General features: G+C 70.8%; 102 protein-coding genes and 1 tRNA gene (1 of these 103 running past the window's edge). 34 read left to right on the top strand and 69 right to left on the bottom strand.

Going from position 1 to position 113,318, the window contains the following annotated elements; genetic code table 11:
* Positions 1-135: the 5' portion of an ABC transporter permease gene (locus tag ACEXOR_RS12595; RefSeq protein WP_374850011.1), read on the bottom strand. 813 nt of this gene lie to the left of the window's left edge; 135 of the gene's 948 nt are visible here — the first part of the coding sequence; the start codon lies at positions 133-135; the stop codon falls past the left edge of the window.
* Complete coding sequence (locus ACEXOR_RS12590) at positions 132-1,274, bottom strand: ABC transporter substrate-binding protein (protein WP_374850010.1); 1,143 nt, start codon at positions 1,272-1,274, stop codon at positions 132-134. The genes ACEXOR_RS12595 and ACEXOR_RS12590 overlap by 4 nt, the downstream gene beginning before the upstream one ends.
* A 177-nt stretch (positions 1,275-1,451) precedes the next feature.
* Here ACEXOR_RS12590 and ACEXOR_RS12585 point away from each other — a divergent pair, with 177 nt between their 5' ends.
* Positions 1,452-2,687 carry a winged helix-turn-helix domain-containing protein gene (locus tag ACEXOR_RS12585; RefSeq protein ID WP_374850009.1) on the top strand — a complete coding sequence of 412 codons (1,236 nt, stop codon included), beginning with the start codon at positions 1,452-1,454 and terminating at the stop codon, positions 2,685-2,687.
* 281 nt (positions 2,688-2,968) lie between these two features.
* Here the strand turns inward: ACEXOR_RS12585 and ACEXOR_RS12580 are convergent, their stop codons facing one another.
* The 7 genes from ACEXOR_RS12580 to ACEXOR_RS12550 are packed head-to-tail and all read right to left on the bottom strand — an operon-like array spanning position 2,969 to position 10,525.
* On the bottom strand, positions 2,969-3,844 hold the full coding sequence (locus ACEXOR_RS12580) for a M48 family metalloprotease (protein ID WP_374850008.1): 876 nt from the start codon (positions 3,842-3,844) through the stop codon (positions 2,969-2,971).
* A gap of 11 nt (positions 3,845-3,855) precedes the next feature.
* Entirely contained in the window at positions 3,856-4,422 is a 567-nt protein-coding gene (locus ACEXOR_RS12575) for a LemA family protein (protein WP_374850007.1), read from the bottom strand.
* Between the two features lie 59 nt (positions 4,423-4,481).
* A complete protein-coding gene (locus ACEXOR_RS12570; protein ID WP_374850006.1) occupies positions 4,482-5,933 on the bottom strand; it encodes a glycoside hydrolase family 1 protein in 1,452 nt (483 codons plus the stop codon).
* Positions 5,930-7,243 (bottom strand): D-arabinono-1,4-lactone oxidase, encoded by a 1,314-nt coding sequence (locus ACEXOR_RS12565; RefSeq protein WP_374850005.1) that lies wholly within the window; start codon positions 7,241-7,243, stop codon positions 5,930-5,932. Before ACEXOR_RS12565 ends, ACEXOR_RS12570 begins: the two co-directional genes overlap by 4 nt.
* On the bottom strand, positions 7,240-8,592 hold the full coding sequence (locus tag ACEXOR_RS12560; protein WP_374850004.1) for an alanine racemase: 1,353 nt from the start codon (positions 8,590-8,592) through the stop codon (positions 7,240-7,242). The genes ACEXOR_RS12565 and ACEXOR_RS12560 overlap by 4 nt, the downstream gene beginning before the upstream one ends.
* Positions 8,589-9,851 (bottom strand): MFS transporter, encoded by a 1,263-nt coding sequence (locus ACEXOR_RS12555; RefSeq protein WP_374850003.1) that lies wholly within the window; start codon positions 9,849-9,851, stop codon positions 8,589-8,591. The genes ACEXOR_RS12560 and ACEXOR_RS12555 overlap by 4 nt, the downstream gene beginning before the upstream one ends.
* A complete protein-coding gene (locus tag ACEXOR_RS12550; RefSeq protein ID WP_374850001.1) occupies positions 9,848-10,525 on the bottom strand; it encodes a TetR/AcrR family transcriptional regulator in 678 nt (225 codons plus the stop codon). Before ACEXOR_RS12550 ends, ACEXOR_RS12555 begins: the two co-directional genes overlap by 4 nt.
* A 170-nt stretch (positions 10,526-10,695) precedes the next feature.
* Here ACEXOR_RS12550 and ACEXOR_RS12545 point away from each other — a divergent pair, with 170 nt between their 5' ends.
* Positions 10,696-13,260 (top strand): Ig-like domain-containing protein, encoded by a 2,565-nt coding sequence (locus ACEXOR_RS12545; protein ID WP_374849999.1) that lies wholly within the window; start codon positions 10,696-10,698, stop codon positions 13,258-13,260.
* Positions 13,261-13,423: 163 nt separating this feature from the next.
* Positions 13,424-14,014, top strand: a complete 591-nt coding sequence (locus ACEXOR_RS12540; protein ID WP_374849998.1) for a flavin reductase family protein — start codon at positions 13,424-13,426, stop codon at positions 14,012-14,014.
* Positions 14,015-14,047: 33 nt separating this feature from the next.
* On the opposite strand, the gene fgd is transcribed toward ACEXOR_RS12540, so the two are convergent.
* The 3 genes from fgd to ACEXOR_RS12525 form a co-directional block, all read right to left on the bottom strand.
* A complete protein-coding gene (gene fgd, locus ACEXOR_RS12535; protein ID WP_374849997.1) occupies positions 14,048-15,061 on the bottom strand; it encodes a glucose-6-phosphate dehydrogenase (coenzyme-F420) in 1,014 nt (337 codons plus the stop codon).
* Between the two features lie 145 nt (positions 15,062-15,206).
* Positions 15,207-15,569 (bottom strand): hypothetical protein, encoded by a 363-nt coding sequence (locus ACEXOR_RS12530; RefSeq protein ID WP_374849996.1) that lies wholly within the window; start codon positions 15,567-15,569, stop codon positions 15,207-15,209.
* Between the two features lie 741 nt (positions 15,570-16,310).
* Entirely contained in the window at positions 16,311-16,694 is a 384-nt protein-coding gene (locus ACEXOR_RS12525) for a hypothetical protein (RefSeq protein WP_374849994.1), read from the bottom strand.
* A gap of 91 nt (positions 16,695-16,785) precedes the next feature.
* Here ACEXOR_RS12525 and ACEXOR_RS12520 point away from each other — a divergent pair, with 91 nt between their 5' ends.
* The 3 genes from ACEXOR_RS12520 to ACEXOR_RS12510 are packed head-to-tail and all read left to right on the top strand — an operon-like array spanning position 16,786 to position 19,614.
* Positions 16,786-17,415, top strand: coding sequence for an ABC transporter ATP-binding protein (locus tag ACEXOR_RS12520; protein WP_374849993.1), 630 nt, complete (start codon positions 16,786-16,788; stop codon positions 17,413-17,415).
* Entirely contained in the window at positions 17,412-18,911 is a 1,500-nt protein-coding gene (locus ACEXOR_RS12515) for a hypothetical protein (protein ID WP_374849992.1), read from the top strand. Before ACEXOR_RS12520 ends, ACEXOR_RS12515 begins: the two co-directional genes overlap by 4 nt.
* Positions 18,912-18,960: 49 nt before the next feature.
* Entirely contained in the window at positions 18,961-19,614 is a 654-nt protein-coding gene (locus tag ACEXOR_RS12510) for an HAD family hydrolase (protein WP_374849991.1), read from the top strand.
* Positions 19,615-19,622: 8 nt separating this feature from the next.
* Here the strand turns inward: ACEXOR_RS12510 and ACEXOR_RS12505 are convergent, their stop codons facing one another.
* From ACEXOR_RS12505 to ACEXOR_RS12410, 20 genes are all read right to left on the bottom strand, one after another.
* Complete coding sequence (locus ACEXOR_RS12505; RefSeq protein ID WP_374849990.1) at positions 19,623-20,087, bottom strand: GNAT family N-acetyltransferase; 465 nt, start codon at positions 20,085-20,087, stop codon at positions 19,623-19,625.
* Positions 20,088-20,128: 41 nt separating this feature from the next.
* Entirely contained in the window at positions 20,129-20,683 is a 555-nt protein-coding gene (locus tag ACEXOR_RS12500; RefSeq protein WP_374849989.1) for a chloramphenicol phosphotransferase CPT family protein, read from the bottom strand.
* Between the two features lie 313 nt (positions 20,684-20,996).
* Positions 20,997-21,857, bottom strand: a complete 861-nt coding sequence (locus ACEXOR_RS12495) for a hypothetical protein (RefSeq protein WP_374849988.1) — start codon at positions 21,855-21,857, stop codon at positions 20,997-20,999.
* Positions 21,858-22,101: 244 nt separating this feature from the next.
* Positions 22,102-22,175 (bottom strand) — tRNA-Leu (locus ACEXOR_RS12490).
* 146 nt (positions 22,176-22,321) lie between these two features.
* The gene (locus tag ACEXOR_RS12485; protein WP_374849987.1) at positions 22,322-23,917 is read right to left on the bottom strand and encodes an NAD(P)/FAD-dependent oxidoreductase; all 1,596 of its coding nucleotides are present in this window, start codon (positions 23,915-23,917) and stop codon (positions 22,322-22,324) included.
* 42 nt (positions 23,918-23,959) lie between these two features.
* The gene (locus tag ACEXOR_RS12480; protein ID WP_374849986.1) at positions 23,960-25,204 is read right to left on the bottom strand and encodes a S8 family serine peptidase; all 1,245 of its coding nucleotides are present in this window, start codon (positions 25,202-25,204) and stop codon (positions 23,960-23,962) included.
* The gene (locus tag ACEXOR_RS12475; protein ID WP_374849985.1) at positions 25,204-25,719 is read right to left on the bottom strand and encodes a DUF501 domain-containing protein; all 516 of its coding nucleotides are present in this window, start codon (positions 25,717-25,719) and stop codon (positions 25,204-25,206) included. The genes ACEXOR_RS12480 and ACEXOR_RS12475 overlap by 1 nt, the downstream gene beginning before the upstream one ends.
* On the bottom strand, positions 25,716-26,234 hold the full coding sequence (locus ACEXOR_RS12470) for an FtsB family cell division protein (protein ID WP_374849984.1): 519 nt from the start codon (positions 26,232-26,234) through the stop codon (positions 25,716-25,718). Before ACEXOR_RS12470 ends, ACEXOR_RS12475 begins: the two co-directional genes overlap by 4 nt.
* Positions 26,235-26,244: 10 nt before the next feature.
* Entirely contained in the window at positions 26,245-27,525 is a 1,281-nt protein-coding gene (gene eno / locus ACEXOR_RS12465; RefSeq protein ID WP_374849983.1) for a phosphopyruvate hydratase, read from the bottom strand.
* 76 nt (positions 27,526-27,601) lie between these two features.
* Positions 27,602-28,282, bottom strand: a complete 681-nt coding sequence (locus tag ACEXOR_RS12460) for a TetR/AcrR family transcriptional regulator (protein WP_374849982.1) — start codon at positions 28,280-28,282, stop codon at positions 27,602-27,604.
* Entirely contained in the window at positions 28,279-28,755 is a 477-nt protein-coding gene (locus ACEXOR_RS12455) for a MarR family winged helix-turn-helix transcriptional regulator (RefSeq protein ID WP_374849981.1), read from the bottom strand. The genes ACEXOR_RS12460 and ACEXOR_RS12455 overlap by 4 nt, the downstream gene beginning before the upstream one ends.
* Before the next feature lie 23 nt (positions 28,756-28,778).
* Positions 28,779-30,506, bottom strand: a complete 1,728-nt coding sequence (locus ACEXOR_RS12450; RefSeq protein ID WP_445451950.1) for an MDR family MFS transporter — start codon at positions 30,504-30,506, stop codon at positions 28,779-28,781.
* A gap of 102 nt (positions 30,507-30,608) precedes the next feature.
* Positions 30,609-31,859 (bottom strand): MFS transporter, encoded by a 1,251-nt coding sequence (locus ACEXOR_RS12445; RefSeq protein ID WP_374849980.1) that lies wholly within the window; start codon positions 31,857-31,859, stop codon positions 30,609-30,611.
* On the bottom strand, positions 31,856-32,320 hold the full coding sequence (locus ACEXOR_RS12440) for a MarR family winged helix-turn-helix transcriptional regulator (protein ID WP_374849979.1): 465 nt from the start codon (positions 32,318-32,320) through the stop codon (positions 31,856-31,858). The genes ACEXOR_RS12445 and ACEXOR_RS12440 overlap by 4 nt, the downstream gene beginning before the upstream one ends.
* A 68-nt stretch (positions 32,321-32,388) precedes the next feature.
* Positions 32,389-33,675 carry a histidine--tRNA ligase gene (gene hisS / locus ACEXOR_RS12435; protein ID WP_374849978.1) on the bottom strand — a complete coding sequence of 429 codons (1,287 nt, stop codon included), beginning with the start codon at positions 33,673-33,675 and terminating at the stop codon, positions 32,389-32,391.
* Positions 33,676-33,832: 157 nt separating this feature from the next.
* Positions 33,833-35,689, bottom strand: a complete 1,857-nt coding sequence (locus ACEXOR_RS12430) for a cell wall-binding repeat-containing protein (RefSeq protein ID WP_374849977.1) — start codon at positions 35,687-35,689, stop codon at positions 33,833-33,835.
* Positions 35,690-35,813: 124 nt separating this feature from the next.
* Positions 35,814-36,500, bottom strand: a complete 687-nt coding sequence (locus tag ACEXOR_RS12425) for a nucleoside triphosphate pyrophosphohydrolase (RefSeq protein ID WP_374849976.1) — start codon at positions 36,498-36,500, stop codon at positions 35,814-35,816.
* 9 nt (positions 36,501-36,509) lie between these two features.
* Complete coding sequence (mfd, locus tag ACEXOR_RS12420) at positions 36,510-40,109, bottom strand: transcription-repair coupling factor (protein ID WP_374849975.1); 3,600 nt, start codon at positions 40,107-40,109, stop codon at positions 36,510-36,512.
* A gap of 46 nt (positions 40,110-40,155) precedes the next feature.
* Positions 40,156-40,743: an aminoacyl-tRNA hydrolase gene (pth, locus tag ACEXOR_RS12415; protein ID WP_374849974.1), complete on the bottom strand. Its 588-nt coding sequence runs from the start codon at positions 40,741-40,743 to the stop codon at positions 40,156-40,158.
* 43 nt (positions 40,744-40,786) lie between these two features.
* Positions 40,787-41,401 (bottom strand): 50S ribosomal protein L25/general stress protein Ctc, encoded by a 615-nt coding sequence (locus tag ACEXOR_RS12410; protein ID WP_374849972.1) that lies wholly within the window; start codon positions 41,399-41,401, stop codon positions 40,787-40,789.
* A gap of 221 nt (positions 41,402-41,622) precedes the next feature.
* Here ACEXOR_RS12410 and gnd point away from each other — a divergent pair, with 221 nt between their 5' ends.
* Positions 41,623-43,077 carry an NADP-dependent phosphogluconate dehydrogenase gene (gnd, locus tag ACEXOR_RS12405; protein WP_374849971.1) on the top strand — a complete coding sequence of 485 codons (1,455 nt, stop codon included), beginning with the start codon at positions 41,623-41,625 and terminating at the stop codon, positions 43,075-43,077.
* Between the two features lie 87 nt (positions 43,078-43,164).
* On the opposite strand, the gene smc is transcribed toward gnd, so the two are convergent.
* The 3 genes from smc to ACEXOR_RS12390 form a co-directional block, all read right to left on the bottom strand.
* Positions 43,165-46,815, bottom strand: coding sequence for a chromosome segregation protein SMC (gene smc / locus ACEXOR_RS12400; RefSeq protein WP_374849970.1), 3,651 nt, complete (start codon positions 46,813-46,815; stop codon positions 43,165-43,167).
* A gap of 166 nt (positions 46,816-46,981) precedes the next feature.
* Complete coding sequence (locus tag ACEXOR_RS12395; RefSeq protein WP_374849969.1) at positions 46,982-47,344, bottom strand: VOC family protein; 363 nt, start codon at positions 47,342-47,344, stop codon at positions 46,982-46,984.
* Positions 47,345-47,349: 5 nt separating this feature from the next.
* Complete coding sequence (locus ACEXOR_RS12390) at positions 47,350-47,931, bottom strand: GNAT family N-acetyltransferase (protein WP_374849968.1); 582 nt, start codon at positions 47,929-47,931, stop codon at positions 47,350-47,352.
* A gap of 133 nt (positions 47,932-48,064) precedes the next feature.
* Here ACEXOR_RS12390 and moeB point away from each other — a divergent pair, with 133 nt between their 5' ends.
* Entirely contained in the window at positions 48,065-49,324 is a 1,260-nt protein-coding gene (gene moeB, locus ACEXOR_RS12385; protein ID WP_374849967.1) for a molybdopterin-synthase adenylyltransferase MoeB, read from the top strand.
* Between the two features lie 246 nt (positions 49,325-49,570).
* Here the strand turns inward: moeB and ACEXOR_RS12380 are convergent, their stop codons facing one another.
* A complete protein-coding gene (locus ACEXOR_RS12380; RefSeq protein ID WP_374849966.1) occupies positions 49,571-49,819 on the bottom strand; it encodes a MoaD/ThiS family protein in 249 nt (82 codons plus the stop codon).
* 3 nt (positions 49,820-49,822) lie between these two features.
* A complete protein-coding gene (moaA, locus tag ACEXOR_RS12375) occupies positions 49,823-50,971 on the bottom strand; it encodes a GTP 3',8-cyclase MoaA (RefSeq protein ID WP_374849964.1) in 1,149 nt (382 codons plus the stop codon).
* A 412-nt stretch (positions 50,972-51,383) separates the two neighbouring features.
* Here moaA and ACEXOR_RS12370 point away from each other — a divergent pair, with 412 nt between their 5' ends.
* The 6 genes from ACEXOR_RS12370 to ACEXOR_RS12345 all read left to right on the top strand — a co-directional run bounded on the left by ACEXOR_RS12370 (position 51,384) and on the right by ACEXOR_RS12345 (position 58,024).
* On the top strand, positions 51,384-52,706 hold the full coding sequence (locus ACEXOR_RS12370; protein ID WP_374849963.1) for a molybdopterin molybdotransferase MoeA: 1,323 nt from the start codon (positions 51,384-51,386) through the stop codon (positions 52,704-52,706).
* The gene (moaC, locus tag ACEXOR_RS12365) at positions 52,699-53,178 is read left to right on the top strand and encodes a cyclic pyranopterin monophosphate synthase MoaC (protein WP_374849962.1); all 480 of its coding nucleotides are present in this window, start codon (positions 52,699-52,701) and stop codon (positions 53,176-53,178) included. The genes ACEXOR_RS12370 and moaC overlap by 8 nt, the downstream gene beginning before the upstream one ends.
* Entirely contained in the window at positions 53,175-53,690 is a 516-nt protein-coding gene (locus ACEXOR_RS12360; protein ID WP_374849961.1) for a MogA/MoaB family molybdenum cofactor biosynthesis protein, read from the top strand. The genes moaC and ACEXOR_RS12360 overlap by 4 nt, the downstream gene beginning before the upstream one ends.
* Positions 53,674-54,144: a molybdenum cofactor biosynthesis protein MoaE gene (locus ACEXOR_RS12355; protein WP_374849960.1), complete on the top strand. Its 471-nt coding sequence runs from the start codon at positions 53,674-53,676 to the stop codon at positions 54,142-54,144. The genes ACEXOR_RS12360 and ACEXOR_RS12355 overlap by 17 nt, the downstream gene beginning before the upstream one ends.
* 122 nt (positions 54,145-54,266) lie before the next feature.
* Entirely contained in the window at positions 54,267-55,139 is an 873-nt protein-coding gene (locus ACEXOR_RS12350; RefSeq protein ID WP_374849958.1) for an FAD binding domain-containing protein, read from the top strand.
* Entirely contained in the window at positions 55,136-58,024 is a 2,889-nt protein-coding gene (locus tag ACEXOR_RS12345) for a molybdopterin-dependent oxidoreductase (protein ID WP_374849957.1), read from the top strand. Before ACEXOR_RS12350 ends, ACEXOR_RS12345 begins: the two co-directional genes overlap by 4 nt.
* 216 nt (positions 58,025-58,240) lie before the next feature.
* On the opposite strand, the gene ACEXOR_RS12340 is transcribed toward ACEXOR_RS12345, so the two are convergent.
* A complete protein-coding gene (locus ACEXOR_RS12340; RefSeq protein WP_374849956.1) occupies positions 58,241-59,116 on the bottom strand; it encodes a LysR family transcriptional regulator ArgP in 876 nt (291 codons plus the stop codon).
* 72 nt (positions 59,117-59,188) lie between these two features.
* Between ACEXOR_RS12340 and ACEXOR_RS12335 the strand changes: the two genes are divergently transcribed.
* The gene (locus ACEXOR_RS12335; RefSeq protein ID WP_374849955.1) at positions 59,189-59,914 is read left to right on the top strand and encodes a LysE/ArgO family amino acid transporter; all 726 of its coding nucleotides are present in this window, start codon (positions 59,189-59,191) and stop codon (positions 59,912-59,914) included.
* A gap of 120 nt (positions 59,915-60,034) precedes the next feature.
* Here ACEXOR_RS12335 and ACEXOR_RS12330 read toward each other — a convergent pair whose 3' ends face one another.
* Together ACEXOR_RS12330 and ACEXOR_RS12325 are read right to left on the bottom strand one after the other, a co-directional pair.
* Positions 60,035-61,483 carry an 8-oxoguanine deaminase gene (locus ACEXOR_RS12330; RefSeq protein WP_374849953.1) on the bottom strand — a complete coding sequence of 483 codons (1,449 nt, stop codon included), beginning with the start codon at positions 61,481-61,483 and terminating at the stop codon, positions 60,035-60,037.
* Positions 61,480-62,673, bottom strand: a complete 1,194-nt coding sequence (locus ACEXOR_RS12325) for an XdhC family protein (protein ID WP_374849952.1) — start codon at positions 62,671-62,673, stop codon at positions 61,480-61,482. Before ACEXOR_RS12325 ends, ACEXOR_RS12330 begins: the two co-directional genes overlap by 4 nt.
* Positions 62,674-62,743: 70 nt before the next feature.
* Between ACEXOR_RS12325 and ACEXOR_RS12320 the strand changes: the two genes are divergently transcribed.
* On the top strand, positions 62,744-64,156 hold the full coding sequence (locus tag ACEXOR_RS12320) for an amidohydrolase family protein (protein WP_374849950.1): 1,413 nt from the start codon (positions 62,744-62,746) through the stop codon (positions 64,154-64,156).
* A gap of 25 nt (positions 64,157-64,181) precedes the next feature.
* Here the strand turns inward: ACEXOR_RS12320 and ACEXOR_RS12315 are convergent, their stop codons facing one another.
* Together ACEXOR_RS12315 and ACEXOR_RS12310 are read right to left on the bottom strand one after the other, a co-directional pair.
* Positions 64,182-65,153, bottom strand: coding sequence for a PDR/VanB family oxidoreductase (locus ACEXOR_RS12315; protein ID WP_374849949.1), 972 nt, complete (start codon positions 65,151-65,153; stop codon positions 64,182-64,184).
* Positions 65,150-65,809 (bottom strand): helix-turn-helix domain-containing protein, encoded by a 660-nt coding sequence (locus ACEXOR_RS12310; RefSeq protein WP_374849948.1) that lies wholly within the window; start codon positions 65,807-65,809, stop codon positions 65,150-65,152. The genes ACEXOR_RS12315 and ACEXOR_RS12310 overlap by 4 nt, the downstream gene beginning before the upstream one ends.
* 128 nt (positions 65,810-65,937) lie before the next feature.
* Between ACEXOR_RS12310 and ACEXOR_RS12305 the strand changes: the two genes are divergently transcribed.
* From ACEXOR_RS12305 to ACEXOR_RS12270, 8 genes are all read left to right on the top strand, one after another.
* Positions 65,938-67,287, top strand: coding sequence for an amidohydrolase family protein (locus ACEXOR_RS12305; RefSeq protein WP_374849947.1), 1,350 nt, complete (start codon positions 65,938-65,940; stop codon positions 67,285-67,287).
* Between the two features lie 8 nt (positions 67,288-67,295).
* Complete coding sequence (locus ACEXOR_RS12300) at positions 67,296-68,069, top strand: ABC transporter ATP-binding protein (protein ID WP_374849945.1); 774 nt, start codon at positions 67,296-67,298, stop codon at positions 68,067-68,069.
* Complete coding sequence (locus ACEXOR_RS12295; protein WP_374849944.1) at positions 68,069-68,917, top strand: ABC transporter permease; 849 nt, start codon at positions 68,069-68,071, stop codon at positions 68,915-68,917. Before ACEXOR_RS12300 ends, ACEXOR_RS12295 begins: the two co-directional genes overlap by 1 nt.
* A gap of 87 nt (positions 68,918-69,004) precedes the next feature.
* Positions 69,005-70,180 carry a substrate-binding domain-containing protein gene (locus ACEXOR_RS12290; RefSeq protein WP_374849942.1) on the top strand — a complete coding sequence of 392 codons (1,176 nt, stop codon included), beginning with the start codon at positions 69,005-69,007 and terminating at the stop codon, positions 70,178-70,180.
* Positions 70,181-70,182: 2 nt separating this feature from the next.
* Positions 70,183-70,992 (top strand): SDR family NAD(P)-dependent oxidoreductase, encoded by an 810-nt coding sequence (locus tag ACEXOR_RS12285; protein WP_374849941.1) that lies wholly within the window; start codon positions 70,183-70,185, stop codon positions 70,990-70,992.
* A 62-nt stretch (positions 70,993-71,054) separates the two neighbouring features.
* Complete coding sequence (locus tag ACEXOR_RS12280; RefSeq protein WP_374849939.1) at positions 71,055-72,392, top strand: FAD-binding oxidoreductase; 1,338 nt, start codon at positions 71,055-71,057, stop codon at positions 72,390-72,392.
* Positions 72,389-73,219 carry a creatininase family protein gene (locus tag ACEXOR_RS12275; RefSeq protein WP_374849938.1) on the top strand — a complete coding sequence of 277 codons (831 nt, stop codon included), beginning with the start codon at positions 72,389-72,391 and terminating at the stop codon, positions 73,217-73,219. The genes ACEXOR_RS12280 and ACEXOR_RS12275 overlap by 4 nt, the downstream gene beginning before the upstream one ends.
* The gene (locus tag ACEXOR_RS12270) at positions 73,216-73,806 is read left to right on the top strand and encodes a pyridoxamine 5'-phosphate oxidase family protein (protein WP_374849937.1); all 591 of its coding nucleotides are present in this window, start codon (positions 73,216-73,218) and stop codon (positions 73,804-73,806) included. The genes ACEXOR_RS12275 and ACEXOR_RS12270 overlap by 4 nt, the downstream gene beginning before the upstream one ends.
* Positions 73,807-73,860: 54 nt before the next feature.
* Here the strand turns inward: ACEXOR_RS12270 and ACEXOR_RS12265 are convergent, their stop codons facing one another.
* Both ACEXOR_RS12265 and ACEXOR_RS12260 read right to left on the bottom strand, forming a co-directional pair.
* Positions 73,861-75,636, bottom strand: a complete 1,776-nt coding sequence (locus ACEXOR_RS12265) for an alpha-keto acid decarboxylase family protein (RefSeq protein ID WP_374849936.1) — start codon at positions 75,634-75,636, stop codon at positions 73,861-73,863.
* A 47-nt stretch (positions 75,637-75,683) separates the two neighbouring features.
* A complete protein-coding gene (locus ACEXOR_RS12260) occupies positions 75,684-76,751 on the bottom strand; it encodes a methylenetetrahydrofolate reductase C-terminal domain-containing protein (RefSeq protein WP_374849935.1) in 1,068 nt (355 codons plus the stop codon).
* Between the two features lie 61 nt (positions 76,752-76,812).
* On the opposite strand from ACEXOR_RS12260, the gene allB reads away from it, so the two are divergent.
* Both allB and pucL read left to right on the top strand, forming a co-directional pair.
* On the top strand, positions 76,813-78,234 hold the full coding sequence (allB, locus tag ACEXOR_RS12255) for an allantoinase AllB (protein WP_374849934.1): 1,422 nt from the start codon (positions 76,813-76,815) through the stop codon (positions 78,232-78,234).
* Between the two features lie 124 nt (positions 78,235-78,358).
* Entirely contained in the window at positions 78,359-79,282 is a 924-nt protein-coding gene (pucL, locus tag ACEXOR_RS12250; RefSeq protein ID WP_374849933.1) for a factor-independent urate hydroxylase, read from the top strand.
* 63 nt (positions 79,283-79,345) lie between these two features.
* Here the strand turns inward: pucL and uraH are convergent, their stop codons facing one another.
* A complete protein-coding gene (uraH, locus tag ACEXOR_RS12245; protein WP_374849932.1) occupies positions 79,346-79,690 on the bottom strand; it encodes a hydroxyisourate hydrolase in 345 nt (114 codons plus the stop codon).
* 112 nt (positions 79,691-79,802) lie between these two features.
* Complete coding sequence (locus tag ACEXOR_RS12240) at positions 79,803-80,312, bottom strand: 2-oxo-4-hydroxy-4-carboxy-5-ureidoimidazoline decarboxylase (protein ID WP_374849931.1); 510 nt, start codon at positions 80,310-80,312, stop codon at positions 79,803-79,805.
* Positions 80,313-80,433: 121 nt separating this feature from the next.
* On the opposite strand from ACEXOR_RS12240, the gene ACEXOR_RS12235 reads away from it, so the two are divergent.
* The 3 genes from ACEXOR_RS12235 to ACEXOR_RS12225 all read left to right on the top strand — a co-directional run bounded on the left by ACEXOR_RS12235 (position 80,434) and on the right by ACEXOR_RS12225 (position 82,247).
* Positions 80,434-81,099: a nucleotidyltransferase family protein gene (locus ACEXOR_RS12235; protein ID WP_374849930.1), complete on the top strand. Its 666-nt coding sequence runs from the start codon at positions 80,434-80,436 to the stop codon at positions 81,097-81,099.
* Positions 81,096-81,752, top strand: coding sequence for an NADPH-dependent F420 reductase (locus tag ACEXOR_RS12230; RefSeq protein ID WP_374849929.1), 657 nt, complete (start codon positions 81,096-81,098; stop codon positions 81,750-81,752). The genes ACEXOR_RS12235 and ACEXOR_RS12230 overlap by 4 nt, the downstream gene beginning before the upstream one ends.
* A gap of 117 nt (positions 81,753-81,869) precedes the next feature.
* A complete protein-coding gene (locus ACEXOR_RS12225) occupies positions 81,870-82,247 on the top strand; it encodes a hypothetical protein (protein ID WP_374849928.1) in 378 nt (125 codons plus the stop codon).
* 51 nt (positions 82,248-82,298) lie between these two features.
* On the opposite strand, the gene ACEXOR_RS12220 is transcribed toward ACEXOR_RS12225, so the two are convergent.
* The 3 genes from ACEXOR_RS12220 to pucG are packed head-to-tail and all read right to left on the bottom strand — an operon-like array spanning position 82,299 to position 85,670.
* Complete coding sequence (locus tag ACEXOR_RS12220) at positions 82,299-83,156, bottom strand: MurR/RpiR family transcriptional regulator (RefSeq protein WP_374849927.1); 858 nt, start codon at positions 83,154-83,156, stop codon at positions 82,299-82,301.
* Positions 83,157-83,178: 22 nt separating this feature from the next.
* The gene (locus ACEXOR_RS12215) at positions 83,179-84,444 is read right to left on the bottom strand and encodes an allantoate amidohydrolase (protein ID WP_374849926.1); all 1,266 of its coding nucleotides are present in this window, start codon (positions 84,442-84,444) and stop codon (positions 83,179-83,181) included.
* On the bottom strand, positions 84,441-85,670 hold the full coding sequence (gene pucG / locus ACEXOR_RS12210) for a (S)-ureidoglycine--glyoxylate transaminase (RefSeq protein ID WP_510186030.1): 1,230 nt from the start codon (positions 85,668-85,670) through the stop codon (positions 84,441-84,443). The genes ACEXOR_RS12215 and pucG overlap by 4 nt, the downstream gene beginning before the upstream one ends.
* Before the next feature lie 499 nt (positions 85,671-86,169).
* On the opposite strand from pucG, the gene ACEXOR_RS12205 reads away from it, so the two are divergent.
* Entirely contained in the window at positions 86,170-86,865 is a 696-nt protein-coding gene (locus tag ACEXOR_RS12205; RefSeq protein WP_374849925.1) for an Ig-like domain-containing protein, read from the top strand.
* Positions 86,866-86,957: 92 nt separating this feature from the next.
* Here the strand turns inward: ACEXOR_RS12205 and ACEXOR_RS12200 are convergent, their stop codons facing one another.
* On the bottom strand, positions 86,958-88,619 hold the full coding sequence (locus ACEXOR_RS12200) for an AtzH-like domain-containing protein (RefSeq protein ID WP_374849924.1): 1,662 nt from the start codon (positions 88,617-88,619) through the stop codon (positions 86,958-86,960).
* Positions 88,612-89,706: an acetamidase/formamidase family protein gene (locus ACEXOR_RS12195; RefSeq protein ID WP_374849923.1), complete on the bottom strand. Its 1,095-nt coding sequence runs from the start codon at positions 89,704-89,706 to the stop codon at positions 88,612-88,614. The genes ACEXOR_RS12200 and ACEXOR_RS12195 overlap by 8 nt, the downstream gene beginning before the upstream one ends.
* Before the next feature lie 274 nt (positions 89,707-89,980).
* Between ACEXOR_RS12195 and ACEXOR_RS12190 the strand changes: the two genes are divergently transcribed.
* The gene (locus tag ACEXOR_RS12190) at positions 89,981-90,661 is read left to right on the top strand and encodes a YoaK family protein (protein WP_374850187.1); all 681 of its coding nucleotides are present in this window, start codon (positions 89,981-89,983) and stop codon (positions 90,659-90,661) included.
* 3 nt (positions 90,662-90,664) lie between these two features.
* Here ACEXOR_RS12190 and mutM read toward each other — a convergent pair whose 3' ends face one another.
* From mutM to ACEXOR_RS12125, 13 genes are all read right to left on the bottom strand, one after another.
* Positions 90,665-91,627 carry a bifunctional DNA-formamidopyrimidine glycosylase/DNA-(apurinic or apyrimidinic site) lyase gene (gene mutM, locus ACEXOR_RS12185; RefSeq protein WP_374849922.1) on the bottom strand — a complete coding sequence of 321 codons (963 nt, stop codon included), beginning with the start codon at positions 91,625-91,627 and terminating at the stop codon, positions 90,665-90,667.
* Between the two features lies 1 nt (position 91,628).
* Entirely contained in the window at positions 91,629-92,351 is a 723-nt protein-coding gene (gene rnc / locus ACEXOR_RS12180; protein WP_374849921.1) for a ribonuclease III, read from the bottom strand.
* A 23-nt stretch (positions 92,352-92,374) separates the two neighbouring features.
* Positions 92,375-92,578, bottom strand: a complete 204-nt coding sequence (rpmF, locus tag ACEXOR_RS12175) for a 50S ribosomal protein L32 (protein WP_374849920.1) — start codon at positions 92,576-92,578, stop codon at positions 92,375-92,377.
* Positions 92,579-92,659: 81 nt separating this feature from the next.
* Positions 92,660-93,157 (bottom strand): YceD family protein, encoded by a 498-nt coding sequence (locus tag ACEXOR_RS12170; protein WP_374850185.1) that lies wholly within the window; start codon positions 93,155-93,157, stop codon positions 92,660-92,662.
* 130 nt (positions 93,158-93,287) lie between these two features.
* The gene (locus ACEXOR_RS12165) at positions 93,288-94,226 is read right to left on the bottom strand and encodes a LysR family transcriptional regulator (RefSeq protein WP_374849919.1); all 939 of its coding nucleotides are present in this window, start codon (positions 94,224-94,226) and stop codon (positions 93,288-93,290) included.
* A 143-nt stretch (positions 94,227-94,369) separates the two neighbouring features.
* Positions 94,370-95,707, bottom strand: a complete 1,338-nt coding sequence (locus tag ACEXOR_RS12160) for an aspartate aminotransferase family protein (RefSeq protein ID WP_374849918.1) — start codon at positions 95,705-95,707, stop codon at positions 94,370-94,372.
* A 111-nt stretch (positions 95,708-95,818) separates the two neighbouring features.
* Positions 95,819-96,985 carry an ABC transporter substrate-binding protein gene (locus ACEXOR_RS12155; protein WP_374849917.1) on the bottom strand — a complete coding sequence of 389 codons (1,167 nt, stop codon included), beginning with the start codon at positions 96,983-96,985 and terminating at the stop codon, positions 95,819-95,821.
* A 103-nt stretch (positions 96,986-97,088) separates the two neighbouring features.
* Complete coding sequence (locus ACEXOR_RS12150) at positions 97,089-97,862, bottom strand: ABC transporter permease (RefSeq protein ID WP_374849916.1); 774 nt, start codon at positions 97,860-97,862, stop codon at positions 97,089-97,091.
* Positions 97,859-98,710 carry an ABC transporter ATP-binding protein gene (locus ACEXOR_RS12145; protein WP_374849915.1) on the bottom strand — a complete coding sequence of 284 codons (852 nt, stop codon included), beginning with the start codon at positions 98,708-98,710 and terminating at the stop codon, positions 97,859-97,861. The genes ACEXOR_RS12150 and ACEXOR_RS12145 overlap by 4 nt, the downstream gene beginning before the upstream one ends.
* Complete coding sequence (locus ACEXOR_RS12140; RefSeq protein WP_374849914.1) at positions 98,707-99,627, bottom strand: ABC transporter permease; 921 nt, start codon at positions 99,625-99,627, stop codon at positions 98,707-98,709. Before ACEXOR_RS12140 ends, ACEXOR_RS12145 begins: the two co-directional genes overlap by 4 nt.
* Entirely contained in the window at positions 99,624-100,640 is a 1,017-nt protein-coding gene (locus ACEXOR_RS12135) for a TIGR03842 family LLM class F420-dependent oxidoreductase (RefSeq protein WP_374849913.1), read from the bottom strand. The genes ACEXOR_RS12140 and ACEXOR_RS12135 overlap by 4 nt, the downstream gene beginning before the upstream one ends.
* 22 nt (positions 100,641-100,662) lie before the next feature.
* Entirely contained in the window at positions 100,663-102,096 is a 1,434-nt protein-coding gene (hydA, locus tag ACEXOR_RS12130) for a dihydropyrimidinase (RefSeq protein WP_374849912.1), read from the bottom strand.
* A 17-nt stretch (positions 102,097-102,113) separates the two neighbouring features.
* Complete coding sequence (locus ACEXOR_RS12125) at positions 102,114-102,962, bottom strand: nitrilase-related carbon-nitrogen hydrolase (protein ID WP_374849911.1); 849 nt, start codon at positions 102,960-102,962, stop codon at positions 102,114-102,116.
* Positions 102,963-103,126: 164 nt separating this feature from the next.
* Here ACEXOR_RS12125 and ACEXOR_RS12120 point away from each other — a divergent pair, with 164 nt between their 5' ends.
* Together ACEXOR_RS12120 and cofD are read left to right on the top strand one after the other, a co-directional pair.
* Positions 103,127-104,506, top strand: a complete 1,380-nt coding sequence (locus ACEXOR_RS12120) for an aminotransferase class I/II-fold pyridoxal phosphate-dependent enzyme (RefSeq protein ID WP_374849910.1) — start codon at positions 103,127-103,129, stop codon at positions 104,504-104,506.
* Positions 104,507-104,619: 113 nt separating this feature from the next.
* Entirely contained in the window at positions 104,620-105,609 is a 990-nt protein-coding gene (gene cofD / locus ACEXOR_RS12115) for a 2-phospho-L-lactate transferase (RefSeq protein WP_374849909.1), read from the top strand.
* Positions 105,610-105,689: 80 nt separating this feature from the next.
* Here the strand turns inward: cofD and ACEXOR_RS12110 are convergent, their stop codons facing one another.
* From ACEXOR_RS12110 to guaD, 3 genes are read right to left on the bottom strand one after another with little or no spacing between them, the layout of a single operon-like run.
* Positions 105,690-106,151 (bottom strand): VOC family protein, encoded by a 462-nt coding sequence (locus ACEXOR_RS12110; RefSeq protein WP_374849908.1) that lies wholly within the window; start codon positions 106,149-106,151, stop codon positions 105,690-105,692.
* 10 nt (positions 106,152-106,161) lie between these two features.
* Positions 106,162-107,112: an antibiotic biosynthesis monooxygenase gene (locus ACEXOR_RS12105; RefSeq protein ID WP_374849907.1), complete on the bottom strand. Its 951-nt coding sequence runs from the start codon at positions 107,110-107,112 to the stop codon at positions 106,162-106,164.
* 7 nt (positions 107,113-107,119) lie between these two features.
* Complete coding sequence (guaD, locus tag ACEXOR_RS12100; protein WP_374849906.1) at positions 107,120-108,514, bottom strand: guanine deaminase; 1,395 nt, start codon at positions 108,512-108,514, stop codon at positions 107,120-107,122.
* Positions 108,515-108,694: 180 nt separating this feature from the next.
* On the opposite strand from guaD, the gene ACEXOR_RS12095 reads away from it, so the two are divergent.
* Complete coding sequence (locus ACEXOR_RS12095) at positions 108,695-111,373, top strand: bifunctional FO biosynthesis protein CofGH (RefSeq protein ID WP_374849905.1); 2,679 nt, start codon at positions 108,695-108,697, stop codon at positions 111,371-111,373.
* A 105-nt stretch (positions 111,374-111,478) separates the two neighbouring features.
* On the opposite strand, the gene glpK is transcribed toward ACEXOR_RS12095, so the two are convergent.
* A complete protein-coding gene (gene glpK / locus ACEXOR_RS12090; protein WP_374849904.1) occupies positions 111,479-113,008 on the bottom strand; it encodes a glycerol kinase GlpK in 1,530 nt (509 codons plus the stop codon).
* A 54-nt stretch (positions 113,009-113,062) separates the two neighbouring features.
* Positions 113,063-113,318, bottom strand: a 256-nt coding sequence (locus ACEXOR_RS12085) for an aquaporin (RefSeq protein ID WP_374849893.1), incomplete at its 5' end; no start/stop codon positions are given.

Genomic DNA, 113,318 nt, shown 5'->3' with positions numbered 1-113,318 from the left:
CGGCACGAGTCCGAACACGCTGCCGTTGATCAACGACGAGAACCGCCCGGGCCCCTGAGGCGCCCGGGAGCCCCGGGGCGACGAGGTCGCCCCGGGGTCCGGCGCCGGCACGGCCGGCGAGAGCAGGTCGGTCACTGAACCGCCGACGCCCACTTCTCACCGAGCAGCGCCGAGGCGGCCGCAGCCTGGTCGGCGTCGGGCACGACGGTCTCACCGGGCACGGTGGGGAGCGCCTTGAAGAGGTTCTCGTCGATCGTGCCGGCCTCGGCCATGGCCTCGGCGCGCACGGGGCGGGCGCCGCCGGCGAGCCAGAGGTTCTGGGCCTCGTCGCTGTAGAGGAACTCCTGCCAGAGGCGGGCGGCGGCGGGGTGCGGCGCGTCGACGTTCACGGCCTGGTTGTAGTAGCCCGCGTAGCCGGTGCCCGGGAGGATGGTGACCTTCCAGTTGCGCTGGCCCTCGAGGTCTTTGCCGTAGCCCAGGTTCAGGTAGTCCCAGTCGAAGACGACGGGGGTCTCACCGCTCGCGATGGTCGCGGGGGTCGGGTCGATCTTCACGAAGTTGCCGGCCTTCTGCAGGTCGGAGAAGAAGTCGATGCCGGGCTGGAAGTCGTCGACCGATCCGCCGTTCTGCACCGCGGCGAGGCCCACGGCCGCGAAGGCCGCACCGGCCTGGGTCGGGTCGCCGTTGATGGCCACCTTGCCCTTGTAGTCGGCGCCGAGCAGGTCGTCGAGGCTCTTCGGCTCCGGAACGGCGTCGGGGTCGTAACCGATGGCCATGTACCCGCCGTAGTCGCCCACCCAGAGTCCCGACTGCTCCTTGAGCGCATCCGGGATGTCGGCCCAGGTCGACACCTGGTACGGCGCGAACTGGTCGGTGTTGGCGAGCGCGACCGCGGCGCCCACGTCGAACACGTCGGGGGCGGTGTCCTGGCCGGCGAGGTTCTTGGCGGCCTGGATCTCCTCGGCGCTGGACGCGTCGGGGGTGGCCTCGTTGATGGTGATCTCGGGGTACTTCTCGGCGAAGGCGTCGAGCACGGCACCGTAGTTGGCCCAGTCGCGCGGCAGGGCGATCACGTTCAGCGAGCCCTCGGCCTTGGCTGCGGCCTCGAGGCCCTCAAGTCCGCCGAAGGCGTCGAGGTTGGTGGCGGTCTTGGCGTCGACGGCGTCGCCCGAACCGGAGTCCGAGGCGGAGGCGTCGGCCGAGCAACCGGCGAGTCCCAGGGCGAGAGCAGCGGCGATGGCCGTGCCGGCGATCGCGAAGCGCTTGGTGAGCAAGAGTGTCCTCCATCGTGTCGGCGGCCGGCCGCCCGGGCTGTTGTCGGGCTGTTGCGGCACCGGCGAGGCCGACATCTGGACAGTAGGAGCGTCGCGCGTCGGGGGTCCGTCGTCGCCGTGAACCGGGGATGAACGACCGGTTACGCCGCTGTCGGGGGTGGTGGGTAGGGTTCAGGCGTGGCCGAAACCCTCTCCCCCGCACTGGCGCGGCGCGTCGCGTTGGCCGCGCAGGGTTTCGGCGGGCGGGGTTTCGGCGGTCGGGGTGGTCGAGCGGATGTCCGTGCCGACGCCGCGCCGGGCACACGCCAGTTCAACCTGCTGCTCCGGCGACTCGCGCTGCTGCAGATCGACTCGGTGAACGTTTTCGAGCGCAGCCACTACCTGCCCGTGTTCGCGCGGCTCGGAGCCTACGACAAGGCGCTGCTCGACAAACTCAGCTACGGTCGGGGCGTCACCGAGTACTGGGCGCACGAGGCGTCGTTCCTGCCCCTGGAGTCGCTGCCGCTGATGGAGTGGCGGAAGGCCGAGTACCGCGATTACTTCGCGGCGCGTCCCGATTCGTGGGGAGCCTCGAACGGCTCCACCCTCGAGTGGCTGCGGGCCGAGCTGGCGGCGAAGGGGCCGTTGCGGGCGAGTGAGATCGAGCACGAGTCGAACCGGCGGCAGGGTCCGTGGTGGGGCTGGTCGGATGTGAAGCGCGGGCTCGAGACGATGTTCCGCCAGGGCGACGTGGTGTCGGCCGGGCGCACGCGGTTCGAGCGGGTGTACGGGTTGCCCGAGCAGGTGCTGCCGACATCCGTTCTGAACGCCTCGGTGTCACGCGACGACGCGATCGCCGAGCTCGTGTCGCAGTCGGCCCGCGCGCTCGGGGTGGGCACGCTCTCCGACCTGGCCGACTACTTCCGGCTCAAGCAGGCGGATGCGCGGGCCGCGGTGAACCGGCTCGTCGACGAGGGCGAATTGCTGCCGGTGACGGTGCCGGGTTGGAACCGCGAGGCGTGGCTGCACCGCGATGCCCGGCTGCCGCGGCGGCTCGAGGCGGCGGCGCTGCTGTCGCCGTTCGACCCGGTGGTGTGGGAGCGGGCGCGGGCGCTGCGCATGTTCGACTTCCACTACCGCATCGAGATCTACACGCCGCAGCCCAAGCGCGTGTACGGGTACTACGTGCTGCCGGTGCTGATCGACGACCGCATCCCGGCCCGCCTCGACCTCAAGAGCGACCGTCAGGCCGGCGTGCTGCGGGTGCAGGCTGCCTGGGCCGAGCCGAACCTCGAGCCGGCCGACGTGCCCCGCATCGCGGCCCTCCTCCGCTCCACGGCCGCCTGGCAGGGCCTCCCGGCCCCCGTCGAGGTCATGCCCCGCGGCACCCTGGCCCCCGCCCTCCGCGCCGCCCTGGCCGCCACCCCCACCTGACCCACCCCACGTGACCCACCCCCACAACTCGTCCCATTCCGGCCAGCACGACGGCGTGTCGCCCCGATTCGGGACGAGTCGCGGGGTGCCGACCGGGCCGGCACGCCACCCCGAAGGGACGGGACGCGGCACCATCCCGGTTCAGGCGGGCGCGGCGGCCGCGACGGCGCGCCCGCCGGTCGGAGCGGCCACGACCGTGGTGGCCCGACACTCACCCGCAAGGTGCGCCGCAGAGGCGGCGGCGCACAGCGAGGGCCCGGCGAAGCCGGACCCTCGCGCAGCTAGAAGGCCCCGCCCATCTTGCGCAGCCGCTCCACCCGGTCGGGGATGGGCGGGTGCGTGGCGAACAGCCGGGCCATGGCGCCGGGCTTCGCAGGGTCGGCGATCCACATGTGCGCCATCGACGACGACTGGCGCTGCATCGGCCGGCCGTACGTGGCGAGCTTCTGCAGGGCGCTGGCGAGCGCATCCGGGTGGCGGGTGGTGAGCGCCCCGGTGGCGTCGGCGAGGTACTCGCGCTGGCGGGAGACGGCCAGCTGAACCACCGTGGCCACGAGCGGTGCGATCAGGATGGCGACCAGCCCGAACACCATCACGATGGGGTTGCCGTTGTTGTTGTTGTTGCGGCCGAAGAAGGCCATGCGCAGGAACATGTCGGCGATGAACCCCACGGCCACCACCAGCCCGAACACGATCATCGACACCCGGATGTCGTAGTTGCGCACATGCCCGAGTTCGTGCGCCATGACGCCTTCGAGCTCCGCGTCGTCCAGGAGCGCGAGGAGCCCGGTGGTGGCGGCGACCACCGCGTGCTGCGGGTCGCGCCCCGTGGCGAAGGCGTTGGGGGCCGGGTCGTCGATGACGTAGACCTTGGGCATCGGCGTACCGGTGCTGATTGACAGGTTCTCGACGATGCGCCAGAGCCTCGGGTCGTCACGCTTCTGGATCTCGTGGGCACCGCTCATGGCGAGTGCCTGGCCCGACGCCGCGAAGTACTGGATGAGGGCGTATCCGATCGCCACCACCACCGTGATGATCACGATGGCGTAGTTGCCGTAGATGTAGCTGGCCAGCCACCCGAGCCCTCCGATGATGAGGAGGAACAGGGCGATGATGACGACGGTGTTGCGCTTGTTCTTGGCTATCGCGGAGTACATCGAACCTCAGGTCAGAACTGCACGCGCGGCGGCTCTGCGATGGCCGCCACGTCGGTGACCTCGAAGAACTCGCGCTCGGTGAATCCGAGTCGACGGGCGAAGAGGGTGTTCGGGAACTGCTTGATCTTGGTGTTCAGCTCGCGCACACCGCCGTTGTAGAAGCGGCGCGAGGCCTGCACCTTGTCTTCGGTGTCGACGATCTCGGCCTGCAGCTGCAGGAAGTTCTGGCTCGCCTGGAGCTGCGGGTAGGCCTCGGCCACCGCGAAGATGCTCTTCAGCGCGTTCTGCATGTGGTTCTCGGCCTCGGATGCCTGAGCCGGCCCCTGGGCCGACAGCGTCTCGGCGCGGGCCCGGGTGACGTTCTCGAACACGGCCTTCTCGTGCGCCGCGTAGCCCTTCACCGACTCGATCAGGTTGGGCAGCAGGTCGGCGCGACGCTTGAGCTGCACCGTGATGTCGCTCCAGGCCTCGTCGACGCGCACGTTCAGCGTGACGAGCGAGTTGTAGGTGGCCCAGAGGTAGATGCCGATGATCGCGATGATGACGACGACGACGATGAGCGGGATCAGCCATTCCATGGGCCGAGTATACCGAGGGTTCCGCCTGTTCTCAGGGCGGCCGTAGCGTCCTCACAGCATCACCGCGACTCGGCGAGCAGCCTCAGCCAGCGGTAGGAGTCCTTCGGCGTGCGGGTGAAGTCGTCGAAGTCGACGTGCACGAGCCCGAACCGCTGCGTGAAGCCGGCGGCCCACTCGAAGTTGTCCAGCAGCGACCACACGTAGTAGCCGCGCAGGTCGATTCCGGATGCCGCGCCCCGCCCTTGCACGGCATCGAGTGCGGCCAGCAGGTGGCCCGCCAGGTAGTCGACCCGGGAGCCGTCGCGCACGTGCGGCGTGCCGTCGGCTTCGTCGAGCTCACGCACATCCGGGAACGAGGCGCCGTTCTCGGTGATGAACACGGGCGGCAGCGCGTCGCCGTAGCGCTCGGCCAGCTCGTCGAGCGAGGTGCCGAGGAACTCGGGCGCGATCGGCCAGCCGAAGCCGGTGCGCGCGAACTCCGGCCACGGTGCGAGGTGGAAGGGCAGCGAGCCCATCGCGGCCGAGGCGCCGTCGGGGGTGTCGGTGCCGCCCGAACCCGCCGCGATGCGGGTGGGCAGGTAGTAATTGAGGCCGTAGAAGTCGAGCTTCTGCCCGATCAGCGCCAGGTCGGCCGGGTCGGCCTCTCCGAGTGCCGAGAACAGCGGCTCGAACCCCTCGGGGAACTCCGGATAGCGCCCCAGCAGCACCGGGTCGGCGAAGATGCGGTTGTGCAGCACGTCGAACAGCCCGGCGAACGTCGTGTCGGCTTCCGAATCGCTCGCCGGCACCACCGGCGAGTGCACGTTCACGATGCCCACCTCACCGCGCACCCCCGCGCCGCGGAGGGCCTGCACCGCCAGCCCGTGGCCGAGCAGCTGGTGGTGGGCGCTCGGCAGGGCGTTGAACAGCCGGGTGGCGCCGGGGGCGTGCAGGCCCAGCGCATACCCGTTCAGTGTCACGGTGGCCGGTTCGTTGATGGTCGCCCAGCGCGGGATGCGGTCGCCGAACCGCTCACCCAGCAGGAAGGCGAAGTCGCCGAACCGGAGGGCGGTGTCGCGCGACATCCACCCGCCGGCGAGCGCGTTGGGCGTGTCCCAGTGGAAGATGGTGGCCATCGCGTCGACACCGGCCGCGTCGAGCTCGTCGAGCAGCCGCTCGTAGAAGTCGACGCCGGCCGGGCGGAGGGCTCCTCGGCCCTCGGCCTGCAGCCGAGGCCAGGAGAACGAGAAGCGGTAGGAGTCGGCGCCGAGATCGCGCAGCAGCGCCACGTCGGCGGGCATGCGGTGGAAGTGGTCGGCGGCGCGGTCGGCGGTCGACCCGTCGAGGATGCGGCCCGGCTGGGTGGTGAACGCGTCCCACACCGACTCGCCCCGGCCGCCCTCGTGCGTGGCTCCCTCGATCTGGAAGGCGCTGGTGGCGGTGCCGAGCACGAAGCCCTCCGGCAGGCGGGAGCCGAGCTCGCGGGCGTACTCGCGCCGCTCCTCAGGGGTGAGTCGCAGGGCGCCGCTCACGCTCCGAGCACCCGGTCGAGGTAGACGTTGGTGAAGGTGCGCTCCGGGTCGAGCCGGTCGCGCAGCGCCACGAAGTCGGCGTGGCGCGGGTAGAGCTCGGCCAGGTGGGCGGCGGTTCGGGTGTGCAGCTTGCCCCAGTGGGGCCGGCCGGAATGCGCGGTCATGATCTCCTCGACGGCTTCGAAGTACTCCCGGTGATTCTCCCTGAAGTAACGGTGCACCGCGAGGTAACCGCTGTCGCGCCCCGACGCGGTCGACAGCCAGAGCCCGTCCGAGGGGGCGAAGCGCACCTCGATCGGGAACGAGATGCGCCAGCCGCGCTGCCGGATGAGCGCGTCGACGTCACGCAGCACGGCGGGGACGTCCGCGGCGGGCACCGCGTACTCCATCTCGCGGAAACGAACCGTGCGGCGGGTCGTGAACACCCGGTGCGAGAGGTCGGAGAACTCGCGGTTCGACCAGAGGCGCTCCGCGAGGGTGTTCACCGTCGGCACGATGGCGGGCAGCATCCGGCCGGCGGCACAGGTGACCCGGTACACGCCGTTGGCCAGCAGGGTGTCGTCGACGAACGAGCTCGCCCGGGTGAGGGGCCGCGTGGGGGCGTGGGCGGGCAGCCTCGTGTTGGTCTTGGTGGCGGCGGTGCTCGTGTGCGGGAACCAGTAGAACTCGAAGTGATCCGATCCGTCGACGTGCTCGTCGAGCCCGTCGAGCACCTCGGCCAGGGGCAGCGGACGTTCCACGGCGTGCAGCACGAAGGCGGGCACGCACTGCAGCGTCACCTCGACGATGATGCCGAGCGCGCCGAGCGAGAGCGCGGCGGCGGGCAGCAGCTCGCTGTTCTCCGTCTCGTCGATGCGCAGCAGGTCGCCGTCGGCGGTCACCAGGGTGAGTCCCACCACCTGCGTGGCGAGGCCGCCGAAGCGGGCACCGGTGCCGTGGGTACCGGTGGAGATGGCGCCGCTGATCGACTGCTGGTCGATGTCGCCCATGTTCGCCAGGGCGAGCCCGTGCGGTCGCAGCAGGCGGGGCAGGTCGAACAGTCGGGTTCCGGCGAAGAGCGTCACCCGCTCTCGGTCGCGGTCGACCGACACGATGCCGCTGAGGTCGTCGAGCTCGAGCAGCACCCCCGTGGCCACCGCGATACCGGTGAAGCTGTGCCCCGCGCCCACCGCTTTCACCCGGAGGCCGCTCGAGGTCGCGGCGCGCACCGCCCGCTGCACGGCCCCGATCGACGCGGGCCGCTCGATGCGCACCGGTTTCACCCGCTCGGTGCGCGACCAGTTGCGCCACACCCCGTTCGACGCCGTCACAGGAAGGCCTTCCCCTCGCCGCGGTAGCTCGGCACCACGCCCACCACCGTCTCGTCCTCCACCAGGCAGAACTCGTTCACATGCTCCGAGAGCTCACCCGATTTCGTGTGCCGCAGCCACACCCGGTCGCCCACGGCGAGCGCCGCCGCCGCGCGCCCGGAGAGCGGGGTCTGCACCTCACCGGCCATCTCGCGGGCCTGCATCCTGACGCCGGTGGGCCACACGATCTCGGGCAGCCGGTCGGCGGCGGGCGGGCCGGATGCGACCCAGCCGCCGCCGAGCAGCGTGGCCATGTCGGGCCGGGGTTTGCGCACCACCGGCAACGAGAACGCCGCCGCCGGTGCCGGTGAGAACCGCGAGTAGGTGTCGAACAGGTGTCCGCCGAACAGGCCCGAGCCCGCGGCGACCTCGGTGACCGACGGGTCGGAGCTGGTGCTCTCGAGCGATCCGGTGCCACCGCCGTTCACGAACTCGAGCGGGGCGATCCGGCGCACCGCCTCCACCACGGCACCGCGACGCTCGGCGAGCTCGGCCACCGAGCCGTGCTGCATCCAGTCGATCACGTGGCCCTTCACCAGGCGGTCGGCGATCGAGGCGCGCGGCCGGTTGCCGACGCCCGCGATCTGCGACTCGTAGGCCATCATGCCCACCAGGGCGAACCCGGGGCGTCGCAGCACCTCCTCGGCGAGGCGCCGGGCGTCGTCGACCGTCGACACCGGCGACCGCCACACGCCCAGCCGGCCGAGACCGGGGGCGGTGAACGACGCGTCGAGCTCGATCGCCACGCGGATCGGCGGGCGGGCCGAGGGAGCGACGACCGAGTCGATAAGGTCGAGGTGGGCGACCGAGTCGATCATCAGCGTGACCCCGGAGGCGGCGTGCTCGTCCGCGGCCAGTTCGCGGATGGCGGCGCGGTCGGCCGTGGGGTAGCCCACCACGATGTCGGGGGTCTCGTCGGGCCGGCAGGCGGCGAGCCAGAGGGCCTCGGGGAGCGTGTAGGCGAGGATGCCGGCGTACCCGGGCAGCGCGAGCACCGCATCCTGCACCGCGCGCACCCGGATCGACTTGCTGGCCACCCGGATGGGCATGCCGTTCGCCCGGCCGAGCATCGATCGGGCGTTGTGGATGAGAGCCTCGAGACCGATCACGGCCACCGGGGGCTCGCGGTCGGCGGTGGCGGCGGTGAGGCCGCGCCAGTAGCGCAGGGAGTCGCGCCAGCGGCCGGGCTCGGCGGGCGAGCGGTCGAGGTCGAGGGGCGGATGCGCGGATTCCGCGGCGGGCCGGGTGGGCCCGGCGGGTGCGGCCGGGGTGGGCTCGGGCCCGGCGGGCGGGGTGGGCTGGTCGGTCATCGAACGCTCCTGACACGGCTGACGGCGAGGGCCCCGCCGAAGCCGAACACGGCCGAGACGAGGAAGAGGGCGGGGAAGCCGCCGAGCCAGGTGACCACGGCCGCGCCGGCGAGCGGGGCGATGGCCTGGGGCACGGCGGTGGCGATGTTCATGATGCCGAGGTCTTTCCCGCGCGAGGCGGGGTCGGGCAGCACCTGCGTGGCGAGCGCCTGGTCGACCGAGAGGAAGCAGCCGTAGCCGAGCCCCAGCAGGGCGGCACCGATCATGGTGGCGGTGAGCTCGGGCACGAGGGCCAGCAGCAGCGCGGCCACCGCCTGCAGCACGGCGGCGGCGAGCACGAACACGCGTCGGCGGCGCAGGCGGTCGGAGAGGGCTCCGGCCACCACCGAGGCCAGCACCACGAAGATCGTGTAGATGACGATCAGCACCAGCAGGTCGTCCTCGGCGTTCGGATCGCGCAGTCCGAACATCAGGAAGTAGAGCAGCAGCGTGGTGCCGAGCGCGTTGCCTATGTTCACCAGGATGCGGCTGAGCAGCGTCCAGCCGAAGTCGGGATGGGCGCGCGGGCTCACCCACATGCTCTCGACGAGGGCCCGGAAGGTGAGGGGCGGGCGGTCGTCCCGGCGCAGCCGGGCATCCGGAACCAGCAGGCAGAACGGGGTCACCAGCAGCACCAGCAGCACGGCCATGGCCGTGTAGCCGAGCAGCTGGCCGGTGAAGAGCATCGTGGCCAGCAGCACACCAAGGATGAGGCCCACGGCCTGGGGCGCGGAGATGAAAGCCGAGACGAGGCCGCGCTGGTGCACGGGCACCTGGTCGGAGATGGCGGCGGTGAGGGCGGAGGAGAGCACGCAGAAGCCGATGATGGCGAGGGTCCAGAAGACGCCGATGCCGACGAGGGTGGTCTGCAGGCCCAGGAGCGCCAGGGCGACGGCGAACAGGAGCGTGCCGCCGGCGATCCACGGGCGGCGGCGGCCGAAGCGGGAGGTGGTGCGGTCGGAGAGCGCGCCCGTGAGCGGGAACGCGAGCAGGGCGAAGACGCCGGCGATGGCGGAGACGACGCCGAAGGCCACCACGCTGTCGGTCCAGGCGGGGGCGTCGAGCTGCTCGTCGATCTGCAGCGGGAGCAGCAGTTGCACGGGAGTGAGCTGCGCCATCCAGATGCCGAGCCAGGCCGCGCCGAACAGCGCGATCCAGCGGCCGCCCACGCGGCGGGTGGGTTCGGCGAGCGCCGCCGGGGCGAGGGAGGGATCGGTCATGCGGTGCTCCCGGTTCGTGTGGGGTGGGCGGGGCGGGGTTTGGATGCGGGCACAAGCGGGCGGGCCTCGGCGGCGAGGGCGCGCGCCGCGAAGGCGGCGGTCGCGGCCGCTCGGGCGTCGCGGGCGGCCGCCGCCTCGGCGGTGGAGGCGCCGGCGGCGAGCCACGCGAGGGTGAGGCCGTCGGTGAGGGCCACCAGCTCGGCGGCGACCTCGTTCACGGGGCGCGACCACGCGCATCCGGTGCGGGCGGCGGCCTCGGTGAGCGAGCCGGCCGCGAAGGCGCGATACGTCTCGTACTGGCGCGCGGCGAGGTGCTCGAGACCCGGGGTGCGCATGGCGTGCTGCGTGAGCTCGAACATGGCGCGCTCCCGCAGCGGATCGGCACGCACCCCGTCGAGGTAGCGGAGCAGCCCGCGCTCGAGCAGCGACTCGAGGCCCTCGCCCTCGGTGGCGGGCACCTCGAGCACCACCTCGGTGCGGGAGATGACGTCGTCCACCAGCTCGGCGAGCAGTTCCTCGCGCGAGGCGAAGGCGTAGTGGAAGCTCGCCAGCTTCATGCCGGCCTCCTCCACCACGGCTCGCGTGGTGGCACCGGCCACCCCGGCCCGGGAGATCACGGCGAAGGCCGCGGCCAGCAGGCGACGGCGGCGCTCGGCGACGGGCAGGCGGGCCATGCTCCCCCTCGCGATCGGCGGTACCCGGATGCGGACGACTGGGTCATCTGACCCAGTTGCGTCAGTATGGTGCACGGTGAGACGGCGCGTCTACGGTTGTCTCCGAATTCCATCTGAAAGGCTGATACCGACTTTCGCCCGGCTGCGGGCCTCTGGCTGAATGGATCGTGGTGTCGGCCTCGAAGAACTGGTGCATACGAACGCCGTCGCCCCGCCGCGACGGTGCCGGTTCGGCCTTCCCGCCTGCCGAGTCGAGGCCTTCTGCCGCGCCGCGCGGAGCCGCCCGGCTGCCGGTTCTGGGCGCACTCGGCGTGGCCCTCGCACTCCTCCTCGGTGCGGGCGCGGCCTCCGGCGCCGTCGGGGTAGCGGCAGCCTCCGCCTCCTCGGCACCCACGGTGACGGTGCCCCAGGACGAGACGCAGGACGATTCCGCCACCGCACCTGCCGCCCCCGTTCCTGCGCCCTCGCCGTCGCCCGCCCCCGACGACTCGACCTCACCGGCGCCGACACCGCCGGCCGACTCGACCTCACCGGCGCCGACACCGCCGGCCGACTCGACGCCCCCCGTCATCCTGACGCCCGCCGACGGCGCCCTCGTGGCCGAGGGCGTCACCATCACGGGAACCGCCACTCCGGGGGCCACGGTGCAGATCCTCGCGGGCACCTCGTCAGAACCCCTCTGCATCGTCACCCCTGGAACCGACGGCAGCTGGAGCTGCACCGCCACGACACTGGCGAGCTCGAGCTCCACTCCGCTGCGCGCCGTCGAGATCGCCGCCGGCGGGAGCACCACCACCACGGCCATCACGGTGCGCGTGCTGAACGCCCCGGTGGTGACCGGCGGACCTCACGGCTCGCTCACCAACGCCGTCGTGCAGGGCACCGCCTTCGCCGGGGCGACGGTCACCGCGACCGCCGCCGGGTACACCTGCTCGGGTACGGCCGACGCCTCCGGGGCCTGGACCTGTCCCTTCGGCGACGGCATCACCGATGGCGACTACTCCGTCACGGCCACGCAGTCCACCTCCTGGAGCGGGGGCACGTCCTCGCCGTCGAGCGCCGCCGTGGGCATCACGGTCGACGTCACGGTGCCGGCATCCCCCGTGCTCGCATCGCCGGCCGCCGGCGGGGCCGTCGCCACCTCGGGTGCGGTGCTCTCCGGGTTCGGCGAACCCGGCGCCACCGTGTCGGTGTTCGCCGGGGCGCACGTGCTCTGCCAGACCCCGGTGAGCGGCTCGGGGTCGTGGTCGTGCACCTCCATCACCGTGCCGGCCGGGAGCTACACCGTCGTCGCCCTGCAACAGGATGCCGCGGGCAACGTGAGCATCCAGTCCGCCCCGCTCACCCTCGTGTTCCAGAACGCGGCCACCGCCGCGCCGGGCACCCCGACCGCCGGGCCCACCGCCACGGGCACCCCGGGAGCCTCCGCAGCTCCGGGCGTGGCCCCGGGTACGGGTTCCGGCCCCGACGCCGCTGCCGGCGGCGAGACCGGCTCCCCCGACGCCGCCGTGCCCGGCGACCAGGGCACCCCCGACCAGCCGGCCGCACCGGGCACCGGTGACGGCGCCGCACCGACCCAGCCCGCGCCCGGCGACGCCGCATCCGGAACCTGGTCGGACTCGACTCGCTTCACCGCCGCCCTCAACCCCGCGCTCGGCTCGGCCTCGGCCTCGCTGTGGTGGGTGGCGCTCCTCGCCGGGCTGCTGGCGCTGCTGCTCATCGCCCTGCCCACGAGGCTGCTGGCGGGGGCGCTCGGCACCATCCGGTCGTGGGGTGCGGATGCCGCTGACGCACGGCCGAGGGCGTCGACCCACGGCGTCGCGTCGGTGGGCGCGGGCTCTCCCTCCGGTGTCGGGGTCGTCACGGGCGCCCGTCTCGTGGCGTTCGGCGACCGGTTCCTCGGGCGCAACCGCTCCCTCGCGGCGGAGTACGACCAGGCACCCGACGTCACCGTCGGGCCCGTCGCCCGCGGCGCCGTCGCGCTGCTGGCCTCGGCCGTGCTCGTGATGCTCTCGGCGCCGGTCGAGAGTCAGCCGGCGTACCTGCGGCTGTTCCTGGCCACGGCGGCAGCGCTCGCGCTCGTCACCGTCGTCGCCACGGTGCTGCCGTCGCTGGTGGCGCGGGTGACGTTCGGGGTGGGCAGCCGGGTGCGGGTGCGACCCTCGTTCCTGCTCGTCACGGCGGTGCTGGCCCTCGTCTCGCGGCTGGCGGGGCTCGAGCCCGCGCTGGTGTTCGGTCTGGCTGCCACCCTCGTGCTGGCGCCGACCGCCCGTGGAGCCGCTCGCGCCACGCTGGCCGCGCTGCAGCTCGGCGGGCTGCTCGCGGTGGGCGTCGCGGCCTGGTTGGTGTCGGGCGCCCTGCAGCCCGGGGGCGACGCCGTCGGATCTGCGCTCGGATCGGCGACCCTCACCGCGCTGCCGGGCGACCCCCTGCTGGCCGCGCTCGTGGAGTTCGTGCACGTGCTGGCGCTGGCCTCGCTCGGCTCGGCGGCCGTGCTGCTGCTGCCGTTCGGAGCCTCAGCGGGGCGCGCCCTGCTCGACCGCTCGCCGCTCGGCTGGGGTGCCCTCGCACTGGCGACGTACTCGGTGCTGGCCATGCTCTTCGTGCCGTCGGCCGCCGCACGGATGGCCGAGGGCGGCGCCGGCGCCGTCCTGCTGCCGCTGCTCGCCGGGGCGTTCGCCGCCGTGAGCGTGTCGGTGTGGGCCTGGACACGGTTCGTCGCCACCGACGACTGACGGGGCGCGGCGCCGCGCATCCGTGCGCGGACGCCACCTGGAGCCGCTTCGCTCGGCCGACCGCCCCGGGTGCAGCCGCGCATCCGTTCGCCGGCGCCCGCCGCAGATCGCGGAATGTTACGGCTCCGAGCGGCCGCTCCGGCAGCCGACTTAGGATCGAAGCGTGACGAACCCGCAGCACACCCCCGCACCCGAGCCCTTTCGCGAGCACCGCCTGGTGGCCCACCCGAGCGCTGCGACGGTGAGCCCCGAGGAGTTCAAGGCGGCGTTCCGCAACCACCCCGCCGGCGTGGCCGTGATCACGGCGGATGCGGGCGACGGACCGGTCGCGCTCACCGCGACCTCGGTGTTCTCGGTGAGTGCCGCGCCGCCGCTGCTGGTGTTCTCGGTGTCGGAGCTGTCGTCGTCGTCGCCCACCATCCGCAAGGCCGAGACGGTGGTGGTGCACCTGCTCGGCGCTGCCCAGCTCGACATCGCCAAACTCGGCGCCACCAGCGGTATCGACCGGTTCGCCGACACCTCGATCTGGAAGCGGCTGCCCACGGGCGAGCCGTACTTCCCGGCGGCGCACGCGTGGATCCGCGGTCGCGTGGTGAACACCATGGAGGCCGGCGGTTCGACCGTGGTGGCCGTGCAGGCCCTCGAGACCAAGGCTCCCCCGGCCGACGACCCGTCAGCGGATGCGGCGGCCGCCGAGCCGCTCGTCTACCACAACCGCACCTGGCACCGCCTCGGGGACCACTCGAAGATCTGAGGTGCGGCGGCCTCTGTCGTCCGCGGCGAGGCCTCAGGCCCCGTGCTGCTCGCGCAACCGCGGCAGGATCTCCGAGCCGTAGAGCTCGATGAACCGACGCTGATCGGCGCCCGGCCCGTGGAACACGAGGTGCCGGAACCCGAGGTCGATGTACTCGTTGATGCGCGCCACGTGCTCGTCGGGGTCGGTCGACACGATCCAGCGTGAGGCCGCCCGCTCGATGGGCAGCTCGTCGGCCAGGCGCTGCATCTCGATGGGGTCTTCGACGCCCATCTTCTCCTCGGGGGTGAGGGCGAGGGGCGCCCAGTAGCGGGTGTCGTGCAGCGCGCGTTCGTGGTCGTGGTCGAACGAGACCTTCATCTCCATCAGCGTGTCGACCGCATCCGGGCCGCGGCCGCCCTTCTCGATGCCCTCCTCGAGCGCGGGCAGCAGGGACTCGGTGTAGAGCTCGCGCTTCTTGCCCGAGGTGGTGATGTACCCGTCGGCGATGCGGCCGGCGAGGCGCGTGGCGGCGGGGCCCGAGGCGCCGATGTAGATGGGCACGGGTTCGGTGGGCCGGTCGTAGATGGTGGCGTTCTCGGTGCGGAAGTACTGGCCCTCGTAGGTGACGCGCTCCTCGCTCCAGAGCGTCTCGATCAGCGTGATCGCCTCCTTGAGGCGGGCGAACCGCTCCTTCATCTCGGGCCACGGAAGCCCGAGGGCAACCTCGTTGAGGGCTTCGCCGCTGCCGACGCCGAGGATGACGCGGCCCGGGAACAGCGCCCCGAGCGTACCGAAGGCCTGCGCCACGACGGCCGGGTGGTAGCGGAACGACGGGGTGAGCACGCTCGTGCCCATGATGATCTTCTCGGTGCGGGCACCGAGGGCGCCGAGCCACGGCATAGCCGCCGGCGCGTGGCCGCCCTCGTGGTTCCAGGGCTGGAAGTGGTCGGAGACGAACACCGAGTCGAAGCCGTTCTGCTCCGCGAGCACGCCGTACTCCAGCAGCTCGGCGGGGCCGAACTGCTCGGCCGAGGCCTTGTAGCCGAAGCGGAAGGGAATCGTCATGCTGGTGCTCCTCGATCGGGTGCGCGTACGACGGGCTAAGCAGCCCTGGTGCAATTCTAGGTCGCGGTGCGAGTCGAACGGATGCGCGTGCCCGCGCCTCGCACGCTGCCTTCTGGCGCCTCCTAGTGCCGCCTGGCGCCTCCGGTCAGGCGCTGAGCCGCTCCAGCGCCTCGTCGAACGACCCCACGGGCGTCATCAGAGCCGACACGTCGGCCTCGAACCGGCCGCCGTCGTCGCGCTCGCTGTCGGGATCTGAGACCACGATCACCCGCGCATCCGCCAGCCGGCAGACGCGGATCTTGTAGTTGACGCTCACGCGCTCGCCGGGCCGCTGCTCGACGATCACGACGTCGGGCGGGAAGCTCGCGGAGGTGAGGAGCTGGCCGAGCGACGAGGCGGTGAGCACGAGCTCGAGGTCGTCGCGCCCGCCCAGCCGGGCCGCTTTGGCGTCGAGTTCGGCCGCATCGGCGTCGATCAACCCCACGGTGGTGCGTCGGACCTGCATCATCGCTGTCTCCTCCGGATCCCACCCACGAACCTACCCCGCCCGCCGCCGCGCGGGCACCAGGGCCCGGATGTGCTTAACGGATGCGGGTTCGGTCGTCTCGACCGCTTCGAGTCAGCGACTCGCCTACCACTTGAAAGGTTCGGGGCCTAGAGTCATCACCACCTGTCGACGATGACAGCACACACCAAGGAGCGTCATATGGCCTACCACTCGACTAACCGGTCCGACCCCGATGTTTGGCACGATAACGAGGCTTGTCCCGTAGGCAAGCAGATCACGCCTCAGAACCGGCGTGAGGGGAAGGGACCGTACACCACGAAATGCGCACGTTGCTGACGACCGACCCACCAAGGTCGGCAACAAAGTTCTAGCGTCCCGCTTCCGGGCCCGCTGTGCCAGGCACTTCTGGCGCAGCGGGCCGTGCGACAGGGACATCGCACCCGCCACGGCCAGGTTTAGATGCTGGCTTCGATTCCCAGTGCTCCTGGCCACTCGTCGGCCGGCGCCTGTAGCGCGTCGGATTCCACGCTGTACAGCCAGGTGTCGCACGACCCTGATGTCTTCTCGCTCTTCCGAGAATCGGGCCCGTCATGGCCTTCCACCGACCAGACTGCGAATCGTTCCTGCATGGTTTCCGTTGCGCTCACAGACGGCGGATCCACCTCGAGAAACGAGCGGAAGGCGTGCAGCCACTCAGCGCAAGGGATGGCGCCGCGACCATCAAGACCACGGCAGGCCTATTCACATCAACTGCGCACCGGATGCGACCCAGAAGAGCAGCAGGCTGCCCACTGCCGACAACCCAGCGAGGAGCGACCAGACGAGTCCGGTCTTCGAGCCGCCGAGGCCGGAGAGCCGGAATGCCGAGACCCACACAGAGGCGATCCCAATCCATTGCGCCGCCAGGCAGCCCCAGAGGATCCTCGTCGTGATGGCAGACTCCTCCGGGCTCGGACCCGGAGTCCCGGCGATATGGAAAAGGCTTCCCACTGAGACCCCGACGAACAGCATCGGTGCGATGGCGACACCGAGGATACCGACGAACCACACGGCGGTCTTCCAACGGTCTGCAGACACGTCGAGGTGGGGCTCGACGATCACGGCCTCACGTCGACTGCGCTTCATGGCTCCCCCATCACGAGTGTCGATCAGGCCCGAGGATAGCGGCATCGAATGTCGTAGTTCGTTCAGTCCGGAGAGTTGAGAGGATGGAGAGGTGATCGATGTCGAGCGGGTGGGAGTGGTCTCCGGGGATGTGACGTTGCTGCATCCCGTCTCGGTCGACGTGGGCGCCGGTGAGGCGCTGGTCGTCCGGGGCCGGAACGGCACCGGCAAGTCGACGCTCCTGCGGGTGCTCGCCGGGGCTCGGAAGCCGTCGCACGGAGTCGCTCGGATCGACGGAAGGGTCGTCGACAGCCGCGATCGACGGTTCCGGCGACGGGTGTCGGCGATGATCGGTCTGCCGCCGACGGCCCCCGACCTCACCGTTCTCGAGCACGTGCGGCTGGTCGCGGCGACCTGGAGTTCCGACGCGGACGACTCTTCGATCTCTGAGCGCACCCTGCTCGACGAGCTGGGGCTGGACGCCCTGGCCGACCGGTTTCCGCACGAGCTGTCGTCGGGGCAGGGGCAGCTGTTCGGGCTCGCCCTCGTGCTCGCTCGCCCGTTCGATGTGCTCCTCCTCGACGAGCCCGAGCAGCGTTTGGACCCGGAGCACGTCGCCACGGTGATCCGAGTGCTTCGCGCGCGGCGTGATGCGGGAGCGACGCTGGTGACGGCCACCCACAGCGCCGTGCTCGCCGATGCCCTGGCTGATCGCACTCTCCAGCTGGAGGAGACCGCATGAGAGGCCGCACCCAGGCGGCGATCGCGGTCTGGAGGTCCCGCGGCACCAGGGCAGTCGGTGAACGCGCGTTCCTCGTCTACCTGGGGGCGATGGTCGCGCTCGTGGCGATCATCCCGGTCGGTCGCGCCGTCTGGCTGAGCGCCTCGGGCGCAGACGGTGTCGCCGTCTTCTCCTCCCCCGTTGCGCCTCCGGTCGTGATTCTGGTCGTCGCCGGCCTGTGGGCGGGCGCGCTCCTCCTCGGGAGGGAACGGGGGCCGGCCATCCGTCGCCCGTTCCTCACACACGCTCTGGCGACGAGTCCGGCTCCGGTCTCGCAGGCCTTCCGGGGTCCGCTGCTCCGCTCCGGCGCCCTGGTGGTGTCGGTCTGCGCGGGCGCGGCGGTGTTGGTCGGCGCGAGTCTTTCGAGCGCCGGACTGGCGGGTCTGTTCGAGACCGTCGCGTTCGCCGTCGTGGGCCTGCTCGTGGGTGTCATCGCCACGGTGGCCTGGTTGGCGGGCCAGGCCATGCCGCGGGTCGCTGCGCTCCTCGCACTGGTGATCGCGGTACTGGGAACGGTTACAGTCGCCTTCCCTGCGCTTCGGGCGGTCACTCCGTGGGGATGGGTCGGCCTCGCCTATCCGCTCGATGCAGTCGCCTCGGCTCCGGCGCTGACGGTGCTGACCGCGCTGACCATCCCCCTCGTCGCCGCCGTCCCGTCGCTGATGAACCGGATCGCGGTCGACGAGCTCGTCGCCCAGGCCTCCCGGTGGAGCTCGGCGACGTCGCAGGCGAGCGGGATGGACTTCGACGCCGCCGCCCGGCTCTATCAGCGAAAGCCACACGTCGGCCGTCGCCTGCCGGCCGTCCGATCCGGGCGGAGACTGGCGTCGACCTTCGTCCTCCGCGACGCGGTCGGAACCCTCCGCACCCCGGGCCGGCTCGTCGCCGCCGTTCTGGGGCTCGCCCTCGCCGTCGCGCTCCTCGCACTCGCCGCCGCCCCGGCAGCCCCGGGCTGGTTGCTCGGGGCCGCGGCCGGCATCATCGCCTTCGCCTCACTCGGGCCGCTCACCGACGGCATCCGGCACGCAGCGAGCGTCGCCGGCGATCTCCCCCTCTACGGCATCAGCGACGAACGGCTGCTCGCCCAGCACACTCTCTTTCCGCTCGCCGTCGCCCTGGTCGTGGCCGCTGCCGTGGTCGTCGTGTCGGCGGCGATGAGCGGCACCGTTCCCGGGGCCGAGGCGACCGGCGCCGTCCTGCTCGTGCTGCTCGCCCTCGCGACCCGCATCGGCAACGCGCTCAAAGGCCCGCTCCCACCCGTGCTCCTCACGCCCATCCCGACCGCGATGGGCGACCCCATGGCTGCGGTGCGCCTCGCGTGGGCACTGGATGCCGCCATCCTGGCCGCCCTGGCCGGCACCGCCTGCGCGCTCGTGGTCGACGCACCCGTCTTGGCCCTCGGCGTCGCCGGCGCCATCGCGACCACGGGCATCAGCCGCTGGCGCCACCGCCGCTGACGGCCGACGCGATCCGGCCCGCGGCGGCTCGCACTCCTAGGCTGTGGCCATGCCCATCTTCCTCGACCTCGACAACACGCTCGTCGATCGGGATGCCGCGTTCGCGCTCTGGGCAGAGCGGGCGATGCCCGCCTGGGGTGGCCGGGCTGACGACGTCGCCTGGCTGATCCACGCGGATGACGGCGGCTACGCCGCCCGCTCCCAGCTCGCCCAGACGATCATCGAGCGACTGCAGCCCGTCGCAACCGATGTCGACGCGCTCGTCGCCTCCATGCGTACTGGTCTACTCGAGCATCTCGAGTGCTATCCCGGAGTCCTCGACCAGGTGGAGAGGCTGCAGGCGATGGGCCAGTCGGTGGTCGTCGTGACCAACGGCGACCCGGACCAGCAGAGGCGGAAATTGGACAAGACGGGCCTGAGCCGGGTCATCACCAGGGCGGTCATCTCGGGCGAGCTCGGCTTCAAGAAACCCGATCCGAGAATCTTCGAAGCGGCCCTCGCCCTGTCCACGGATGACGGGGTCGCCTGGATGGTCGGCGATCACGTGACCGCCGACATCGCCGGCGCCCGCGCCCTCGGGTGGTCAACCGCCTGGGTCGGTCACGGTCGGGAATGGCCCGAGCAGTGGGCTCCGACGGTCACCGCCCGAGAACCGGCCGAGACTCTCGCGCTGGTGCGTCGATCGATTCAGGATGCCCGCTGAGACATCGGTCAGCGGATGTCGGCTCCGAGGGGCCGTGACCAGGCGATCTCCCGTTCGAGCTGGCCGCTCTCGACGAACAGGCGCACCTGGTGCGCCTCGGGCAGAGCCGCCGCGAGCTCGTACCGGTCGGCGCTCGTGAATCCGAGTTTCTGCCAGAACGGGCCCGACCGACGCGAGAACAGCCAGGCCCTCGTCGCTCCGCTCTTCTGCGCCTCGACCAGCGCGTAGCGCGCCAACCGCGAGCCGGCTCCCGCGGTGCGGTGCTCGGGTGCGACGGCGACGCTGCGGATCAGCGCATGCGCGCCATCCGCACTCAGCTCGAATCCCGTGCTGCCGATGATCTCGCCGTCGACATCGCGCTCGACCCAGAGCTGCACCGTGGGCTCGTCCAGGCCGGCGAGGGTCAGGTCGACGTCGCGGAGGAATCCACGCAGCCCGGCGACATCCTCCGACGAGACCCGCGCGAAACCCACGACTCGATTATCGGCGAGCCCCATCCGCGCGTCTTGCCGGTTCACGCCGTCGCTCTGAGGAAGTCGCCGATGACCCGTGCGCATTCGTCCGGCGTGCTGCGGGTGGTGTCGACCTCGACGTCGTAGGACACCCCTTCGTGCACGATCGACGCCTGGAGCCGGGCCATCCCCGCCGCGCGATCACCGCGGGCCGCGTCGCGGGCTGCGGCGACATCCGCATCGCATCGCACACCGACCCAGATCTGCGACCTGCCCGCGAACGCCGATCGCAGCCGCTCCTGTCCCGCGCCGCCCGACACCAGCACCTCTTCGAGGATGATGTCGGCCCCCGCCTCGACCATCGCGCTCAACCCGGAGTACCAGACGTTCTCCAGCCGGGAGTACCCGTCGCTCAGGATGACGGCACCGCGCTCGTCGAAGCCGATGCCCGACCGCGGGCTGTCACCTCGGCCGGGCAGCGACTCGATGAAGGTGTCGACGCCGAACGTCAGCCAGACTCCGGGCAGCAGCTCCTGCAGGGCACGCGCGATGGACGACTTGCCCGAACTCGACCCGCAGTTGAGTACGAGCACTCGGGATTTCGTTCTCACAGGCATGCCTCGATCGTAATTCGTCCACGACATCCGAGCCGAGCTGACGGTACCCCCAGCGCAGGCCGTCTCAGTAGGGGATCCACTATCGAGACGGGTGCAAGAGGGTGTTGCAGATAAGGCACCCTTGCGGGCAAATAAGTCGGGCGGGGTAAACGGGCATCCCAGCAACGACGCGGGCGACGCTGCGGGCCAGCACTGCAACCGCCCGGTGCACGACCGCCCTCCGGGCAGTCCTGCAAGACAGGGTGGCAGGTGTGGCGATCATCGTCGGGGGCTGGTCGAACGCGCAATGACCATTTCAGACGCTGGTACTCGCTTATCGGGCCGACTCGTGCGGTCCTAGCCAGATCTTGGCGGGCCGAGGTTTTTGACCCCAGCGTGGCCAAAAACGGATGCGCCACTCATCGTTGGGATTCGTGGTTCCAGGCCATCCAATGACAACGAATTTGCGTCCGCTGATTTCCAAAAGATAGTCGCCGGGTTCGAGATCAAAACGGTGCTCGTCAAGCGTGGGAGAAGCGATCACAACGCCCTGCGCACCGACAGCCACGGCATGTTCGGATACTTGTTCCCAATCGGCTCGGTCGTCGATCGGGCGAGCGCTGCAGATTTCGATGTCTACTGGCATTGCGAAGTTGTTCTGGTGAGGGCTCAGAACGAGCACAGTCTTACCGTCGTCACTGCTTGGAGGATTGGTCAGGGCGGCCTCAACCAGCTGAAGCGGATCAGAAGCTCCGCCGCCAGAGACCGTGAATTGACCGTAGTCCATAGCGATCACTGCGCTCTGACGATTGACGATGTGACCGGAAGTGACCTGAGCGCGAAGCCACCATTCGGGCAGATCGTCGAGGATGGTCGCGAGCTCGTCGTAGTAGGTGTTGCGGGCGATCAAGTCTCCGTCGTAGAAGGCTTCCCAGAAGTCCGGTCTCGTCCAAGCCATCGGCGTCATGGTCGTTCCGCTTTCGCGGACGATCCGAACCCAATTGACTGGAACTGAGCCATCAACGATTGTGAATCGAGACGCCGGGAAAAGTGCTGTTTCGCCGTTGTCGGTGATGATTCGAAGCCAGCGTTTGCCATCGCGTTGAACGCCAGATTCGACTACCGGATAGTCAACCCCAGGCGTCACCCAGCTGCTGTCAGAGGCGCCGGCGACGTGATTACAACGGACGATCACGGCGAGCCTTCCGGGCTAATGGCGGGCAAGTGCGGTTGGTGCGAACCAAGCTCTGGTCATTCATGAACGACATCCTTGAGACCACGAAACCGTGGAGATTCAGGCTAACGCCATCATCCCTCCACGCGAAACTGCTTTCTCCGGTGCGCCCCACTGATAGACCGGCCTACATTCAGCAGGCGAGATCAGACCGCGAGGGCCCTGCATCCGCCGGATTGAGCGGATTTGTCGAGCGGGCAAGCAGTACCCCCAGAGGGACTCGAACCCTCACTGAAACGATTTTAAGTCGTCTGCCTCTGCCGATTGGGCTATGGGGGCGGGTGCCTCATCGTAACGGGCGCCGCCGGGCGGAACGCGGTCGTACGGGCGCCGCCGGGCAGCACGCGGCGAAAACGGCGACGCCGCGCATCCGGTCACACAAGTGACGGATGCGCGGCGTCGGTGAACCGCAACGGCCGCGAGCGCTACTCGGCCGGGGTCGTGGTCGACTTCGACGGAGCCTTGGTGCGCGGCTTGGTGGCCTTGGCCTTGGGGGCCTCGGGCGACGAGTCGGTGGCCGCGACGCCGCGGTTGGCCGCAGCCGTGGTGGCGGGCTCCGACGAGTACGAACCGGGCAGCTCGGCGTTGGCCGGCTTCTCGGCGACAGCCGTGGCCGTGGCCGTGCCGGTGGCCGCAGGAGCCGAGGAAGCGGCAGCCGACGCAGCGGGAGCGGAGTCAGCGGCCGGCGCAGCAGCGGGAGCCGCAGCGCGCGGACGCGACGCGAACTCCTCGAACACCGCACGCGGGTGCACGCGCGCCTCGAGCGAGACGTTGTCGCGCCCCAGGAAGAAGTTGTTCACCCAGCCCCAGATCACGCGCAGCTTGCGCTCCCACGACGGCATCGCCAGGCCGTGGTAGCCGCGGTGCGCGAACCAGGCCGGCAGGCCCTTGATGGCGAGCTTGCCCGACTGGAAGACGCCGACGCCGAGGCCGAGGCCCGCGACGGCGCCCATGTTCTTGTGGAAGTACTCCTTGACGCCCTCGCCGCGCAGGTCGGCGACGATGTTCTTCGCGAGGAGCTTGCCCTGGCGCACCGCGTGCTGGGCGTTCGGCACGCAGAAGCCACCGACGCCGCCGCCCGTGAGGTCGGGAACGGCCGACACGTCGCCGGCGCCCCAGGCACCCTCGACGATGCCGTCGTCGCCCTCGACCCGGAGGTCGGCGCGAACGCGGAGACGGCCGCGCTCCTCGATCGGCAGGTCGGTGCCCTTCAGCATCGGGGAGGCCATGACGCCCGCCGTCCAGATGATGAGGTCGCTCTCGAAGGTCTCGCCGGTCGACAGCTCGATGACGCCGCCGACAGCCGACTTGAGCTGGGTGTCGAGGTGGATCTGGGCGCCCCGCTTGGCGAGGTTGTCGATCACCCAGAGGCTCGTCTTGAGGCTCACCTCGGGCATGATGCGGCCCATGGCCTCGATCAGGTGGAAGTGCGTGTCTTCGAACGCGATCTCGGGGTAGCTCGAGATGAGCGCACTGACGAACGAACGCAGCTCGGCGAACACCTCGATGCCCGCGAACCCGCCGCCCACCACGGTGACGGTGAGGAGCCGGTCGCGCTCGGGGCCGGGCGACATCTGCGCGGCCTTGTCGAAGTTCACTAGGATGCGGTCGCGGATGGCGGTCGCCTCCTCGATGGTCTTCAGGCCGATGGCCTCGTCGGCCACACCCGGGATCGGGAAGGTGCGCGACACCGAGCCCGCGGTGACGACGATCTGGTCGTACTCCTCGTCCCACGTGTCACCCGCGTTCGACGCGATGGTGACGCTCTTGGTGGCGTGGCTGATGCCCGTCACCTTGCCCGCGACGACGCGCGTCTTCTTCAGGTGGCGACGGATGCCCACCACGGCGTGGCGGGGCTCGATCGAGCCGGCGGCCACCTCGGGGAGGAAGGGCTGGTACGTCATGTACGGCAGCGGGTCGACGACGGTGACCTCGGCCTCGCCGGCACGAAGCCACTTCTCCAGCTTCCAGGCGGTGTAGAAACCGGCGTAGCCTCCGCCGACAATCAGGATCTTGGGCACAGTGAAACGATCTCCTCAGTACAGGGGCCTGCGAACAGGGTACTACTTGCGAAGCACGCCTCTGAAATGCGAGACAGCCCCAAAGGCGAATGTCGTCAGCAGGATGAGGAACCCGAGCAGGAGCCCCAGCGGCACCGCCCAGTGGGCAAGAGTGTACACCCCACCCGCGGGCTCGATCGAGCCGGCGCCCGGGCTGCCCCCCTCGATGTCGCGGCCATCCGGAGCCGGGATGCTGAGCGTCTCGAGCGAGGTCTTCGCCGAGGCGGGCCGGTACGTGGCGATCCAGGCGTCGAGATCGCCCATCGGGTTGGCGGTCACCGGCGCGACCTCGGCCGTCACCGCGGCCTCGGCGTCGATGAGTCCGTACCCGTAGATGGGCCCCGGCACGGGCTCGCCCTTGGGCACGGCCGTGGCGATGATGCGGTTGATCACGTTGGCCGCGTCGAGCTCCGGATGCGCGGCCTTCACGAGCGCGGCGAGCCCGCTCACGAGCGGCGCGGCTGCCGACGTGCCGTCCCACTGCACCTGGCGACCGCCGGGCACCACACCCACGAGCTGCTCGCTCGGAGCCGCGACCGCGATGGTGATGCCCTGCGAGGAGGCGTCGAAGCTGGCGTCGCCCTGGGTGTCGACACCGGCCACGGCCACCACTCCCGGGATGGTGGCGGGGGCGCCTACCTCGGTGGTGCCGTTCACCCGGTTGCCCGCGGCGGCCACCACCACCACGTCGTGGTCGAACGCGTAGGCGAAGGCCTCGTCCCAGCTCTCCGGCCAGTCGAGGCTGTTGCGGGTGAGCGACATGTTGATCACGTCGGCGCCGTGGTCGACCGCCCAGCGCACGGCCGTGGCGATCTGCTCGTCGGAGTCGACCGACCCCGTGCCGAGGGCGACCGAGATGCTCAGCAGCGATGCCTGGGGGGCCACGCCCAGCACGCCCGAGCCCGAGCCGGTGCCGCGACCCGCGATGAGCGACGCCACCATGGTGCCGTGGTCGGAGCTGTCGCCGACCGGCTTCTGGCCGTCGGGAGAACCGATGCCCGAGACGTCGGTGCCGTCGACCACGGCGCCCCGCAGCTCGGGAACGCTGCCGTCGACGCCGGTGTCGATGACCGCGACGGTGGCGCCGGCGCCCTCGGTCACGTCCCACGCGTCGCGGTAGCCGTAGTCGCTCAGCCAGTACTCGAGGTCACGGATGGGATCGGCGTTCGCCGCCGTCGCGGCGGAGAGCGGCGCGACGGCCAGGGTGCCGATGACCACCAGCACCGCCACGCCGCGCCGGGTGCGCATCACTCCGCCAGGGCGTAGTCGACGCACTCGCACACGAGCGGCGACCAGTCGCCGCGCTCGAGGGCGAGGTCACCCACCGGATTGACACCGGGGCCCGCCGCCAGGGAGTGCGCGGCCAGGGCGTGCAGGCACTTGACGCGAACGGGCATGCCTCCGGCGGAGATGCCCGCGATCTCGTCGACCTCGCCGAAGGTCGCCCGGTCGGCCAGGTAGGCCTCGTGGGCCGCTCGGTACGACGCGGCGAACTCGGGGTCGGTGAGCGCATCCTGCAGCTCGACCATCACGTGCTCGGCCTCGAGGTCGCTCATGGCGGCGGTGGCCGCGGGGTGCGACAGGTAATAGAGAGTGGGGAACGGAGAACCGTCGGCCAGGCGGGGCGCCGTAGCCAGCACCGTCGGGTTTCCGCAGACACAGCGCGCCGCGATGCCGAGCACGTTGCGCACCGGGCGGCCCAGCTGCGCCGAGGCCACCGCCAGGTCGTGCTCGCTGGCCGGCTCGAAGGGCGGGGTGCTCACTGCATGGTTCCGTTCTGCTGGAGTTCTTCGGGGGTGGAGGTCGAGAGACCGGCCGTGACGCCGGAGACGAACAACGACGACAGCCAGTCGACCTGGGTGGTGGTGATGGTGTCGCTCACGTCGGCACCCGGCTCGGCCGGAGCCGGCACGTCGTCGACCACTAGGAAACTGGTCTCGCCCGGCATCACGTAGTACAGCCGGTCGCGCGCCTCGGCCTTGATGTAGGCCGGGTCGCTCCACCGGGCGATCTCGTCGGTGAGCTGGTCGTTCTGCTGGTCGCGCGCATCCACCGCGGCGTGCAGGGCGGCGAGCTGCTGCCGCTGCTCGATGTAGACCCGGAGCCCGGGGGCGATGATGACCACGAACATCACGATCACCACGAACATCAGCACCGTGAAGCCCGAGAACCGGATGCTGCGGAGCCAGCCCGCGCCGGTGCCGTTCGCCGCCGAAGACGACTGCGGCAGCGCAACCGGAACCCGTGACGGGCGTCGAGCCGGTGTGCGCTGCCGCATGAAAGTCCTCCTAGGCGGAGAAACGGGGGAACGCGCCGCGACCGGCGTAGACCGCCGCCTCGGCGAGCTCCTCTTCGATCCTCAGCAGCTGATTGTACTTGGCCACGCGCTCGCTGCGGGCAGGCGCACCGGTCTTGATCTGGCCGGCGTCGGTGGCCACGGCCAGGTCGGCGATGGTGGTGTCCTCCGTCTCGCCCGAACGGTGCGACAGGATGGCGGTGTAGCCGGAGCGCTGGGCCAGCGAGACCGCGTCGAGCGTCTCGGTGAGCGTGCCGATCTGGTTCACCTTCACCAGGATCGAGTTGCCGGTGCGCTGCGCGATGCCGTCGGCGAGGCGCTTCGGGTTGGTGACGAAGAGGTCGTCGCCGACGAGCTGCACCTTCGAGCCGATCTCGGCGGTGAGGTGGGCCCAGCCGGCCCAGTCGTCTTCGTTCAGCGGGTCTTCGATCGACACCAGCGGGTAGTTCGCCACGAGGTCGGCGAAGTAGGCCGACATCTCCTCGGAGGAGCGCTGCTGGCCCTCGAAGGTGTACGCCCCGTTGTCGAAGAACTCCGACGCGGCCACGTCGAGCGCGAGCCCGATCTCTTTTCCGGGGGTGAAGCCGGCCTGCTCGATGGCCTCGAGGATGAAGTCGAGTGCCGCGCGGTTGTTGGGCAGCTCGGGGGCGAAGCCGCCCTCGTCGCCGAGGCCGGTGGACAGGCCCTTCGACTTCAGCAGCGACTTCAGCGAGTGGTAGGTCTCGACGCCCCAGCGCAGGGCCTCGGAGAAGGTCTCGGCACCCAGCGGCACCGCCATGAACTCCTGGATGTCGACGCCGGTGTCGGCGTGGGCGCCGCCGTTGACGATGTTCATCAGCGGGACGGGGAGGGTGTGGGCGTTCGGGCCGCCGATGTAGCGGAACAGCGGCAGGTCGGACGAGTCGGCCGCGGCACGGGCCACGGCGAGCGAGACGCCGAGGATGGAGTTGGCGCCGAGGCGCTTCTTGTTCTCGGTGCCGTCGAGCTCGATCATGGCGAGGTCGACGAGGCGCTGGTCGGTGGCGTCGAAGCCCTCGATGGCCGGGCCGATCTCGTCGATCACGGCGTCGACCGCCTTCTCGACGCCCTTGCCGAGGTAACGGCCCTTGTCGCCGTCGCGCAGCTCGTAGGCCTCGAAGGCGCCGGTGGAGGCTCCGGACGGGACGGCGGCGCGGGAGACCACACCGTCGTCGAGCAGAACCTCGACCTCGATGGTCGGGTTCCCTCGGGAATCCAGGATTTCGCGAGCGCCAACGGCTTCGATGAGTGCCACGGGTGGTTTCTCCTCTTGTATCAGGCAAAGGCCTTTGCAGGCAGCGGAGGGCGCCGACCGGTGCTCCCGCCGGTGGCTAGTCTAACGATTCGCGCGCGATGGCCTGCATGGTCATCACGGTCTCGAAGAGCCAGGCCGAGAAGTCGTCGTCGTAGCTGCTGTCGTCGGGCCGGTGCAGCGCCGAGTCGACCGCGCTCATCACCAGGGCCACGGCCAGGCGCGCCCGCACGGGCGTGGTGCGCTGCTCGGCGAGCACGACGATCTCGTGCCGGAGTTCGGCGGCGAACCGGATGACGTCGGGCGCGATCTCGGGCCGGCGGCCGAGCAGGTCGCGGATGGCGCCGCGGTCGACGCCGTCGCGCGCCGTGGCGTCCATCACCGAGCCCACGAGGTCGCAGAGGTCTTTGGCCAGCCAGCGCTCGCCCTCGTTGCCGAGGAACCGCTCGCGCTGCGCATCCGTCACGACGAACGACGACAGGCCGACGACGGCCGAGACCTTCGAGGGGAAGTAGTTGAAGAACGTGCGCGACGACACGCCCGCCTCGGAGCAGATGGCGTCGACCGAGGCGTGGTCGGCGCCGTTCTCGGCCACCAGGCGCAGGGCGGCCTCGTGGATGGCGGTTCGGGTCTCGACCTTCTTGCGCTCGCGGAGCGGGAGCGGCGGCTGCTGCTCGCGGCGCTGCGGCTCGCGGCGCTGCGGCGACGGCTGCCGCTCCTCCGAGAGAGTGGCTGCGGGAGGGGTCTTCAGCGTCGTCATCGTCGCTCCGTCCTGTCGTTGAATTCTCCGAGCAGGCGCACGAACTCCTGCACGTCGGGGGTGGGCCAGCCGTCGAGGGCGTCGGCGTAGTCCTCCATGGTCTCGGCGCGCATCCGTTCGAGGCGTTCGAGGGTGAGGGGGGTGGGGGCGTAGAGCTGCGCCCGCCCGTCGTCGGGGTCGGGCACGCTCGACACGAAGCCCTGCTCCTTGAGGGTGCGCAGCTGCCGGCTGAGGGCGCTCTTGTCCATCCGCATGGCCTGGATGATGGCCCCCGGCGCCGTGGGATGGTTCTTCACGATGTACTGCAGCACCGAGTAGCCCGAGGGTTGCAGCTCGGCCGAGAACCGCTCCGCGTTGTGCAGCACCGCCCGACGCACCGAGCGCACGAGCCGGGCCATCTCGCCTTCGATGGCGGAGACGGCCTCGGCGCGTGCGCTCTCGGCGGTGGGTGCCTGGGGGTCGTCGTCGTTCACGACCTCCAGGCTAGCGTGGGTGCTCACCGGCGTTCGGGTGCCTCCCCGGCGTGACGGCCGGCATCCGCTCGGGATGGCGCGGTCTCGACGTCGTCGCCGTCACGGGCACCGAGGTGGTCGCCGTCACGGGCACCGGCGCTGCGCACCGATTCGCCCGCGATCTCGGCGGCCGACACGTCGACCACGAGCTGCTCCGCCTCGGCGAGCTGCTCGACCGAGGTCTTCGTGCCGAGAGCCCGGTTGGGCAGCAGTGCGATAGCGATGATCGAGATCACGGCGAGCGGAACGGCCAGCAGGAACACATCGGCCACGGCCTCGCCATAGGCCGACTCCACGATGGTGCGGATGGGGCCGGGCAGCGTGCTGAGGTCGGGGATGCCCCCGGTCTGCAGCCCGCCGGCCTGCGAGGGGTCGATGCCGAGCTTGGTGATGCCGTCGGCCACCAGCGAGGTGATGCGGCTGCCGAGCACGGCCCCCATCACGGCCACACCGATGGTGCCGCCGAGCGAGCGGAAGAAGGCGACCGAGGCGCTGGCCGTGCCGATCTGGCGCGGATCGACCGCGTTCTGCACGATCAGCACCAGGTTCTGCATCACCATGCCGACACCCGAGCCCATGATGAACATGAACAGGAACACCAGCCAGAAGCTCGTGTCGTAGCGGATGGTGCCCATCAGCGCGAGGCCGATGGTGAGCAGCACCGAGCCGGTGACCATGTAGCGCTTCCATTTGCCGGTGCGGCTGATCACCTGGCCGATCACGATGCTCGACACGAGCACGCCCGCGATCATGGGGATGGTGAGCAGGCCCGACTCGGTGGGGGTCTTGCCCCGCGCGAGCTGCATGTACTGGCTGAGGAAGATGCTCGTGCCGAACATGGCCACACCCACCGAGATGCTCGCGATCACGGCGAGCCAGAAGGTGCGATTCTTGAACAGCGTCATCGGGATGATGGGCTCCTTGACCTTCAGCTCGGTGACGACGGCGGCCACCAGCAGCAGCACCGCTCCCCCGACCATGATGAGCGACTGCGCCGAACCCCACTCGAAGTCGTTGCCGGCCAGGGTCACCCAGATCAGCAGCAGCGAGACGCCCGCGGCGATCAGGGCCGCTCCGAGGTAGTCGATGGTCACCTTGCGCGTGACCGTGGGGATGTGCAGCGTGCGCTGCAGCACGATCAGGGCCGCGACGGCGAAGGGCACGGCGATGTAGAAGTTCCAGCGCCATCCGGCCGAGTCGGTGATGACGCCACCGAGCAGCGGGCCACCGACGGTGGCCACGGCCATCACGGCGCCGAGGAGGCCCATGTAACGGCCGCGCTCGCGGGGCGGGATGATGTCGGCCATGGCCACCTGCACCAGGGCGGTGAGGCCGCCGGCGCCGAGCCCCTGCAGCACGCGGAAGAAGATGAGCATCTCGGTGGACTGGGCGAGCCCCGCGAGGCCCGAGCCCACCACGAAGATGATCAGCGAGAGCTGGATGAGGCGCTTGCGGTTGGTGAGGTCGGCGAGCTTGCCCCAGATGGGCGTCGACACCGTGGTGGCGAGGAGCGTGGCGGTGACGACCCAGGTGTAGCCGGCCTGGGTGCCGCCCAGGTCGGAGATGATCTTGGGCAGCGAGCTCGAGACGACGGTGCTGGCGAGCATCGCGACGAACATGCCGAGCAAGAGGCCCGACAGCGGCACGAGCACCTGCCGTCTGGTCGTGGCGCCGTCAGCGGGAGCTGGGGCTTCGATGGTCTGTGATGACACGGTTCTCCTGTACACGAAAAAGTTGATCTGAGTCAACGATACTCCCGTTGTTGACTCAGATCAACTAATTCATGCAGAAAGTGCAAACTTTCTTACGGTGCACTATTCGCCCGCGGTGATGGCCTCCGCCTCGACCAGTTCGTCTTCTTCTTCGTGGTCGATGTGCGCGATCGCACGGTGGCCCGCGATCACGATGAGCGAGGCGATGACGACGGATGCCGCCGCCACGTAGAACGGGGTCGCCGCCGTGAACATCCCCGCGATCAGCGAGGCCGCCGGGGGCGCGACGGCCCCGCCGAGGAACCGCACGGCCGAGTACGCCGAGGAGGCGACGGGTCGGGGCAGATCGGTGGCCGCCATGACCGACTCGGTGAGCACGGTGTTCATGACGCCGAGCAGGGCGCCGCCCACGATCACGCAGGTGATCAACCCGACGACGCTGTCGACGAAGACGCCGGCGAACACAAGGTCGACGCCCAGCAGGAGGAGCACAGACCACAGCACGCGGCTCCGCGCCACGCGGCGGGTGAGCCACGGAGCGATCCACACCGAGGTGACCGCCACGGCCAGTCCCCAGCCGAAGAACGTGAGCCCGAGGCCCATCTCGTCGAGCCCGAGCGGGAACGGCGTGTAGGCCAGCAGGATGAAGAAGCCGATGTTGTAGAACAGGGCCGCCACCGCGAGGATCGACAGGGCGGGCTTCGCGAGCGCTTTGAACGGCGCCGACAGCGGGGTGGGAGCAGGCTTCGAGGTCTCCTTCTTCATCAGCGTGAAGATGGCGATGAAGCCGATGGCCATCAGCACCGAGGTACCGAAGAAGGGGCCGCGCCAGCTGATCGAGCCGAGGAGTCCGCCGAGCAGCGGACCGATCGCGATGCCGAGGCCGAGCGCGGCCTCGTACAGGATGATCGCCGAACTCGCTCCCCCGCTCGCCGCGCCCACGATGGTGGCCAGGGCGGTGGAGATGAACAGCGCGTTGCCGAGACCCCAGCCGGCGCGGAAGCCGATGACCTGCTCGACGGAGCCCGACAGGCCCGCCGCGAGGGCGAACACCACGATCAGCGCGAGGCCGATGAGGAGCGTCTTGCGGGCGCCGATGCGGGTCGAGAGCCAGCTGGTGAACAGCATGGCCACACCCGTGATGAACAGGTAGCTGGTGAACAGCAGCGAGGTCTGGGTCTGGGTGGCCTTCAGACTGTCGGCGATGGCCGGCAGGATCGGGTCGACCAGGCCGATGCCCATGAAGGCGATGACGCAGGCGAAGGCCACGGCCCAGACGGCCTTGGGCTGATGCAGGATCGAGTTCTTGTGAGTGGCGGCTGGAGCCGCTGTCGTGGTGGCCGTGGTGCTCACGCGGCTTTCACGACATCGGCGGCGCGCACGTCGGTGCACTCGTGCAGCAGGTCGACGGCCCGCGAGATGACGTCGATCTCCTCGTGGTCGAGGTCGTCGAACAGCGGGGCCAGCGCGGCACCGAGCTTGGCGCGCCACTCGGCGAGGGCCTTGATGCCCTTCGGGGCGAGCGCGATCTGCCACGCGCGGGCGTCGTCGACGTCGGCGATGCGGCGGATCCACTCCACCTCGTTGAGGTTGGCGACGATCTTGGTCATCGTGGGCTGGCTCACCCGACTCTGCTTGGCGAGCTCGCCGAGGCGCATCGGGCCGAACGAGCTGAGCACGCTGAGGGTGCGCCAGGTGGCGGGAGAGGTCGATTCGCCGGTGGCCTGGGCCGCGATGCGGGTGAGGCGGTGGGTGACCGACACGAGGTCGGAGAGGAGGTTCTGGAGTTCGGGAGTCGGGATTTCGTTAGTCACGGTTAACGATTATACATAGCTCAGCTATGCACCTGTCACCGCGGGCAGAATCAGCGCCGCGGGCCGAATCAGTCTCCGAGCGGTTTGAACTCCAGCTGGCCGGCCTCGGTGGTGTCGCGCCCCACCTGGGCGAAGGCGTCGAATCCCGCCTCTGCGAGCCGCTCCAGCAGGGGGCCGAGGTTCTTCGTGCGCCGTTCGAGCCGCACCCGCTTGCCCTGGCCCACCAGCTGCCGCTTCAGCGCCAGAAGGCGCTCGGGGTCGGCAGCTTTGTCGTGCACCAGCGCCAGAGACTCTACCGCCCCGGCGGCCGGGTCGTCGACCAGGTCGATGATCCGCTCGAACCCGATGGAGAAGCCGCAGGCCGGCACCGACTCGCTGAGGAACCGGCCGATCATGCCGTCGTAGCGACCACCGCCGCCGAGCGAGAAGCTCACGTCGGGGTGCTCGATCTCGAAGATGGTGCCGGTGTAGTAACCCATGCCGCGCACGAGGAACGGGTCGAACACGAGCGCGCCGGGTACGCCGGCGGCTGCCAGGGCCGTCTCGATGCGGGCGAGGTCGGCGACGGCATCCGGAGCGACGCCCTCGGGGAGCTCAGGCGCCCCGGACTCGGCTGTCGCGGACTCGGGCGTCGACGGCTGCGCCAGGAAACGCTCGATGGCGTCGACCGCGGCCGGGCTGCCGGAGCGCTCCCGCAGCTCGGCCACCACGCCCTCGGCGCCGATCTTGTCGAGCTTGTCGACGGTGATCAGCACGGCGGGGTGCTCGGCCGGGTCGAACCCGAAGGAGTCGAGGAGGCCGAACAGGATGCGGCGGTCGTTGATGCGGATGCGACATCCGGTGAGGCCGAGCGCGTCGAGCGCCGCCAGGGTGGCCGTGAGCAGTTCGATCTCGGCCAGGATGCCGGCTTCGCCGATGATGTCGATGTCGCACTGCACGAACTGGCGGTAGCGGCCCTTCTGGGGGCGCTCCGCGCGCCAGACCGGGGCGATCTGCACCGAGCGGAACACCTGGGGCAGCGCCGCGCGATGGGTGGCGTAGAAGCGGGCGAGCGGCACGGTGAGGTCGAAGCGCAGGCCCAGGTCGGCCAGAGCATCCGGATCACCGCTCTCAGCGGCACGCTGCAGCGCCTCTTCGTCGAGCCCTCGGCGCATGACGTTGAAGGCGAGCTTCTCGTTGTCGCCGCCGAGGCCGGCGTGCAGGCGGTCGAAGTCCTCCATCACCGGGGTCTCGATCTCGTCGAACCCGTGCGCAGAGTAGGTCTCGCGGATGACGCCGAGCACCCGCTCGCGCTTGGCCTTGTCGGCGGGGAGGAAGTCGCGCATGCCACGGGGCGGAGTCACCGGAGAAGCCATGGGTTCTAGGGTACTGAATCCCCGGCCCCCCTCCGCCGCACCCCCTGCGCCGGCCGCCCGCCCGGCGAACGACGGAGTTCGGCCCCCGATCGCGGCAACGACGGAGCCTCGACCCGCCGTGGGGCCGAGCCTCCGTCGTTCGCCTGGTACCGCTCGGTCAGGAGGCTGGGCAGAGGGTGTAGGACTGCACCGACGGGGCCAGGGAGGCCGGGCCGCCGATCAGGGTCAGGCCCGTCACACCCTGGCGCGCCGCCGCGTCGGCGACCGCACCGGGCACGCAGTTCGGCGGCGAGACGTAGAGGGGCTCGCCGAGGCGGCCCGCCCAGGCCGACCCCGTCAGGGCATCCGGGAACGCGTAGCCCGTCACGAGGAACGCCCGGTCGCTCGTGCCGTACGCATCGAGGTTGACGGCCGCGGCCGCCTCGATGCGGTCGGCACCCGAGAGACGGGTGGTGGGGGCGATCGCGGCGAGGTCGCGCTCGATGCCGGGCGAGACGGATGCGGGGCCGCCGGCGATCTTGATGCTGGTCGTTCCGAGAGCCTCGAGCTGCGTCTTCGTGGCGTCGTCGAGGGATGCCGCGCCGCCGTTCACGAGGATGACCGGGGCGTTCGCGTGGCCCGCGGCCCCTCCGGCAGCGAGGGCGTCGGGGAAGTTGGCGCCCGTCGCCACGTACACCAGGCCCGAGCCGCTGCCGGCGAACGTGTCGGCGGCGAGCGCGCGGGAGGCGGCGTAGCGGTCGGCTCCCCCGATGCGGTGCACGGTGGCCCCGAGCTTCTCGACCTGCGCCACGACGGCGTCGGACACGGAGTTGACCCCGCCGACCACGTACACGTCCTGAACCTTCAGGCGGGTCAGCTCGGCCGCGATCTCCGGGGGAAGCGAATCGCCGCGTGTCAACAGGAGCGGAGCGTCGCGGTGCACGGCAGCGGGGCCGGCCGACAGCGCGTCGGGGTAGTTCGCACCGGTGACGAGGAAGGCGCTCCCGGCGCCGTCGGGGAAGGCCTCCTTCGAGACGGCGACGGCCACGGCGAACCGATCGGCGCCCTCGACGCGGTCGACCGCGGGCTTCGGGGCGGGCACGAGCGTGAGGCTGGCACTCACGACGATGCTGCCTCCTCGGACGGTCTCACCGATGATCGGGCCCTCGAGCATGCTCACGCTCACTCTCACCGGACGACGGGTCACGCCGTCGGGGAAGTAGGGCCAGTAGTTGAATTCGGAGACGGAGGGAATCTGGAAGGTCACGCTCGTGCCGTCGGCCGAGGCCACCCCGGCGACCCGGGCGAAGCTCTGCATGTTGTTGTCGCTGCTGATGGCGAGTTCCACGGGAGACGGATCCGTCCAGTCTCCGTCGGGGCCGCTTCGCCAAGTGTCGGTGCCTGACGTCAGGGTGACCAGGGATCCGGGAGAGGCCGTGCTCGCCGCCGCCGTCGCGGAATAGCGGAGGCTGTGCGCCCAATCGCTGGCCGACGACTTGTCCAGGTGGATGGACGCCGACGCTCCCGACAACTCCGGATGCACGCGGAGGATCGGGTACAGGCCGACCTGCTGCGCGGGTGCCGATGGGGCGCGATTCGTAAGCGCCAGGATGACGTCCCCATAGCCGATCAACGAGCCCGGAATCCTCACCGAGAGAGTTCCGGACGTCGGCGCTTCGACGGTACCTGAGCTGACAGGTTCGGGCGACTTCGCAGATCGCACCGAGTAGTCCCACGACTCGCCGAAGTGGTCGGAGAGCTCACTCGGCAGCGTGACCTCGACCGATGTGGTGTCGTCGGCCACAGCGAAGCCGCCCATGGTCGGGTCGATGAAGTCGCCCCAGATCGCTCCGAGATGATCTTCGTCGGGCGTCGAGTTCTGCGTCAGCGCGACCGGCGCCGGGCCGACCGGGTCGGCCGACGCGGCCAGCGTCCCGGCCGATTGAACACCCCCGACGGTGGCGAGAACGGCCAGAACGGCGATGGCGACGCGGGTGGCTCGGCGCGGCGCCGAGGCTTGAGCAGACTGTGACACGGATCCCCCGGATGATGGCTGTCGGACGGCGGGATCAACGACCGTCGAACACCCCCAAGGAGATGTATAGCACGGCCGTGCCCACACGATCCAAGCCCGTTCGGGGGGTGCTGGATCAGCCCCGCTACTCGGCGGCGCGGACGGCGGATTCAGCCGCCGTGACGTCGTCGCGGAGGGCGCGGAGCGCCGTGCGGAGGGCGCGCTCGGAGTCGAGCCCGCGGGCCTTCGCCGCCGCCACGATTCCGAGCAGCTGCTCCCCGAGCTCGTCCTCGGTCTCCGACTCGTCGACCACGTCGACGGCCGGGCCCGACGCCACCCGAACCACGCCCGCCTTCGCCGCCTTGCCGAGCAGCTTGTCGGCCAGGGCGAGCGCCGGCATGCCGAGCGGCACCCCGTCGAGAACACTCGTGCGGGAGGGTTTCTCGGTGGCCTTGAACGCGTCCCAGGCGTTCTCCACGTCACCCGCGGTGGCCAGGTCGAGGTCGCCGAACACGTGCGGATGGCGGCCCACCATCTTGGCCGTCATGTGCGCCGCCACGTCGTTCAGGTCGAAGTCCTCCCCCGGCGTCTGCGACGCGATGTCGGCGTGGAAGACCACCTGGTAGAGCACGTCGCCGAGTTCCTCGATCAGCTCCTCGCGCGAGCCCGCCTCGATGGCGTCGACCAGTTCGTGGGTCTCCTCCACGAGGTACTGCACGAGCGAGGCGTGGGTCTGCTCCGCGTCCCACGGGCAGCCGCCGGGCGCCCTCAGCAGCGCCGTGACTGCAACCAGACGCTCGAGCTCGGTACGGGCATCCGGAATCTGGGCCATGCGACGAGCCTAGACGGCTGCCTTCGCGGGCGCGAAGATCGCGTCGAGCAGCTGTGCCACCCACGCGATCAGCTCCGCATCGGCCAGCACCGCCCCGTCGACCACCGGCAGCGGCACCGTGACCGCGTTGGTCTGGCTGAAGTACTTCGACCCGGGGTACATGCGCTGCAGTCGCACCTGCAGGCTGTCGGCCAGGTCGGCCGGCGCCACCCTGAGGTTCGACCCCATGGTCACCACCTCGCTGAGCCCCGCCTTCTGGGCCTGGCGGCGAAGGCGCGACACCGCGATGAGGTTGGAGACCTCGGCGGGCGGCTGGCCGTAGCGGTCGGTGAGCTCGTCGATCACCCGGTCGATCGAGTCGTCGGAAGCGGCCGGCGCCGAGGCCGTGGAGAGCTTCTGGTAGGCCTCGAGCCGCAGCCGCTCGCTGTCGACGTAGTCCTCGGGCACGTGCGCATCCACCGGCAGCTCGAGCCGCAGCTCGGTCTGGCCCTCCGCCACGTCGCCGCGGAAGGCCGACACCGCCTCGCCGATCATGCGCAGGTACAGGTCGAACCCCACGCCGGCGATGTGGCCGGCCTGCTCGCCGCCGAGCAGGTTGCCGGCGCCACGGATCTCGAGGTCTTTCAGCGCCACCTGGATGCCGGAACCGAGCTCGTTGTTGGCCGCCAGGGTGGAGAGGCGGTCGTTCGCGGTCTCGGAGAGGGGCTTGTTCTCGTCGAACAGCAGGTACGCGTAGGCGCGCTCGCGCCCACGACCCACGCGCCCGCGCAGCTGGTGCAGCTGCGAGAGTCCGTACTTGTCGGCGCGGTCGACGATGAGGGTGTTCGCGTTGGCGATGTCGATTCCGGTCTCGATGATGGTGGTCGACACCAGCACGTCGAACTTGCGCTCCCAGAAGTCGACGATCACCTGTTCGAGCACGTGCTCGTTCATCTGCCCGTGCGCCACCGCCACCCGCGCCTCGGGCACGAGCTCGGCGAGCTGCGCCGCCACGCGGTTGATCGACGACACCCGGTTGTGCACGAAGAACACCTGGCCCTCGCGCAGCAGTTCGCGACGGATGGCGGCTGCCACCTGCTTGTCGGAGTACGGCCCCACGAACGTGAGAATGGGATGCCGGTCCTCCGGCGGCGTGGCCAGCGTCGACATCTCGCGGATGCCCGTGACCGCCATCTCCAGGGTTCGCGGAATGGGTGTCGCGCTCATGGCGAGGATGTCGACGTTGGTCTTGAGCTTCTTGAGCTGGTCTTTGTGCTCGACGCCGAAGCGCTGCTCCTCATCGATGATGAGCAGCCCCAGGTCTTTGAACACGATGTTGTCGCTCAGGATGCGGTGGGTCGCGATGACGATGTCGACCGTGCCGTCGGCGAGGCCCGCGATGGTCTCCTTCATCTCCTTGTCGGTCTGGAACCGGCTGAGAGCCTTGAGGTGCACCGGGAACCCGGCGAACCGTTCGGCGAAGGTCTCCATGTGCTGACGCACCAGCAGCGTGGTGGGCACCAGCATCGCCACCTGTTTGCCATCCTGAACCGCTTTGAAGGCGGCCCGGATGGCGATCTCGGTCTTGCCGAAGCCCACGTCGCCCGACAGCAGGCGGTCCATCGGGATGGGCCGCTCCATGTCGGCCTTCACCTCGTCGATCACCGTGAGCTGGTCGGGGGTCTCCTGGAACGGGAAGGACTCCTCCAGTTCGTGCTGCCAGGGGGTGTCGGGCCCGAAGGCGTGCCCCTTCGAGGCCATGCGCGCCGAGTAGAGCTTCACGAGCTCCACCGCGATGTCGCGCACGGCCTTGCGCGCCTTGCCCTTGGCGGCCGCCCAGTCGGAACCGCCCATCTTGCTCAGGTTCGGCGCCTCGCCGCCGACGTAGCGGCTCAGCAGGTCGAGCTGGTCGGTGGGCACATAGAGCTTGTCGCCCGGGTAGCCGCGTTTGGAGGGCGCGTACTCGATCACGAGGTACTCGCGGGTGGTCTTCACCGCGTTGCGGCCGCCGCTGGAGACCTCGCGCTGGGTGAGCTCGAGGAACTTGCCGATGCCGTGCGTCTGATGCACCACGAAGTCGCCGGCCTTGAGCTGCAGCGGGTCGACCACGTTCTTGCGGCGGCTCGCGAGCTTCTTCACCTGGCGGGTCTCGTAGCCCGCGGTCCGACCGTAGAACTCCGTCTCGCCGATCAGCGCGAGCTTCAGCTCCGGCACCTCGAAGCCGTGCTCCACCGCGGCGCGCACGAGATAGGCGATACCCGCCTCGGGCTCCGCCGGGAAGTCGTCGACCACCCGGGCCGGCACCTCGCGTTCGGCGAGCACGTCGGCGGCGCGCTCGACCAGCCCTTGGCCCTTCGCGGCGACCGCCACGGTCCAACCCGCGGCGAGCCGCTCGGCGACGTGCGCGATGGCACCGTCGGCGTTGCCCTGGAAGCTCGGCACCCCGTCGGCCTGCAGGCGGATGGTGAGGTGCTCCTCGAGCTCGCGGTGCTCGGGCAGGATGTCGTCGGCGGCGGGGCCCTGCTGGAACTCGCTCAGCGTCCACCACGGGCGGCCGGTTCCGGCGGCGTGCCGCAGGTCGTTCAAGGTGATGAACTCCCCCGACGCCAGGTCGATCGGGGCCTCGGCGCCGGCGGTCGCCGCCGTCCACGCCGCCGCCAGGAACTCGCGGTTCGTCTCCGACAGGTTCACCGCGCGCGTCGCCACCCGCTCCGGCGACACCACCGCCACGGCAGCCCCGGCCGGCAGGTAGTGGGCGACGGTGACCAGCTCGTCGAGCAGCGCAGGAGCGAGCGACTCCATGCCCTCCACCGGGATGCCGGCGGCGATCTTCTCCAGCATGCCCGCGAGGCTCGGGAACTCGTGCTGCATCTCACGGGCGCGCTGGCGCACCCCGTCGCTCAGCAGCAGCTCGCGGCTCGGCGGCAGGTCGACGTCGCCCACCGCATCCGGCAACGACCGCTGGTCGGCCACCGAGAACGCGCGGATCTCGTCGACCTCGTCGCCGAAGAAGTCGACCCGGTAGGGGTGCTCGGCGATGGGCGGGAACACGTCGAGGATCCCGCCGCGCACCGCGTACTCGCCGCGCCGGGTGACCATGTCGACCCGCGAGTAGGCGAGCTCCACCAGCTGCAGCGACAGGGCCGAGAGGTCGAACCCGCGGGCGCCCTTGGCGAGGTGCACGGGTTCGAGCTCGGTGAGGTTCGAGGCGATCGGCTGCAGGGCGGCGCGAACGGATGCGACCGCCACGAGCGGTCGGCGCGTGCTCTCGTCGGCCGCCCCCCAGGCGCGCAACCGTCGCAGCGCGTCGATGCGCTTCCCGACGATCTCGGCACTGGGGCTCAGCCGCTCGTGCGGCAGCGTCTCCCACGCGGGGAACTCGACGATCTCGGCCTCGGGCAGGAAGCTCGCGAGCGACTCGCGCAGCTTCTCCGACTCCCGGCCGGTGGCGGTGACCACGAGCATCGCGGCGGGCAGCCCGCGCTCGATGCGGCGATCCATCATGGCTGCGAGGAACGGTGCGCGAAGGCCCTCGGTGAGCGAGAAGTCGCTGTCACGCCCGCCGTTGACCAGGGCCTTCTCGACGGTGGAGGCGCGTGAGAGCGCATCGACAAAGCCCTTGAGGATCATTGAACTCATTTTACGCGCCGCCGCCGACACCCGGGAGTGCGCGCCGTCAGGCGCTCGTGTGGAACTTGAGCTGGGCGGCGGTGAGGCCGCTGCCGGCGATGAGTTCCACCGCGTCGGCGGCATCCGCCACCAGGATCGGCAGGGTCTGGCGTTCGGCGGCGGTGAAGTTCTGCAGCACGAAGTCGGCCGCCTGCATGCGGCCGGGCGGGCGCCCGATGCCCACGCGCACGCGCACGAAGTCGGCGCTGCCGGTGGCCGCGATGATGTCGCGCAGGCCGTTGTGGCCGCCGTGACCGCCGCCCTGCTTGAGCTTGATGGTGTCGAACGGGATGTCGAGCTCGTCGTGCACCACGATGAGCTGCTCGGGGGTGAGCCCGTAGAACTTCAGCAGCGCGTTCACCGGGCCGCCCGACACGTTCATGTACGTGTTCGGGTTCGCGACGACGAAACGCGGGCCACCGGGGACGACACGTCCTTCGGCGACCCGCGCATTCGACTTGTGGTTCTTGAACGTGGAGCGCATCCGCCCGGCCAGTTCGGCCGTGACCATCTGCCCCACGTTGTGACGGTTCGCCGCGTAGCCGGGCCCGGGGTTGCCGAGCCCGACCACGAGGCGCAGATCGGAGTCAGTCACTCGATCGACCGTCGTCTGTTCGTCAGAGCCGTGTGGGGCGGTCTTACTCGGCGTCGGCGGGAGCCGGGCTGACCGACTCGGCCTCGCCCTCGCCCTCGGCGGGCTCGTCGTCGGTCTCCTCGACCGGGATCGAGACCACGACGACCGGAACCTCTTCGTCGGTGATGAGCGTGGAACCCTCGGGCAGCTGGATGTCGCCGGCACGCACGACGGTGCCGTCTTCGAGGCCCTCGACCGACACCGAGACGCTCTCGGGGATGCTCGTGGCGAGCACCTCGAGCAGCACGGTCTGCGAGTCCTGCGTGGCGATGGTGCCGGGAGCCGGCTCGCCCTCGACGTGCACGTTCACCTCGACCTGCACCTTCTCACCCTTGCGGATGACGATGAGGTCGATGTGCTCGATGACCTGCAGCACGGGGTCTTTCTGCACGTCTTTCACCAGGGCGAGCGACTCGACGCCGTCGATGGTGAGCTCGAGCACCTGGTTCGACTTACGCAGGATGAGCGCGGTCTGGTGGCCGGGCAGTGTGATGTGCTGCGGTTCGGTGCCGTGACCGTAGATGACGGCCGGGATGCGGCCGGCGGCGCGGGTGCGGCGGGCGAAGCCCTTGCCGAACTGGGTGCGGGTCTCTGCGGTGACCTTGGTGTCGTCAGCCATGGTGATGCTCCTTCGTGTGCGAGCTCTGGGCCCGCCTCGTGTGTCAGTGATTCAACTCGACCGCGTGAAGCGAGAGGAAAGACGTATTAGGCCCAGTCCACCGCGTCGATAACGGATGCTCGCGGTTGCGTGCGCATCCCTCGCCGAAGTTCAATTGCCCAGCCTAGCGCATCCGCTCTACTACGCTGGAAGGGTTCACTTTCTTGTGAGGAGAAGCCCGAATGTCGTCAGCTGGAACCGCCAATATCGGAGTCGTCGGGATGGCGGTGATGGGCTCGAACCTGGCCCGTAACCTCGCCAGCCGTGAGGGCAACACCGTGGCCGTGTACAACCGCTCGCCCGAGCGCACCCGCAAGCTCGTCGCCGAGCATCCCGAAGCCTGCTTCGTGGCCTCGGAGTCGGTCGACGACTTCGTGGCGTCGCTCGCCAAGCCCCGCACCGCCATCATCATGGTGCAGGCCGGCGCCGGCACGGATGCGGTCATCTCCGAACTCGCCCAGCGCTTCGAGCCCGGCGACATCATCGTCGACGGCGGCAACGCCAACTTCCACGACACCATCCGCCGCGAGAAGGACGTGTCGGCCACCGGCATCCACTTCGTGGGCACCGGCATCTCGGGCGGCGAGGAGGGCGCGCTGAAGGGCCCGTCGATCATGCCCGGCGGAACCGTGGAGGCCTACAAGACCCTCGGGCCCATCCTGTCGTCGATCGCCGCGGTGGCGGAGGGTGAGCCCTGCGTGACCCACATCGGCACCGACGGCGCCGGCCACTTCGTGAAGATGGTGCACAACGGCATCGAGTACGCCGACATGCAGCTCATCGCGGAGGCCTACGACCTGCTGCGCACCATCACCAAGCGCTCCCCCGCCGAGCTGGCCGAGGTGTTCGAGGCCTGGAACTCGGGCGACCTGGAGTCGTACCTGATCGAGATCACGGCCGAGATCCTGAAGCAGGTCGACGCCTCGACCGGCAAGCCCTTCGTCGACATCGTGCTCGACGAGGCCGGCGCCAAGGGCACCGGTGCGTGGACGGTTCAGAACGCCCTCGACCTCGGCGTGCCGGTCGGGGGGATCGCCGAGGCCGTGTTCGCCCGCTCGGTGTCGTCCAAGCCCGAGCAGCGCGCCGCCGTGCAGGCCACCATCACCTCGCGGCCCTCGGTGGTGGAGGTGGACGTCGACAGCTTCGCCGACGACATCCGCGCCGCCCTCTACGCGTCGAAGGTGGTCGCGTACGCGCAGGGCTTCGACGAGATCATCGCCGGTGCCGCCCAGTACGGCTGGGAGATCGACAAGGGCGCGGTGGCGAAGATCTGGCGCGCGGGCTGCATCATCCGCGCGCAGTTCCTGAACCGCATCGTGGAGGCCTACGAGAACAACCCCGGTCTCGCCACGCTGCTGGAGGACCCGTACTTCGCCTCGGCTGTGGCGACGGGCGAAGCGGCCTGGCGCCGGGTGGTGTCGACGGCGGCACTCTCGGGCGTTCCGGTTCCCGGGTTCGGTGCGGCGCTGTCGTACTACGACTCGCTCGCCTCGAAGCGGCTGCCGGCCGCTCTGGTGCAGGGTCAGCGCGACTTCTTCGGCGCGCACACCTACAAGCGGGTCGACCGCGAGGGCACGTTCCACACGCTGTGGTCGGGCGACCGCACCGAGATCGAGAGCGCGCCCTCGACGCACTAGCTCGCGGACTTCCTCGAACGTCGCCGTGACCTCTGCCCCATCGGGCGGGGTTGCGGCGACGTTCGTCGTTGTCCGCCGGGCGGCGGCTCAGGCGGGTTCGGAGGGGCCGACGCGCTGGCCGACCACGGCCGAGACGCCGTCCTGGCGCATCGAGACGCCGTAGAGCGCGTCGGCGATCTCCATCGTGCGCTTCTGGTGGGTGATGACGATGAGCTGGCTGGTCTGGCGCAGGTCGTCGAAGATGGTCAGCAGTCGGCCGAGGTTGGCGTCGTCGAGGGCCGCCTCCACCTCGTCCATGATGTAGAACGGGCTGGGGCGGGCCTTGAAGATGGCGATCAGGAGCGCCACGGCCGCCAGTGACCGCTCGCCACCCGAGAGCAGCGACAGCCGCTCGATCTTCTTGCCGGCCGGCCGCACGCTCACCTCGATGCCGGTGGTGAGCAGGTTCGCCGGGTCGGTGAGCGAGATCGACCCCGTACCGCCCGGGAAGAGCACGGGGAACACCTTCGCGAAGGCCTCGCGGGTGTCGTCGAAGGCGCTCTCGAAAATGGTCTGCATGCGCTCGTCGATCTCCTCGATGATCGTGAGCAGGTCTTTGCGGGTGTTGGTGAGGTCGGTGAGTTGCTCGGTGAGGAAGCCGTGACGCTGCTCGAGCGCGGCGAACTCCTCCAGGGCGAGCGGGTTCACCCGGCCGAGCTCGGCGAGCTTGCGTTCGGCCTTCGCCAGGCGCTGCTGCTGCTCGGCACGCACGAACGGCACACCGCGGGGCTCGTCATCTTCGGGCTCCGCGCCCTCCTCGCTCTCCTGCCCGTCGCTCTCCTGCCCCTCGCGACTCGTCCCGAATTCGGCCGAATCTGGCGATTCCGGCCCGTTTCGGGACGAGTCGCGGGGGTCGGGGATGAGCTGGTCGGGGCCGTACTCCGCCACCAGCACATCTTCGACGAGGCCGAGCTCGGAGCCCGCCCGTTCGAGCAGGCTCGACAGGTGCAGCTTCTTCTCGTAGATCTGCAGCTCGAGCCCGTGCACGTTCTCGGTGATGGCCTGAAGGCGCTGGCGGAGCCCGGCCTCGTCGCGCCGGAGCGCCACCAGCTCCTCGTTCTGCTCGGCACGCTCGGCCTCGCGCTGCGCCAGCAGCACCTTCGCCTCGGTCACCGACCGGTCGGCCGACGCGAGCACGGCGGGCAGCGATTCGGCCACGTCGGTCGCCGCGGCGATCTGCCGGCGACGGATGACGGCGCGCCGCGCCGCAGCCTCGGCCGCCGCCCGATCGGCTTCGAGCTGCTTCTCGAGCGCCGCCGTGCGCGCCTGCTCGGCCCGCACGCGCTCGCGGGCGGTCTCCACTCCGAGTCGCGCCTCGACCTCGCGGTCACGCGCGGCCTCGAGCTCGGCGAGCAACCCGTCGCGCGAACTCACGTCCAGCACCGGACGCGGCCGCTCCCGAACGGCGTCGAGCTCGCGTCGCGCCCGATCGGCGGCCTGCTCGGCCTCGGTCACCGACTGCGTGGCCGCCACGAGCGCCTTCTGGAGTCGTTCCAACTCGCCCGACCCCGCCTCCACCTGGGCGCGCAGGCGCCCCAACTGCTCGGTGCGGGCGGCCAGCCGGGAGTCGTGCTCGCGCAGAGCCGCCAGCGCCGCCTGGGACTGCTCCTTCGCCACCTGGGCGATCCCGCGCTGCTCGGCGAGGGCGAACCGGGCCCGCTCCACGCCCGACGTCTCCTCGTCGAGCAGTACGGCCGCCGTGTCGCGCTCGGCCACCAGCTCGATCCGCGAGCGCGTGGCGCCCGATCCCCCGCGCAGCACGTACCGGGTGAGCACCTCGCCCTGCCTGGTCACCAGGGTGAGGCCGGCGGATGCGCCGTGCCCGTCGGTCTCGATGCCCGCCCAGGCGCGGCGTGCGGCCTCCAGGTCGTCGGCGATCCAGGTGGCGGCGAGCACCCCGAGCACACCGGCCGGAGCGGTGACGACGTCGGCGGCGGGCGTGACGCCGGAGGCGCCGGCCAACCCGGTGGGACGGGCATCCGGAACCGGGGTCGACGGAGGGTTGGCGATGATCAGCTCCACCCGCCCGAGATCGCCCTCGGCGGCCGTCTGTGCGGCGCGGACGGCGGCGTCGACGTCGTCGGCGAGCACGGCGTCGGCGAGGCTGCCGAGCGCCGCCGCGACGGCCGCCTCGAAACCGGGCCGCACCTTCACGTGCTCGGCCACCAGCCCCTGGACGCCGTCGAGCCGGGCGGCCACGAGGTCGGCCGAGCCGTCTTTCTGGTCGAGCGCCATCGTGAGGGCACTGGTGCGGGCAGCGAGGGCGTCGCGCTCCCGCTCGTGGGTGTGCAGTTCGTCGCGCAGGCGCTCGATCTCGGCCTCGGCCTCGAACACGGCGGCCTGGGCGAACTCGTAGGCCTCGTCGAGGTCGGTCTCGTCGATCTGCACCTCGGCGGCCTGCGCCTCGGCGCGGGCGAACTCCGCCTGCGCCGCATCGCGCCGGGCCGCCGCCGCATCGAGCGCGTTCTGCTGCCGCAGCACCTCACCGCGCACCGCGGCGAGCCGGGAGTTGGCCGACTCGAGCTGCCCGGTGAGCTTGGACAGCTCGAGGTCGTGCTTGGACACCAGCGAGCTCTGGAAGGCGATCTGCTCGTCGAGGGCGTCGAGCGAGCCGCGGGCCCGCTGCGTGGCGGTCTTGGCGGCCTCCCAGGCGGCCTGCGCCCCGGCCACCTCGCCCTGCAGACGCACCACCTCGTCGCGGGAGTCGGCCACCATGCCGGGGGTGACGCTCGGCCCCGCATCCGGAACCGCGTCTTCACCGCCGAGCAGCGCGAGTCGCTGGGTGGCCAGGTTGTAGAGGTTGCGCAGGCGCTCCTGCACCGACTCGAGACCGAAGGCGGTGCGCCGGGCGAGATCGACGGCGTCGCCCACCTGGGCCTGCTCGATGCGCGTGATGCGCAGCTGGTTCTGCTCGAGCCGTTCCTGCAGCACGATGCGCTCGGAGTGCCGCTCGTTCTCGCTGCGGGCCGCGGCGTCGAGGGCGGTGCGCAGGGCCACCACCTCGTCGGCCAGCAGGCGCGCCTTGGCGTCGCGCACGATGGCGGCGATCGACTGGGCCTCCTTGGCGATCTCGGCCTGGCGCCCCAGCGGCTTGAGCTGCCGCCGGATCTCGCCGGCCAGGTCGGAGAGCCGGGTGAGGTTGGCCTGCATGGCCTCGAGCTTGCGCTGCGTCTTCTCTTTGCGACGACGGTGCTTCAGGATGCCCGCGGCCTCTTCGATGAAACCGCGCCGGCCCTCGGGAGTCGCGTGCAGCACCGCATCCAGCTGGCCCTGGCCCACGATGACGTGCATCTCGCGGCCGAGACCGGAGTCGCTCAGCAGTTCCTGCACGTCCAGCAGACGGCAGGCGTCGCCGTTGATGGCGTACTCGCTGCCGCCGTTGCGGAACAGGGTGCGCCGGATGGTGACCTCGGAGTACTCGATGGGCAGCGCGCCGTCGGCGTTGTCGATGGTGAGGGTGACCTCGGCGCGGCCGAGCGGGCCCTTGGTGGAGGTGCCGGCGAAGATGACGTCGTCCATCTTGCCGCCGCGGAGGGTCTTGGCCCCCTGCTCGCCCATCACCCACGCGAGCGCGTCGACCACGTTCGACTTGCCCGAACCGTTCGGGCCCACCACCGCCGTGACGCCCGTCTCGAAGGCGAAGGTGGTGGGGTTGGCGAAGCTCTTGAAGCCCTTGAGGGTCAAGCTCTTCAGGTGCACGGGCGGCCTTCCATCGGTGGGATGACCCTACGGTACCGAATGGGGGGCGGTGGGGCGGGGTGGCGCGCTCGCGGGGGGCCGCGGGTGTCGGCGGGGCGCCTCGCGGGTCGGGGGGCGCTTCGCGGATCCGGGCGGGCGCTTCGCCGGTCAGCGGGCGCTTCGCCGCTCAGCGGGCGCTGAGGATGCAGAACTCGTTGCCCTCGGGGTCGGCGAGCACCACCCAGGTCACGTCCTGCTGACCCACCTCGGTGCGGGTGGCGCCGAGCGCCTCGAGCCGGGCGACCTCGGCGGCCTGGTCGTCGGGCACGAAGTCGAAGTGCAGCCGGTTCTTCACCGTCTTGGCCTCCGGCACGTGCAGGAACAACAGGCTCGGATGCGACTGGCCGTCGGGGGCGATCTCGTACTCGGGGTCGTCATCCGTGTCGTCGCTGGCGAACGTGAGCTCCCAGCCCAGGGCCTCCTGCCACCAGGCGGCGAGCGCCTTCGGATCGGATGCATCGACGACGATCTGTTCGAATCTGAGTGCCATGCCGGTCAGGCTACGCCAGCAGCGCGGTCGACGGCAGGGGTGGCGGTGAGCACTTTCTGCAGGCAGATGACGAGCGGTTCGTCCTTCCAATAGCCGTAGCAGTCGATGCGCTGCCAGCCCGCACTCGTGTACAGGGCCACCGCCTCGGGCTGCCGCTGGCCCACCTCCAGTTTCAGGATGCGCGTGCCGCGTTCGGCGGCGAGGTTCTCCACAGCGGCGAGCAGCCGGCGCGCGACGCCCCGGCCACGGGCGGTCTCGCGCACGTACATGCGCTTGATCTCGGCCGCGCCGGTCTCGGAGGGGTGCTCGCTCTGACCCAGAGGGCTGAGGGCGACGCACCCGAGCGGGGTGGGAGGGGCGGGATCCTCGGCGCCGTGCACGCGGTCGTGCTCGCTGTCGTGCACGCGGTCGTGCGCGCGTTCCTCGTCGGGGCCGACGTCCTCGGCCACGTAGGCCGGCAGGCCGCCGGGCACGTCGGGGCCCGGATCGTCGCTGCTGTACCGTCTCATGACCTCGCGCACCTGTTCGCTCGCGAGAACCCGGAACACGGGGTCATCCGTCGTGGTCAGTCGCAGGCGGATCGGCATGCGCAAGATCCTGCCACGCGGCCCGGTCGTGGGGGCATGACCCGCGACCGGGTAGCGAAACCCGCGCGGGGAGCACGTTCTGCGCTCCACCGTGGACGACAGGGTGCGTGCGAGACGCACGTAGGCTGGAGGGATGACGCTGCCCGCCCTCGTGTCGCCCGGCGCCGAGCTCACCCGCGCCGAGCTCGTGCGCTACGCCCGCCAGATCTCGCTCCCGCACGTGGGCATCGACGGCCAACGCCGGCTCAAGGATGCCCGGGTGCTCGTGCTGGGCGCCGGCGGGCTCGGCTCCCCCGTGCTGCAGTACCTCGCCGCGGCGGGAGTGGGCACCATCGGCATCGCCGACCACGACACGGTGGAGGTGTCGAACCTGCAGCGGCAGACGATCCACCCGGATGCGCGGGTGGGCGACCGCAAGGTGGCGTCGGCGGCCGCGTCGGTGCGGGCCCTGAACCCCTTGGTCGACGTGGTCGAGCACGACGAGGAGGTCACGCCGGCCACGGTGCTGGAACTCGTGTCGGAGTACGATGTGGTGGTCGACGGCACCGACAACTTCGAGGTGCAGTACGTGGTCGACGCCGCGTGCGCCCTCGTGGGCAAACCGCTCGTGTGGGGCTCGGTGCTGCGGTTCGACGGGCAGGTGACCGTGTTCTGGGCGACCGCGCCCGACGGCTTCGACCGCACCCTCGACGACCTCTACCCCGAACAGCCCGACGCCGACGCCGGAGAGACCTGCTCGGTGGCGGGCGTGCTCGGACCGGTGTGCGCAGCGATCGGTGCCGTGATGGCAACCGAGACCCTCAAACTGATCGGCGGCTACGGCCAGCCCCTGCTCGGCCGGATGGTCGTGCACGACGCCCTCGACGCATCCTGGCGCGAGGTGGCCTTCGGGAAAGCCGCCAACCGCGACACCCCAGGCGGCCGGCGCACCCGGGGGGCCGCGAACATCGGCGAACCGTACAGCTACACCAACCAGGGGTCGGGGTCGAACGGCCCAGGCACCGCCCTCTTCGAAAGGCAGGCCTCCGTGGCTTCTTCTCCTGACCAGGATTCCTCTGTGCCCTCCGTGACGGCCCCCGAGCTCGCGTCGATGCTGGAGGCCCGCACCCGGGGCGAGGCCGACTTCGTGCTGGTCGACGTGCGCGAGCCGCACGAGCACCAGCTCGTGTCGATCGACGGGGCGCAACTCGTTCCGCTCGGGCAGATCCTCAGCGACCAGGCCCGCGAGATCCTCCCGCCCGAGGAGAAGATCGTGCTGCACTGCCACCACGACGCCCGGTCGCAGCGCGCCGCCGCCCTGCTGCGGGCCAACGGCTACACCGATGTCACGTTCGTGCAGGGCGGCATCGACGCCTGGTCGCGCGAGGTCGACCCTGAGGCGCCGCGGTACTGAGTTGTTTTGTTCGCCGCCGCCTCTGCGGCGAACCTCGCGGTGAGGTTCTCGGCTCCTCATGTTCTGGCCGCTCACACGCGGATCGCGCCGTCACGCCGCCGCGCTCCGCTCGATCAAGGGGGGTCGCCGCCGCACCTTTGGGGATCCGGGGATGCGCATCCTCGCGACTTGTCCCGAATGGGTCGGAGGCGCGGCGTTTTGGGGCGATTTAGGACGAGTCGCGGGGGGGGGGGGCGGGACGGGGGGTCAGCCGCCGGCGAAGGGCGGGAGGACGTCGAGGGTGTCGCCGGGCACGAGCGGGGTTCGAGGGTCGGTGGTGGCACGGCCGTTGTGCAGGAACGAGCAGCGGGCGAAGACCGCTGCGGTCGCCGCGGCATCCGGAGCCCCGCCGGCCACCCGGGTGAGCAGGTCGCCGATGGTGCCGGCGTCGTCGCGGCGCTCCTCGGACAGGCCGACGGCTGCCTTCGCCGCAGCGAAGTACCTCACAGTGATCACGCGTCAGCCTCCGATGGCGCTCATGGGGCGGTCGGGCTGCGCGAACCCGACCGAGTTCATCTCGTGGCCGGCCGGCTTCGCCCACATCGCACCACGCCAGAGATCGGCGAGTTCGCGGTCGTCGGCTCCCGCGCGGAGCGGGCCCAGCAAGTCGGTCTCGGTGTGGGAGAACAGGCAGCTGCGCACGGCGCCCTCGGCGGTGAGCCGGGTGCGGCGGCAGTCGGAGCAGAACGGTTCGCTCACGGAAGCGATGATGCCGACAAGCCCGAGCATCCGCCCCTCGGGGCCCGCTGATCGCTCTCGCACCTGGAACAGTTCGGCCGGAGCGCCGTCGCGCGGGGCGTCGTCGGGCGTCAGCAGGTAGCGAACGCCCAGGCGCTGCCGGATGCCGTCGGCCGTGATCATCGCATCGCGCGACCAGGTGTGATCGGCGTCGAGCGCCATCTGCTCGATGAATCGCAGCTGATGCCCGCCCGCGAGGGCCCACTCCAGCAGCTCGACGGCCTGGTCGTCGTTGATTCCCGGCATGAGCACTGCGTTGATCTTCGTCGACACCAGCCCCGCCGCGCCCACGGCGTCGATTCCGGCCAGCACCCGGCTGAGGAACGGCCGGCGGGTGATCTTCGCGAAGGTCTCCGGCTCGATGGAGTCCAGCGACACGTTGATGCGGGTGAGCCCCGCCTCGGCGAGCGCCTCGGCCCGGCTCGAGAGCCCGATGGCGTTCGTGGTGAGTGAGATCTCGGGGCGCGGTTCGAGGCCGGCTACCGCGCGCACGATCTCGACGAGGTCTTTGCGCAGCAACGGCTCGCCGCCGGTGAACCGCACCTGCCGTACGCCGAAGTCGGTGACGGCGATGCGCGCGAAGCGCGTGATCTCCTCCAGCGACATCAGCGCGGGCGGAGGGAGGAACGGCAGCCCCTCGGCCGGCATGCAGTACGTGCAGCGCAGGTTGCAGCGGTCGGTGAGGGAGATGCGGAGGTCGGTGGCCGAGCGCCCGTAGCGGTCGATCAACCCGGATGCGTCGGGCCGGTCTGACGGCAGGACGACCGGGCCGCGCTCGGCCCGAGCCGCATCCGTCGGCGACGAACCTGCCGGGCGCGCGGGGCCCGTGCGGATGAGCTTCGCGCTCGGAATGCCCAGGGCCACGGTCATCGCTCCAGCCTAAGCGCTCCGGATGCCCGTGAGGCTGGTCCCCGGAGAACCAGGGCGGCACTCCCGGCTGCCACCGCCGATGGCCTCTCGACCCGCGTCTCCGGCCGGCCCGCTGCGCGGGGGACGGGGCCGCCCGCCACCCGCGTGATCGCTCGGTCGTCGGGGTGTGTGGAAGGGGACATGAATGGTGTTCGGTGCCGAGGCGGGCATCGGCGGGCCTGTTCGGCTCTACGCCGAGCACGGCCGGCGGGCGCCTCACGCTCACCCGCCGGGAGGTGCGCAGTTCGGAACCATCCGGGCGGCGGGACCGGCTGCACGGGCTCCTCTCGGCAGAGCACACGACGCCGACCGACCTGGCGTTCGGGACGAGCGTCGGGAGCGGGCGGGAGGTCGGGTGGGGCACACTGGGGAGATGCGAACGATCGAGCAGCACCGGCGCGAGATCACCGGGCTCCTGGCCGAGGTCGGAGCCGGGCTGGGGAGCGAGACGCTCTCGGTCGATGCGGCGGGGATCGCCGCGCATCCGGAGCTCTACGCGAACCGGGTACTGGCCGCCGACCTGGTCGCCCCGACCAGTCTGCCCGGGTTCGACAACTCGCAGATGGACGGCTACGCCGTGCTCGCGGCCGATCTCGCGGGCGCCGCATCCGATGCGCCCGTGAGCCTGAGCGTCGCCGACCGCATCGCGGCGGGTGACCCGTTCGGCAGCCATACCCCGAGAACGGCCACGCCCATCATGACCGGCGCCGCGCTTCCCTCCGGCGCCGATGCCGTCGTTCAGATCGAGAAGGCCGACCCTCCCGTGTTCCCGCCGGACGACGTCGTGGCGGCCTCGGGAGGCGACCCCGGAACCGTGCGCCCGCGCCCCGTGGTGTCGTTCGCCGAACCGGTCGCGGCCGGCACCTTCGTGCGTCGGGCCGGTAGCGATGTCGCGGCCGGAGAGGTGCTGCTCACCGCGGGCACGATGCTGGGTGCCGCGCAGTACGGCGTGCTCTCGGGTGCCGGGGCCATCGAGGTCACGGTGCGGCGCCGCCTGCGGGTGCTGCTCGTGTCGACCGGGCACGAGATCCGCGAGCCCGGTTCGGCGCTCGAGCCCGGGCAGATCTTCGACGCGAACTCGACCGCGCTCACGGTGGCTCTGCTGTCGATCGGATGCGCCGTCACACCGCGGCCGTGCCGCTCCGACGACGCGAGCGACCTGCTCGCCCTCCTCTCCGGCGAGGCCGAGGAGCACGACGTGGTGGTGACGGTCGGCGGCGTGAGTGCAGGAGCGCGCGAGGTGGTTCGCGATGCGCTCGGGCCCCTCGGCGTCGACTTCATGAAGGTGGCGATGCAACCCGGTGGCCCGCAGGGGTTCGGGTTGGCAGAGCTGGCGGTGGACGCCACTGGCGCTGCCGTCAGTCGGCCCGTGATCTGCCTGCCCGGCAATCCGGTGAGCGCCCTCGTCTCGTTCGAAGCCTTCCTGCGACCAGCGCTGCTTGCGGCGAGTGGAGCGTCGAAGACCCTTCGCGAGAACCGTCGCGGACGCGCCGCCGTGGGCTTCGACTCGCCCCCCGGCCATCATCAGCTGCGTCGCGGTCGGGTCGACGACGACGGAGTGCTGGAGCTGGTCGGGGGCGCCTCGAGCCACCTGCTGCACTCCTATGCGCAGTCGAGCGTGCTCGTGCACGTCGGGTTGGGCACGGCCTCGGTGGCCCCGGGCGACGAACTGGACTACTGGAGGATCGATGGCTGACGGTTCCGCACTCACGCATGTCACCCCCGACGGCGCCGCCCACATGGTGGACGTGTCGGACAAGGCGGTGACCAAACGGGTGGCGAGCGCCCAGGCGGTGGTGCACACCCGACCCGACGTGATCGCGTTGCTGGCCTCGGGGTCGCTGCCCAAGGGCGAACCGCTCGCCGTCGCGCGGGTGGCCGGGATCATGGCGGCCAAGCAGACGTCGAATCTCATTCCGCTGTGCCATCCGCTGCCCATCGCCGGGGTGAGCGTGGAGTTCGAGATCGCCGAGTCGAGCGTGCGCATCACGACCTCGGTGAAGACCACCGGCGTCACGGGGGTGGAGATGGAGGCGCTGACCGCCGCCTCGGTGGCGGCGCTGACGGTGTACGACATGATCAAGGCGGTCGACAGGGGCGCCCGGGTCACCGACATCGAGGTGCTGGCGAAGTCGGGCGGCCAGAGCGGCGATTGGAGCCGAGGATGAACGGACACACGGAACGCGCCGGCGCTGACCCGCATCGGACGGCCCACGTCGTGGTGGCCTCGAACCGCGCCTCGGCCGGGGTGTACGAGGACACGACCGGACCGGTGATCTCGGCGTGGCTGCAGGAACGCGGGTGGACCGCATCCGTCGCCGTGGTGCCCGACGGGCCCCCGGTGGGCGAGGAGTTGCGGGCCGCGATCGAACGCGGCGACGACCTGGTGGTGACGACGGGCGGCACCGGAGCCTCCCCCACCGACAGGACCCCCGAGCAGACCCGTGCCGTGCTCGACTTCGAGGTACCCGGCATCGCCGAGGAGATCAGGCGGATCGGTGCCCCGCACACCCCGAAGGCCGTGCTCTCGCGCGGGCTCGCCGGAGTGGCCGGCACGACCGTGGTCGTGAACCTCCCCGGGTCTCGGGGAGGCGTACGCGACGGGCTCTCGGTGCTGGACGGGGTGCTCGTTCATCTCGTCGATCAGATCCATGGAGGAGATCATGCCCGGAGCGACTGACATTCCCTCAGTTTCGCGGAACGAGGCCGTCGATCGGGTGCGCGTGGCGCGCATCGCCGCGGATCCGATCGCCCTGGAGGAGTGCTCCGCAGCGGTCGAGCACGCCACCGCCGGGGCCGTCGTGACGTTCGCGGGCGTGGTGCGCGACCACGACGAGGGGCGCGGGGTGACCGCTCTGAGTTACACGGCGCATCCCTCGGCCGCCGACGCGATCCGAGCCTCGGCCGAGCGCATCGCCGCCGCGCACCCCGAAGTGATGGTGGCGATCGTGCATCGCACCGGCGATCTCGTGGTCGGCGACCTCGCGCTCGCCTGCGCGGTCTCGGCCGCCCATCGGGGGGATGCGTTCGCCGCCTGCGCGGCTCTCGTGGACGACGTGAAGCAGACCGTGCCGATCTGGAAGGAGCAGCGCTTCGACGACGGCAGCACGGAATGGGTGGCCTCGCTCGGCTGAACCGGTCTGGTTCTGCACAATCTCCCGGGTAACGAATTCCTCCCCAGAAACCGCGTCTGTTACATCTCAGACACATAGCTGGGGTTCACTGAGTTCTGCAGCAGCACCGAACGGAGCACCACGTGGATCTCAACACCGTCACCGCCATCACCCCGGCCCGCGACCGCGCCGACCTCGCCCTCCTGGGTGCCGGCGTCGCTCCGCTCGCCGGGGGTTCGTGGCTGTTCTCCGAGCGGCAAGACCACCTCACCGCCCTGGTCGACCTGATGACCATGAATTGGCCGTCGTTCGTGCTCTCAGACGAGGGGCTCGAGGTGGCCGCCACCTGCACACTGGCCGAGCTGGCAGAACTGCCGGATGCGGGATGGCCGGCTCATCCGCTGCTGTTCCAGTGCTGCACGGCACTGCTGGGCTCGTTCAAGGTCTGGAACACGGCCACCGTGGGCGGCAACATCTGCGCCTCGCTCCCGGCCGGGCCGATGACCTCGCTCTTCTCCTCGCTGGACGCCGAGGCGCTCGTCTGGCGTGCCGACGGGAGCGACGAGCGGATGCCCGTGGCCTCCTTCCTGACGGGCAACACGGCCAACGCGCTCGGCGACGGCGACGTTCTGCGGTCGCTGCACGTGCCGCTGTCGTCTCTCCGGGCGCGAACGGCCTACCGCAAGATCGCGCTGTCGCCGATCGGTCGTTCGGGCTCGGTGGTCGTGGGCCGTCTCGACCCCGACGGCCGCTTCGTCGTCACGGTGACGGGTGCCACCGCGCATCCCGAACAGCTGCGCTTCGACGAGCTGCCCGATGCCGAATCGCTCGCGCAGGCGATGGGCGACATCGGGAGCTGGTTCACCGACCCGCACGGTGCGGCCGACTGGCGTCGCGCGGTCTCGGGGCTGCTGGCCGAAGAGGTGCGGGTCGAGCTCGGTCTGCCGCCGGGTGAGGCGCCGCAGAGCGACTACACCACCACCCGCGCTGCGGCGACCGAGGGAGACGCGCGATGAGATTCGTCATGAACGGCCGGCAGCACGAGGCCGAGCCGGCACCGGGGCAGAGCCTGCGCACCTTCATCCGCGATCAGGGGCACTTCGAGGTGAAGAAGGGCTGCGACTCGGGCGACTGCGGAGCGTGCTCGGTGATCGTCGACGGCACACCCGTGCACTCCTGCGTGTACCCGGCCTACCGGGCCGAAGACCGGGTCGTCACCACCGTGGCCGGGCTCGGCGACCCCGACGACCTGAGTGCGATGCAGCAGAGCTTCGTCGACCATGCGGGCTTCCAGTGCGGCTTCTGCACGGCGGGCATGGTGGTGACGGCCACCACACTGAAGCCCGAACAGCTCGACGACCTGCCCCGGCTGATGAAAGGCAACCTGTGCCGCTGCACGGGGTACCGCGCCGTGGAAGACGCCATCCGCGCCGGGGTCTGTGCGTCGGCCGGGCACGCTCATCCGCCGGCCGAGGGCCGCGTGATCACCACGAAGTCGGCTCGGCGTGGCCTCGACACGGTTCCGGATGCCGGAGCACGCGCCGAGGCAGCCCCCGAGACGGCGTCGACCGCCGAGACCGCGTCAACGACCGAGACCGCGTCAACGGCCGAGACGATCGGCGGCGAGCCGCAGGGCAGCATCCCGACCCCGGCCACCGTGGGCACCTCGGTCGGTGCGCCCGCCGGGCGGCGGATCGTGACCGGCCGGGAGGAATACACCCTCGACGTCGCCGTTCCCGGGGTGAAGCACCTGAAGCTCCTGCAGAGCCCGCACGCGCACGCCCGCATCCTGTCGATGGACGTGACCGCGGCGGAGGCGCTCCCCGGGGTGCACGCGGTGCTCACCGCGGCCGACGCGCCCGACACGCTGTACTCCACGGGGCGCCACCAGTTCCGCACCGACGATCCCGACGACACGCGTCTGTTCGACACGGTGGTGCGTTACCGCGGCCAGCGCATCGCGGCGGTAGTGGCCGACAGCATCGCCATCGCCGAGGAGGCCTGCCGGCTGATCGAGGTCGAGTACGAGCTGCTGCCCGCGGTCTTCGATCCCGAGGAGGCCCGACAGCCCGGTGCGCCTCTCATCCACGGCGACCTCTCCCCCGCCCAGTCCCGGGTGGCCGAGCCCGAGCGCAACGTGATCGCGTCGGTGCACAGCGAGATCGGCTCGGTGGCGGCAGCCGTGGCCACCGCCTCGGCCCACGTCACGGGCACCTGGCAGACCCATCGGGTCTCGCACGCCGCGCTCGAGACCCACGGGTCGGTGGCCTGGCTCGACGACGACGGCCGGCTGGTGGTGCGCACCAGCTCGCAGGTGCCGTTCCTGGTGCGCGACGAACTGGCGCACGTGTTCGGGCTCGACCCGGAGCGCGTGCGCGTGTTCACGGCTCGCGTCGGCGGCGGTTTCGGCGGCAAGCAGGAGATCCTCACCGAAGACGTCGTGACGCTCGCGGTGTTGAAGACCGGGCTGCCCGTGCAGTTCGAGTTCACCCGCAACGACGAATTCACCATCGCTCCCTGCCGGCACCCGATGCGGGTCTCGGTCGAGCTCGCGGCCGACGCCGACGGAACTCTCACGGCTCTCGCCGTCGACGTGCTGAGCGACACCGGGGCCTACGGCAACCACGGCCCCGGAGTGATGTTCCACAGCGTGGGCGAGACGGTGAGCCTCTACACGGCTGCCAACAAGAAGGTGGATGCCGAGGTCGTCTACACGAACAACATCCCTTCCGGCGCCTTCCGCGGGTACGGCCTCGGCCAGGTCTCGTTCGCCATCGAGTCGGCGATGGACGAGCTGGCCCGCGAGCTGGGCATGACGCCCTTCGAGCTGCGGCGCAAGAACGTGGTGCGCCCCGGCCAGCCTCTCGAGGCCTCGCACGTCGAGGGCGACGACCTCGTGTTCGGCAGCTACGGTCTCGACCAGTGCCTCGACCTGGTCGAGGAGGCGCTGGCGCGGGGCAACGGAAGCCCGGCGCCCACCGGCCCGGAGTGGACGACCGGCACGGGCGTGGCTGCGGCCATGATCGCCACGATGCCTCCGCGGGGCCACTTCTCGACGGTGAGCGTGAGTCTCGAGTCCGACGGCCGCTACCGGGCCGCCGTCGGTACGGCGGAGTTCGGCAACGGCACAACCACCGTCCACACCCAGATCGCCTCGAGCGTGCTCGGCACCTCGGTCGACCGGGTGCGCATCACGCAGTCCGACACGGATGCGACCGGCTACGACACGGGCGCGTTCGGCTCTGCGGGGAGCGTCGTCGCCGGAAAAGCACTGCATTCGGCGGCCACCTCGTTGAAGGCGGCCATCCTCCGCACGGCCTCAGAGATCGCCGGGGAGTGGAGCGAGGGGCACCTCGAGGCCGACGGCGTGCGGATCGGCGAGCGTTTCGTGCCGCTCACCGAGGTGGCGGCACGGGCGGGCGGCACCATCACGGCCACCGGGAGCGAAGACGGAGCGAAACGCTCGATCGCCTTCAACGTGCACGGGTTCGCGGTGGCCGTGAACTCGGCCACCGGCGAGGTGCGGCTGCTCCAGTCGGTGCATGCGGCCGACGCCGGGTTCGTCCTGAATCCGGCCCAGCTACGCGGCCAGATCGAGGGCGGAGTGGCGCAGGCCATCGGCTCGGCGCTCTACGAGGAGATGCTGCTGAAGGAGGGTCTGGTGACGACGCAGGTCTTCCGCAGCTACCATCTGCCTCAGCTCGCCGATGTGCCGCCCACGGAGGTGCACTTCGCCCAGACGGAGGACACGGTGGGTCCGTTCGGGGCGAAGTCGATGAGCGAGGCGCCCTACAACCCGGTGGCGCCGGCACTGGCCAACGCGGTGCGCGATGCCATCGGGCTGCGGCCCTACGTGCTGCCGATCTCCCGCGACCGGGTCTGGAGGATGCTGAACGCCTGAAGGCGCTGACTGCCTCAGTGCCTGAGTGCCGAGCCGCCCGAACGCACGGGTGTCCGCGCACGTTTCGCGACGTCCGCGCTGCCTGTGGGCCAGGACGGCGGGATCCGTGCGTCAGCGCCCACGCCGAAGTCCCGACGGGTGCTGGCCCCCGTGCGGCGACGTCAGACTGGCGGGCGGAGTGCCGTCGAGGCGGCCGCGCCGATTGCTGCGGCGACGTCAGGCTGGCCGGCGGAGTGCCGTCGAGGCGGCCGCGCCGATTGCTGCGGCGACTCGGTCGAGGGCGCTGGTGCGCAGTTGCCACTGCTGCCAGAACAGCGGCACGTCGATGCCCTCGCCCGGTGCCAGCTCGACCAGGTCGGGGGTGCGCTGGAGGTCGGGAACCATGCCCCAGCCGTACCCCGACCGCACCGCCTCGACGAACTCCCCCGAAGCCGGAACGTATTGCCGAGGCGGATCGAACCGCTCGCCGCCGGGGAGTGAGCGCAAGAAGCGGTGCTGCAGCTCGTCGCGCCGGTCGAACACCACCACCGGTGCTGTGGCGAAGCCCTCGGAACGGTCGGAACCGGAGCCCGGGAACCAGGTGCGGGCGAAGGACTCGCTCGCGTGCGGCCGGTACCGCATGGCTCCGAGCAGCGTCGACGAGCACCCCTGCACCGGCACGGCCTCGGCGGTGACGGCGGCCATCACGGCGCCGTCACGCAGCAGCTCGGTGGTGTGGCCCTCGTCTTCGCGCAGGAACTCGAACGCCAGCTCGCCCGCGAGCGGCGCCAGGGCGGGCAGCAACCAGGTGGCCAGCGAATCCGCGTTCACCGCCAACGGCATGCGCACGAGACCCTCGGCGCCCAGCTCTCCGGCGACGTCGGCCGACAACGCCTCCAACTGTCGCGCGAGGCGCAGCACCGAGCGGCCGGACTCCGTGGGCCGCACCGGCCGGCTGCGCTTGAGCAGCACCCGCCCCACGTCGGTCTCCAGAGCCTTGATGCGCTGGCTGACAGCCGACGGCGTGACCGACAGCGCCCGGGCAGCCGCGTCGAAGGTGCCCTCGTCGACGGCGGCGCGGAGCGCTTGAAGGTGGGCCGGGTCGAGGATCATGATTAGCGATGCTAATGCACCGTGAGAATCATTAGCTGGGCCGATGCTCGCGTGCTGTCTAGGGTCGAAGTCATGACCGCATCCGTCGACCCTCTCGCCGTGTTCGCCGGCCTCGGCTTCGGTCTGTCGTTGATCGTCGCCATCGGCGCCCAGAACGCCTTCGTTCTGCGTCAGGGGCTGCTGCGCCGTCACGTGGGAGCGGTGGTCGCGGTGTGCGCGATCTCCGACATCGTGCTGATCGCGCTCGGCATCGGGGGCCTGGGGGCGGTGTTCCAGCAGGCGCCGGTGCTGATGACGGTGGCGCGGATCGGGGGTGCGGCCTTCCTCGTCGTGTACGGCGCGCTCGCCGCGCGGCGGGCGATCCGGCCGGGCGCTCTGGTCGCGTCGGCGCCAGAACCCGGCACCGCGAGCAGCCCCGGCACCCCGCACATTCCCGCTGCCGAGAGCAGCCCCGACGCCCCGAGCAGCCCCGGCACCTCCCACGGCCCACGTGGCGCCCGCCTCGCCGGATCCCTCACGGCGGCCGTCACGACGTGCCTCGCCCTGACCTGGCTGAACCCGCACGTCTACCTCGACACGGTGGTGCTGCTCGGCTCGGTGGCCAACTCGCACGGCGACTCGCGGTGGATCTTCGGCGCCGGCGCAGCCCTCGGCAGCGTGCTGTGGTTCACCGCCCTCGGCTACGGGGCGCGGCTGCTGCAGCCGGTGTTCGCCCGCCCGATGGCGTGGCGGGTGCTCGACGGAGTGATCGCAGCCGTGATGATCGCGATCGCCGTGACCCTGCTGATCGGCCTCTGAGCCGACGCGCACCGACGGGCACCGAGGCGCACCGACGCGCCACGAGGCGCGCTGACGCGCCGCGCCCAGCCCGACTCGGCCCGTCCGACTCGGCCCGTCCGGGCCCCTCGAATCGCGCGCTCACTCCCCCAACAGTGCCGAGACCGCCCCCGAGACGCGCCGCGCGACATCCCGTTCGTCGACCCGGGTCAGCTCCCCGTCGCGCACCACCTCCCGGCCATTCACGAGCAGCAGCGCCAACGGCGGCTGCGATCCCAGGGTGAGCGCCGCCACCGGGTCCACGATCCCCGCGTGCGCGACGCCGTCGACCTTCCAGAGTGCGAGGTCGGCCAGCTTGCCCACCTCGATCGAGCCGATCTCCCTGTCGCGGCCGAGCACCCGGGCACCGCCCAGGGTGGCCACCCGCAGGGCGTCGCGGCCGGTCATCGCCGTCGCCCCGCCGCGCAACCGGTTCACCAGCACCGACATCCGGATCTCGGTGCCGAGCTGCCCCGACTCGTTCGAGGCCGCTCCGTCGACACCGAGGCCCACGGGCACCCCGGCCGCGAGCAACTGGGGAATCGGGGCGATGCCCGCGGCGAGCCGGGCGTTCGAGGAGGGGCAGTGGGCGACCCCGGTTCCGGTGGCTGCGAAGCGCGCGATGGCGGGTTCGTCGAGGTGCACGCAGTGCGCCATCCACACGTCGTCACCGAGCCAGCCGAGGTCGTCGAGGTACTGGGTGGGGGTGCGTCCGAAGCGCTCGAGGCAGAAGGCGTCCTCCTCCACGGTCTCCGATCCGTGGGTGTGCAGCCGCACCGACCCCGGCAGACTGCGGGCGAGCACGGCCGCCTCGCGCAGCAGCTCGGCCGTCACCGAGAACGGCGAGCACGGCGCGATCGCGATGCGCACCAGGGCCGAGCGTGACGGATCGTGGAATCGGGCGACGGCATCGGCGCTGGCCTGAAGCGCCGATGCCGTGGTCTCGACGGCGAAGTCGGGCGGCAGTCCGCCCTGCGAGGCGCCGAGATCCATCGATCCGCGGGTGGCGTGCAGCCGCACCCCCACGGTCGAGGCCGCGTCGACGATCGAGCCCAGGATGTCGCCGCCGCCGCGCGGGAACACATAGTGGTGATCGGCCATCGTGGTGCAACCCGAGAGCGCCCCCACGGCGATGCCGCCGAGCGCTCCCGCACCGACCGTGTCGGCGGTGATGCGCGACCAGATGGGGTACAGCGCCGTGAGCCAGTCGAACAGGATCGAGTCCTGGGCGATGCCGCGGGTGAGCCACTGGTAGAGGTGATGGTGGGTGTTCACGAGCCCGGGGGTGAGCAGGTGTCCCGTGGCGTCGACGCGGGTGACGGATGCGCCGGACAGCCACGCGGCCGGCGCGGGTCCGGCGCCCACGGCCACGATGTCGGTGCCCTCGATCACCACGTGGCCCGAGCGGTGCTCGGTGTCCAGCGCGTCGACGGTGGCGACGTAGGCGTTCTCGATCACGGTCCTCGCCGCGCCGACGGTGGGCGACGGCACAGCGACGCCCGCGGATCCAGACACGGCAGCAGCGCCGGCGGCTCCCGTGGGCACGGTCACGCCCGGCTCCCCGCGAGCGATCCGAGGGCACCCTGAACGATCCGTCCGGACTCGGGCTCCCCGCCGACGCGATGGATCGCCCCCGCCATGCGCCGCAGCTCCCGGCCGCTCGCCCCCGTGCGCGCCGCGATCACCTCGGCGAGGATCGACACAGCCGTCTCCTCGGGCGACGACGCCCCGAGATCGAGGCCGATCGGCGAGTGCAGCGCCCCCAGAGCCGCGTCGTCGAGCCCCCGCTCCCGCAGTGCGGCGAGGCGTCGCTCGTGGGTGACCCGCGACCCCATCGCGCCCACGTAGGCCACGTCGAGCGCGAGCGCCGTCTCGATCAGGGGCACGTCGAACTTGTCGTCGTGGGTGAGGATGCACAGCACCGTGCGCTCGTCGACCTCGGTCTCGCGCAGGTAGTCGGTGGGCCAGCGGTTCACCACCTCGGCCGCCGGAAAGCGCTCCGGCGTCGCGAACACGGGCCGCGCATCGCACACCGTCACGCGGTAGCCGAGCAGCGCCGCCGCGTTCGAGAGGGCCACCGAGAAGTCGACCGCGCCGAACACGATCAGGCGCGCGGGCGGTGCGCTCACCAGCAGCACCGTCTGCTCGAGCACGCCCGCGCACTCGACCGTTCGGCGCTCAGAACGCCCGCTCCGGATGCCGGCGAGCAACTCCGCTCTGACACGATCGAGCCGGTCTCCCGTCGGCGAGACGGACGGGGCGTCCGACGCCAGAGACCGTGCGGAGGTCGGAAGCCCCGAGGCGACCGGCGACCCGGCCGTCACCACCTCCACGGCACCAGAACCGCCCGCACCGCCCAGAACCAGCGCCACACCGGCGGCGCGCCCGTCGCGCGCCCGCTCGAGTTCACGCACGAGCCCGGCATCCGTGAGCGCCACCGTCTGCACGAACACGGTCAGCCGCCCGCCGCAGGAGAGCCCGACGGCGAAGGCGTCATCGTCGGTGAACCCGAACGAAGCCGTCTCGGGCTCGGCATTCTGCAGCACCCGCACGCAGGCGTCGTAGACGGCGCCCTCCACGCATCCGCCTGAGATGCTGCCCATCACGCGACCCTCGTCGTCGACCGCCATCGACGTGCCGAGCGCCCGCGGCGCACTGCCGTCGACCTCGATGACGGTGGCGACCGCCAGGCTGCGGCCGGCGGCGAGCGCGTCCAGCAGTGATGATGCGAGTTCGAGCATGCCCTCATTCCCCCCTCGACAGAACGGCCGGCGTCATCAGCCTGACACATGACTCTGTTAGAAATTCCGCATGCTGATCATCACCGATGCCCGACGGATCGTGGTCGACGCCGCCACCGAGCTCAAGGGCGATGACGCCCGCCGCTTCGAGGTGGGAGTCACGGTGCCGGCGCGCCCCGCGACATCCGGAGTCGACGGACCGGCCACCGAACCCGTGGAGACCCTCGACGCCGCCGGCTGCATCGTCACGCCCGGCCTCGTGAACGCGCATCACCACCTGCTGCAGACGATCTTCCGCACCCTGCCCGGCACCCGGGGCGTACCGATGCACGTGTGGCTGCCCACGATGGCCGCGGCATATGCCGAGATCGGCATCGATCCCGAGACGGCCTCGACAGCGGCCAGGGCGGGGGTGGCCGAGGGCCTGCTGAGCGGGGTGACCACCATCGCCGACCACCACCTCAACTGGCCCGCCGACGCCGACCTCGCCGGCACGGTGGAGATCGCGCGCGCCACGGCCGATGCGGCGCGACGTCTCGGCGGCCGCCTCGCCTTCGTGCGCGGCTCGGCGCGCGACGACCCCGAGCGCGCTGCGGCCTCGGCCGACGCCATCGCCACGGCCCTGCTCGGCGACACCGTCACCGAATCCGGCACCGGCACCCTCACCGGCACCGGCACGGCATCCGCCGACAAATCCGCCCGCCGCGACGTTACGCCCGACGGCTTCCTCCAGGTCGCGGTGGGCCCGGCCGGCGTGCACAGCGACGGCGAGGCCACCTTCCGCCTGCTCGGCGAGGTGGCCGCCAAGCACGGCCTCCGGCGTCGAACCCAGGCCAACGAGCAGGTCGACGTCGTGATCGCCCTGGAGAAGTACGGCAAGCGCCCGCTCCAGCTGCTCGAGGAGTGGGGCTGGCTGGCGGATGACGTCACCGTGGCGCACCTGTGCGCCGTCACCGAGGCCGAGATCGCCCTGCTCGCCGATCGCGGAGTCACCGCCACCCATGCCCCCGGCTGCGATCTGCCGATGGGCTGGGGCATCGCGCCGGTGGCCGCCCTCGCCGCAGCCGGCATCACCGTGGGCCTCGGCACCAGCGGCGGCGGCAGCAACGACGCCGGCCACCTGCTGGCGGATGCCCGGCTGGCCATGCAGGTCGCTCCCTTGGTGGGGCCTCCGGTCGACGCGCGCACCGTGCTCGCGATGGCCACCGAGGGATCGGCCACCGGACTCGGGCGCCCCGAGCTCGGCCACCTGCGCCCGGGCGCCGCCGCGGATCTGTGCGTCTGGGACGTCTCGGGCGTGGCCGACGCGGGTGTCGCCGACCCGGTGGCGGGCCTGCTCTGGACCAACCCGGGCCGTCGCCCGCGTCACGTCGTGGTGGGCGGCCGGGTGGTGGTGCGCGACTACCGCCTGGTGGGTCACGACGAGCACGCCATCGCCGCCGAGGTGTCCCAACTGCTCGCCACCCGGCAAGCGGCCCAGTGACCCCGGAACCCCGGCATCCGGGTCGTCAGAGCTCCAGCACCAGCCGAGGGCACGCCGCCCGTGACACGCAGATCATCATGACCTCGTTCGCCTCCTGCTCCGACGGGGTGAGCACAGAGTCGCGGTGATCGACCTCGCCCGACACCACGGGCGTCTCGCAGGTGCCGCAGGTGCCCTCGCGGCACGACGAGAGCACCAGCACGCCGGCCTCCTCCACCACGTCGAGGATCGAGCGGTCGGGCGGCACCTCCAGCGTCATGCCCGAGAGCTCCAGCTCCACCTCGAACGACTCCTGCCGCACCGGTTCGGTGACCTCGCGGGCCTCGAAGCGCTCCAGGTGCAGCGTGTCGGCCGGCCAGGCGGCGTCGCGGGCGACCTGCTCGAGCTCGACGAGCATCCGGGCGGGGCCGCAGCAGTACACGGCAACGGGCGCCTCGGCGGAGCCTCCCGACAGCGTCGTGAGGTCGAGCCGGTGCCCGGCCTCTGAGGTGTACACCGACACCCGGTCACCGTAGTCGGCCACGAGTTCGTCGACGAACGGCATGCGCTCCAGCGAGCGGCCGGCGTAGGCGAGGGTGAACGGGATGCCGGCGGCCGACGCCGCTCGCAGCATCGGCAGCAGCGGGGTGATGCCGATGCCACCGGCCACGAACGAGTACGACCCGCCAGGAACCACCGGCTTCAGCGCGAAGTGGTTCAGCGGCCCGCGCACGCGGATCCGGTCGCCCTCGGCCACGTGGGCGTGCAGGTGCTCTGAGCCGCCGCGGCCGCCCGGTTCGCGCAGCACCGCCACCTGGTAGCGGCTGCGGTCGGCCGGGTCGCCGCAGAGCGAGTACTGCCGCTCGACGCCCGGCTGCACCTCCACGTCGATGTGCGCGCCCGGCTGCCAGGCCGGCAGGTCGCCGCCGTCGGCCGCCCGCAGCGTGAGCAGCCGCACGTCGGTGGCGATCGGGCGCACCTCGGCCACCACGGCGTCGATCTCGGTCAGCCCGCTCATCCGCCGGCCCTCCGCTCCTTCACGATGAACAGGTGGTACTCGCCCTCGGAGAGCGAGCACCAGCGATGCAGGGTGCCTCCCGCGTAGTGGATGGAGTCGCCCGCCTCGAGCTCGAACGAGCCCTCGTCACCGAGGTCGACCAGCACCCGGCCGCTCACCACGTGCAGGAACTCGTCCTCCTCGTGCGTGTAGAACTCCCCCGGCGACACGTTCGACCCGCGGAACTCCATCGGCACGAACGGCACGTCGCCGTGCACCAGGATGCGCGCCTCGCCGCCGCCGAACGGGCCCTGCGGACCCTCCATCGAGCGCACGAGCGACACCCGCGCGGTGCCGCTCGAGGGCACGAGATCGTCGGTCGCGGCCGCGATGAGCTCGATCTGGCTCGACCCCAGGGCCCGTGCGATGCGTTCCAGCGACACCATCGAGGGCCGGGCCTGACCGCGTTCGAGCTGCGAGAGAAACGGATGCGACAGGTCGGCCAGCCGCGCCAGTTCCACGAGCGTCAGCCCGCGCGCCAGCCGGAACGAACGGATGCGTGCGCCCAGGCGCACGGTCTGCTCGTCGAGCACGACGCTTCCGGTGGAGATGGCGGTGTCCTTCCGATCGGCCCGGGCGGATGACGGGCGGTCACAGAGACAGTAACCATCAACCACCGCAGTAGCGAAATCGTGCGTCGGCCCAATTAACATTCGGAAATGCTTGCGTTACACGCCGGAAACGAGCCATCCGTAGCGTGGCCCGTGTTGAAGCCATCAACATCCGACCCGGGAGGACCTGCACGATGACCGTTCTCCCCCGCCGCCTCGTAAGCCTCCGCAACGCGACTCTCGCCGACGGCCGCGTGGTGCACGTGGAGCTCGACGGCGACACGGTCGTGAGCGTGGTCGCGGCCACCGAGGACGGGCCGGAGGCGCACCCCGCTGCTGACCCGGACACCGGCGCCGACGCGATCCTCGACCTCACCGGCTTCCTCCTGCTGCCCGCCCCGGCCGAACCGCACGCCCACCTCGACAAGGCCCTCTCCTGGGACCTGATCGAGCCCCCCATGGGCGACCTCGTGCTGGCCATCGAGTCCTGGAAGCGCTACGCCGCCACGATGACCACGGAGTCGATCGCCGACCGGGCGAGGCGGCAGGCCCTCACGATGCTGCAGAACGGCACGACCGCCATCCGGTGCCACGTCGACCTGCTCTCGGCCGACGGCGGAGCCGACCCGATGCGCGGAGTGCGCGCCCTCGCCCGGGTGCGCGACGAGCTCGCCGGGCTGGTCGACCTCGAACTCGTGGCCCTCGCCGGCCCGCACGCCACCGACGAGCAGGTGAACGAGGCCATCGACCTCGGCGTCGACCTCGTGGGCGGCGCCCCGCACCTGGCCGACGACCCCGACGCCGACCTGCGCCGGCTGCTCGCCATCGCCGAGACCCGCGGGGTGGGCGTCGACATGCACACCGACGAGAGCCTCGGCGGCCCGGTCACCATGGGCACGCTCACCGAGGTGGTTCGCGACTGGCCGGCCGACCGACCGGTCACCGCCGGGCACTGCGTGCGACTCGGCACCCTCGAACCGGTCGAGCTCGGCACGCTGATCGAGGGCATCCTGGCGGCGGATGTCGGCATCGTGACCCTCCCGATCACCAACCTCTATCTGCAGGGCTGGGAGCATCCGGTCGCCACCCCGCGCGGACTCACCGCGGTGCGCGCCCTACTGGATGCCGGCGTGCGGCTCGGCGCCGGCGCCGACAACGTGCGCGACCCGTTCAACCCGGTCGGCCGCAGCGACGCGCTCGAGACCGCCTCGCTGCTCGTCACCGCCGGCCACCTCACGCTCGACGAGGCCTACGCCGCGGTGAGCACCGGAGCCCGCTCGGTGATGAGCCTGCCGGCGGCCGGCATCGCTCCGGGGCTGAAGGCCGAGCTGCTCGCGGTGCGCGCCGAGAACCTGTCGGATGCGATCGCGAACGCCTCCGCCGACCGGTACGTCGTGCACGCGGGCCGTCTCGTGGCCCAGAGCGAGGTGAGGCGGAGCATCGCCCCGATCACCGTCGACCACCTCGAGTCAGCCGACTCCGCCGAAGCCGCCGGCCTCCGAACCGCCATCCAGACCCCCGACCCCCAGTACGAAACGAGGTGAGAAGCACCATGTCCATCGCACCCCCACCCACCGCGCCCGCCACCACCACCGGCCAGCTGCTGCACTTCGAGGACGTCGCCATGACGTTCCCGAACGGCACCACCGCCCTGCAGGGCGTCGACCTGACGGTGAACCGCGGTGAATTCGTCACCGTGGTCGGTCCCTCCGGCTGCGGCAAGTCGACCTTGCTGCGCATCGCCTCCGGACTCACCCCCGCCACCGAGGGCACCACCCAGGTCGACACCAGCCGCATCGGCTACGTCTTCCAGGACGCGACCCTGCTGCCCTGGCGCGACGTGCAGTCCAACGTCGAACTCCTCGCCGAGCTGAACGGGGTTCCGAAGGCCAAGCGCAAGGCCACGGCCAAGCAGGCCATCGACCTCGTGGGCCTGTCGGGCTTCGAGAAGCACCTGCCGCGCACGCTCTCGGGCGGCATGAAGATGCGCACGAGCCTCGCCCGGTCGCTCACCCTCGACCCCGAGCTGTTCCTCTTCGACGAGCCGTTCGGCGCGCTCGACGAGATCACCCGCGAGCGGCTGAACGACGAGCTGATCAAGCTCTTCACCGAGCAGCAGTTCGCCGGTCTGTTCATCACCCACTCCGTCTCGGAGGCCGTGTACCTCTCCACGAAGGTGGTGGTGATGTCGGGTCGCCCCGGCAAGATCGTCGACACCTTCCCCGTGGAGTTCCCCTTCCCCCGCGACCCCGAGATCCGCTTCACCGCGGAGTTCGCCGAGCTCTGCGGCAAGGTCTCCCACGCACTCCGAGAGGGCCACCACTGATGACCACCACGCCTCCGGCACCGCCGAAGAACCGCACGCTGATGCGGCCGGCCACCGTCAAGAAGTCGAAGTCGGCCACCATGACCTGGCTGCCGCCGGTGCTGGTCTTCCTCGCCCTCATCGGTGTCTGGTACGCCATCACCTACGTCGTGCTCGACGAGAAGCGCCGCTTCCTGATGCCTCCACCGCACGAGGTCGTGGCCGCGTTCTTCGACCCGGAGACCTTCGGCGAGATCATGGTGGCGCTCGGGCGCACGACTCTCGTGGCGCTGGTGGGCCTCGCGATCGCCATGGTGATCGGCATCGTCTGGGCCATCGCGATGAGCCAGGCCAAGTGGGTGGAACGCTCGCTCTACCCGTACGCGGTGGTGCTGCAGTGCATCCCGATTCTCGCGCTCGTGCCGCTGATCGGCTTCTGGTTCGGGTTCGAGTACCCCGCCCGCATCATCGTGTGCGTGATGATCGCCCTGTTCCCGATGGTCTCGAACACCCTGTTCGGCCTGCAGTCGGTCGACCCCGGCCAGCGCGAGCTCTTCCAGCTGCAGCGGGCCAACCGCTGGACCGTGCTGACCAAGCTCGAGTTCCCCGCCGCCCTCCCCGCGATCTTCGCCGGGATGCGCATCTCGGCCGGTCTGGCCGTGGTCGGCGCGATCGTGGGCGACTTCTTCTTCCGCCGCGGCGAACCCGGTCTCGGCTCGCTGCTCAGCACCTACACGGCGCGACTGCGGTCGGCCGAGCTGTTCGCGACGATCTTCGTCGCCGCCCTGCTCGGAGTCGCGATCTTCGCGCTGTTCGGCTGGGTCGGAAAGCGCGCCGTCGGCCGCTGGTACGACTTCTCGGCCAACTAGACCTCCGTCCCGCACCACCGCACCTCCCCCAAGACGCACCACCGCACCTGCACCACTCACATTCCGCACCACCCACTAGGAGATGAAATGCGCAGATCCCGAACCCGGCTCGTGCTCACGACCGGACTGGTCGCGGCGACCGCCGTCGCCCTCGCCGCCTGCTCGAGCGGAGCCTCCAGCACCGAGTCGACCGCCGCATCCGACGCCGAGATCGGTTCGGTCGACCTCGCCGCCGCCGGCTGCCCGGCCACGGTCGTGCTGCAGACCGACTGGAACCCCGAGGCCGAGCACGGCCACCTCTACCAGCTGCTCGGCCCCGACCCGGTGGTCGACGCGAGCAACAAGAGCGTCAGCGGCCCGCTCTACAGCAAGGGCGAGTACACGGGCGTCAACGTCGAGGTGCGCTCCGGCGGGCCGGCGATCGGCTTCCAGACCGTGACCTCGATCATGTACCAGGACCCCGACATCATGCTCGGTTACGTCTCGAGCGACGAGCAGATCGCCAACTCGGCCGACTTCCCCACCACGGCCGTGTTCGCGCCCCTGGAGAAGAGCCCGCTGATGATCATGTGGGACCCGGCCACCTACCCCGACGCGAAGAGCATCAAGGACGTCACCAGCAAGGGTGCCGTCGTGCGCTACTTCGCCGACTCCACCTACATGGAGTACCTGAAGGAGTCCGGCCAGGTTCCCGAGGCCCAGGCCGACGGCAGCTACGACGGCACTCCGGCGAACTTCGTCGCCGACCAGGGCAAGGCCGCGCAGCAGGGCTTCGCCTCGGCCGAGCCCTACATCTACGAGAACGAGGTCGCCGACTGGATGAAGCCGGTCGACTTCCAGCTCATCAACGACACCGGCTGGGACTACTACCAGTCGGTCATGGCCACCCGCACGGGTGACCTCGAGGCGAACGCCGACTGCCTGAAGGCCCTGGTGCCTGTGCTGCAGCAGGCCGAGGTCGACTACTTCGCCGACCCGGCACCCGTGAACACGCTCATCCTCGACCTGGTGAAGCAGTTCGACACCGGCTGGGTGTACTCGCAGGGCGTGGCCGACTTCTCGGTGAAGCAGATGATCGACCTCGGCCTCGTCTCCAACGGCTCGAACGACACCATCGGCGACCTCGACCCCGACCGCATGTCGTCGTTCTTCGACAAGGCGGTGCCGATCCTCGAGAAGATCGGTTCCACCCCGGCTGACGGCCTGAAGGTCGACGACCTGTACACGAACGAGTACATCGACACCTCGATCGGCCTGAAGTAACCATGTCGCTCCCACCCGTGACCGCGACGCCGCCTGCCGCCCGAGTCGGCTCCGGCCGCCTCGTCGGCAAGCGCGCCGTGGTCACGGGCGGGGCGCGCGGCATCGGCGCCGAGATCGCCCGCCGCTTCACCGCCGAGGGCGCCGAGGTCGTCGTGCTCGACCGGCTCGCCGAGCAGGGCAGCGCCTTCGCACAGCAGATCGGCTGCCACTTCCTCCCGGTCGACCTCACCGATCAGGCGGGCACGGCCGAGACGATGGCCGAGGCCGTCGACAAGCTCTCCGGCCTCGACGTGCTCGTGAACAACGCGGGCATCCTCCGCTTCTCGCCGCTGCTGGACATCACCGTCGAGGAGTGGGAGACCACCTTCGCCATCAACACCACCGCGATGCTCATCACCACGCAGCTCGCGGCGCGCGCCATGCTCGCGGCGCCTCCCCCGGCTCCGGATGCGCGCGGCCCGCGCGGCACCATCATCAACCTGGCGAGCATGGCCGGCAAGACCGGCGGCTCGGGCCAGGCGCACTACGCTGCGTCGAAGGCGGCCGTGATCGCCCTCACCCGGGTGACCGCGCTGGAGCTCGGGCCATCCGGGATCACCGCCAACTGCCTCTGCCCGGGCTACGTGCTCACCGACATGGGAGCCGCCACCCGCACCGCGGAGGACGTGGCCGAGTGGTCGACCTACTCGCCGCTCGGCCGGCTCGGCGAACCGTCTGACGTGGCCGGCGTCGCCGCCTTCCTCGCCTCCGACGATGCCGCGTACATGACCGGGCAGGCCCTGAACGTCACCGGCGGCATGGTCATGCACTGACCGGCCCGCCACCCTTCTCCCCTCTCTCCCTGTTCCACCGCTCCTCGCACCGAAGGACCACCATGACCGCGTCACCCTCCCCCGATCAGATCGCGGCCCTCGCCGCCGAGCTCACCGCGCTGCTCGGCGAGCGCGGTGTCAGCACCGAGCTGCGCGGACGCGAGAAGGCGTCCGTCGACGGCGCGAAGATGTCGCCCATCCTCGCCGCGCAGCTGCCGCTGGGGCTCGCCGACCTCGTCGCGTTCCCCACCAGCGCCGAGCAGATCGCCGAGGTGGTGGCGGCCGCCGTGCGCCACGGCGTCGCGGTGACCCCGCGCGGCAAGGGCACGGGCAACTACGGCCAGGCCATCCCGCTCGAGGGCGGCCTGGTGCTCGACGTGTCGAAGGCCCGCGCCATCGTCTCGGTGGAGCACGGGAAGCTGACCGCCGAGGCCGGTGCCACCATGGTGGCCATCGAGCAGGCGGCCCGCGAGACCGGTCAGCAGATCCTGATGTACCCGTCGACGGCGCAGTCGACCATCGGCGGCTTCCTCTCGGGCGGCTCCGGCGGCACCGGGTCGATCAAGCACGGCTCGAACATGAGCGGCGAGTACGTGGTGGCGCTCGACGTGGTGCACGCCTCGCCCACCGCCGAGCTCGTGCACGTCGAGGGAGCCGACGCGCAGCCCTACGTGCACACCTACGGCACCGCGGGCATCATCGCCCGCGCCACCATCGCGCTCGAGCCGATGCAGGAGTGGGTGGGCTTCTACGCGAGCTTCCCCACCTTCGAGCAGGCCACGAGCGTCATCCGGCAGATCGGCTGGCTCGAGCCCACGCCGCGCCTCGTCTCGGCCGACCTGCCCACCATCGCCAACGCGCTGCCCGCCGACCCCGCCATCCCGCGCGACCGCGCATCCCTTCGTGCCATCCTCGACACGGCCAGCGTGGATGCGGCCCGGGTTCTCGTCGAGGGCGCGGGCGGCCGGGTCGAGGAGGTGCGCGAGGGCCCCCAGGCCACGGTGAAGATCTCGATGCTGTCGTACAACCACCCCATCGAGTGGCTGCAGAAGAGCACCGATGAGCCCTACTTCCACGTGGAGGTGTCGGGAGCCGCGCTGGTGGAGCGCCTCGAGGAGGTGCACCAGGTGTACCCCGGAGCCATGCTGCACATCGAGGCGCAGCGCGACCACCCGATCGGCATGCTCGCCGCCCCCTACATCAGCCCCGAGGCCGTGTACCAGGGGTACGAGCGGCTGCTCGCCATCGACGTGGGGTACCACTCGCCGCACCAGTGGTACGTCGACCACAAGGTCGACCGGGTGCGCGCGCTGGCCGCGGAGACCGACCCCGAGGGGCTGCTCAACCCCGGGAAGCTGCCCCCCGAGGGCGCGCTGCTCGGCCCGGAGAAGCGCTCATGAGCATCCGGACCCGTCGCCTCGTTGAGCTCTCCGGCACGGCCGCCGAGGCCGCCCTATCGGAGGACTCGGTGATCGTGCTGCCCACCGGCGCCATCGAGTTCCACGGGCCGCATCTGCCGTTGATGACCGACTTCCTCATCGCCGACGCCGTGGCCAACGCCTCGGTCGACCGGGCCGCCGCCGACGGGCTCGACGTGTGGGTGCTGCCGACGCTGGCCTACACCAAGAGCGACGAGCACCACTGGGCGCCCGGCACGATGTGGATCAGCTGGGACACGCTGATGCAGACCGTGGTGGAGCTCGGCAACTCCATCGCCGCCACCCCGGCCCGCAAGCTCGTGTTCTTCAACGGGCACGGCGGAAACCTCGCCCTGCTGCAGGTGGCGTGCCGCGAGCTGCGGCGGCGGTTCGGGCTGCAGACGTTCCTGATGGGCGCGACGGTGCCCGCCGGCGCCCACGACGGGCCAGAGGAGCTGGGGCTCGGCATCCACGCCGGGCACTCGGAGACCTCTCTCGTGCTGCACCTGCGGCCCGAGCTCGTCGATCTGTCGGTGGCCGAGCGGAGCGTGCCCGAGCACCTCGCCGAGTACGAGCACATCGGATTCAAGAAGCGGGTCACCTTCGGCTGGCTGTCGAACGACTTCTCCACCAACGGCACGCTGGGCGATCCGACGGGCGCCACGGCCGAGTACGGGGCCCAGTTGTTCGAGGCGGCGGTGAGCGACTCGGTCGCGGCCTTCGCCGAGATCGCGCGGTTCGACGCGGCGGGGGCGACGCCGGCCGTGGTGACGGCCCCGGCAGCGGACTCCGTCACGGCCTCGTCATGACCGGCTCCGCGCTCGACCCGGTGCCGGCCCCCGCCGCCGCGCCCGACGACCTGCTCGCCGCCTGGCTGCCGGCCAACGACGACCCCGTGCGGCCCCTCATGACGCTCAGCACCGTGTCGTCGTCGGGGTATCCCGACGCCCGCTCCGTGCTCCTGTCGGAGTACGACTCCGCCGGCCTCTACTTCCACACCGACTCGCGATCGCGCAAGGTCGCCGACCTCACCGCGAACCCCCGGGCGGCGCTCACGCTGGTGTTCCCGGGCCGGCAGCTCGTGGTGCAGGGCGACGCCACCCGCACCTCGCCCGACGAGCAGTCCTGGGCCTACCAGCACCGCTCGCGCTACCTGCAGCAGCTCTCCTGGCTCAACACGGCCCGGTTCGCGGCCCTGCCGGAGTCGCAGCGCCTGGCCGAGTGGGCCGAGTTCACCGACGCGCATCCGACACTCACGCCCCCGCCCACCTGGACGGGCTTCGTGGTGCGCCCCGTGCGACTGACGTTCTGGGAGGGCTCGCCCGACACGGCGAGCCGCCGCACCGAGTACCGCCGCACCCCCACGGGCTGGGACGCCACCCACCTCGCGGGGTGACCGTTCAGACGGGAGGAGAATGACGTCGATGGGGCCGTATGCGCCTCGAAGGCGTCATTCTCCTCCGCTCTGAACACCTCCACCCCCCGAGGCAGCGGCAGCGGCGGCGATGGCGTCGGTCAGCGCTGTGAGCAGCCGCGGCGAGTCGAGCGCCGGCAGCACCACCTCCACGAGCACCGCCTTGTCGGTGGCCGAGTGGGCGAGCGCCAGCGCGGCCGCCAGCTCGTCCTCGGTCGACGCACGGGCGGTGAGCACGCGGTCGCCGGCGCCGAACGCGGCCGGGATCAGCGTCCAGTCCCACGGCGCGATGTCCTGGTACACCGCCGCCGGGCTCTGGATCTTGCGCTCGACGGTGTACCCGTCGTTGTTCAGCAGGAAGATCACGGGCGTGCCCCCGCGGTGCAGAATCGTCGACAGCTCCTGCACGGTCAGCTGCGCCGCCCCGTCGCCCACGAACAGCACCGCCCGCCGCCCGGGCAGCGCCACCGTCGCGCCCAGCGTCGCCGGGATCGTGTAGCCGATCGACGACCACACCGGCTGCCCGAGCAGATCCGACTCGTCGGGCAGCACCAGGTCGAGGGCGCCGTAGAACGAGGTTCCGGCGTCGGCGATCACGGTGGTCTGCGGCCGCAGCCAGCCCTGCACCGCGGCCCAGAAGTACTCCTGGTCGAGTGCCCGGTCGGCCACCGGCTCGTCGGCCGCGGCGAGCGGCGGATGCCCGACCGGCGTCACCGCCGGCCGGGAGGTGCGCCCGAGCACCGAGTGCAGGGTGCGCAGCGAGTCCTCCAGCCGCACCCCGTAGAACGTCGTGTCGGCGATCCGGGCCGCCGTGAGCCCGAGCTCGATGGCCTGCTCCGCGTCGAAGCGCTGGGTGAAGAACCCGGTGAGGAAGTCGCTCATCACGGTGCCGGCGAGCACCAGCAGTGGCGCGTCGTCCACCGCGTCCCGCGCCTCGGCCACGCGCGTGAAGGCGCCCATGTAGGTGCCCAGCGACGCCGGATGCGACTCGTCGAGCACGGCCTTCGACATGTTCTGCGAAGCCAGGTACACCCCGTCGTGGTCGGCGATCTCGCGCACCAGCGGCTCGAGGCTGCGCCGGTGCACCTGCGGGCCGAGCAGCATCGTCACGCGCTTGTGCCCCTCGACGGCCGCGGCGAGGGCCTCGGCGAACCGGGCCAGCTCGCCCGCGTCGCTCGAGGCCGCGACCAGCGGATGCCGCAGGTTCGCCGCGTGCACCGAGCTCACGGCGACATCCGCCGGAACACCCAGGTACACCGGCTTCGATTCGCGCAGCGCCGTCATCAGGGCGGCGTCGATGTCGCGCGTGGCGGTGGCGGCGCGTACGATCGTGGCCGAGGCCGTGACCTCGCGGTAGGCGCGGTAGAAGTGCTCGTAGTCGCCGTCGATCAGGGTGTGGTGCAGGTGCGCGCCCGCGGCCTTCTGCACCGTGGAGGGCATGCCGGTGATCTGCACCACGGGAACGTCCTCGGAGAAGCTGCCGGCCACACCGTTGATCGCCGAGAGCTCGCCCACGCCGAACGTGGTGACCAGGGCGCCGAGCCCCCGGCGCAGGCGCGCGTAGCCGTCGGCGGCGTAGGCCGCGTTGAGCTCGTTCGTGGAGCCCACCCAGGTGAAGCCGACGACGGTCACCATCTCGTCGAGCAGGCTCAGGTTGAAGTCACCGGGCAGGCCGAACACGTGGTCGGCCCCGAGCTGCACCAGGCGCGTGGCGAGGTACTGGCCGACGGTGACGGTGCCGGCCGGATCGGAGGGGATGTACGGGGCGCCGGAGGTGATGGCGCCGCTTTCGGTGGCGGTCGTGTCGCTCATGCGACCAGCATCCCACCGGCTCCCGCTCCTCGTGTCCGGGCTCGCCGCTACCTCAGCCCGAGCCGCTCCGCCACGATGCCCATCGCGTCGGCGAACTCCACCTCGGCCCCCGCCGAGGCGCCGCCCGAGAGGTTCACGCCGGCCACACCGTCGACCTCGAGCATCCGTTCGCACAGCTCGGTGACCGCATCCAAGCCCTCCCGGTAGGGGTCGGCAGCGTGCAGGATGCGGTCGAGGAACCCCTCGGGCAGCACCAGCGTGGTGAACGAGCGCAGCAGCCCGGCGCTCCCGCGGTCGATCACCATCGGCACGCACGGGATGAACGCCGGGTTCGCCCCCGCCTCGCGCACCTCCTCGATGAAGCGCCGCACCGGCGCCACCCCGCCGGCGTGGTTCACGAAGCACACCTCGGCCCCGGCCCGCGTCTTCTCGCGCAACCGGGCCGCCCGCTTGTCCAGCGGGGGCGAGGTGGGCGCCTCGGCCACCGACACCAGGTGACCGGATGCGGCGGCGAGCGCCGCCAGCTCGGTCGAGTCGAGATCGAACACGGGCTGCGCGTCGGGCCGGCCCCCGGTACCGGTGTGGTCTCCGGTCACGCAGTGCACGCCCGCCACCCCCACGGCGGCGAGGCCGGCGAGTTCGCCCTCGAGGGCGACGCGGTTGCGGTCGCGGCAGTTCAGGCCGGTCCACACGGGAACGCCGGCCTGCTGGATGAGGTGCGCCCGGTAGCTCGGCGCGAACTGCACGCGGCTGCGCCCTGAGTCGCCGGCGAGGGTGGCGTCGACCCGGCCCGCGAGCGCCTCCGCGCAGTCGGCCAGCGAGATGCGATCCACCGAGCGGCCCGGGAAGTCGGCGACCACGATCGGGCGGGTGGCCATCAGGCGGCGCATCTCGGCGGCGGCGGGCAACGGATGCGGCGGGGAGTGCTTCTTCGAGCGGGCCTTCGGCTCGTCGGGCGACCCCACCACCCCGTGCCAGCGCACGGTGGGCGCGTCGACGAACACGCAGCGGAACTCCCCCACCTCGCACGTTCCGTCGAAGTCGACGCCGCCGCACGGCCCGTACTCCATGTGCTTCGGGCACGCGGCGCGCTCGTCGGGAGTCACCAGGCTCATGCCGTCATGCTAGCCGTCTAGGCTTGAGCCCCGAGCACGCCAGAACGTCCCGAGGAGCCGCATGTCCGAGCCCTACGACCTCGTCGTCCGATCCCGAGCAGTGTTCGTCGACGGGGTCTTCGCCCCGGCCGCCGTTGCGGTGCGCCACGGCGTCGTCGCGGCCATCGCGGAGTACGACGAGGAGCTCCCGGCGCACCAGACCGTCACCCTGCCCGAGGACGAGGTGCTCATCCCGGGCATCGTCGACACCCATGTGCACGTGAACGAGCCGGGCCGCACCGAATGGGAGGGCTTCAGCACCGCAACCCGGGCGGCGGCGGCCGGCGGCGTGACGACCGTCGTCGACATGCCGCTGAACAGCATCCCGCCCACCACCACCGTCGAGGGCCTGGCCGTGAAGCGCGAGGCCGCGGCACCGCAGGCGAGCGTCGACGTGGGGTTCTGGGGCGGCGCCATCCCGTCGAGCCTCGGCTCGCTCGAGCCGCTCTGGAACGAGGGCGTGTTCGGCTTCAAGGCGTTCCTCGCGCCGTCGGGCGTCGACGAGTTCCCGCACCTGTCGACCGATCAGCTGCACGCCGCGCTGGCCGAGATCGCGGGCTTCGGGGGGCTGCTGATCGTGCACGCCGAAGACCCGGATGCGCTGGAACGGGCATCCGGTGCCGTCTCCGAGAGCGGCCACGCACCCGTGACCCACCCGGATGGCCGCGACTACGGCGCCTTCGTCGCCTCGCGCCCCGACGAGGCCGAGCAGGATGCGATCGCCCACGTCATCGAGGGCGTGCGGCGCACCGGGTCGCGCGCCCACATCCTGCACCTGTCCAGCGCCCGGGCGCTCGACGCCATCCGCGCCGCGAAGGCCGAGGGCCTGCCGCTCACGGTGGAGACCTGCCCGCACTATCTCGCCTTCGCGGCCGAGCAGATCCCCGACGGCGCCACGCAGTTCAAGTGCTGCCCACCCATCCGCGACGAGGCCAACCGCGACCTGCTCTGGGCCGCGCTGCTGGACGGCACCATCGACCTCATCGCGAGCGACCACTCCCCCTCGACGGCCGAGCTCAAGTTCGCCGGCGACGGCGACTTCCAGGAGGCCTGGGGCGGCATATCGGGCCTGCAGCTGTCGTTCCCGGCGGTGTGGACGGCGGCCAGGGAACGCGGCATCCCGCTCGAGCGCGTGCTCGGCTGGATGAGCACGAACACCGCCGCCTTCGTGGGCCTGGACTCGAAGGGCGCGATCGCGGCGGGCCGCGACGCCGACCTGGTGGCGTTCGCGCCCGAGGATTCGTTCGCCGTGGAGGCGGCCGCGCTCCGCCACCGCAACCCGGTGTCGGCCTACGACGGCGCCACGATCCACGGCGTCGTGCGCACCACCTGGCTCGGCGGACGCGTGGTGCACCAGACGGTGCCCGGAGATCTCGACGACGCGGGCACCCGCACCCCCCTGGGCTCGCTGCTGGTGCGGCCCGGGGCCGGTTCCACCGACTGAGCCGTCACGTAAATTGGACGTAAATTCCGGGGCCGGCCCCGCGCATCCGTCGTTCTGCCCCGCTCGCTGACGAGAGACTGGAGGCGCGCGAACCCGATCGACGCCGCGCAGTGAGCAGGAGACCATGACCATCGTCCTCGGAGAGCACCAGTACGGCAAGGCCGAGAACCGCATCGTGCGCATCTACCGCGACAGCCCGCGGCACGAGATCCACGACGTCAACGTCTCCACGGCGCTCCGGGGCGGGTTCGACCCGGCGCACCTCACCGGTGACCAGGGAGCCGTGCTGCCCACCGACACGCAGAAGCAGACCGCGTACGCCTACGCGAAGGAGAAGGGGCTGACGAGCATCGAGCCCTACGGCCTCACGCTCGCGCAGCACTTCGTCGACGACGTGGAGCCCGTCACCGGCGCCCGCATCGAGATCGAGGAGTACTCCTGGGAGCGCGCCGTCGTCGACGGCGTCGAGCACGACCACACGTTCGTGCGGAAGGGCCAGGAGGTGCGCACCGCGGCCATCACCGTCGAGGGCACCGGTCCCGCGCAGCAGACGTACGTGATCGGCGGCTTCAAAGACCTGGTGCTGCTGAAGACCACCGGGTCGGAGTTCCACGGCTTCCTGCAGGACCCGTACACCGTGCTCGAGCCCACCAGCGACCGCATCATGGCCACATCGCTCGTGGCCAAGTGGCGCTTCGTCTCCTCCGAGGTCGGAGACCCGGCGGCCTTCGATTGGGAGGGCGTGTACGTGGGCGTCAAGCAGACCATGATCGAGGTCTTCGCGTCGCTGCACTCGCTCGCGCTGCAGCAGACCCTGTACGAGATGGGCAAGGCCGTGCTCGAGCGGTACCCGTTCCTCGCCGAGATCCGGATGTCGGCACCCAACAAGCACCACTTCCTCTACGACCTCGCGCCGTTCGGTCTCACGAACGACAACGAGGTGTTCAACGCCGACGACCGGCCCTACGGGCTCATCCAGGCCTCGGTGCTGCGCGACGACGCTCCGCCGGCCGGCCCGGCCTGGACCATCGCCGGCGGGTTCGCGTAGCGGCTTCGCGCGGCGGCTTGGCGCAGCGGCGGCGCCTCTGGGCTTCGCCCGCCGCGCCCGCCATCAGCTGCCGCGGTAGGTGGAGTACGCGAAGGGGCTGAGCAGCAGGGGCACGTGGTAGTGCGCGTCGGCGTCGGCGAGGTCGAAGGTGATCTGCACCTCGGGGTAGAACGTGTCCACCTGCTGGGCGGCCCAGTACGCGCCGGTGTCGAAACCCACGCGGTAGAGGCCGGGGCGCAGCGAGACCGGGCCGAGTGCGGTGACGCGGCCGTCCGCATCCGTCGTCGCGTCGCCGATCGGGTGCCACTCGCCCGCCTCATGCTGTTCGAGGGTGACGTGCACGCCCGCCGCCGGGCGGCCGAGGGTGCTGTCGAGCACGTGGCTCGTGACGTGGCTGCGTTCGCTCATCGTTCTCTCCAAAGTGTTCTCGCCCCCTCGAAGACCGGTTCCGTCACTTTTGGCCCCAAAACGGCCTTCTTGGGGCCAAAAGTGACGGATCTGGTCTGCAAGGGATCGGGGGTCAGTCGGCAACAGGATCGGGCGGGTAGAGGCTCACGAGGCGCAGCATCGTGATGTCATGCAGCTCGGAGGCGACCGTCGCAGCCTCCGTGGCGTAGTCGAGCAGCAGCCGTCGCCGCAGCTCCTCAAGGATCTCGGCCCGCCCCCGCCCGGCCGCCCGGATGAGGAACACGCGGTCGAAACGCCGCTCGTACTCGGCGTTGCCCTCGGCGATGGCGTCGGCGAGCGCGGCGTCCGAGGCGTCGGCGGCCGACTGCTCCGAGCGGCTGAAGCGCTCTGCCGCACCGTCGCCCGCCGCCCGCTCCCCGATGCGGGGATGATGCGCGAGTGCGGCATCGACCTCGGCAGGGCTGAGCGACCCGGCAACGGCGTCGGCCACGGCGAGCAGTTCGTCATGCGATCCGTACGGCGCCCGCGCGGCCACCTCGTCGACGAAGCGCTGCACCCCGAGGCACGACCACAGCGCCCCGCGGAACTCTTCACTGTCGACAGGCTCTGGCGCGACGCTCATCCCGCCAGCCTACCGACGCTCGCCGCCCAGCCCCGCCCGCCCCGCGCCCATGCACACGGACGGCACCCCGGCACACCGGCACACCGGCATCCCGGCATCCCGCCCCACCTACGATGAACGCATGCCCCAGCCACCCGCGCCGCACACCGTCGGGGTGCTGCTCGCGGCCGGCGCCGGCCGACGGATGGGCCGGCCCAAAGCGCTCGTCGTAGGCACCGACGGCGAGCCGTGGATCGTGCGGGGCACCCGCGTGCTGCTCGCGGGCGGCTGCGACGAGGTGCTCGTGGTGCTCGGCGCGTCGGCGGCCGAGGCGCGTGAGCTGCTGACAACGGGTGGCCTCGGCGAGCGCGTGCGGGCGACGGATGCACGCCGCTGGGCCGAGGGACTCAGCGCCTCCCTGTCGCACGGTGTCGCCGCCGCCCACGAGGCCGGCGCCGAGGTCGCGCTCATCACGCTCGTCGACCTGCCCGATCTCACGCCGGACGCCGTGCAACGCCTCCTCGCCGGCGCCGGCCCCGCCACCCTCGCGCAGGCGTTCTACGACGGCCGCCCGTCGCATCCGGTGGCCATCGGTCGCGACCACCTGCTGTCCCTGCGCGACGCGCTCACCCGGCCGCCGGCATCCGACCGCGGAGCCCGCCCCTACCTCGTGGCGCACGGCGCCGCCGAGATCGACTGCACCGACCTCGGCGGCGGCACCGACGTCGACCGCCCGACCGGGCCCCACCCGCACAGCTCCCTGGCAACGGGAAGGAACCGTCCCGCGCCCGGGTTGACCCCCACATGACAGCAACAGGACTCACCACCATCGGTTTCATCGGCTCGGGCAACATCGGCGGGCAGCTCGCGCGGCTCGCGGTGGCGCACGGGTACAACGTCGTGCTCAGCAACTCGCGCGGGCCCGAGACGCTCGACGGCCTCGTCGCCGAGCTGGGCCCGCAGGCCAGTGCCGGCACTCCCGCCGAAGCGGCGGCGGCGGGCGACATCGTCGTGGTGACGGTAACCCTCAAGGCCTATCGCGCCGTTCCCGTCGAGCCCCTCGCCGGCAAGCTCGTCATCGACACCAACAACTACTACTTCGAGCGAGACGGCCACATCATCGAGCTCGACGACGAGAAGACCACCGTCTCCGAGCTGCTGCAGCAGCACCTCCCCACCTCGACGGTCGTCAAGGCGTTCAACAACATCATGGCCGCCGACCTCACCACCGACGGCGCCCCGGCCGGCGCTCCCGACCGCCGGGCCCTGCCGATCGCGGGTGACGACGCCGACGCCAAGGCACTCGTCACCACCCTGCTCGACGAGTTCGGCTTCGACGCGGTCGACGCCGGCCCTCTCGCCGACAGCTGGCGCTTCGAGCGCGACCGCCCGGCCTACGTGGTGCGGATGACGGCCACCGAGGTCCCCGTCAAGCTCGCCGCCGCCGGCACGCGCCCCTAGAGCCCACCGCCGGCCGGCCCTGGGTAGAGATTGCTCAGGGCTGGTCGGCGTTGATGCAGCCTAGGGTCGTCTGGCGTGACGCCGGTCACGTTCCGTCAGCGAGAGAGACGAGGCCGCATGCGCGCCCAGACGACGATGCCCCTCCGAACGCCGCGTGCCGCGGCCGCCCGGCTCGCCCCACCCACCGTCGCCGTGGCCATCGCAACCGCGCTCCTCACCGGCGCGGCGCCCGCGGCGCACGCCGAGATGACCGACCCGCCGATCCAGGCCAACGTCGACTGGATCCCCGAGCCGCAGGTGAGCTTCAACGTCGTCGGCGGCATCCCCGCCGGCCTCCAGGGAACCTGGCAGCTCGACCGCATCGACGACACCGGGTTCGCCTACGCCCCGATCAGGCCCGGCGGCTTCGTCTCCCAAGGCCCGGTCGACGCCTTCAACGACTACAAGGGCGGCGGCTGCTACGCCTCCGGCTTCGTCATCCGCTGCCCCAACTGACGCCGCCCCAACTGACGCGCCCGAAGGGACGAGTCGCGGGGGCCGGACAGGTCAGATGCCCGGCGCCGACTGCTCGAGCTCGCCGAAGGCGTCGTACAGATTGTTGATCGCCGCGATGCGGGTGCGGCTGTCACGGGTGCGCGCCGCGAGCACGTTCGAGGCCAGCACGTTCGCGAGGCTCATCGCGCTGGCGTAGCTGTCCAGTGGCGACACGCTGTCGATCGGGCACTCGATCCACACGGTCGCGAACTCCGCGTACCGCCGGGCCGAGGGGTCGCCGATCAGGATGACGGGCACTCCGCGTGCGGCCAGTCCCGCCACCAGCCGCGCGAACCCGGCGGGCCGCCGTCGGAAACCCACCACCACGGCCACGTCACGCGCATCCCGCTCGGCGAACTCCTCCCCGAGCGTCTGGCCGGGCAGCGGCGCCAGCAGCACCCCGTCGCGGGCCTGCGCGAGCTGCTCGCGCAGGTGCACCGCGATGGCGTAGCTGTTGCGCAGCCCCACCACGGTGACGGTGCGGCTGCGCACGATCAGCGACGTCGCCTGCTCGAGCCGAGCCGGCCCGAGCGCGTCGAGGCAGCGGCGGAGGTTCTCGACCTCGCGCACCAGATGAGCCGACAGGTCGGCTGACGCTCCGGGCGTCGCCCCGCCCACCGGAACCCCCGACGACCGCAGCGACCGCGCGTGTTCCCGCACCTCCTGCGCGTTCTCGAACCCGAGGCGTCGGAACAACCGCGACACCGTCGCCTTCGACACCCCGCTGCGCTGCGCCAGCTCGGTTCCCGAGTACACGGCGAGGTCGCTGATGTGGTCGAGGATGAAGTCGGCCGCCCGCTGCTCCTGCGGCGACAGCTCGCCGTAGCTGCGGTCGATCCGCTGCCCGATGTTCATGGTCTCCGCGCGCATCCGTCGTCTCGCTCTCGGGTGCCTACAGAGAGGCCGACGCCGACTCGGACGACTCCGCCACCGCCAGCACCGCCCGCTCGAAGGCGTCGATGGTGGCGGCGACGTCGTCCTCGGTCACGAACTCGGCCGGGTTGTGGCTCACACCGCCCTCGCAGCGCACGAACAGCATCCCGATCTCGGTGATCGCGGCCACGGCCATGGCGTCGTGCCCGGCCTTGGAGAACAGCGACATCGGCCGCCGGTCGCCCGTCGAACGGATGCCCTCGCCGATCGCCGCGCGCAGGCGGGCGCTGCACTCCGCCGCCGGCGCCGAGTGCGTCTCGACGCTCTGCCACGACAGGCGCCGCTGACGGCAGACCTCGGTGAGCATCTCCTGGATGAGCCCCCAGACCCGATCGCGCTCGCTGTCGTACTCGCCGCGCAGATCGAGGCTGAACTCCACCTCGCCCGGAATCACGTTCACCGCCCCCGGGAACACCTCGAGATGCCCCACGGTCGCGATCAGCTGCGCCGCCCGCGCGATGCGCTCGATGGCCACGATCGCCTCGGCGGCGCCCGCCAGCGCATCCCGCCGCCGCTCGTAGGGTGTGCCGGAGTGCCCGGCGCGACCGGTGACGGTGACGAGGAAGCGGCGCGCCCCTGCGATCGACGACACGATGCCGAGCGCCTTGTCCTCGTCTTCGAGGTAGGGGCCCTGCTCGATGTGGGCCTCGAGGTAGCCCACGAACTCCTCGGGCCGGCGGGCGGCATCCTGAACCCTGGCCGGGTCGAGCCCGAAGTCGAGGAAGGCCTGGTGCAGGCTCACGCCCTGCTCGTCGAGCAGCTCCCACCAGGCCGGGTCGAAGGTGCCGGCGAACGCGCGCGAACCGATCAGGGCTCGCCCGAAACGCGTGCCCTCCTCGTCGGCGAACGCCACCACCTCGAGCGCGAACGGCAGTTCACGGCCCGACGAACGGATGCGCTGCACCACCGCGATGGCCGTCAGCACGCCGAGGATGCCGTCGTACTTGCCGGCCGAGGGCACGGTGTCGAGGTGCGAGCCCAGCAGCAGCGCCGGGAGCCCCGCCGACGCTCCCTCGAGCCGGCCGCACTGGTTGCCGGCGGAATCCTGCCACGTGGTCATCCCGGCCTCCTCCATCCAGCGCGCGGCGATGGCGTTCACCTCGGCGTGCTCGCGGGAGAGGTTCACGCGCTCGATCAGGCCGGCGGGCAGCGAGGAGTGGGTGGCGAGCAGGTCGCAGCGCTCGAGCACGGCGGCGGCCGTGGTGCTCTCGGGAACGCCCGTCACGCGGAGGCCCCCACCCCGTACACCTCGTAGGCCGCCTCGACCGCGGCGCCCGCCGACGGGCCCGCGCCGTGCCGCCGCAGCACCTGCTCGAGCGAGGCGAGCGTGGTGAGCACCGCATCCTTCCGCGCGTTGTAGCCCATGGTGCCGATGCGCCACACTTTTCCGTGCAGCGGCCCGAACGAGGTGCCGATCTCGATGCCGAAGTCCTCCAGCATCTCACCGCGCACCGCGTCGCCCACGACCCCCTCGGGGATCTTCACGGCCACCACGTTGTTCATCTTCGCCGCCGGGTCGCCGAACACCTCGAGGCCGAGGCCCCGCACGCCGGCGAGCATCGCTGCGCCGTGCAGCCGGTGCCGCTCGATGGTCGCGTCGAGCCCCTCCTCCACGATGATGCGGGCGCACTCCCGTGCTCCGTAGAGCATCGTGGTGGCCTCGGTGTGGTGGTTGAGGCGTTTCTCGCCCCAGTAGTCGAAGATCATCGCGAGGTCGAAATAGTTCGACCGGATGCGCGTGGTGCGGATCTCGTCGGCACTGCCCGCGATGCCCGCCTCGATGCTCTTGCGCGCCACGATGCGCTCCACCGCCCGCGGCGAGAACGTGGCGGGCGCCGAGCCGGACGGCCCACCCAGGCATTTCTGGAGGCCGGCGGTGACCGCGTCCAGGCCCAGCGCATCCGCGTCGAAGGCATTGCCCGCGAGCGAGGCCGTGACGTCGGTGTAGAAGAGCACGCCGTGCTTCTCGCAGAGGGCGCCGAGCCCCTCGAGCGGCTGGGCGAGCGTGGTGCTGGTGTCGCCGTGCACCACGGCGAGCAGCGCCGGCTTCACGCGCACGATGGCCTCGGCGATCTCGGCCTCGGTGAACACCGTGCCCCACTCGCGCTCGATCACGTGCACCTCGGCGCCCGCGCGTTCCGCGATCTCGCGCAGCAGGTGGCCGAATCGCCCGAACACGGGCACGAGCACCCGGTCGCCCGGCGTGATGAGCGACACCAGTGCCGCCTCGATGCCGGCCCGAGAGGTGCCGTCGACGAGCACCGTCTGCTCGTTCTCGGTGCGGAACACCTCACGGTAGAGCGCCATGGTCTCGTTCATGTAGGCCGTCATGGCCGGGTCGTACTGGCCAACGAGCTGGGCCGACATGGCGCGCAGCACGCGCGGGTCGGCGTTGATGGGCCCGGGGCCCATGAGCAGGCGCGGCGGCGGATTGATCGGCAGGGTGCTCACGTGGGCTCCTCGAAAAGTCTGTTTCGTCGCCCCCAGTCTACGAAACGTACGTTTCAGCCGTGTTTCAGGCGCTATGCCTATCTGATGTTTACTCACCTTCGCGTGGCGGTCTCGCTGATGGTCGGATCGCTTGTGATCGGGACCGCGGTGTTCTGGTCTCCCGCTCCCTCCGCAGAAGCGCTCACCATCGACTGCAGCTACTCCCCGGGTCTGGCGGCCTGGGTGGGGACGGGTGCAGCGGAGGGACTGGTCTGCGCCGAGTACCGGGTGCCGGGGAGTGGCCCGCGACCCCTGCCACCACCGGGAACCTCCGACGGAGGGGGTTCCGGAATCATCTGTCCTGTGCTGACCGACGCCATCCCGAGCGGTTTCTTCGCGGCAGTGCAGGAGCACGACAGCCATCGCACCGGGCCAGACGAAAACGCTCATCTACACCGTTCAAGCCACCTCTCGGGCAGCGCCTGATGCCAGCCTGGCGATCTCGGTGCTGAGTCTCGGCATGCAGGATGTCGTCCTGGATCCCGGACGATCCCCGGTCAGACGGTTCTCGTCCGTTACCGACATCCACACGGTGGGCAGGCCGGCCGCGACGACCGTGAGTCTGCCTCCGACGAGTCCTCGCTGCGCTACCGACGCCGCGGGTGATCCCGCCGACGACGCCAAGGTGACGCAGATGGTCGTCGCCGGTGAGTCGACGAAGCTGGACCGATACTGCGTGAACGAGATGGGCTACCCGATGTCGGCATCAACCGATCAGGGAAGCCTCACGATGGACGCGTACGGCTGGGTCACCTTCGCGCCCGATCCGAGCCTCCGCGGATCGGCATCGGTGTCGGTCCGCGCGACGAATCCGACGACCGGGGTGCGAAGCGATCCGACAACCATCGAGGTGACGGTCGTCGGCCCGCCAGAGGCCCGGCCGGACGCGTACCTCGTTCGCCCCGGCATACTCCTCGACGCTCACCCTGGGCTTCTGGAGAACGATGTGGTGCCTGCCACCGGCGGCTGGATGATCCAGCAAGGACTGACCCCTCCTGCTCACGGAACCCTGGATCTGGACACGGTCACCGGCCAGTTCACCTACCGGCCGGACAGCGGGTTCGCGGGCACCGACTCGTTCCGATACAGGCTCTCCGGCCCAGCAGGAGTCGTCTCCGAGTCCACAACCGTGACGTTCACCGTTCGCGCGGACTGACCGGTCGGCCGGTAGTCGGTTCAGAGCGGAGGAGAATCGGCGCGTCGAGGCGAATAGAGCCTCATCGACGCCATTCTCCTCCGTTGTGAACGTCACACCGAGGCGGCCAACTCGATCAGCGCCAGATCCGACCCGCGCGGCCCCACGAAGCACAGCCCGAGCGGCGCGAGCCCGCCCGCCGTGGGTACCGCGAGCAGCGGCGCCGACACCGCCGGGTACCCTCCGGCACCGGCCACCGCCGTCATGCGCAGCGTGGCCGCCCGCACGGCGCCCAGCTCGGCGGCCGACGCGTTCAGCGGGGGCGCCGCCGACGACGCCGAGGGCAGCAGCAGCACGCGTCCGCCGAGGGCGGCGTCGAAGCGTTTGCGCGCCTTGCGCAGCACCTTCCGCCCCGCCGCCTCCTGCTCGCCGGTGACGGCCGCGGCGATCGCGAAGCGCTCGGCCACGTCGGCTCCGAGCGCGTCGGGGTGGGCGGTCACCCACTCCCCGTCCGACCTCCACGCCTCGGCACCCTGCACCGCCCGGAAGGCCGCGAACACCTCGTCGAGCCCGCCCAGCTCGACCCGGTCTATGCCCCCGAGCGCGGCCTCCCCGGCGCCGACGAACTCGTCGAACGCCTGCACGACGTCGGCGTCGCAGCCCTCCAGGAGTTCCGGCGCCACCACGAACCGGGGCTCGAGGCGCGCGGTGACGTCGACCGGAGTCTCCCCCGGCGCTCCGGCGAACGACACCGTCGCCGCGGCCCGCAGCGTGGCCGCCGAGCGCGCGAGCCACCCGATGGTGTCGAACGTGGGCGCCAACGGCAGCAGCCCCCTGGTGCTCACCGCGCCGTGCGACGTGCGGATGCCCCACAGCCCCTGGTACGACGCCGGCACCCTGATCGATCCCGCCGTGTCGGTGGCCAGCCCGATGCTCGCCTGCCCCAGCGCGACCGCCGCCGCCGGCCCGCTGGACGAGCCTCCCGGCAGCGCTCCGGGCATGGCCGGGTTCGGCGGGGTGCCGTAGTGCCGGTTGCGGCCCGCGATGCTGTACGCGAACTCGTCGGTTTGCGCGATGCCCTGTACGGCGGCTCCGGCGGCCCGCAGGGCGGCCACGGCGTCGGCGTCGGCGGTGGCGACGGATGCGCCCGCCAGATACTCCGGATTCCCGGCCCCGACAGCGAATCCCGCCACCTCGAACAGGTCTTTCACCGCCACGGTCATCCCCGCGAGAGGCCGCGCCACAGCCTCAGCCCCCGCCCCCGCATCGGCGGCCACCCCCGGCTCAGCCCCCGCCCCCGGCTCGGCAGCCGGCGAAGCCGCCACCAACGGCGCCCCCACCACCCGCCACACCGCCCGGTTGATCGCCGGCGCCGCCCCCGTGACATGGGCAGCCCCGATCACCCACCGGCCGTCGACCCGCTGCCACAGCTGGGTCTGCAGCCCGCTGCCACCGGCCGCGAACTCGCTCACCGACACGACCAGGGCCGCATCCGGTGACACCACCCGCACGTGCACCGCGGTGATCGCCCGCCGCGCCACCCCGCCGCGCAGCCCCCGGAACGCCGAGATGCGCGCGTGCCCCACGAGGAGGCCACCGGCGTCGCCGCGCAGGGTCGCGTCGCCGGGAGCGAAGGAGTCGTCGAGCACGTCGAGGTCGTTGGTCATCAGCGCGGCCTCGTAGGCCCGGAACGCCGCGAGCAGCGCCTCGAGCTCCCCGGCCGGCAGCTCCCCCTGGAGCGTGGTCGCCTCGGGCCCCGCCGCATGCCTAGCCACGAGTCGCCACCCCCGCGAAGTCGCTCAGCCGCACCCGGGCGTGCACGCCCTTGACGATGTCGACCACCTGCGAGATGTCGAAGTCGGTGGCCGCGCTGAGGTAGGCGTAGGCGAGTGCCCGGTCCATCCCGTAGCGCGCCTCGAGCAGCCCGAGCGCGGCGCGCACGCAGTTCTGCACCGCCACGTCGAGATCCTCGTCCATCCCCGTCGGCACCAGGAACTCGCTCGTCTCCGCCAGGGGCCCGGCCAGCTGCCCGAACGCCACCACCGCCTCATCCTGCGGCACGAGGTCGAACCGGATGGTGACCCGCAGCGACGCCTCCATCGCGGTCAGCGCCACCTCGCCGTCACCCTGGGCGAAGTGCGGATCGCCCACGTAGGCGAGCGCGCCGGGCACCTGCACGGGCAGGTAGAGCGACGACCCCACGGTGAGCAGGTTGATGTCGATGTTGCCGCCGTGCGCCCCCGGCGGCACCGAGTGCGGCCGTTCGTCGCCGGCCACCGCCACGCCCATGATGCCGAGGAACGGCCTGAGCGGAAACCGTACCGAGCGCTCCCCGCCCGGCACCAGCGGCAGCGTGCCCCACTCCGACCCGTCGAGCGCGTGCTGCAGCTCGGCGAACACGCTCACGGTTCCCTCCGACGCGGGCATCTCGCCCGGCAGCGCCCCGCGGCCGTGCCGGTTCGAGATCACCCCGTACGGCACCCGGGGGCTCGTCTGAAGCACCGTCATCTTCAGCAGGTCACCCGGCTTCGCGCCCCGGATGCCGATGGGCCCCGTGATCACGTGCGGTCCGTCGGCGGGCGAACGCGGGTAGGCGGATCCGGCCAGGCCCACCGCGTCGTCGAGAACGAACGAGCGGTCGACGCCGTGCGCCGCGAAGAACGCGATCGGGTCGCGGCCCTGGTCCTCCAGCAGGCCCTCGTGGCTCAGGGTGTCGATGGTCACGTCGGTGCCCGGGTCGATCTCGAGCACGGCACGGTCGGTGGCGCAGGGCAGCCGGCCCCAGAGCACGGTGTCCAGGCTCGCGGGGAGGTACTCGGTGGCGCGGATCGCGCCCGCGCCCGGTTGAAGGGCCGCCGTCATCGACATGCGCATCCGTTCTCGTGCCCGGCGGATGGAGCGCGCCGGTGCCTCCGGGGCGGCCTCCGACCACCCGAGGCTATCGCCGTTTGCGAGCCGCTTCCGGAAGCGGCTACCGTTTCAGAGCATTGTTAGCACGACCGAAACCGGCTTTTACACCGGCGAAACGTGCGCCCGGCCGGCGTGGAACGCGGCCGGCCCTCCACCACCGCGACCGACGGGATCATCCGTGCTCAAGAGACTCCGCACCCAGCCCGACCGGCTGCACCTCGGGCTGATGCTCGCCCTCACGTTCTCGACGGGCGTGGTCGACGCGATCGGGTACCTCGGGCTCGACAAGGTGTTCGCGGGAAACATGACGGGCAACGTGGTGATCCTGGGCATGGCGCTCGCGGGTGCTCCCGGCCTCCCCTGGATCGGTCCGCTGATCGCGCTGTTCGCCTTCATGGCCGGTGCCGTGGTGGGCGGCCGGGTGCTCCGGCCGGTGAAGTCGGGCTGGACGACCCGCACCACGTGGCTCATCACCGTCGTGGGGCTCATGCTCACGGGGCTCGCCATCACCCTCTTCGTGCTCGACGGCGCACCCCCTCAGCCCTGGGAGTACCTCATCACGACCTTCCTGGCCATGGCGATGGGTCTGCAGGCGGCGACGGCCCGCCACATCGGCGTGAAAGACGTCACGACCGTGGTGGTCACCTCCACCATCACCGGGTTCGCGGCCGACTCACGGCTCGCGGGCGGCAAGGGCCAGCCGTGGTTCCGCCGGGCAGCCGCCATCGTGCTCATCGCGGCCGGCGCCGGCGTCGGCGCCCTGCTCCTGCTGCTGCACATCGGCTGGGGGCTCGCGGCCGCCGCCGCGGTCACGGTGGTGGTGGCCGTCATCGGTCACATCACCGCTCACGTGAAGCACACCCAGGCCGAGAAGGCCGCGGAGGCGGATCTGGCGCCGAACGCCTGACGCCTAAGGCACGTCGGGCCGGGCGCGGGCGGGGCGCTGGCAGCGCGGGCACAGGTGTGACGAGCGGTTCATGAACTGCTCGCGCACGATCGGGGTGCCGCAGCGAGGGCACGGCTTTCCTTGCTGCCCGTAGGCGTTCAGGCTGTGCGAGAAGTAGCCCGAAGCGCCGTTGACGTTCACGTACTGGGCGTCGAAGCTCGTGCCGCCCTCGGCCAGCGCCTTCTCCAGCACCAGTCGCACCTCGGCGAGCAGTTCGCGCGCACGCGCACGCGGCAGCCGGTCGGCGGGATGCTCGTAGTGCAGCCGAGCCGCCCACAACGACTCGTCGGCGTAGATGTTGCCGATGCCCGAGATGAGGGTCTGATCGAGCAGTGCCCGCTTGATGCCGGTGCGCTTGCGGGCCAGAGCGGCGAGGAAGGCGCGCTCGTCGAACGCGGGGTCGAGCGGGTCGCGCGCGATGTGCGCCACCTGCCCGGGCACGAACGCGGCGGAGTCACCCAGCGAACCGGCGCCCGCGAACCCCGAGTACCCCCCGGCCCGGCCGTCACCGGTCGGCACCAGCCGGTCGACCGCCATCGACCCGAAGATGCGCTGGTCGACGAAGTTCACCCAGAACTCGCCGTGCTCCGGATGCTCGATCTGCAGCCGGATGCGCAGCAGCCCCTCCTCCTCGGTGCCGGGCGTGCGCAGCAGCACCTGCCCGCTCATTCCGAGGTGCGCCACGAGCGCCTGGGGCCCGGCAGCCGCGACGGCGGGGGCTGCCGAGAGCGGAAACCAGAGGAACTTGCCTCGCCGCACGGCGGCGAGCATCCGTCGCCCCTCCAGCAGTGCGTCGAATCGACCCTCGAGCGGGCTGTGCCGTTTCAGTGAGCGTTCGTCGAACACCTCGACGCCCGTGATGAGGGCACCGCTGACCGCGGGTTGGAGGCCGGCGCGCACCACCTCGACCTCGGGCAGCTCCGGCACGTCAGCCCTGCGGGCCGAGCAGCGCGAAGGCCGCAGCGGCGGCCACCGACTCGGCCTGCTTCTTGCTCGAGCCCTCTCCGCCGGCCGAGACCGGCCCGCGGCGCACCGCCGCCTTGCTCACGGGCGCGAGCGTGACGGTGGCACGGAACGACTTCTGGTGATCGGGGCCCGACTCCTCGATCACGTAGACCGGGGCCTCGTAGCCGTGCTGCACTGCACGTTCCTGGAGCGAGGTCTTCGGGTCCATCGAGATGCCGAACCGGGTGGGGTCGTTCGCGAGCGGCATCACCAGCCGGAGCACGAGGGCGGTGGCGACATCCGGGCCCTGGTCGAGGTAGGTGGCTCCGATCAGCGCCTCGACCGTGTCGGCCAGGATGGACGCCTTGTCGCGGCCGCCGGTGAGCTCCTCGCCGCGACCGAGCTTGATGTGCTCGCCGAGGCCGATGGTACGGGCGATCTCGGCCAGCGCCACCGTGCTCACGAGCGAGGCGCGGCGCTTGGCGAGCTCTCCCTCGTCGAGCTCGGTGAAGGTGGTGTAGAGCATCACCGTCACGGCCTGGCCGAGGATGGAGTCGCCGAGGAACTCGAGCCGCTCATTGGTGGGGATGCCGCCGTGCTCGTAGGAGTACGAGCGGTGCGTCAACGCCAGGTCGAGCAGAGCGGGGTCGAGTTCGATGTCCAGGCGCGCCAAAAGGTGCGACCGGGCATCTTCAGGATCAGACACCGATCGCACCTTTCAGAGGAGTTCTAAACGTCGGCGACCTTGCGGCCCTTGTACTCCATGAACAGGGCGGTGCCTGCGGAGTCTTCGACGACCTTCGCGCGATGCGGGAGGCTGTAGGTGGTCTTGCCGTTCTCGACGGTCTTGACCAGCGTGGGGATCTCGGCCTTCCACTGCGAGCGACGCGCGCGGGTGTTGGAACGTGACTGTTTCCGCTTCGGAACGGCCATGACTATCTCTCTTCTTCTCTGTCGGCTGCGCTGGTGGGCACAGCTCGGCGGTCGTGGACCAGCTGCTTCGTGGGCCCAGGCCTACTTGTCGTGGGCTGGGGCCTGCTTGGCGTCGGTGTCGGTGTCTTCGGAAGCTGCCAGGCCAGCCAGTGCCGACCATCTCGGATCGAGCACTTCGGGTGCGGTTCGTGCCGGGGTATCGGCCAGACGCTCCCCCGTTACCGGGTCGAGGCCTGGGCAATCCGGCGTGCACACCGGCTGGAACGGAAGTGCCAGCACCACCGTGTCCCTGATCAGAGGTTCGAGATCGACATGGTCGTCGTGAACCTCGTGATCGAAAGCTTCGTCAGAAGAATACGCGAAAAGCTCCTGGAATTCGACTTGGAGTGTTTCGCTGATGTCGCGGAGGCATCGGCCGCACTCGCCCTCGGCCTCGGCGGAGACGTCGGCGGACACCAGGATGCCCTCGTGCACCGACTCCAGACGCACGTCGACATGGAGGTTCTGCCCGGCCGGAACCGAGATGAGGCCCTCGCCCAGCTTCTCGCGCAGAGGGATGTCGAAGGCGTGCTCGCGCATCTCCCCGGGCTTGTGCACGAGATCGCGCACGTTGACCGTGTAAGGGGTCTTCCTGAATGTGCTCACTACGAGATTCTACAAGCGATGCAGGGCCCGGCGGTCAGCGGGCGCCCCCACCCGCCCCCTGGCCTTACGCCCTGGGCGGATTGCGGTGCGCGTTGGCCGCGACGACCGCGGCGGCCTCGGCCCTCAGCGCGTCGATCACCGTGCGCACGGCGAGCCGCTCGGCACGGTCAGGACGGATGAGCGCGAAGATGTGCCGTTCGGCCACGACGCCGCGCAGGTTCTTCAGCACGATCTCGCTCCGGTACGCTCCACCGGCCGTGTAGCACGGCAGAATGGCCACCCCGAGGCCCGCGGCCACGAACGCCTCGGTCACCCGGGTGTCGCCGAAGCGCTGCACCACGTTCATCGGGGTTCCGGCGGCGGCGGAGATGTCCAGGATGGTGCGCTCGAACGGGTATCCCCAGGGCACGCCGATCCAGTTCTCGCCGATCAGGTCCTCGGGGTCGAGCAGCTCCTTGTCGGCCAGGGGGTGTCCGGGCGGCAGGGCGATGTCCAGCGGCTCGGTCATCAGCTTCACGGCGGTGAGCTCGCTCGAGGGCCAGTTGGTGGCCGCGGGCGACGCGGTGTGCGCGAGCACGATGTCGAAGTCGGCGGTGAGCGCCGGGAAGTCGTCGCTCTCGGGGTCGCGGTCGGAGCAGTGCAACGTGAGCCCACCGGTCTCGTCGAGCCGGCGCATCACCCCCGGCAGCAGCATCTGCCCACCGGTCGGGAACGTCGCGAGCGACACCTCCCCCGTCGGGTCGTTGCGGAACTCGTCCCACAGCGCGTTGGCGTGCTCGATGGCCACGGCCACGTCGGCGGCGCTCCTCGCGAGCGCACGCCCCGCATCCGTCAGCACGATGCCGCGGCCGGCCTTCTCGGTCAGCGGCAGCCCCGCCTCGCGCTCGAGCACACGCAGCTGCTGCGACACCGCCGAGGGCGTGCGGTGGGTGGCGCGGGCGACCTCGGTGATGCTCCCGCGCTCGGCGAGTTCGCGCAGCAGTTCGAGCCGTCTCACGTCCATGTAGCGACTCTACAACGCGGATGCGGAACGACCACTCAGACCTAACAGGTCGACCGCCCCCCGGCACGGTTCTCTGCCGAGTTGCGCCAAAGTGCCCCCTGAGACCCGTTCAACGGGCGATTTGGCGCAACTCGGCGAGGGGCCTACTCGAGCTCGGGGAGCTCGGAGAATGCCTGGTCGTAGAGAGCGAGCGCGCGGGTGGCCTCGGCGTCGGTGACCACGCACGGCGGCACCACGTGCAGGCGGTTGTCGGCGGTGAACGGCAGCAGCCCGAGCGAGAGCAGCTTCGCCTTGAGCGCCCCCACACCAGCGGCCGAGAGCGGTGCCCGCGTCTCCGGATCGCTCACCAGGTCGAGCGCCCAGAACACGCCGAGGCCGCGCACCTCACCGATCACGGGGTGCTTCGCCGCCAGCTCGGCGAGCCCCGGGCCCAGGATGTCGCGTCCGATGTGGGCGGCGTTGTCGACGATGCCCTCCGACTCCATCGCGTCGATCGTGGCGACGATGGCGGCCATGGCGAGCGGATGCCCGGAATACGTCAGACCGCCGGGGAACACGGCGTCGTCGAACGTCGCGGCGATGGCCGGGCTGATGATCACGCCGCCGGCCGGCACGTAGCCCGAGTTGACGCCCTTCGCGAAGGTGATCAGGTCGGGCTCGACCACCTGGCCGTCCGCATCCGCCAGCCCCTGGAAGGCGAACCACGAGCCGGTGCGGCCGAACCCGGCCATCACCTCGTCGAAGATCAGCACGATGCCGAAGCGGTCGGCGAGCTCGCGCACTCCGGCGAGATAGCCGGCCGGGGGAACCAGCACGCCGGCGGTACCGGGGATGGTCTCGATCAGGATGGCGGCGATGGAGTTCGCCCCCTCCGACACGATCACGCGCTCGAGGTGCTGCAGCGCGCGGGCCGACTCCTCCTCGGGCGTGGTCGACCAGAAGTCGGAGCGGTAGGCGAAGGGTCCGAAGAAGTGGGCGTGGCCGCGCGCGTACTCGTTGGGCACGCGGCGCCAGTCGCCGGTGGCGACCACCGCGGCGCCGGTGTTGCCGTGGTAGGAGCGGTAGGTCGAGAGCACCTTGTCGCGGCCGGTGTAGAGGCGGGCCATCCGGATCGCGTTCTCGTTCGCATCCGCACCGCCGTTGGTGAAGAACACCTTGCTGAAGCCGGGGCCGGCCTTCTCGAGGATGCGCTGGGCCGCCTGACCGCGGGTGAGGTTGGCGTGGGCGGGTGCCACGGTGGTGAGCACGTCGGCCTGCGCCTTGATGGCCTCGACGACGGCCGGATGCTGGTGCCCGATGTTCGTGTTCACCAGCTGCGACGAGAAGTCGAGGTATTCGGTGCCCTCGAAGTCCCAGACGGTGCTGCCGAGCCCGCCGGCGATCACCATCGGCTTCAGTGCGCCCTGGGCCGACCAGGAGTGGAAGACATGGGCGCGGTCGAGCTCGAGGGCGAGCTGCTGGTCGGCGGGATCGAGGTTCATGGCGGTGCTTTCTTGCTCGTGCGAGGTGGAGAAAACCGGATCCGTCACTTTCCGCCCCATAACCGGCCGGGAAGGGCGGAAAGTGACGGATCCGGGGGGAGGGGCGGGTGGTTACTCGCCGCCCGCTTTGAGGGTCACGTCGATGGGCGTGAAGTCGGTGCCCATCACGTCGACGCCTTCGTCCTTCAGTTCGGTGAGCGCCTTCTCGACGTATTCGTTCGAGAACGCGGTCGCCGGCGGCTCCTTCGAGATGACGGTGGCGCCGGTCTCGTTGGGGGTGTCCATGGCGATCTTCACCGTCTGGTCCCACTGGTCCTGGTTGATGGTGCCGACACCCGAGGTGCTGGGCCAGATCAGCTTGTTGACCTCGTTGGTCATCCAGAGCTGGTGGCTCTCACCGAGCTGCGAGCCCGAGGCGGTCACGATCTTCGCGGCCTCCTCGGCGTTGTCGCGGGCGTAGGCCCAGCCCTTGATGGAGGCCTTGATGAACTTCACCGCGGTGTCGGCGTAGTCGGCGTCGTCGGCCAGGCGGTCGCTGTCGGCCCAGATGGCGTCCTGCAGCATCGCCGTGCCCTCGTCGTTCCAGTCGATGACGTTGAGGTCGTCGGGCGTGAACAGCTCGCCGGTGGCGGGGTTGGTCGACTCGAGAACCTGGGCGTACTCGTTGTACGTCATGGCCTGCGCCGCGTCGATGTCGCCGGCCAGGAAGCCGTTCATGTCGAACTGCTGCTGCACGAGCGAGATGTCGGCGAGCTTCACGCCCGCCTTGTCCATGCCGGCGAACAGCTCCCACTCGTTGCCGTAACCCCAGCTGCCCACGGTCTTGCCCGAGAGGTCGGCGGGGCTGGTGATGTTCTTGTCCTTCATCGACACCTGCGTGGTGCCGCTGCGCTCGAAGATCTGGGCGATGTCGGTCACGGCCGCGCCCTGCTCGATCGAGCCGAGCACCTTCGGCACCCAGGAGATGGCGAAGTCGGCGTCACCGCCGGTGAGCACGTCGATGGGCACGATGTCGGCCGCGCCCTCGAGGATGGTGACGTCGAGGCCCTCGTCTTCGTAGTACCCCTGGTCGAGCGCGGCGTAGTAACCGGCGAACTGGGCCTGCGAGAACCACTGCAACTGCAGCGAGACCGGCGTGAGCTCGCCGTCGGCGGAGTCGGAACTCCCCGTGTCCGACGACCCTCCGCTCGAGCATCCGGTGAGCGCGATGGCTGCGACGGCCAGCGTGGCCACCCCTCCGGCAAGTCGTGAGCGCGTGAAGCGAGTGCTGTGTGTCATGGCTTCCTCCTCTGGTGGTGCTGTTGGGTGGTGCAGATGTGGGTTGGTGCGGTGGGTTGGTGCGGTCGGGTGGTGCAGATAGGGGTCGGTGCGGTGTGGTGGTTCAGGTGCGCGGCTTGTAGTGCCGCGTCGCGAAGGTCTCGATGCCCAGGGTGACGCAGTAGAACACGAGACCGACGATGATGGCGCCGAGCACATAGGCCCAGGCGAGGTTGTAGTTCGACGACGAGGCCGCCGAGGTGATCGACTTGCCGAGACCGCCCACCGGCCCGCCGAAGTACTCGGCGATCAGCGCCGAGATCACGGCCAGGCTCGACGCGATGCGCAGGCCCGTGAAGATGAACGGCAGCGCCCCGGGCACGGTCACCGTGCGGGTCATCTGCCACGCGGATGCCGCGTACACGTGCATCAGGTCGCGATGCACCGGGCGCACCTGCCGCAGACCCCGCAGCGTGTTGATGTACACCGGGATGAACACCGCGAGCGCCGCCACGAGCTGCCGGGCCGTCTCGGCCCCCGCGCCGAACATCGTGTAGAGCACGGGCGCGAGCGCCACGATCGGCACCACGGCCAGCGCCGCCACGATGCCGGCGCTGAGCTCGTCGACCACCCGGGTGAGCGCTGCGACGATGGCGAACAGGATGCCCACGACCGCGCCGATCACGAGCCCGACGAGGGCGTTGCCGCCGGTCACGAGGGCGCCCTGCACGACGGTGGCGATGTTGTCGCCGAACTCGGTGCCGATGGCCAGCGGCCCGGGCACGATGAACGGCTTGATGTCGAACGCCACCACGAGCAGCTGCCAGAGGGCGAGCGCGGCCACACCGAGCAGCACCGGCGCGAGCACGGTGCGCAGCGTGCCGGCGGAGGCCCTCATCGGTTCTCGACCCCCTTGATTCCCACGGGGGCCTCGCCGTGCAGCAGCTCGCGCACGCGGCTGACGTTCTCGAAGAACGCCTCGTCCTCGCGCAGGTGCTCGTCGCGGTCGGCCGCGCCCGGCAGCGTCATGCTCAGGATGTCGCGGATGCGTCCGGGTCGCGGCGACATCACGACCACCCGGTTCGACAGGAACACCGCCTCCGGGATGGAGTGGGTGACGAACACCACGGCCGCTCCGGTCTCGCCGCAGATGCGCACGAGCTCGGTCTGCATGCGTTCCCGGGTCATCTCGTCGAGGGCCCCGAAGGGCTCGTCCATCAGCAGCAGCCGAGGGCTCTCGGCGAGCGCCCGCGCGATCGCCACGCGCTGCTGCATGCCGCCCGAGAGCTGGTCGGGGTAGCTCTCGGCGAAGTCGGTGAGCCCCACCAGCGCGAGCAGTTCGGCCGAGCGCGCCTTGCGGCCCGCGGATTTCACGCCGTGCAGTTCGAGCGGCAGCTCGATGTTGCCCGCCACCGTGCGCCAGGGCAGCAGCCCCGACTGCTGGAACGCGATGCCGTACTCCTGGTCGATCCGGGCCTGGCGCGCCGTCTTGCCGAACACCGTCAGGGTACCGGCCGTCGGGGTGTCGAGGTCGGCGATCAGCCGCAGCAGCGTCGACTTGCCGCAGCCCGAGGGGCCGATCAGCGACACGAACTCCCCCGGCGCGACCGTGAGGTCGATCGAGTCGAGCGCGGTGACGGGCGCCTTGCGCTTGGCGGCGAACACCTTGTCGACCCCCGCCACGTGAACGGCGGCGACGGCCTGGGCGGTGCCGGGTGCGGTGACGGATGCGGATGCCTCGCTCATGCGGGCACCTCCCCTCTACGGAAGCGCCGGAGCAGAACCCCGAGCAGTGCGATGAATCCGGCGGCCACGAGGCCCACCGCGATGGCGCCGAAGATCGGCGCCCAGGTCTTGGCGGGATCGCCCGAGGCCTGCTGGGCGAACTCGATGATCATGCGGCCGATGCCGCCGCGGAGCCCGATCGACACCTCGGCCACCACCGTGCCGATGACGGCGTTGGCGGCGGCGAGCCGGAGGGCCGGCAGCAGGTAGGGCACGCTGGCCGGCAGCCGGAGGGTGCGGAGCGTCTTCCACCACCCGGCGCCGTAGCTGCGGAAGAGCTCCACGTGGATGGCGTCGGGCGAGTTCAGCCCGCGGAGGGCGCCGATCGACACCGGGAAGAACGCGAGGTACGAGGCGATGACGGCCACCGACATCCAGCTCTCCCAGGTGAAGGAGCCGATCTCGAGCTGCGCACCCCAGCGTCGCACCAGCGGCGCGATGGCGATGAGCGGAACCGTCTGGCTGAGCACGATCCACGGCAGCACAGCCGACTCCGCGGTGCGGAAGCGCTGCATCAGGATCGCCAGCAGCATGCCCACCACCACGCCGACCACCCAACCCACGGCGGCGACGCCGAGGGTGAAGAGGGAGGCCTGCGCCACGGCGAGCCAGACCGGGACGGCCTTGCGGCCGGTGCCCGAGAGCTCGAACAGCCGGCCGATCATGTCCCACACGTGGGGCATGGCCAGGTCGGTCGTGCGCGGCAGCACCGTGAGGTCGCCGATCACGACGCCGGAGGCCGGCCCCAGGGCCTTGTAGAGCTCCCACACCAGGACGAGCAGCAGCACGCCGCCCGCGCCGAACGCCACGCGGCGCCACATCGACGCCGCCGCATCCGGCCGCGCGCCGCGCGACCCCGAGTCGGAGCGTCGGCTCATGCCTTGGCCGTGATGTGCTCGCGGAGGGCGGGCATCACCGTCTCGCCGTACACGCGGAGGGTCTCCTCCTTGTTGTCGTGCTGCAGGTAGCCGGCGAACTGGGTGACGCCGATCTCGGCGTACTGCTTGAGCTTCTCGATGTGCTGCTCGGCCGTGCCGAGCACGCAGAACCGGTCGACGATGTCGTCGGGCACGAAGCTGGTGTGGCTGTTGCCCGCCCGGCCGTGCTCGTTGTAGTCGTAGCCCTCGCGACCCTTGATGTAGTCGGTCAGCGCATCCGGAACAGCACCGTTCTCGCCGTACTTCGCCACGATGTCGGCCACGTGGTTGCCCACCATGCCGCCGAACCAGCGGCACTGGTCGCGCATGTGCTCCCAGTCGGTGCCGATGTACATCGGAGCGGCGACGCAGAACGCGATCTCGTCCGGGTCGCGGCCCACGTCCTCGGCGGCCTTCCGCACGGTGGCGATCATCCACTTGGCGATGTCGATGTCGCCGCACTGCAGGATGAACCCGTCGCCCACCTCGCCGGTGAGCTTGAGCGCCAGCGGACCGTAGGCGGCCACCCACATGTCGAGGGTGGAACCCTTGCTCCACGGGAACTGCAGGGTGGCGCCGTTGTACTCGACCGAGCGCGAGTTAGCGAGCTCACGGATGACGTGGATCGACTCCCGCAGGGTCTTCAGCGTGGTGGGGGCGCCGTTGGTGACGCGCACCGCCGAGTCACCACGGCCGATGCCGCAGATGGTGCGGTTGCCGTACATCTCGTTCAGCGTGGCGTAGACGGATGCGGTCACCGTCCAGTCACGCGTGGCCGGGTTCGTGACCATCGGGCCGACCTTGATCTTGTTGGTCTCCGCCAGGATCTGGCTGTAGATGACGTACGGCTCCTGCCAGAGCAGGTGGGAGTCGAAGGTCCAGAAGTAGTCGAAGCCGTACTGCTCGCTGAGTTTGGCGAGGCCGACGGTGCGGGCTGCGGGGGGATTGGTCTGGACGACCGCGCCGAAATCCATGCTGTATGTGTCTCTCTAACGTTCAGATCAGGTACTGGCTGAGGCCGCGCTTGAAGTAAGCGCCGTCGCCCTTGCGTCCGAGGTACTCGTTCGAGTCGACGATCTTGCGACCGCGCGACCAGACCGTGTCGACGTGGCCGTCGATCTCGAAGCCCTCCCAGGCGGAGTAGTCCATGTTCATGTGGTGGGTCTTGTCCACGCCGATCGACGTGTGGCCGTTCGGGTCGTAGATCACCACGTCGCCGTCGGCACCGGGCTGGATGACGCCCTTCTTGCCGTGGATGCCGAACATCCGGGCCGGTGTGGTGCTGGTGAGTTCCACCCAGCGCGGCAGCGAGATCTCGCCCATCACCACGCCCTGGTAGATCAGGTCCATCCGGTGCTCGACGGAGCCGATGCCGTTCGGGATCTTCGAGAAGTCGGCCAGGCCCATGTCTTTCTGGCCCTTCATGCAGAAGGGGCAGTGGTCGGTGGAGATGACCTGCAGGTCGTTCGTGCGCAGGCCCTGCCACATGTGGTGCTGGTGGCCCTCGTGCTTCGAGCGCAGCGGGGTGCTGCACACCCACTTCGCGCCCTCGAACGAGCCCCACTCCTCACTGGAGGCGCCGAGCTGGTCTTCCAGCGAGAGGTAGAGGTACTGCGGGCAGGTCTCGGCGAACACGTTCTGGCCGTTGTCGCGGGCCGCGGCGATCTGCTCCACGGCCTGCTTGGCGCTCACGTGCACGATGTACAGCGGCGCGCCCGTGAGGTTGGCGAGCATGATGGCGCGGTGCGTGGCCTCCTCCTCGGCCTGCCACGGGCGGGAGACACCGTGGTAGTACGGGGTGGTCTCGCCGCGCTCGAGGTGCTGCTTGACCAGCAGGTCGATCACCGAGCCGTTCTCGGCATGCATCATGATGAGCGAGCCGTTGTCGCTCGCCCGCTGCATCGCCTTCACGATCTGACCGTCGTCGCTGAGGAAGACGCCCTTGTAGGCCATGAACAACTTGAAGCTGGTGACGCCCTCGTTGATCAGCTCGTCCATCGCGGTGAGCGAGCTGTCCTGCACATCCGAGAGGATCTGGTGGAAGCCGTAGTCGACCGCGCACTGCCCGGCGGCCTTCTCCTGCCACAGGTTGTACTGGTCGAGGATGTTCTCGCCCGCGTACTGCACCACGAAGTCGATGATGCTCGTCGTGCCGCCATGGGCGGCCGCGCGAGTCCCGGTCTCGAAGGTATCGCTGGCCTCGGTGCCGCCGAACGGCATCTGCATGTGCGTGTGCGCATCGATGCCGCCCGGGATGACGTACTTGCCGGTGGCGTCGACCACCTCGTCGACGTGGCCCTCGACGTCGAAGCCCAGCAGCGTGCTGCCCGGGGCGAGCACGGCCGCGATGGTGTCGCCGTCGATCAGCACGTCGGCCGTCGCGGTTCCGGTGGCGTTGACGACGGTGCCGCCCTTGATGAGAGTCTTCATGACGCGCGCCCCTCGCCTTACGGCGCCACGATCTCGCCGTAGGCATCCGGCCGGCGGTCACGGTAGAACTGCCAGTCGTCGCGGGTGTCGCGGATCGCGTCGAGATCGAGGTCGCGGATGAGGATCTCCTCGTGCTCGCTGGAGCCGAGGTCGCCCACGTAGTTGCCGCGCGGGTCGACCACGTAGGAGGTGCCGTAGAAGTCGACGGCGAGGTCGCCGTACTCGTTGTCTTCTTTACCGACCCGGTTGGGCACGAGCACGAAGTACTGGTTGGCGCCGGCCGCGGCGGGGCCCTCGAGCTCCCAGAGGCGGTTCGACAGGCCGGGCTTGGAGGCGTTGGGGTTGAACACCATCTGGGCGCCGTTCAGGCCGAGCTCGCGCCAGCCCTCGGGGAAGTGGCGGTCGTAGCAGATGTGCACGCCCACCTTGCCGACGGCCGTGTCGAACACGGGGTAGCCGAGGTTGCCGGGGCGGAAGTAGAACTTCTCGTAGAAGCTCTCGAGGTGCGGGATGTGGTGCTTGCGGTACTTGCCCACGATCGAGCCGTCGGCATCCACCACCACGGCGGTGTTGTAGTAGACGCCGGTCTGCTCCTCCTCGTAGATCGGGAGGATCGCCACCATGTTCAGCTCCTTCGCGAGCGCCTGGAAGCGCTGCACGATCGGGCCGTCGGCCGGCTCGGCGTAGCGGTAGTACTTCTTGTCCTGCGTGATGCCGAAGTACGGCCCGTAGAACAGCTCCTGGAAGCAGATGACCTGCGCGCCCTGCTCGGCAGCGGCGCGCATGAAGCCCTCGTGCTTGTCGAGCATCGACTCCTTGTCGCCGGTCCAGGTGGTCTGGGTGATCGCCGCTCGGATGGTCGTCATGTACAGTTCCTCTCCCAACACACCGGTGTGCCAGATCGCAGCGCCGGTTTTGTTATTATTCGGCGTGAACATTTCTCGTGTGTTTCAGAGTGTGACGCGAGAGTAAATATGTCAAGAGTCCCGGACTCAGAATCCGGGCCGACGCACCAAGAAGCCGGAGCAGCATGCTCGAACGGATCGTCGACGCGGTGGAGCACCGCACTCCGGAGGGCATCGCCGCGGCCATCTCGCGGCTCATCCGCTCGGGCGAACTCGGGGCAGGCGTCCGTCTGCCCACCGTGCGCGACGTGGCCTCGGTGCTGGGCGTCAGCCCGGCCACCGTGTCGAGCGCCTGGCAGGCCCTGTCGGGCGTGGGCCTGATCACCTCGCGCGGTCGGGCCGGCAGCTACGTGCTGCAGGCAGCCACCACCTGGATGCCGCCGCACTTCGGCGAGCTCGCCGGATCGCACGTGACCGCGCGGCTCGACCTCTCCACCGGCACCCCCGACCCCGAGCTGCTGCCCGACCTCTCGGCCGCACTGCGCACCGTGCCCACCCGGGCCGACACCGCCAGCTACCTCAGCTCTCCGGTGCTGCCGGGCCTCGAGAAGCACCTACGGGCCTCCTGGCCCTATCCGGTCGCCTCGCTCACGATCGTCGACGGGGCCCTGGATGCGATCTCCCGCGCCCTCGAGACACTGGTGCGGTTCGGCGACCGGGTGGTGGTGGAGAACCCCACCTTCCCGCCCTTCCTCGATCTGCTCGACCACTTCGGGGCCGAGCGCATCGCCGTCGACGTCGACGACGAGGGGATGCTGCCGGGCGCGCTCGCGACGGCGCTCGGGCAGGGTCCGGTGGCCGTCATCCTGCAACCGCGGGCGCACAACCCCACGGGCGTGTCGATGTCGGCGGCGCGAGCCAGGGAGCTCGCCCGGGTGCTGCGGGCGCACGACCACGTGTGCGACCCCGTGGTGATCGAGGACGACCATTCGGGCGAGATCTCGTCGAGCCCCGCGCACAGCCTCGGCGCTTGGCTGCCGCAGCGCACCCTGCACGTGCGGAGCTTCGCGAAGTCGCACGGGCCCGATCTGCGGATCGCTGCGCTCGGCGGCCCCGAGCCCCTGATCGACCGTATCGTGGCGCGACGTCTGCTCGGCCCGGGCTGGACGTCGCGGATGCTGCAGACGATCCTCTACGAGCTGCTCACAGCCCGTACCTCGCTCGACACCGTGCACGACGCCCGCCGCATCTACCAGGCCCGGCAGCGGCTTCTCTCCGAGGCCCTGGTGCGGCAGGGGGTGCCGCACACACCCTCCGACGGCATCAACACCTGGATCGGGGTGGCCGACGAGAAGGCGGCCATCCTCACGCTCGCGGCGAGCGGCATCCGGGTGGCGGCCGGCTCGTCGTTCGTGGCGAGCACCGCACCGCCAGCGCCTCCCCCGGGCATCGCTGCGATTCCGGATGCGCCGGCACCGCAGTTCGTGCGCGTCACGGCGGGCCGCGTCGTCGACGACTTCGACCAGGTGGCGACCCTCCTGGCCGCCGCCGCCCGCGCCGAGTAGCCCGTGTCGCACCGGCCCGGAACGACGGAGATTCGGGCTCGGAGCGGGCTCCGCATCCGTCGTTCGCCCGATGACGGCCGAGACTCCGTCGTCTCCGGTGCTTGAATGGGGCTGTGAAGGTGACGGTTCTCGCAGGCGGTGTCGGAGGTGCGCGGTTCCTGAGGGGGCTGCGCACGCAGCTCAGGAAGGCGTACCCCAACGGCGACGGCGGCTCATCCGCCGAGATCACCGCCGTGGTGAACACGGGTGACGACATGTGGCTCACGGGCCTGCGCGTCTGCCCCGACCTCGACTCCATCATGTACACCCTCGGCGGCGCCAACGACGACGAGCGCGGCTGGGGCCGGAAGGGCGAGAGCGAGCGCGTCAGCGCCGAACTCACCGCCTATGGCGTCGGCTGGCCCTGGTTCACCCTCGGCGACCTCGACCTCGGCACCCACATCGCCCGGTCGAGCTTCCTGCGCGACGGGCTCACCCTCACCGAGGCCACCGCGCGGCTCGCCGAACGCTGGAACCCCGGTGTGCGGCTGCTGCCGATGAGCGACCAGCCCATCGAGACCCACGTCGAGATCATCGTCGACGGCAAGCGCCGCATCGTGCACTTCGAGGAGTGGTGGGTGAAGCACCGCGCCTCGGTGCCCGCCCAGCGTTTCATCCAGGTGGGCGTGGATGTCGCGAAGCCGACCCCCCAGGTGCTTCAGGCCATCGCGCAGGCCGACGTCATCCTCGTGGCGCCGTCGAACCCCGTGGTGTCGATCGGCACCATCCTCGGCGTGAACGGCCTCCGCGCCGCGCTGCACGACGCCCGTGCCCCGATCGTGGGTGTGTCGCCCATCATCGCGGGGGCCGCCGTGCGCGGCATGGCCGACGCCTGCCTCACCGCCATCGGCGTCGAGACGACGGCCGCCGCCGTGGCCAAGCACTACGGCGCCCGCTCGCGCGGCGGGGTGCTCGACGCCTGGCTGATCGACGAGACGGATGCGGCGAGCGCCCCGGTGATCGAGGCGGCCGGCATCCGCACCTCGGTGGTGCCGCTGTGGATGAGCGACCCCTCGACGAGCGCTCAGCTCGCCGCCGACGCGCTGGCGGCCGCGCGCCGCTGAGCGGTAACGCCTCCCGAGGGGGCGCGGAGGCGGGCCGGATCGGGCGCCCTCCGGCGGCAGCAACCTGACTGGCTGGCTGGCTACCAGTCCAGATCGGCCGCGTAGTCGGGCGCCACGAAGATGCAGAACGGGTGCCCCGCCGGATCGGCGAACACGTACAGCGCCTCCTCCGGGTCGGCCGACTGGTCGTCGATCACCACGGCGCCCAGCGACACCGCCCTCTCACGATGGCGCTCGAGGGCCGCGGCATCCGGAACCATGAAGTCGAGGTGCAGCTGCTGCCGCACCGCGCCCTCGGGCCAGGTGACGCGCGGCAGCTCGGGCACCCGCTGGAAGGCGATGCGAACGCCCTCGGGGGTGCGCAGCGCCACCCACTCGGCGTCGTCGTGCGAGCCGTCGGCCGGTGGCTCGTCTCCCGGCCGGTAGTGCCCGCCCACCAGCTCGACGTAGAACGCGGCGAGCCCGCGGGCGTCCTCGGTGTCGAGCACGACCTGCCGCAGCCGGATGTCGCCTCCCGTTTCGCTGTGCACGTCGACGTCCATGCCGGGCAGCCTACGCGCCCCTCAGGGCCAGGAGCCAGGCGTAGAGCGCCATCGACAGCGCGTAGACCGCCAGCACGATCCCGTAGCCGAGCACGTGCGTCTTCACCGGGATGCCGCGCTTGACCCACCAGGAGAACATCCGGAACGCCCAGGGCACGAAGAACCAGCCGAGCAGCTGCGTCGACACCACGTTGCCGATGAACAGCGACAACCAGAACGGCACTCCGTGGTCGGCGAAGAGCGGATCGGCGATGAAGTAGCCCCAGAGGAAGACGATGGGGTACAGCATGAGCAGCACCAGCAGGTTGCTCTTGAAGACCGGGTCGGGAAGGGCATCCGGAGCCCGCTTCGACCAGAACCCGAACCCGTAGCTGGACCGCGTCAGCCGCAGCTGTTCGTTGTAGGCCGCCCCCTCGGCCAGGAGCGCCGCCCGCTCGGGGGAGTCCAGCCACGCCTGGAGGTGCTCGTCGCTGTCGAAGCTGAGCACCACCACCCAGTCCTCCTGCACCCCCGGCACCGGCCGCTCGACCTTGTGGCCGAGGAAGCCGTCGAAGCGCGACTCGACTGTGGAGATCTCGCGCTGCCACTCGAGGAACCGCGCCTCGTCGTGCGGTGGAACGCGACTCGAGATGAGCACCGAGGCGGCCTCGGCCGGATGCGGCGAGTCATCGCTGACGAGGTGCACGTCGTCGTTGCCCACGAACCGGTCGCCGATCTCGTCGATCAGGTTCTTGCGCTCGGCGCTCTGCAGCCAGCCCCGCGCCGACCCCACGTCGCGGAAGCGCTGCACCGTGACCCAGTCGACCTGCAGCGGCGGATTCGGCGCGATCACCTCGCGCTCGAGGAAGCCCGGCCACTCGGCCACGCGCGCAGCCACCCGGCGCTGCCAGGCGGCGTAGTCGCCGTAGTCGCGCTCGGCGAGTCGTCGGTGCACCACCAGGGTGACGGCGCCGGTGGCCATGGCCGGCTCAGGCCTTCTGGTAGGCGAGGCGGCCGGCCACCCAGGTCTGGTCGACCGCGCGCTCGTCGCCCACCATCATGATGCCGAAGAGCAGGTCGGCGGCGACCTCGAGGGTGAGCGGGCCCTCGGTGTGGGTGAGGCTCTGGTGCCAGGCGGTGGCCGGGGGGCCCGCCGTCCAGTCCAGGGCCACGAAGTCGGCCTCCATGCCGATGTCGAAGGTGCCGACGAGGTCGTCGATGTAGAGCGCCTCGGCTCCCCCGCGGGTGATCGAGTAGAACGCCCGCAGCGGCGAGAGCTTGTTGCGTTCCGACTCCGCGAGGTCTTGGTCGCTCGGCACGATGCTGCCGTCGAGGATGGTGTTGTTCAGCATGCCCACCTTGTAGCCGTCTTCCAGCGTGTTGAGCAGGCTGAACCGGTTGCCGCCACCCATGTCGGTGCCGTACGACACGAGCACACGGTGCTCGGGGTCGAGCGCCCGCCCGAGGCGGAACAGTCCGGAGCCGAGGTAGAGGTTCGACGACGGGCAGAACGCCACCGAGGCGCCCGACTCGGCGAAGCGCCGGAACTCGCTGTTCGACAGCCACACCCCGTGGCCACCGGTGAACTTCGGGCCCACCAGCCCGTACTTCTCGTACACGCCGAGGTAGTCGGTGCAGTCGTCGTGCAGGGCGAGCACACCGTGGATCTCGGCCGGGTTCTCGGAGATGTGGGTGTTCACCCACAGGTCGGGGTGCTCCTCCTTCAGGCGGCGGCAGACCTCCATCAGCTCGTGCGAGGCGCCGAAGGCGAACCGGGGAGTGATGGCGTAGAGGTTGCGGCCCACGCCGTGCCACTTCTCGATCAGCGTGGTGCTGTCGGCGTAGAACTGCTCGGGGGTGTTGGCGAAGTAGTCGGGCACGTGCGTGTCGATGCCGGTGAGGCCGCCGATCATGCGCATGTTGCGGCGCGTCGCCTCCTCGAAGAACACCTCGTTGCAGGTGAGGTCGCCGGTGGTGAACGCCTGCGCGGTGGTGGTTCCGGATGCGAGCAGGTTGTCGAAGAAGTGCTTCGTGCCCTCCTCGGCGTACGACCGCTCGGAGTACTTGTGCTCCTCGGGGAAGACCCACTTCTGCAGCCACGGCAGCAGCTGCTCGCCGTAGGCACCGAGCACCCTGGTCTGCGGGAGGTGGATGTGGCCGTCGATGAAGCCCGGCAGGATGATGCGGTCGCGGATCTCGGTGATCTCGACCCCCGGGTGGCGTGGCGCCACGGTGTCGTAGGCACCGAAGTCGACGATGATCCCGTCGTCGACGACCAGTAGGCCGTCGGCCTCGAACCGGGTCGCGGCCGCTTCGTCACCGACGTGGCGGTACGGGTCGTCGATGAAGTCGAGAAACGTTCCGCGCACAGCTGTCGTAGCCAAGAGATCCCCAATCGTGGTGGTCTGCCCATGCTCGCACAGGGCTCCGACGGCCGCGTGCTCCAGTACAGGGGGCAACGGCACGGGGCCGCGAGCGCCGGGGGTAGGCTGGTGCCATTCAGGTTCTGGGTCTGGCTTTGGGCTCTCGTCTTCTTATCGCTCTCGATACTCACGAGGATCCCCATGCCCGAAGACCTCCCGTTCCCCACCTCCACCCCCGTGCGGGCCACCGGCCGTCGCACCGTGGAACCGGCCGAGCCGGTGCTGCAGACGTTCGTGCCGAACGCCTCCGCCATCCGCCGGGCGCTCAAGCGCGCCGAGACCGGCGTCTCGCTCGACGCCACCGAGGCCGAGACCCTGCTGCACGCCCGCGGTGACGACCTCGAGCGCCTGCTCGACGCCGCCTCCCGCGTGCGCGACGCCGGACTCGAGATCGCGGGTCGGCCCGGGGTGATCACGTACTCGCGCAAGGTCTTCATCCCCCTCACCCACCTCTGCCGCGACCGCTGCCACTACTGCACCTTCGTCGAGACCCCCGGCGGCCTGGCGAAGCAGGGCAAGGCCCCGTTCCTCTCGCCCGACGAGGTGCTCGAGATCGCCCGCCAGGGCGCGGCCCTCGGTTGCAAGGAGGCCCTGTTCACCCTCGGCGACCGCCCGGAGGACCGCTGGCCCGCCGCCCGGGAGTGGCTCGACGCCCGCGGTTACGACTCCACCATCGCCTACCTGCGCTCGGTCGCCATCCTGGTGCTCGAAGAGACAGGCCTGCTCCCCCACCTGAACCCGGGTGTCATGACCTGGGAGGAGATCCAGCGGCTGAAGCCGGTGGCCCCCTCGATGGGCATGATGCTCGAGACCACCGCCACCCGCCTGTGGTCGGAGAAGGGCGGGCCGCACTACGGCTCCCCCGACAAAGACCCGGTGCTGCGCCTGCGCGTGATCGAGGATGCCGGCCGGTCGAACGTGCCGTTCACCACGGGCCTCCTGCTCGGCATCGGCGAGAACTACGCCGAGCGGGTCGACGGCCTGTTCTCCATCCGCTCGGCGGCCCGCCGGCACGGTCACGTGCAGGAGGTCATCATCCAGAACTTCCGGGCGAAGCCGGCCACCGCCATGATGGCGGCCGACGACCTCGAGACCCAGGAGTACGTGGCCGCCGTGGCCGTGGCCCGCCTCGTGCTCGGCCCGAAGGCGCGGTTGCAGGCTCCGCCCAACCTCACGGACGCCCGCGAGCTGGCGCTCCTCGTGCGCGCGGGCATCGACGACTGGGGCGGCGTCTCGCCGCTCACGCCCGACCACGTGAACCCCGAGCGACCCTGGCCGCAGATCGACGACCTGGCCCGGCTGACGGCCGACGCCGGCTTCACGCTGCTCGAGCGGCTCACCGCGCATCCGCATTTCGTGCGCGCCGAGGAACCGTGGATCGACCCCCGGGTGCTCCCGCACGTGCGAGCGCTGGCGGATGCCGACGGCCTCGCCGTGGAGGGCCGCGTGCCCACGGGCCTGCCCTGGCAGGAGCCCGAATGGGGCTCCTCGTCCAGCGGCCGCACCGAGCTGCACACCGAGATCGACACGGTGGGGCGCACGGGCGACCGGCGGAGCGACTTCGAGGACGTCTACGGCGACTGGGCCGAGCTGCGCGAGCACGTGGGGGCGAACGAGGGCGGGTCGGTGCGGGCATCCGGAGACCCCGCGGTGCGCGCCGCACTCGCCAGGGCTGCCGAGAACCCGGCCGGCCTGAGCGACGGCGACTACCTCACGCTGCTCAGCGCCGACGGACCCGACCTCGAGGCGCTCGCCGCGCTCGCCGACGACGTGCGGCGCGCCGCGGTGGGCGACGAGGTGGGCTTCGTGGTGAACCGCAACGTGAACTTCACCAACGTCTGCTACACCGGCTGCCGGTTCTGCGCGTTCGCCCAGCGGCGCACCGACGCGGATGCCTACACGCTGTCGATGGAGCAGGTGGGCGACCGCGTCGACGAGGCCTGGTCGATCGGGGCGACCGAGATCTGCATGCAGGGCGGCATCCACCCCGACCTGCCCGGCACGGCCTACTTCGATCTGGCGCGCACGGTGAAGCAGCGTCAGCCCGACATCCACCTGCACGCGTTCAGCCCGATGGAGATCGTGAACGGAGCGTCGCGCACGGGGCTGTCGTACCGCGACTTTCTCACGGCGGCGAAGGAGGCCGGGCTCGACACCATCCCCGGCACGGCCGCCGAGATCCTCGACGACGACGTGCGCTGGGTGCTCACCAAGGGCAAGCTGCCGGCCGCGGCCTGGATCGAGATCGTCACCACGGCCCATCAGGTGGGGCTGCGCTCGTCGTCGACCATGATGTACGGACACGTCGACAACCCCTCGCACTGGGTGGGGCACCTGCGCACGCTGGCACGGCTGCAGGATGAGACGGGCGGGTTCACGGAGTTCGTGCTGCTGCCCTTCATCCACATGAACGCGCCCGTGTACCTGGCCGGCGTGGCCCGGCCGGGGCCGACCCGGCAGGAGAACCGGGCCATCCACGCGGTGTCGCGGCTGATGCTGCACGGGCGCATCGACCACGTGCAGACCTCGTGGGTGAAGCTCGGCGAAGGCGGCACGCAGCAGATGCTGCGGGGCGGTGCCGACGACCTCGGCGGCACCCTGATGGAGGAGACCATCAGCCGCATGGCGGGGGCCGACAACGGCTCGGAGAAGACGGTCGACGACCTCGAGGGCATGATCCGCGCGATCGGGCGGGTGCCGGTCCAGCGCACCACGACGTACGGGCGGCCCAGCGCGGAGCGCGTGGCTGTGGCGCGGGAGTTCGCGTCGCGGGGCTTCGCGGCCACGGGCCGTTCGCTGCTCACCGTGCTGCCGAACTGATTCGGCCCCGCCCACCCCACACACACCAGATCCGTCACTTTCGGCCCTATTTCCCTCGCGGAAGGGCCGAAAGTGACGGATCTGGTGTAGCGGGCGGGGTGGGAGTTACTCCTGGGTGTCGGCGTCGACCCAGTCGAGGGTCTTCGTGACGGCCTTCTTCCAGTTGCGCAGCTGGCGCTCGCGCTCGGCGTCGTCCATCTTCGGCTCCCAGCGGGAGTCCTCCTGCCAGTTGGCGCGCAGCTCGTCGAGGTTCGCCCAGAAGCCCACCGCGAGGCCGGCCGCGTAGGCGGCACCCAACGCGGTGGTCTCGGCGACCACCGGGCGGATGACGGGCACGCCGAGGATGTCGGCCTGGAACTGCATGAGCGTGTTGTTCGCGATCATGCCCCCGTCGACCTTGAGCTCGGTGAGGTCGACGCCCGAGTCGGCGTTGACCGCGTCGAGCACCTCGCGGGTCTGGAAGGCCGTGGCCTCCAGTGCCGCGCGGGCGATGTGGCCCTTGTTCACGTAGCGGGTGAGGCCCACCAGCGCACCGCGCGCATCCGACCGCCAGTAGGGCGCGAACAGACCCGAGAACGCGGGCACGAAGTAGGCGCCGCCGTTGTCCTCGACCGTCTTGGCCAGCTCTTCCACTTCGGGTGCGGAAGAGATGATGCCGAGACTGTCGCGCAGCCACTGGATGAGCGAGCCCGTCACGGCGATCGACCCTTCGAGCGCGTAGTGCGCGGGCTGGTCGCCGAGCTTGTAGCCGAGGGTCGTGAGCAGCCCGTTCTTGGAGTGCACGATCTCGGTGTCGGTGTTGAAGATCAGGAAGTTGCCCGTGCCGTAGGTGTTCTTCGACTCGCCGGCGTCGAACGCCGCCTGACCGAAGGTGGCCGCCTGCTGGTCGCCCAGGATGCCGGCGATCGGCACCTCGCGCAGCAGGTTCGACGACTCGACCGTGCCGTAGACCTCCGAGGAGGACTTGATCTCGGGCAGCATCGACTTCGGCACGCCGAACGCCTCGAGGATGTCGTCGCGCCACTGCAGCGTCTCGAGGTCCATGAAGAGCGTGCGCGAGGCGTTGGTCACGTCGGTGACGTGCACGCCTCCGTCGGTTCCGCCGGTCAGGTTCCAGAGCACCCAGCTGTCGGTGGTGCCGAACATGAGGTCGCCGGCCTCGGCGGCCTCACGGGCGCCCTCGACGTTCTCCAGGATCCAGACGATCTTGGTGCCCGAGAAGTAGGTCGCGAGCGGCAGGCCCACGATCTCCTTGAAACGCTCCACGCCCTTCTCGTCACCCGCGGCGAGGCGGTCGACGATCGACTGGGTGCGCGTGTCCTGCCACACGATGGCGTTGTACACGGGCTTGCCGGTGTTCTTGTTCCACACCACCGCGGTCTCGCGCTGGTTGGTGATGCCCACGGCGGCGATGTCGTGGCGCGTCAGGTCGGCCTTCGAGAGGGCCTGACCGATGACCTCGCGCACGTTCGCCCAGATCTCCATCGGGTCGTGCTCGACCCAGCCCGCCTTCGGGAAGATCTGCTCGTGCTCCTTCTGACCGGTCGACACGATGGTGCCCTTGTGGTCGAAGATGATGGCTCGCGAGCTGGTGGTTCCCTGGTCGATGGCCAGGACGTACTTCTGTTCGGACACTTCTAACTCCTTCGTTGGAATCTATTTATTCGAGAACGGATGCGCGGGGTGCGCTCAGGTGAGGATGGGGAGCAGCGGGATGGCGAGAAGGCCCGCGAGAACGCCGCCGATGATCGGGCCCACGACGGGAACCCAGGAGTACGACCAGTCCGACGTGCCCTTGCCCTTGATCGGCAGCAGGGCGTGCGCGATGCGCGGGCCGAGGTCACGGGCCGGGTTGATCGCGTACCCCGTCGGGCCACCCAGCGACGCACCGATACCGATCACCAGCAGCGCCACCGGCAGAGCACCCAGCGCGGCCAGGCCGCCA

This window comes from Herbiconiux liangxiaofengii, assembly GCF_041927335.1.
In the GTDB taxonomy this organism is placed as follows: Bacteria; Actinomycetota; Actinomycetes; order Actinomycetales; family Microbacteriaceae; genus Herbiconiux; species Herbiconiux liangxiaofengii.
The sequence above is the reverse complement of the archived record's forward strand: the minus strand, read 5'-3'. Positions and strand labels throughout refer to the sequence as shown.

Excerpts from the sequence above, each read along its gene's own strand:
- ACEXOR_RS12580 (WP_374850008.1), bottom strand. The coding sequence starts at position 3,844 with ATGTACTCCGCGATAGCCAAGAACAAGCGCAACACCGTCGTCATCATC.
- ACEXOR_RS12575 (WP_374850007.1), bottom strand. The coding sequence starts at position 4,422 with ATGGAATGGCTGATCCCGCTCATCGTCGTCGTCGTCATCATCGCGATC.
- ACEXOR_RS12560 (WP_374850004.1), bottom strand. The coding sequence starts at position 8,592 with ATGACCGACCAGCCCACCCCGCCCGCCGGGCCCGAGCCCACCCCGGCC.
- ACEXOR_RS12555 (WP_374850003.1), bottom strand. The coding sequence starts at position 9,851 with ATGACCGATCCCTCCCTCGCCCCGGCGGCGCTCGCCGAACCCACCCGC.
- ACEXOR_RS12550 (WP_374850001.1), bottom strand. The coding sequence starts at position 10,525 with ATGGCCCGCCTGCCCGTCGCCGAGCGCCGCCGTCGCCTGCTGGCCGCG.
- fgd (WP_374849997.1), bottom strand. The coding sequence starts at position 15,061 with ATGACGATTCCCTTCCGCTTCGGCTACAAGGCCTCGGCCGAGCAGTTC.
- ACEXOR_RS12530 (WP_374849996.1), bottom strand. The coding sequence starts at position 15,569 with ATGATGCAGGTCCGACGCACCACCGTGGGGTTGATCGACGCCGATGCG.
- ACEXOR_RS12525 (WP_374849994.1), bottom strand. The coding sequence starts at position 16,694 with ATGAAGCGCAGTCGACGTGAGGCCGTGATCGTCGAGCCCCACCTCGAC.
- ACEXOR_RS12515 (WP_374849992.1), top strand. The coding sequence starts at position 17,412 with ATGAGAGGCCGCACCCAGGCGGCGATCGCGGTCTGGAGGTCCCGCGGC.
- ACEXOR_RS12510 (WP_374849991.1), top strand. The coding sequence starts at position 18,961 with ATGCCCATCTTCCTCGACCTCGACAACACGCTCGTCGATCGGGATGCC.
- ACEXOR_RS12500 (WP_374849989.1), bottom strand. The coding sequence starts at position 20,683 with ATGCCTGTGAGAACGAAATCCCGAGTGCTCGTACTCAACTGCGGGTCG.
- ACEXOR_RS12480 (WP_374849986.1), bottom strand. The coding sequence starts at position 25,204 with ATGCGCACCCGGCGCGGCGTGGCGGTGCTGGTGGTCATCGGCACCCTG.
- ACEXOR_RS12470 (WP_374849984.1), bottom strand. The coding sequence starts at position 26,234 with ATGCGGCAGCGCACACCGGCTCGACGCCCGTCACGGGTTCCGGTTGCG.
- ACEXOR_RS12460 (WP_374849982.1), bottom strand. The coding sequence starts at position 28,282 with ATGACGACGCTGAAGACCCCTCCCGCAGCCACTCTCTCGGAGGAGCGG.
- hisS (WP_374849978.1), bottom strand. The coding sequence starts at position 33,675 with ATGGCTTCTCCGGTGACTCCGCCCCGTGGCATGCGCGACTTCCTCCCC.
- ACEXOR_RS12425 (WP_374849976.1), bottom strand. The coding sequence starts at position 36,500 with ATGGCCCAGATTCCGGATGCCCGTACCGAGCTCGAGCGTCTGGTTGCA.
- mfd (WP_374849975.1), bottom strand. The coding sequence starts at position 40,109 with ATGATCCTCAAGGGCTTTGTCGATGCGCTCTCACGCGCCTCCACCGTC.
- ACEXOR_RS12410 (WP_374849972.1), bottom strand. The coding sequence starts at position 41,401 with ATGGCTGACGACACCAAGGTCACCGCAGAGACCCGCACCCAGTTCGGC.
- gnd (WP_374849971.1), top strand. The coding sequence starts at position 41,623 with ATGTCGTCAGCTGGAACCGCCAATATCGGAGTCGTCGGGATGGCGGTG.
- ACEXOR_RS12395 (WP_374849969.1), bottom strand. The coding sequence starts at position 47,344 with ATGGCACTCAGATTCGAACAGATCGTCGTCGATGCATCCGATCCGAAG.
- ACEXOR_RS12390 (WP_374849968.1), bottom strand. The coding sequence starts at position 47,931 with ATGCCGATCCGCCTGCGACTGACCACGACGGATGACCCCGTGTTCCGG.
- moeB (WP_374849967.1), top strand. The coding sequence starts at position 48,065 with ATGACGCTGCCCGCCCTCGTGTCGCCCGGCGCCGAGCTCACCCGCGCC.
- moaA (WP_374849964.1), bottom strand. The coding sequence starts at position 50,971 with ATGACCGTGGCCCTGGGCATTCCGAGCGCGAAGCTCATCCGCACGGGC.
- ACEXOR_RS12370 (WP_374849963.1), top strand. The coding sequence starts at position 51,384 with ATGCGAACGATCGAGCAGCACCGGCGCGAGATCACCGGGCTCCTGGCC.
- moaC (WP_374849962.1), top strand. The coding sequence starts at position 52,699 with ATGGCTGACGGTTCCGCACTCACGCATGTCACCCCCGACGGCGCCGCC.
- ACEXOR_RS12360 (WP_374849961.1), top strand. The coding sequence starts at position 53,175 with ATGAACGGACACACGGAACGCGCCGGCGCTGACCCGCATCGGACGGCC.
- ACEXOR_RS12355 (WP_374849960.1), top strand. The coding sequence starts at position 53,674 with ATGCCCGGAGCGACTGACATTCCCTCAGTTTCGCGGAACGAGGCCGTC.
- ACEXOR_RS12345 (WP_374849957.1), top strand. The coding sequence starts at position 55,136 with ATGAGATTCGTCATGAACGGCCGGCAGCACGAGGCCGAGCCGGCACCG.
- ACEXOR_RS12340 (WP_374849956.1), bottom strand. The coding sequence starts at position 59,116 with ATGATCCTCGACCCGGCCCACCTTCAAGCGCTCCGCGCCGCCGTCGAC.
- ACEXOR_RS12335 (WP_374849955.1), top strand. The coding sequence starts at position 59,189 with ATGACCGCATCCGTCGACCCTCTCGCCGTGTTCGCCGGCCTCGGCTTC.
- ACEXOR_RS12325 (WP_374849952.1), bottom strand. The coding sequence starts at position 62,673 with ATGCTCGAACTCGCATCATCACTGCTGGACGCGCTCGCCGCCGGCCGC.
- ACEXOR_RS12320 (WP_374849950.1), top strand. The coding sequence starts at position 62,744 with ATGCTGATCATCACCGATGCCCGACGGATCGTGGTCGACGCCGCCACC.
- ACEXOR_RS12315 (WP_374849949.1), bottom strand. The coding sequence starts at position 65,153 with ATGAGCGGGCTGACCGAGATCGACGCCGTGGTGGCCGAGGTGCGCCCG.
- ACEXOR_RS12305 (WP_374849947.1), top strand. The coding sequence starts at position 65,938 with ATGACCGTTCTCCCCCGCCGCCTCGTAAGCCTCCGCAACGCGACTCTC.
- ACEXOR_RS12300 (WP_374849945.1), top strand. The coding sequence starts at position 67,296 with ATGTCCATCGCACCCCCACCCACCGCGCCCGCCACCACCACCGGCCAG.
- ACEXOR_RS12295 (WP_374849944.1), top strand. The coding sequence starts at position 68,069 with ATGACCACCACGCCTCCGGCACCGCCGAAGAACCGCACGCTGATGCGG.
- ACEXOR_RS12290 (WP_374849942.1), top strand. The coding sequence starts at position 69,005 with ATGCGCAGATCCCGAACCCGGCTCGTGCTCACGACCGGACTGGTCGCG.
- ACEXOR_RS12285 (WP_374849941.1), top strand. The coding sequence starts at position 70,183 with ATGTCGCTCCCACCCGTGACCGCGACGCCGCCTGCCGCCCGAGTCGGC.
- ACEXOR_RS12280 (WP_374849939.1), top strand. The coding sequence starts at position 71,055 with ATGACCGCGTCACCCTCCCCCGATCAGATCGCGGCCCTCGCCGCCGAG.
- ACEXOR_RS12275 (WP_374849938.1), top strand. The coding sequence starts at position 72,389 with ATGAGCATCCGGACCCGTCGCCTCGTTGAGCTCTCCGGCACGGCCGCC.
- ACEXOR_RS12270 (WP_374849937.1), top strand. The coding sequence starts at position 73,216 with ATGACCGGCTCCGCGCTCGACCCGGTGCCGGCCCCCGCCGCCGCGCCC.
- ACEXOR_RS12265 (WP_374849936.1), bottom strand. The coding sequence starts at position 75,636 with ATGAGCGACACGACCGCCACCGAAAGCGGCGCCATCACCTCCGGCGCC.
- ACEXOR_RS12260 (WP_374849935.1), bottom strand. The coding sequence starts at position 76,751 with ATGAGCCTGGTGACTCCCGACGAGCGCGCCGCGTGCCCGAAGCACATG.
- allB (WP_374849934.1), top strand. The coding sequence starts at position 76,813 with ATGTCCGAGCCCTACGACCTCGTCGTCCGATCCCGAGCAGTGTTCGTC.
- pucL (WP_374849933.1), top strand. The coding sequence starts at position 78,359 with ATGACCATCGTCCTCGGAGAGCACCAGTACGGCAAGGCCGAGAACCGC.
- uraH (WP_374849932.1), bottom strand. The coding sequence starts at position 79,690 with ATGAGCGAACGCAGCCACGTCACGAGCCACGTGCTCGACAGCACCCTC.
- ACEXOR_RS12240 (WP_374849931.1), bottom strand. The coding sequence starts at position 80,312 with ATGAGCGTCGCGCCAGAGCCTGTCGACAGTGAAGAGTTCCGCGGGGCG.
- ACEXOR_RS12235 (WP_374849930.1), top strand. The coding sequence starts at position 80,434 with ATGCCCCAGCCACCCGCGCCGCACACCGTCGGGGTGCTGCTCGCGGCC.
- ACEXOR_RS12230 (WP_374849929.1), top strand. The coding sequence starts at position 81,096 with ATGACAGCAACAGGACTCACCACCATCGGTTTCATCGGCTCGGGCAAC.
- ACEXOR_RS12225 (WP_374849928.1), top strand. The coding sequence starts at position 81,870 with ATGCGCGCCCAGACGACGATGCCCCTCCGAACGCCGCGTGCCGCGGCC.
- ACEXOR_RS12220 (WP_374849927.1), bottom strand. The coding sequence starts at position 83,156 with ATGCGCGCGGAGACCATGAACATCGGGCAGCGGATCGACCGCAGCTAC.
- ACEXOR_RS12205 (WP_374849925.1), top strand. The coding sequence starts at position 86,170 with ATGCAGGATGTCGTCCTGGATCCCGGACGATCCCCGGTCAGACGGTTC.
- ACEXOR_RS12195 (WP_374849923.1), bottom strand. The coding sequence starts at position 89,706 with ATGACGGCGGCCCTTCAACCGGGCGCGGGCGCGATCCGCGCCACCGAG.
- ACEXOR_RS12190 (WP_374850187.1), top strand. The coding sequence starts at position 89,981 with ATGCTCGCCCTCACGTTCTCGACGGGCGTGGTCGACGCGATCGGGTAC.
- rpmF (WP_374849920.1), bottom strand. The coding sequence starts at position 92,578 with ATGGCCGTTCCGAAGCGGAAACAGTCACGTTCCAACACCCGCGCGCGT.
- ACEXOR_RS12170 (WP_374850185.1), bottom strand. The coding sequence starts at position 93,157 with ATGCGCGAGCACGCCTTCGACATCCCTCTGCGCGAGAAGCTGGGCGAG.
- ACEXOR_RS12165 (WP_374849919.1), bottom strand. The coding sequence starts at position 94,226 with ATGGACGTGAGACGGCTCGAACTGCTGCGCGAACTCGCCGAGCGCGGG.
- ACEXOR_RS12160 (WP_374849918.1), bottom strand. The coding sequence starts at position 95,707 with ATGAACCTCGATCCCGCCGACCAGCAGCTCGCCCTCGAGCTCGACCGC.
- ACEXOR_RS12155 (WP_374849917.1), bottom strand. The coding sequence starts at position 96,985 with ATGACACACAGCACTCGCTTCACGCGCTCACGACTTGCCGGAGGGGTG.
- ACEXOR_RS12150 (WP_374849916.1), bottom strand. The coding sequence starts at position 97,862 with ATGAGGGCCTCCGCCGGCACGCTGCGCACCGTGCTCGCGCCGGTGCTG.
- ACEXOR_RS12145 (WP_374849915.1), bottom strand. The coding sequence starts at position 98,710 with ATGAGCGAGGCATCCGCATCCGTCACCGCACCCGGCACCGCCCAGGCC.
- ACEXOR_RS12140 (WP_374849914.1), bottom strand. The coding sequence starts at position 99,627 with ATGAGCCGACGCTCCGACTCGGGGTCGCGCGGCGCGCGGCCGGATGCG.
- ACEXOR_RS12135 (WP_374849913.1), bottom strand. The coding sequence starts at position 100,640 with ATGGATTTCGGCGCGGTCGTCCAGACCAATCCCCCCGCAGCCCGCACC.
- hydA (WP_374849912.1), bottom strand. The coding sequence starts at position 102,096 with ATGAAGACTCTCATCAAGGGCGGCACCGTCGTCAACGCCACCGGAACC.
- ACEXOR_RS12125 (WP_374849911.1), bottom strand. The coding sequence starts at position 102,962 with ATGACGACCATCCGAGCGGCGATCACCCAGACCACCTGGACCGGCGAC.
- ACEXOR_RS12120 (WP_374849910.1), top strand. The coding sequence starts at position 103,127 with ATGCTCGAACGGATCGTCGACGCGGTGGAGCACCGCACTCCGGAGGGC.
- ACEXOR_RS12110 (WP_374849908.1), bottom strand. The coding sequence starts at position 106,151 with ATGGACGTCGACGTGCACAGCGAAACGGGAGGCGACATCCGGCTGCGG.
- ACEXOR_RS12105 (WP_374849907.1), bottom strand. The coding sequence starts at position 107,112 with ATGGCCACCGGCGCCGTCACCCTGGTGGTGCACCGACGACTCGCCGAG.
- ACEXOR_RS12095 (WP_374849905.1), top strand. The coding sequence starts at position 108,695 with ATGCCCGAAGACCTCCCGTTCCCCACCTCCACCCCCGTGCGGGCCACC.